Annotated in this window: 87 protein-coding genes, 1 rRNA gene, 1 pseudogene and 1 riboswitch; of the genes and pseudogenes, 29 read left to right on the top strand and 60 right to left on the bottom strand. The window is 38.1% G+C overall.

Features of this window, described 5'->3' with window-relative positions:
* A partial coding sequence (locus MWJ95_RS22110; RefSeq protein WP_249107254.1) for a hypothetical protein occupies positions 1-211 on the top strand: 211 nt, incomplete at its 5' end.
* A 288-nt stretch (positions 212-499) separates the two neighbouring features.
* On the opposite strand, the gene MWJ95_RS22105 is transcribed toward MWJ95_RS22110, so the two are convergent.
* The 9 genes from MWJ95_RS22105 to hutH form a co-directional block, all read right to left on the bottom strand.
* The gene (locus tag MWJ95_RS22105) at positions 500-2,347 is read right to left on the bottom strand and encodes an SLC13 family permease (protein WP_249075985.1); all 1,848 of its coding nucleotides are present in this window, start codon (positions 2,345-2,347) and stop codon (positions 500-502) included.
* Between the two features lie 348 nt (positions 2,348-2,695).
* Positions 2,696-3,310, bottom strand: a complete 615-nt coding sequence (gene nadD, locus MWJ95_RS22100; RefSeq protein ID WP_249075986.1) for a nicotinate-nucleotide adenylyltransferase — start codon at positions 3,308-3,310, stop codon at positions 2,696-2,698.
* 3 nt (positions 3,311-3,313) lie between these two features.
* Positions 3,314-4,795, bottom strand: coding sequence for a nicotinate phosphoribosyltransferase (locus tag MWJ95_RS22095; RefSeq protein WP_249107253.1), 1,482 nt, complete (start codon positions 4,793-4,795; stop codon positions 3,314-3,316).
* A 15-nt stretch (positions 4,796-4,810) separates the two neighbouring features.
* A complete protein-coding gene (locus tag MWJ95_RS22090; protein WP_249107252.1) occupies positions 4,811-5,362 on the bottom strand; it encodes a cysteine hydrolase family protein in 552 nt (183 codons plus the stop codon).
* A gap of 89 nt (positions 5,363-5,451) precedes the next feature.
* Entirely contained in the window at positions 5,452-6,252 is an 801-nt protein-coding gene (locus MWJ95_RS22085) for an NUDIX domain-containing protein (RefSeq protein WP_249075989.1), read from the bottom strand.
* Positions 6,253-6,562: 310 nt separating this feature from the next.
* Positions 6,563-7,849 carry an imidazolonepropionase gene (gene hutI, locus MWJ95_RS22080; RefSeq protein ID WP_249075990.1) on the bottom strand — a complete coding sequence of 429 codons (1,287 nt, stop codon included), beginning with the start codon at positions 7,847-7,849 and terminating at the stop codon, positions 6,563-6,565.
* The gene (hutU, locus tag MWJ95_RS22075) at positions 7,846-9,516 is read right to left on the bottom strand and encodes a urocanate hydratase (protein ID WP_249075991.1); all 1,671 of its coding nucleotides are present in this window, start codon (positions 9,514-9,516) and stop codon (positions 7,846-7,848) included. Before hutU ends, hutI begins: the two co-directional genes overlap by 4 nt.
* Before the next feature lie 15 nt (positions 9,517-9,531).
* Entirely contained in the window at positions 9,532-10,860 is a 1,329-nt protein-coding gene (locus MWJ95_RS22070; protein ID WP_374110271.1) for a YjiH family protein, read from the bottom strand.
* Positions 10,861-10,973: 113 nt separating this feature from the next.
* Positions 10,974-12,488, bottom strand: a complete 1,515-nt coding sequence (gene hutH, locus MWJ95_RS22065) for a histidine ammonia-lyase (RefSeq protein WP_249075992.1) — start codon at positions 12,486-12,488, stop codon at positions 10,974-10,976.
* A 233-nt stretch (positions 12,489-12,721) separates the two neighbouring features.
* On the opposite strand from hutH, the gene MWJ95_RS22060 reads away from it, so the two are divergent.
* The 3 genes from MWJ95_RS22060 to MWJ95_RS22050 all read left to right on the top strand — a co-directional run bounded on the left by MWJ95_RS22060 (position 12,722) and on the right by MWJ95_RS22050 (position 16,571).
* Positions 12,722-14,167: a response regulator transcription factor gene (locus MWJ95_RS22060; protein WP_249075993.1), complete on the top strand. Its 1,446-nt coding sequence runs from the start codon at positions 12,722-12,724 to the stop codon at positions 14,165-14,167.
* A gap of 439 nt (positions 14,168-14,606) precedes the next feature.
* Positions 14,607-16,112 carry a catalase gene (locus MWJ95_RS22055; RefSeq protein ID WP_249075994.1) on the top strand — a complete coding sequence of 502 codons (1,506 nt, stop codon included), beginning with the start codon at positions 14,607-14,609 and terminating at the stop codon, positions 16,110-16,112.
* Between the two features lie 288 nt (positions 16,113-16,400).
* Positions 16,401-16,571, top strand: a complete 171-nt coding sequence (locus MWJ95_RS22050) for a hypothetical protein (RefSeq protein WP_249107251.1) — start codon at positions 16,401-16,403, stop codon at positions 16,569-16,571.
* A 196-nt stretch (positions 16,572-16,767) separates the two neighbouring features.
* On the opposite strand, the gene thiC is transcribed toward MWJ95_RS22050, so the two are convergent.
* Positions 16,768-18,546 carry a phosphomethylpyrimidine synthase ThiC gene (gene thiC / locus MWJ95_RS22045; protein WP_249107250.1) on the bottom strand — a complete coding sequence of 593 codons (1,779 nt, stop codon included), beginning with the start codon at positions 18,544-18,546 and terminating at the stop codon, positions 16,768-16,770.
* A gap of 136 nt (positions 18,547-18,682) precedes the next feature.
* A riboswitch (TPP riboswitch) is annotated at positions 18,683-18,797 on the bottom strand.
* Between the two features lie 212 nt (positions 18,798-19,009).
* The gene (locus MWJ95_RS22040; RefSeq protein ID WP_249075996.1) at positions 19,010-19,939 is read right to left on the bottom strand and encodes an AEC family transporter; all 930 of its coding nucleotides are present in this window, start codon (positions 19,937-19,939) and stop codon (positions 19,010-19,012) included.
* Between the two features lie 475 nt (positions 19,940-20,414).
* Between MWJ95_RS22040 and MWJ95_RS22035 the strand changes: the two genes are divergently transcribed.
* Positions 20,415-22,037 (top strand): S-layer protein, encoded by a 1,623-nt coding sequence (locus tag MWJ95_RS22035; protein ID WP_249107249.1) that lies wholly within the window; start codon positions 20,415-20,417, stop codon positions 22,035-22,037.
* A gap of 191 nt (positions 22,038-22,228) precedes the next feature.
* Here MWJ95_RS22035 and hepT read toward each other — a convergent pair.
* Both hepT and mntA read right to left on the bottom strand, forming a co-directional pair.
* A pseudogene (gene hepT, locus MWJ95_RS22030) lies at positions 22,229-22,552 on the bottom strand (type VII toxin-antitoxin system HepT family RNase toxin); the annotation flags it as partial.
* Positions 22,545-22,949: a type VII toxin-antitoxin system MntA family adenylyltransferase antitoxin gene (gene mntA, locus MWJ95_RS22025; protein WP_249075998.1), complete on the bottom strand. Its 405-nt coding sequence runs from the start codon at positions 22,947-22,949 to the stop codon at positions 22,545-22,547. The pseudogene hepT and the gene mntA, both read right to left, overlap by 8 nt.
* Positions 22,950-23,240: 291 nt before the next feature.
* Here mntA and MWJ95_RS22020 point away from each other — a divergent pair, with 291 nt between their 5' ends.
* The 4 genes from MWJ95_RS22020 to MWJ95_RS22005 all read left to right on the top strand — a co-directional run bounded on the left by MWJ95_RS22020 (position 23,241) and on the right by MWJ95_RS22005 (position 27,328).
* The gene (locus tag MWJ95_RS22020) at positions 23,241-24,545 is read left to right on the top strand and encodes a hypothetical protein (protein ID WP_249107248.1); all 1,305 of its coding nucleotides are present in this window, start codon (positions 23,241-23,243) and stop codon (positions 24,543-24,545) included.
* 440 nt (positions 24,546-24,985) lie between these two features.
* Positions 24,986-25,240, top strand: coding sequence for a FeoA family protein (locus tag MWJ95_RS22015; RefSeq protein ID WP_249076029.1), 255 nt, complete (start codon positions 24,986-24,988; stop codon positions 25,238-25,240).
* On the top strand, positions 25,237-25,962 hold the full coding sequence (locus MWJ95_RS22010) for a FeoB small GTPase domain-containing protein (RefSeq protein ID WP_249107247.1): 726 nt from the start codon (positions 25,237-25,239) through the stop codon (positions 25,960-25,962). The genes MWJ95_RS22015 and MWJ95_RS22010 overlap by 4 nt, the downstream gene beginning before the upstream one ends.
* Positions 25,934-27,328 carry a nucleoside recognition domain-containing protein gene (locus MWJ95_RS22005; protein ID WP_481817366.1) on the top strand — a complete coding sequence of 465 codons (1,395 nt, stop codon included), beginning with the start codon at positions 25,934-25,936 and terminating at the stop codon, positions 27,326-27,328. The genes MWJ95_RS22010 and MWJ95_RS22005 overlap by 29 nt, the downstream gene beginning before the upstream one ends.
* A gap of 171 nt (positions 27,329-27,499) precedes the next feature.
* Here the strand turns inward: MWJ95_RS22005 and MWJ95_RS22000 are convergent, their stop codons facing one another.
* The 3 genes from MWJ95_RS22000 to MWJ95_RS21990 form a co-directional block, all read right to left on the bottom strand.
* Entirely contained in the window at positions 27,500-31,744 is a 4,245-nt protein-coding gene (locus MWJ95_RS22000) for an S-layer homology domain-containing protein (RefSeq protein ID WP_249107245.1), read from the bottom strand.
* Between the two features lie 151 nt (positions 31,745-31,895).
* Positions 31,896-32,036, bottom strand: coding sequence for a hypothetical protein (locus MWJ95_RS21995; protein ID WP_249107244.1), 141 nt, complete (start codon positions 32,034-32,036; stop codon positions 31,896-31,898).
* Between the two features lie 495 nt (positions 32,037-32,531).
* A complete protein-coding gene (locus MWJ95_RS21990) occupies positions 32,532-34,100 on the bottom strand; it encodes a sensor domain-containing diguanylate cyclase (RefSeq protein ID WP_249107243.1) in 1,569 nt (522 codons plus the stop codon).
* A 434-nt stretch (positions 34,101-34,534) separates the two neighbouring features.
* Here MWJ95_RS21990 and MWJ95_RS21985 point away from each other — a divergent pair, with 434 nt between their 5' ends.
* On the top strand, positions 34,535-35,446 hold the full coding sequence (locus tag MWJ95_RS21985; protein ID WP_249107242.1) for a CAP domain-containing protein: 912 nt from the start codon (positions 34,535-34,537) through the stop codon (positions 35,444-35,446).
* A 747-nt stretch (positions 35,447-36,193) separates the two neighbouring features.
* Positions 36,194-37,378, top strand: coding sequence for a CaiB/BaiF CoA transferase family protein (locus tag MWJ95_RS21980; RefSeq protein ID WP_249076012.1), 1,185 nt, complete (start codon positions 36,194-36,196; stop codon positions 37,376-37,378).
* 90 nt (positions 37,379-37,468) lie between these two features.
* Here MWJ95_RS21980 and MWJ95_RS21975 read toward each other — a convergent pair whose 3' ends face one another.
* The 5 genes from MWJ95_RS21975 to MWJ95_RS21955 form a co-directional block, all read right to left on the bottom strand.
* Positions 37,469-38,944: a hypothetical protein gene (locus tag MWJ95_RS21975; RefSeq protein ID WP_249107241.1), complete on the bottom strand. Its 1,476-nt coding sequence runs from the start codon at positions 38,942-38,944 to the stop codon at positions 37,469-37,471.
* Positions 38,945-39,375: 431 nt separating this feature from the next.
* On the bottom strand, positions 39,376-39,765 hold the full coding sequence (locus tag MWJ95_RS21970; RefSeq protein WP_249107240.1) for a hypothetical protein: 390 nt from the start codon (positions 39,763-39,765) through the stop codon (positions 39,376-39,378).
* Positions 39,765-41,123 (bottom strand): acetamidase/formamidase family protein, encoded by a 1,359-nt coding sequence (locus MWJ95_RS21965; protein WP_249076014.1) that lies wholly within the window; start codon positions 41,121-41,123, stop codon positions 39,765-39,767. The genes MWJ95_RS21970 and MWJ95_RS21965 overlap by 1 nt, the downstream gene beginning before the upstream one ends.
* 462 nt (positions 41,124-41,585) lie before the next feature.
* On the bottom strand, positions 41,586-42,620 hold the full coding sequence (locus tag MWJ95_RS21960) for a DUF4179 domain-containing protein (RefSeq protein WP_249076015.1): 1,035 nt from the start codon (positions 42,618-42,620) through the stop codon (positions 41,586-41,588).
* Complete coding sequence (locus MWJ95_RS21955; RefSeq protein ID WP_249107239.1) at positions 42,617-43,183, bottom strand: sigma-70 family RNA polymerase sigma factor; 567 nt, start codon at positions 43,181-43,183, stop codon at positions 42,617-42,619. The genes MWJ95_RS21960 and MWJ95_RS21955 overlap by 4 nt, the downstream gene beginning before the upstream one ends.
* Positions 43,184-43,717: 534 nt before the next feature.
* On the opposite strand from MWJ95_RS21955, the gene MWJ95_RS21950 reads away from it, so the two are divergent.
* Both MWJ95_RS21950 and MWJ95_RS21945 read left to right on the top strand, forming a co-directional pair.
* Positions 43,718-44,440, top strand: a complete 723-nt coding sequence (locus tag MWJ95_RS21950; protein ID WP_249076017.1) for a response regulator transcription factor — start codon at positions 43,718-43,720, stop codon at positions 44,438-44,440.
* Positions 44,437-45,828 (top strand): sensor histidine kinase, encoded by a 1,392-nt coding sequence (locus MWJ95_RS21945; RefSeq protein WP_249076018.1) that lies wholly within the window; start codon positions 44,437-44,439, stop codon positions 45,826-45,828. The genes MWJ95_RS21950 and MWJ95_RS21945 overlap by 4 nt, the downstream gene beginning before the upstream one ends.
* A 27-nt stretch (positions 45,829-45,855) precedes the next feature.
* Here MWJ95_RS21945 and MWJ95_RS21940 read toward each other — a convergent pair whose 3' ends face one another.
* From MWJ95_RS21940 to MWJ95_RS21910, 7 genes are all read right to left on the bottom strand, one after another.
* Entirely contained in the window at positions 45,856-46,218 is a 363-nt protein-coding gene (locus MWJ95_RS21940; protein WP_249076019.1) for a YxeA family protein, read from the bottom strand.
* A gap of 1 nt (position 46,219) precedes the next feature.
* Positions 46,220-48,088: an ABC transporter permease gene (locus MWJ95_RS21935; protein WP_249076020.1), complete on the bottom strand. Its 1,869-nt coding sequence runs from the start codon at positions 48,086-48,088 to the stop codon at positions 46,220-46,222.
* Positions 48,075-48,842 carry an ABC transporter ATP-binding protein gene (locus MWJ95_RS21930; RefSeq protein WP_249076021.1) on the bottom strand — a complete coding sequence of 256 codons (768 nt, stop codon included), beginning with the start codon at positions 48,840-48,842 and terminating at the stop codon, positions 48,075-48,077. Before MWJ95_RS21930 ends, MWJ95_RS21935 begins: the two co-directional genes overlap by 14 nt.
* A gap of 488 nt (positions 48,843-49,330) precedes the next feature.
* Positions 49,331-49,804 carry a glutathione peroxidase gene (locus MWJ95_RS21925; protein ID WP_249107238.1) on the bottom strand — a complete coding sequence of 158 codons (474 nt, stop codon included), beginning with the start codon at positions 49,802-49,804 and terminating at the stop codon, positions 49,331-49,333.
* Positions 49,805-49,821: 17 nt separating this feature from the next.
* Positions 49,822-51,156 (bottom strand): FAD-dependent oxidoreductase, encoded by a 1,335-nt coding sequence (locus tag MWJ95_RS21920; protein WP_249107237.1) that lies wholly within the window; start codon positions 51,154-51,156, stop codon positions 49,822-49,824.
* 13 nt (positions 51,157-51,169) lie between these two features.
* A complete protein-coding gene (locus MWJ95_RS21915; RefSeq protein WP_249107236.1) occupies positions 51,170-52,315 on the bottom strand; it encodes a VanZ family protein in 1,146 nt (381 codons plus the stop codon).
* 352 nt (positions 52,316-52,667) lie between these two features.
* Complete coding sequence (locus tag MWJ95_RS21910) at positions 52,668-52,955, bottom strand: DUF6509 family protein (RefSeq protein WP_249107235.1); 288 nt, start codon at positions 52,953-52,955, stop codon at positions 52,668-52,670.
* A gap of 167 nt (positions 52,956-53,122) precedes the next feature.
* On the opposite strand from MWJ95_RS21910, the gene MWJ95_RS21905 reads away from it, so the two are divergent.
* Entirely contained in the window at positions 53,123-54,307 is a 1,185-nt protein-coding gene (locus MWJ95_RS21905; RefSeq protein ID WP_249107234.1) for an alanyl-tRNA editing protein, read from the top strand.
* Between the two features lie 220 nt (positions 54,308-54,527).
* Here the strand turns inward: MWJ95_RS21905 and MWJ95_RS24565 are convergent, their stop codons facing one another.
* Positions 54,528-54,659, bottom strand: coding sequence for a hypothetical protein (locus tag MWJ95_RS24565; RefSeq protein WP_283175803.1), 132 nt, complete (start codon positions 54,657-54,659; stop codon positions 54,528-54,530).
* Between the two features lie 205 nt (positions 54,660-54,864).
* Between MWJ95_RS24565 and MWJ95_RS21900 the strand changes: the two genes are divergently transcribed.
* Genes MWJ95_RS21900 through tatC form a run of 4 tightly spaced genes read left to right on the top strand, consistent with a single transcriptional unit; the run spans position 54,865 to position 58,435 of the window.
* Complete coding sequence (locus MWJ95_RS21900; protein ID WP_249107233.1) at positions 54,865-55,611, top strand: gluconate 2-dehydrogenase subunit 3 family protein; 747 nt, start codon at positions 54,865-54,867, stop codon at positions 55,609-55,611.
* 18 nt (positions 55,612-55,629) lie between these two features.
* On the top strand, positions 55,630-57,342 hold the full coding sequence (locus MWJ95_RS21895; protein WP_249107232.1) for a GMC family oxidoreductase: 1,713 nt from the start codon (positions 55,630-55,632) through the stop codon (positions 57,340-57,342).
* Positions 57,343-57,374: 32 nt separating this feature from the next.
* Positions 57,375-57,578 carry a twin-arginine translocase TatA/TatE family subunit gene (gene tatA, locus MWJ95_RS21890; RefSeq protein WP_283164863.1) on the top strand — a complete coding sequence of 68 codons (204 nt, stop codon included), beginning with the start codon at positions 57,375-57,377 and terminating at the stop codon, positions 57,576-57,578.
* Between the two features lie 11 nt (positions 57,579-57,589).
* Positions 57,590-58,435: a twin-arginine translocase subunit TatC gene (tatC, locus tag MWJ95_RS21885; protein ID WP_249107231.1), complete on the top strand. Its 846-nt coding sequence runs from the start codon at positions 57,590-57,592 to the stop codon at positions 58,433-58,435.
* 14 nt (positions 58,436-58,449) lie between these two features.
* On the opposite strand, the gene MWJ95_RS21880 is transcribed toward tatC, so the two are convergent.
* The 11 genes from MWJ95_RS21880 to MWJ95_RS21830 all read right to left on the bottom strand — a co-directional run bounded on the left by MWJ95_RS21880 (position 58,450) and on the right by MWJ95_RS21830 (position 68,080).
* A complete protein-coding gene (locus tag MWJ95_RS21880; RefSeq protein WP_249076129.1) occupies positions 58,450-59,265 on the bottom strand; it encodes a metallophosphoesterase in 816 nt (271 codons plus the stop codon).
* Positions 59,266-59,518: 253 nt separating this feature from the next.
* Entirely contained in the window at positions 59,519-60,241 is a 723-nt protein-coding gene (locus tag MWJ95_RS21875) for an amino acid ABC transporter ATP-binding protein (protein ID WP_249076130.1), read from the bottom strand.
* Positions 60,234-60,893 (bottom strand): amino acid ABC transporter permease, encoded by a 660-nt coding sequence (locus MWJ95_RS21870; protein WP_249107230.1) that lies wholly within the window; start codon positions 60,891-60,893, stop codon positions 60,234-60,236. The genes MWJ95_RS21875 and MWJ95_RS21870 overlap by 8 nt, the downstream gene beginning before the upstream one ends.
* A gap of 84 nt (positions 60,894-60,977) precedes the next feature.
* Positions 60,978-61,775 carry a transporter substrate-binding domain-containing protein gene (locus MWJ95_RS21865; protein WP_249107229.1) on the bottom strand — a complete coding sequence of 266 codons (798 nt, stop codon included), beginning with the start codon at positions 61,773-61,775 and terminating at the stop codon, positions 60,978-60,980.
* 539 nt (positions 61,776-62,314) lie between these two features.
* On the bottom strand, positions 62,315-62,674 hold the full coding sequence (locus tag MWJ95_RS21860) for a Na+/H+ antiporter subunit G (protein WP_249076133.1): 360 nt from the start codon (positions 62,672-62,674) through the stop codon (positions 62,315-62,317).
* Positions 62,652-62,936, bottom strand: coding sequence for a Na(+)/H(+) antiporter subunit F1 (locus MWJ95_RS21855; RefSeq protein ID WP_249076134.1), 285 nt, complete (start codon positions 62,934-62,936; stop codon positions 62,652-62,654). The genes MWJ95_RS21860 and MWJ95_RS21855 overlap by 23 nt, the downstream gene beginning before the upstream one ends.
* On the bottom strand, positions 62,936-63,418 hold the full coding sequence (locus MWJ95_RS21850) for a Na+/H+ antiporter subunit E (protein ID WP_249076135.1): 483 nt from the start codon (positions 63,416-63,418) through the stop codon (positions 62,936-62,938). The genes MWJ95_RS21855 and MWJ95_RS21850 overlap by 1 nt, the downstream gene beginning before the upstream one ends.
* Positions 63,418-64,923 carry a Na+/H+ antiporter subunit D gene (locus MWJ95_RS21845; RefSeq protein ID WP_249107228.1) on the bottom strand — a complete coding sequence of 502 codons (1,506 nt, stop codon included), beginning with the start codon at positions 64,921-64,923 and terminating at the stop codon, positions 63,418-63,420. The genes MWJ95_RS21850 and MWJ95_RS21845 overlap by 1 nt, the downstream gene beginning before the upstream one ends.
* The gene (locus MWJ95_RS21840; RefSeq protein ID WP_249076137.1) at positions 64,916-65,254 is read right to left on the bottom strand and encodes a Na(+)/H(+) antiporter subunit C; all 339 of its coding nucleotides are present in this window, start codon (positions 65,252-65,254) and stop codon (positions 64,916-64,918) included. Before MWJ95_RS21840 ends, MWJ95_RS21845 begins: the two co-directional genes overlap by 8 nt.
* Before the next feature lie 2 nt (positions 65,255-65,256).
* A complete protein-coding gene (locus MWJ95_RS21835) occupies positions 65,257-65,679 on the bottom strand; it encodes a Na(+)/H(+) antiporter subunit B (RefSeq protein WP_049663623.1) in 423 nt (140 codons plus the stop codon).
* Positions 65,666-68,080, bottom strand: coding sequence for a Na+/H+ antiporter subunit A (locus tag MWJ95_RS21830; RefSeq protein ID WP_249076138.1), 2,415 nt, complete (start codon positions 68,078-68,080; stop codon positions 65,666-65,668). The genes MWJ95_RS21835 and MWJ95_RS21830 overlap by 14 nt, the downstream gene beginning before the upstream one ends.
* Positions 68,081-68,912: 832 nt before the next feature.
* Here MWJ95_RS21830 and MWJ95_RS21825 point away from each other — a divergent pair.
* On the top strand, positions 68,913-69,599 hold the full coding sequence (locus MWJ95_RS21825; RefSeq protein WP_249076139.1) for an adenine nucleotide alpha hydrolase family protein: 687 nt from the start codon (positions 68,913-68,915) through the stop codon (positions 69,597-69,599).
* 150 nt (positions 69,600-69,749) lie between these two features.
* On the opposite strand, the gene MWJ95_RS21820 is transcribed toward MWJ95_RS21825, so the two are convergent.
* Positions 69,750-70,955 carry an MFS transporter gene (locus tag MWJ95_RS21820; protein ID WP_249076140.1) on the bottom strand — a complete coding sequence of 402 codons (1,206 nt, stop codon included), beginning with the start codon at positions 70,953-70,955 and terminating at the stop codon, positions 69,750-69,752.
* A gap of 119 nt (positions 70,956-71,074) precedes the next feature.
* Here MWJ95_RS21820 and MWJ95_RS21815 point away from each other — a divergent pair, with 119 nt between their 5' ends.
* The gene (locus tag MWJ95_RS21815; protein WP_283164864.1) at positions 71,075-71,800 is read left to right on the top strand and encodes a DUF421 domain-containing protein; all 726 of its coding nucleotides are present in this window, start codon (positions 71,075-71,077) and stop codon (positions 71,798-71,800) included.
* 382 nt (positions 71,801-72,182) lie between these two features.
* Here the strand turns inward: MWJ95_RS21815 and MWJ95_RS21810 are convergent, their stop codons facing one another.
* The 7 genes from MWJ95_RS21810 to MWJ95_RS21780 all read right to left on the bottom strand — a co-directional run bounded on the left by MWJ95_RS21810 (position 72,183) and on the right by MWJ95_RS21780 (position 79,005).
* Positions 72,183-72,965 carry an ABC transporter permease gene (locus MWJ95_RS21810; RefSeq protein ID WP_249076141.1) on the bottom strand — a complete coding sequence of 261 codons (783 nt, stop codon included), beginning with the start codon at positions 72,963-72,965 and terminating at the stop codon, positions 72,183-72,185.
* Positions 72,962-73,855 (bottom strand): ABC transporter ATP-binding protein, encoded by an 894-nt coding sequence (locus MWJ95_RS21805; protein WP_249107256.1) that lies wholly within the window; start codon positions 73,853-73,855, stop codon positions 72,962-72,964. Before MWJ95_RS21805 ends, MWJ95_RS21810 begins: the two co-directional genes overlap by 4 nt.
* Positions 73,855-74,055 carry a PLD nuclease N-terminal domain-containing protein gene (locus MWJ95_RS21800; RefSeq protein ID WP_249076143.1) on the bottom strand — a complete coding sequence of 67 codons (201 nt, stop codon included), beginning with the start codon at positions 74,053-74,055 and terminating at the stop codon, positions 73,855-73,857. Before MWJ95_RS21800 ends, MWJ95_RS21805 begins: the two co-directional genes overlap by 1 nt.
* Positions 74,056-74,380: 325 nt before the next feature.
* Positions 74,381-75,481 carry an acyltransferase gene (locus MWJ95_RS21795; protein WP_249076144.1) on the bottom strand — a complete coding sequence of 367 codons (1,101 nt, stop codon included), beginning with the start codon at positions 75,479-75,481 and terminating at the stop codon, positions 74,381-74,383.
* 228 nt (positions 75,482-75,709) lie between these two features.
* Positions 75,710-77,392 carry a hypothetical protein gene (locus MWJ95_RS21790; RefSeq protein WP_249076145.1) on the bottom strand — a complete coding sequence of 561 codons (1,683 nt, stop codon included), beginning with the start codon at positions 77,390-77,392 and terminating at the stop codon, positions 75,710-75,712.
* 213 nt (positions 77,393-77,605) lie between these two features.
* Positions 77,606-78,037 carry a protein-tyrosine phosphatase family protein gene (locus MWJ95_RS21785; RefSeq protein WP_249107227.1) on the bottom strand — a complete coding sequence of 144 codons (432 nt, stop codon included), beginning with the start codon at positions 78,035-78,037 and terminating at the stop codon, positions 77,606-77,608.
* 20 nt (positions 78,038-78,057) lie between these two features.
* Positions 78,058-79,005: a carbohydrate kinase family protein gene (locus MWJ95_RS21780; protein WP_249076147.1), complete on the bottom strand. Its 948-nt coding sequence runs from the start codon at positions 79,003-79,005 to the stop codon at positions 78,058-78,060.
* A gap of 295 nt (positions 79,006-79,300) precedes the next feature.
* Between MWJ95_RS21780 and MWJ95_RS21775 the strand changes: the two genes are divergently transcribed.
* Positions 79,301-79,864: a GNAT family N-acetyltransferase gene (locus MWJ95_RS21775; protein WP_249076148.1), complete on the top strand. Its 564-nt coding sequence runs from the start codon at positions 79,301-79,303 to the stop codon at positions 79,862-79,864.
* A gap of 18 nt (positions 79,865-79,882) precedes the next feature.
* Positions 79,883-80,800 (top strand): EamA family transporter, encoded by a 918-nt coding sequence (locus MWJ95_RS21770; protein WP_249076149.1) that lies wholly within the window; start codon positions 79,883-79,885, stop codon positions 80,798-80,800.
* A 188-nt stretch (positions 80,801-80,988) separates the two neighbouring features.
* Here MWJ95_RS21770 and MWJ95_RS21765 read toward each other — a convergent pair whose 3' ends face one another.
* Complete coding sequence (locus MWJ95_RS21765; protein WP_249107226.1) at positions 80,989-81,219, bottom strand: hypothetical protein; 231 nt, start codon at positions 81,217-81,219, stop codon at positions 80,989-80,991.
* A 202-nt stretch (positions 81,220-81,421) separates the two neighbouring features.
* Between MWJ95_RS21765 and MWJ95_RS21760 the strand changes: the two genes are divergently transcribed.
* From MWJ95_RS21760 to MWJ95_RS21740, 5 genes are all read left to right on the top strand, one after another.
* Positions 81,422-82,525: an extracellular solute-binding protein gene (locus tag MWJ95_RS21760; RefSeq protein WP_249076151.1), complete on the top strand. Its 1,104-nt coding sequence runs from the start codon at positions 81,422-81,424 to the stop codon at positions 82,523-82,525.
* A gap of 123 nt (positions 82,526-82,648) precedes the next feature.
* Positions 82,649-83,719: an ABC transporter ATP-binding protein gene (locus MWJ95_RS21755; protein ID WP_249076152.1), complete on the top strand. Its 1,071-nt coding sequence runs from the start codon at positions 82,649-82,651 to the stop codon at positions 83,717-83,719.
* Positions 83,720-83,731: 12 nt separating this feature from the next.
* Complete coding sequence (locus MWJ95_RS21750; protein WP_249076153.1) at positions 83,732-85,453, top strand: ABC transporter permease; 1,722 nt, start codon at positions 83,732-83,734, stop codon at positions 85,451-85,453.
* A gap of 27 nt (positions 85,454-85,480) precedes the next feature.
* Positions 85,481-86,995 carry an argininosuccinate lyase gene (gene argH, locus MWJ95_RS21745; protein ID WP_249076154.1) on the top strand — a complete coding sequence of 505 codons (1,515 nt, stop codon included), beginning with the start codon at positions 85,481-85,483 and terminating at the stop codon, positions 86,993-86,995.
* Positions 86,992-87,939, top strand: coding sequence for an N-acetylglucosamine kinase (locus tag MWJ95_RS21740; protein ID WP_249076155.1), 948 nt, complete (start codon positions 86,992-86,994; stop codon positions 87,937-87,939). The genes argH and MWJ95_RS21740 overlap by 4 nt, the downstream gene beginning before the upstream one ends.
* 46 nt (positions 87,940-87,985) lie before the next feature.
* Here the strand turns inward: MWJ95_RS21740 and MWJ95_RS21735 are convergent, their stop codons facing one another.
* From MWJ95_RS21735 to MWJ95_RS21720, 4 genes are all read right to left on the bottom strand, one after another.
* A complete protein-coding gene (locus MWJ95_RS21735; RefSeq protein ID WP_249076156.1) occupies positions 87,986-89,290 on the bottom strand; it encodes a transglutaminase domain-containing protein in 1,305 nt (434 codons plus the stop codon).
* Between the two features lie 104 nt (positions 89,291-89,394).
* Positions 89,395-90,549, bottom strand: a complete 1,155-nt coding sequence (locus tag MWJ95_RS21730) for a transglutaminase domain-containing protein (protein ID WP_249107225.1) — start codon at positions 90,547-90,549, stop codon at positions 89,395-89,397.
* 234 nt (positions 90,550-90,783) lie between these two features.
* Positions 90,784-91,044 (bottom strand): metal-sensitive transcriptional regulator, encoded by a 261-nt coding sequence (locus tag MWJ95_RS21725; RefSeq protein WP_053993550.1) that lies wholly within the window; start codon positions 91,042-91,044, stop codon positions 90,784-90,786.
* 124 nt (positions 91,045-91,168) lie between these two features.
* Positions 91,169-91,876: a glycosyltransferase family 2 protein gene (locus MWJ95_RS21720; RefSeq protein ID WP_249107224.1), complete on the bottom strand. Its 708-nt coding sequence runs from the start codon at positions 91,874-91,876 to the stop codon at positions 91,169-91,171.
* Positions 91,877-92,073: 197 nt separating this feature from the next.
* Here MWJ95_RS21720 and MWJ95_RS21715 point away from each other — a divergent pair, with 197 nt between their 5' ends.
* Positions 92,074-94,011, top strand: coding sequence for an SEL1-like repeat protein (locus MWJ95_RS21715; protein ID WP_249107223.1), 1,938 nt, complete (start codon positions 92,074-92,076; stop codon positions 94,009-94,011).
* A gap of 582 nt (positions 94,012-94,593) precedes the next feature.
* Here the strand turns inward: MWJ95_RS21715 and MWJ95_RS21710 are convergent.
* The 6 genes from MWJ95_RS21710 to aceA form a co-directional block, all read right to left on the bottom strand.
* Positions 94,594-95,964, bottom strand: a complete 1,371-nt coding sequence (locus tag MWJ95_RS21710; RefSeq protein ID WP_249107255.1) for a sensor histidine kinase — start codon at positions 95,962-95,964, stop codon at positions 94,594-94,596.
* Positions 95,964-96,635 carry a response regulator transcription factor gene (locus MWJ95_RS21705; RefSeq protein ID WP_249076160.1) on the bottom strand — a complete coding sequence of 224 codons (672 nt, stop codon included), beginning with the start codon at positions 96,633-96,635 and terminating at the stop codon, positions 95,964-95,966. Before MWJ95_RS21705 ends, MWJ95_RS21710 begins: the two co-directional genes overlap by 1 nt.
* A gap of 134 nt (positions 96,636-96,769) precedes the next feature.
* On the bottom strand, positions 96,770-97,867 hold the full coding sequence (locus MWJ95_RS21700) for a DUF1648 domain-containing protein (RefSeq protein ID WP_249076161.1): 1,098 nt from the start codon (positions 97,865-97,867) through the stop codon (positions 96,770-96,772).
* Between the two features lie 3 nt (positions 97,868-97,870).
* Positions 97,871-98,266 (bottom strand): GntR family transcriptional regulator, encoded by a 396-nt coding sequence (locus MWJ95_RS21695; RefSeq protein WP_249076162.1) that lies wholly within the window; start codon positions 98,264-98,266, stop codon positions 97,871-97,873.
* A gap of 419 nt (positions 98,267-98,685) precedes the next feature.
* A complete protein-coding gene (aceB, locus tag MWJ95_RS21690) occupies positions 98,686-100,284 on the bottom strand; it encodes a malate synthase A (RefSeq protein WP_249076163.1) in 1,599 nt (532 codons plus the stop codon).
* A gap of 111 nt (positions 100,285-100,395) precedes the next feature.
* On the bottom strand, positions 100,396-101,679 hold the full coding sequence (gene aceA / locus MWJ95_RS21685) for an isocitrate lyase (RefSeq protein ID WP_249076164.1): 1,284 nt from the start codon (positions 101,677-101,679) through the stop codon (positions 100,396-100,398).
* Positions 101,680-101,893: 214 nt separating this feature from the next.
* On the opposite strand from aceA, the gene MWJ95_RS21680 reads away from it, so the two are divergent.
* Complete coding sequence (locus MWJ95_RS21680; protein WP_249076165.1) at positions 101,894-102,565, top strand: LytTR family DNA-binding domain-containing protein; 672 nt, start codon at positions 101,894-101,896, stop codon at positions 102,563-102,565.
* A gap of 155 nt (positions 102,566-102,720) precedes the next feature.
* Here the strand turns inward: MWJ95_RS21680 and rrf are convergent.
* Positions 102,721-102,796 (bottom strand): 5S ribosomal RNA (gene rrf / locus MWJ95_RS24765); the annotation flags it as partial.

Here is a 102,796-nt window from a genome sequence, read left to right as displayed (position 1 = left end):
CAGGATCAAACTCTCCATAAAAAGAAATTTGATTAGCTCAAATTGTTTTGCTGGCATCATGTTTGATGTCCAAAATTTTGTTTTGTTCACCAACTCAAGGTTAGCTACTAAAAACTTTATTGATTACGTTTTGCTTGTTCAGTTTTCAAGGTTCATTTCGTTACTGTTTTCTCAACAGCAACTCTTATATAATATCACGCTACCAACTTGATGTCAACAACTATTTTTAATTTTTATTGTTTCGTCATTAGTTATCTTAGCGACTTGTATTATATTACACTCATAATATAAAAAGGTCAACACTTTTTATAATAAAATTTAATACTTTTTCATTCCATTGAAAAGCTTCCTATTTATATATGCTTATAAAATAATTATAAATAAACTCTCATCTTAAGCTAATTTAACCTTTTTTACTATCTAAAATAAAATTTTATCATAACCTTACATAAAAAATTAATAGATTTCACAAAAAAACTCGGTATATAGACCGAGTTTTTTAAAACGGAAAGAAAAATGGAATAGCTAGCATCATAACAATGAACATAATAATCTGTAACGGGATTCCGATTTTCACAAAATCCATAAATTTATAACCACCAGCTGTCATCACAAGCGCATTAGTCGGGGAAGCAATTGGTGTGACAAACGCCATACTTGCCGCTACAGCAACAGCAATCATAAATGTCGTCGGACTTGCTTCCATTGCAATCGCTGCATTCATAGCGATTGGTGCAAACAAAACAGCAGTTGCCGTATTACTAATAAATTGTCCAAAAATAGCTGTTAAAATATATATGCCAACTAGCACTCCATAGGGTCCATAATCTCCAAGTGCGTTAATTATACCGTCAGATAAAATAACCATACCACCCGTTTTCTCCAATGCAGTCGCCATCGGAAGCATCGCAGCAACAAGCACAATACTTTCAAAATTCATATTGCTGTATGCATCCTCCATATTACGTAGACAACCGGTTAATATCATCAATACGGCACCAATCATAACAGAAATAACAGCAGGGAAAATTTCAAAAGCCATTAACACAATCATCAAAAGCATAATGACTCCGGCAATACCAGCTTTACCTGTTGCCGCCGCTACACTCGCATGCTCTTTCGGCTGGCCAACAACAACGACATCCTGCGTTTCCCTTGCAAGTAATAGAATCTCATCCCATGCACCTTGCACTAAAATGGCATCTCCAAACTTCAATTTATGCTTCACCATATCTTGAAGTTTATAGCCACCTCTACGATTAATGCCAATTATATTAAGATTATATTTTTCTCGGAAGCCCAGGGCGCTAACAGTCTTATTAATAAAACTGGAATTTGGCGTTAATAATACCTCTGCAATACCAAGATGCTTTGATACCAATTCATCAGCCTCTCCCTCTGCTAGTTCCTGCATCTCCAGGCTATAATCCGAAGCAAAGCGACGAATGTTATCTTCCTCACCTTGAACATACAATTCATCTTTGGCATGTATCACACTAGTCGGACCTGCCATCTCCTGATATGTCACCGGTAAAAAATTAATACCTTCTTGAGATCGACGGTGAATTTTCATCATACAAAGCGTATATTTAGCCGGCAGCTTTAATTCTGCTAATGTTGCATCAATAATCGGCGAACCCTCAGGTACAAATACTTTAAACAAACGATTGTTTAAATCATATTGCTTAATAATTTTCTTTGGCGATAGTTGATAGTCAGCTTTTGATTGTGTACGATTTTTTTCATTTGGCAAAAGAATATTACGCACGAGTACTAAATAGACAATACCAACAATCATTCCTACAATACCGATGGGTGTCACTTCAAAAAAACCTAGTTTATGATAGCCACGATCTACTAATAACTGACTGACAATTAAATTTGTTGGTGAAGCAATTAATGTCATAAGCCCAGAAAGACTCGCAACATAAGAAAGTGGTAGCAAGAATTTCGAAGGACTCTCCTTCATACTAATAGCAATACTAACTACGATAGGCATCATTAATGCTACAGTACCTGTATTACTCATGAAGGCACCTACAGTCCCTACAATAATGAGCAATAACACAAATAACTTTAACTCACTATCACCTGACCATTTCAACAATAGTCGCCCCGCCATCCCTGCAAGTCCTGTGCGTAAAATACCTGCGCCCACAACAAATAACCCCGCAATCATTAAAACTACAGAGTTCGAGAAGCCGGCAAGCGCCTCTGTTGGCGTTAAAATATCAGTCATAACAAAGGCAAGAAGTGACACAATGGCAACTAAATCTGCTCGCAATTTATTTGTTACAAATGCAAAAATTGTCGCCCCTAAAATAAGAAATGTTAATGTAAGCTGCACATCTAAGAATTCCTTTCTAACATTAAATTGTCTTTACAAAAGGTTATACACAAATCGTTTTGTAAAGCACAATGCCTGTTTCTATATCACTTAGATTTATTATATCTTACCCTTTACTATAAATGAGAAAGTTCACCATCTTTTCGAAATAAAAGACTCATCCTAGGTTGATCACTTCCCCATTTCGTGTAAGCTAATCCCACAGGAGCTACTGTCCGCGAAAAATCAGCAGCCCCTTTATCCTTTATTTAACAACCCTTGAATTACAACGGGATACGTAAGGAAAGCATAACAGTTCCTTACAATTGCTACATAACGAGGTCCACCTAATGCATTGCCATACCTAGCTTATTTACGATAAAGGTTATGCTCCTTAATATAGTCATAACAAGCATCAGGCAATAGATATTTGGGTTCACCGCCCATTGCGAATTCTTCTCGAATATAAGTTGAGCTAATTTCCATCGCTAAGCCTTTGTCGATCAAATGAAATCTTCCATCATCATGATTTCTCAAAATTGGAGAACGGCTAATTGTTGATAACATATCGACTCCATGCCTTGCCATGACAATAAAATGATTCTCAGCTACTAACGCTTCTCCTTTTTTCCACAATCCCGCGCCAATATCAACTAATAAATCGGCTCCCATAATAAAATGAATTTCATCATTCGGGTGTTGTTTTCTAAAATATTTCATCGTATCATATGTGTAAATATTCCAGCCTTCTTGCTCCATTTCATATGAATCTGCAATAAAACGTTCATCCTTTGCAATAGCTAGCTGTAACATATTCCAGCGATGCGTATTGTCTGTTTTAATCTCCTTATCCTTTCGTTTATTTGAACATGGTAAAAAAATCACTTTATCTAATTTGCAACGATGCGCAACTGTGCTTGCGGTCCAAAGATGGACATTTGTAATTGGATCAAAAGACGATCCGTAAATCCCTATTTTCGCCATTATCTATCCCTCCGTTCCACTACTCCCATTCACCATCTTCGCTACTTTTTCTTTAATTTCTTTAATTCTCATCATTTTGTTATCCCAGCACGCTTGACTTAAATCTACGGGATACTCTTCTGGATTCATTGTTCTTTTGTACTCACTCCATAGTAGATGTAAATTTTCTTCTACATATGCTTGAATTTCTTGAAGTGTCGGTTCTTTGTAAAGAATAGATCCATTTACTACCATATCATGATGTAATTCTTTTGCCGTAAAATTCGTCACAAATTTACTGTTATAAGTATGCACAGGATGAAACATTCTCAAGCGATTTTCCTCTTGCGGGTTTTCGTAGTCTAATGCAATATAATCCCCTTCCGCATGACCATTTTCTTTATTAATAATTCTATAGATTCGTTTACGGCCTGGAGTAGTTACTTTTTCAGGATTCCCAGAGATTTTGATGGTATCAACCATTTTCCCGTTTTCATCTTCGATAGATACTAATTTATATACCCCTCCAAGGGCTGCTTGATCATAAGCTGTGATCAACTTAGTTCCGATTCCCCACGTATTAATTTTAGCCCCTTGTGACTTCAAATTTATAATTGTGTATTCATCTAAATCATTAGACGCTATAATCTCCGCTTCAGTGAAGCCAGCTTCATCTAGCATTTTCCTTGCTTCTTTTGAAAGATACGCCAAGTCTCCACTGTCCAAACGAATTCCTATAAAATTAATGTTATTTTCGAACTCCTTTGCGACCCGAATTGCATTAGGGACACCCGAACGTAATGTATCATACGTATCTACTAAGAAAACACAATCTTTATGTGTACTTGCATACTTTGTAAATGCCGTGTATTCATCACGATATGCCTGTATCATGGCATGTGCATGAGTCCCTGATACAGGGATACCAAATAATTTTCCAGCTCTTACATTGCTAGTTGCAGAAAATCCACCAATATAAGCTGCACGAGTTCCCCAAATCGCTGCATCAAATTCATGCGCCCGACGTGTCCCAAATTCCATCGCTACAGCCTTTCCGATCACCTGTTTAATGCGCGAAGCTTTCGTCGCGATAAGAGTTTGGTAATTTACAATATTCAATAGAGGCGTTTCAATTAATTGAGCTTCTGCCAATGGCGCTTCAATTCGTAAAATAGGTTCATTGGCAAATACCAATTCACCTTCCTTCATTGCAGAAATAGTGCCTGTAAATTTTAGACTTTGAAGGTATTTAAGAAACGCTTCTGAATATTTTCCTTCCTCGCGTAAATATTGAATATCACTACTAGAAAAACCGAAGCTTTTGATAAACTCCATAATCTTTTTTAAGCCTGCAAATATCGCATAGCCATTCCCGAACGGAAGTTGTCGAAAGTACAGTTCAAAAACTGCTGTTCGATTTTGAGTACCATCGTTCCAGTAAGTTTCCACCATATTTATTTGATATAAGTCCGTGTGCAACATTAAGCTATCGTCTGCATATTTCATTTCCTTCTCCTCCGTTTAAATAATAATAGCACCGAGAGAATGCTCGAAATGGCCTAACGCCCACTCATGCCCAGCTTGATTAAAAGACGCTACTGCATTTTTATGAATAACAATGTTAAATCCATTATTATAGGCATCTACCGCTGTATGCAGTACACAAATATCTGTACATACACCTATTAAATGCAGTTCTGTAATGTCTCTTTCACGCAATTTAATTTCTAAATCCGTTCCTGCAAACGCAGAATATCTTGTTTTATCTAAGTAATAGACATTATTTGCATCTCTATTTTCTTCATATAGTTCTTTTAAGGAGCCATACAACTCTCTTCCCTTTGTACCTCGAATATTATGAGGAGGAAAAAGCTTAGTTTCCGGATGATAGCTACCTTCTTTTTCGTGAACATCAATCGCAAAAACTACAAAATCTCCATTTGAGATAAAATCCTTTGTTAATTGTGTATTTACCTGTTCCAATAATTGCCCCGGTTTTCCGCAAGTTAGAGCTCCATCTGATGCTACAAAATCCACTGTATAATCAATATTAATCAATGCACGTTTCGACATGATTTCATCACTCCACTTTCTTCTTAATTAATAATTCGCAAATTACAAATTACTATATTGAAAATTTATTAGGAAAGACAGATGCTTTCCTAATGATAAATTGACTCTACGATTTCACAGTCATTAAACGTATATAATTGCGATGGTCTAAATGAATTTCTTTTCGTTTTCTTCGGTTTCCCTTCTTCATCTAAAACTTTTTCAATAAAAGGCAACTTGGGCGCTTTTGTAAAGAACACAGAGTCATTTGAAATGCGCGGATCATCCCCCACTGTCAATAAAACTCTCTGTAGTTCAGATAAAGTAAATTCTTCCGGTAAAAAGTTTTTGGCAACAGTTGTTTGTACCATATCTTTCTTAATAAATTTTAAGGCGTCTGAAATAATTTTCCGATGATCAAAGGCCAATTCAAGTGTGAAAACCTCACTTATATTGTATAGCTCTACTTCCACCGCATCATCATTGGCCTGACGCTGATCAATATACGTTTCCGGAACAATGGCATAAAAAGCATTTGAAATCATCCAACCTCGGGGATCACGCTCTACATCATCGTAGACACCAAAGTGTTTAACGTGTAGACCATCTACATTCGTCTCCTCTTTCAATTCTCTTTTAGCAGCCATAATGGCAGTTTCCCTTTTTGTCGCATCTACAAATCCACCAGGAAGCGCCCATTTTCCACCTTCAATATTCGGATTACCTTCATGATCTTGATCAGCTCGTTTAATCAACATGATTTTCAGCGTCATCATCGGTGGTGCTTTTTCCTCTATCTTTTCAGATGTTATTGTAAAAATTGCAATGTCTGATGTATACCCATCAGGTGTTAAATATTTTGAGGAATCATAATTCGCAAGAACTTCTTCTTGTGAACGGTATTTTGTCATTTTAATAAAACTCCTTTGATTCAATGTTTTTACAGAAATGATGATAAAGGTCCTTATGAAGTGTAATGACTTCTTATGGCCGCACGAGTATTCGCTTCGCTCCTTCCGCACGTATAAACTTAAATACTTTATACAATCTTCCGCAAATAACCTTCAGTAATTCGTAATTCCATAATTACTATTTAATGATATAATAACTTTTCCAATTAACAATTTCAACTCTTTTTATACAAAATGAGAATAAAGATAGCGGGGCATGAAAAAAAGCATAAACAAAGCATCTCTGCCTTATTTATGCCTTTTCTATGATTTAATTCACTAGTTGATTTTTCAAAAGAATACCATCTTGTACGACAACTCGCCCATTTTTAATGACAGTATTCGTATGATTCATGCCATAGAAATATTGCAACTGCTTATAATTAGCAACATCCAATATAATGACGTCAGCTTGTTTGCCCACTTCTAGAGAGCCAATTTGATGTCCACGGTTAAGTGCATACGCCGCGTTAATAGTTGTCGCCGTTAACACTTCCTCTAGTGTCATACCCATGTGCATACAAGCTAAATTCATGATAAAGGGCAGACTCATCGTTGGCGATGAACCAGGGTTAAAGTCAGTTGATATAGCTACAGGTACCCCTTCATCAATCATTAGACGTCCCCTTGCGAATGGCGCACGTAAGAAGAATGCTGTACCAGGTAGCAACACCGCAATCGTGCCCGCTTCAGCCATTTTTTGTATACCCTCATCAGAAGCAACCAATAAATGCTCTGCCGAAATTGCCCCTACTTCCGCAGCAAGTTCTGCTCCCTTATAAGGTTCAATCTCATCTGCATGTATTTTCGGTGTTAACCCCAACGCTTTCCCGGCCTCTAAAATACGTTTTGATTGCTCTGGCGTAAATACACCTTTTTCACAAAATACATCATTGAATTCCGCAAGGTTTAGCTCAGCTACTTTCGGTAGCATGTCATGAATGACGACATCGACAAATTCATCCTCACGTCCCTTATAATCACGTGGCACCGCATGCGCCCCCATAAAGGTACTCACAACATCGATGTCATGTGTTGCTTGCAATTCCTTTGCTACTTCAAGCTGTTTCTTTTCAGTTTCCCAATCCAAACCATAGCCTGATTTTGCCTCAACCGTTGTGACACCATGCTTTAAAAACACATCTAAATGATTCATCGTTTTTCTATATAGATCATCAAATTTAGTTTCTCTTGTCCGTTTTGTTGTAGCATGGATTCCGCCACCAGCATTCATAATTTCCATGTATGTGGCGCCATTGAGTCGCATATTAAACTCCTGCTCACGTGTACCGCCATGCACTAAATGTGTATGACAATCAACGAGCCCCGGCATAACAATCTTACCTGAAGCGTCAATAACCTCAGCCATCTTTACAAGATCCGGGAAATCCGCTTCTAGCTGTGCAAGTGACCCTACTGCAACAATGCTATTTCCCTCCATTAACACACTGCCATTTTCCTCTATTGCAATATCACGCATTTGTTCCTTTGTACGAGGACCTTGTACGGCACTTTTTAACGTTATCACTTCATTGGCGTTTTTGATTAAAATGGTCACTTAGCATCATCCTTTAGCATTGGTATACGTACACCTTTGTTCTTTGCTGTATTTATAGCAATGTCATAGCCTGCGTCTGCGTGACGCACAACACCCATTCCTGGATCCGAAATTAACACTCGCGCAATTTTCTCAGCTGCTAGCTCAGAACCATCCGCTACTAACACTTGGCCAGCATGTTGCGAATAACCCATTCCTACACCACCACCGTGATGCACACTTACCCAGCTTGCACCACTGGCTGTATTAACCAGTGCATTTAGAATTGGCCAATCAGATACTGCATCTGAGCCATCAAGCATACCCTCTGTTTCTCGATTTGGTGATGCAACGGAGCCTGAGTCTAGATGATCTCGACCAAAGACAATTGGCCCCGATAACTCACCATTCGCCACCATTTCATTAACCTTCAACGCAAAACGATGACGATCTCCATAACCTAACCAGCAAATTCGAGCCGGTAACCCTTGCCATTTAACCATTTGTTGTGCCATATCAATCCAATTCACAAGACCTTCATCTTCCGCAAACATTTCTTTGGCAAGTGCATCTGTTTTATAAATGTCCTCAGGGTTACCTGAAAGTGCAGCCCAACGGAATGGTCCTTTCCCCTCACAGAATAATGGACGAATATATGCTGGAACAAAACCAGGGAAATCAAAGGCATTTGTTACCCCCATCTCCTTGGCATAAGCACGAATATTATTACCATAATCAAATACTTCTGCACCTGCTTGTTGGAATTCAAGCATTGTACGAACATGCTCAGCCATCGTCTCTTTAGCTCTTCGCTCATACGTTTTCACATCACTTTTACGCAATTCAAGCGCTTCCTCAAACGTCATACCATTTGGAACATAGCCATTTATCGGATCATGCGCAGATGTTTGGTCCGTTACAAAATCAGGGATAATTCCACGATTCAATAGCTCACGGTTAACGTCTGCACAGTTACCAACAAGACCGATAGACGCAGGTTCTTTTTGGTCACGAAGTTTATTGACTAATTCAATAGCTTCATCTACTGTCTCCACTAGATAGTCACAGTACCCCTCTTTTATTTTACGTTCGATTCGAGCACGATCTACTTCCACTACTAAAATGACAGCACCAGCCATTTTCCCAGCTAAAGGCTGTGCACCACTCATACCACCCATACCACCTGTAAGGATGAATTTGCCTCGTAAATCTGCTGTGCCAAATACTTTTTTGCCTGCCTCTACGAATGATAAGTATGTTCCTTGCAAAATCCCTTGTGCTCCAATATAAATCCAGCTACCAGCCGTCATTTGACCGTACATCATTAAATCACGGTCCTCTAATTCATAAAAATGCTCCCAATTTGCCCACGCAGGCACCAAATTAGAATTCGCAATTAATACCCGCGGTGCATGTTCATGCGTACGGAATACTGCCACTGGTTTTCCTGATTGAATAAGAAGTGTTTCATCATTCTCTAATTCTTTTAAGGACGCAATAATTTGTTCATAACTTTCCCAATTACGCGCAGCTTTACCGATTCCACCATAGACGATTAGCTCATCTGGATTTTCTGCTACTTCAGGATCTAGATTGTTCATTAACATACGCATTGCAGCTTCTTGTGTCCAACCTTTACATGATAATTCATTCCCACGTGGTGCACGAATATTTGTTTTAACTACCATTAAAAACACGCTCCTTTAAAATAGTAAAAATGCTATCGGTGTTACGATGACTAAAGTTAATACGACACGCTCAAACCAAATGAGTAAAATTTGGCGCAACGACAATGGAATTTCAGATGATAAAATAAGTGGAATAACGGCTGAAAAGAACAATATTGCCGATATTGATACAACCGCCACAATAAATTTCGTCACAAGTGTTGCTTGTGTGACAACAAGTGCTGGTAAAAATACTTCTGCTAACGATAATGACAGTGCTTTTGCTGCTAAATATGGCTCTGGAACTTGCAACAAATATGTGAATGGTACAAAAATATACGCAAGCCAATCAAAAATTGGTGTATATGTTGCAAGTACAAGCCCTAGCAGACCAATTGACAGAATCGACGGAATAACCCCCATCGCCATGATGAAGCCATCCTTTAAATTCATCCATAAAATTTTAGATAAAGGTGGATTTTGATCAACCGCATCCATCGCTTGATGCCACGCTTCTTTAAAGCGATCCTTCTTGACAATCTTTTCTGGCATCGGCGTCGTACCCTTGTAGTATTCATCCCTCATTGAACGAAGCGGATAAATGCGCGCCGTTAACGCAGTGACCACAAATGTTACAACGAGCGACACCCAGAAAAACGCATTCCAATGCTGCATAATATCTAGCGTACTTGCAATTACGACCATGAACGTTGCCGATACTGTCGAGAACCCTGTTGCAATTATTGCGGCTTCCTTCGCTGTATAACGACCTTCCATATAAACTCGGTTCGTTAAAAGTAAGCCAACCGAATAACTGCCGACAAATGAGGCCACTGCATCCACTGCTGAACGTCCAGGTGTTTTAAAAATAGGCTTCATAAACGGCTGTGTTAAAACACCGATATATTCAAGTAACCCATAGCTTACTAGAAGTGCTAAAAACAAAGATCCAATCGGGATTAGTACCCCTACCGGCTTAATAAGCTTCTCCATTAAATACGGACCGATACTTTCATTGGCGAGCCATCCAGGAGCTATATTAAAAATTAATAAAATCCCGGCAACCATACCGCCCACTTTAAAAATTGACAATACAATATTGACTATTGACTTATTCCATTTCTTAGTAAGGAATGGATGAATCGCTCCACCTACAAGCATTATGAGCACATAAACAGTTACAAGTAGGGGTGCTTCGGTACGAATAAAGTTCACAATGTGATCAATTAAAATTGTATTCTTCCCTTGCCATCCAAACGATATGAAGAAACTGAATATTCCGACCAAACTGCATGCAATCATCTTCAAAGCGGAGGAGACTCGAAATTGCGAGTCTTGCCTCAGCTCTTGTTGCTGAAACTCCATACCATTCCCCCTTGACCGTTAATAGTAAAAGCTTTTTCTACTAGTACGCCCTGTCAATCCAGACTAGTTGAACATTTTTTCAGATTTCCTATAGGAAGTTATCGCTTTATGGTTTACACATAGTCATTTAATAGATCATCACTTGTTAACAAATACTGCGAAAGCGCTTCAATTTCATCGCCAATTGGTTGATCCGCTAACAATGGTGGACAAAATTCACGAACTTTTTCTAAAAACTTGCGCGTTGTTGGAGATAACTGCTCTTCTGCTTTATCCAAATGGATCGCCTGCGAAGCACAAATCATTTCTATTGCAATAACACGAGCCGCATTGTGTACGATTTGGCGTACTTGGCGGGCAGATGTTGTTCCCATGCTCACATGGTCCTCTTGGTTACCTGATGTCGGTATAGAATCTACACTTGAAGGATGAGCCAATACTTTGTTTTCAGATACGATAGAGGCAGCTGTATATTGAGCAATCATTAGTCCACATTCAATACCAGGATTTGTCGCTAAAAATGGCGGCAATCCTTCATTAAGCTGTGGATTAACCATGCGTTCTGTACGTCGCTCAGAAATATTAGCCCATTCACTTACACCGACCTTTAAAAAGTCCATTGCTAATGCAATTGGTTGACCGTGGAAATGCCCACCAGATAATACTTCTCCATTTTCTAAAACAATTGGATTATCTGTTGTTGCATTCATTTCAGTTTTCACGCGGTCCTCGGCATAGAAAAACGACTGCCATGAAGCACCATGCACTTGTGGAATGCAACGTAGTGAATAGGCATCCTGCATGCGGATTTCACCTTGCTTTGTCACACGTTTACTTCCATCAAGCCACTTACGGATTCGTCCGCCAACAAGCTCTAATTCTGGGTGTGGCCTTACCGCTAAAAGCGCTGGATCAAATGCTGAAGTAATCCCTTTCAGTGATTCAAGTGTCAAACTCGCTGCCATATCTGCCGCTAGCCCAATACGCTCTGCCTCGTTCACTGTTAAAACTCCGATACCCGTCATTGCTTGTGTACCATTTACAAGCGCTAACCCTTCCTTAGCCTGTAGTCGGACAGGTGTTAGTCCGGCTCGCTGCAACGCCGCACTGCCGCTCATAACCTCTCCATTAAACTCCGCCTTACCTTCACCTACTAGTACTAAAGCCAAATGTGATAACGGCGCTAAATCTCCACTTGCTCCAACTGAACCTTGAGATGGTACAACCGGATGGACCCCTTTATTAATAAAATCCAATAGTAGCTGCACTGTTTCCAGACGAATTCCTGAAAAACCACGAGCTAAAGCATTGGCACGTAAAACCATCATGGCACGCACCACATCTGTTGGGAACGGTGCACCGACACCCGTTGCATCTGAGCGCAATAAATTTAACTGTAAAAGTTCAATGTCATCCTCTTCAATCTTTATATTACTTAGCTTTCCAAAGCCTGTATTCACACCATAAATCGTTTGCCCCTCAGCTAAACGCTTTTCAATTCGTTCCCTACTTAAACGTATACGCTCCACACTATCTTGAGAAAGAGCTACCGTGGCACTACCGTCTACAATTTTCCCTATTTGTTGTCTTGTTAATGTCTTGCCATCGAGTTCAATAATAGACTTCATAATAATGACATCCCCCTGTTTTCTTAGAGCTATGTAAAAATGCTGTTAATCCATTTCGCTATCGCTACAAAAAATAAATAACAATAACGCTAACTCCATTGTACTAACTCCTTTTTTCAGAAAATAGGGAATTTTAAAAGAGAAAACATGAATTATTTCAGAATTTTTGTTATTTTAATAATATAATAGTATTTTTTTATGAAACTAGAAAATTTTAAGGGAGGTTTGCCGTTTTGAAGTTGTTATTAATTGATAGAGACTCCACTGATCTTTCAGGAATCCGTTGGTTTTTACATACATATTTTCCTGGCGATGTAACGATTGAAATAAGTACAACTATTAATGAAGCACTTCAAAGTATCCAGCAATTTGAGCCTGAGGTGATACTACTCAATATTGACCTATTCTCGAATAATCGTTTAACTGCACTTTATCGTGTTTTACAAAAACATTCCGGAACTATTTTAGCTATGACAACAGAGCCATTGTTTAAAAATGCATTAAAAGCAATCGACTTACAGGTCGCACATCTCTTCGTTAAACCAATTGATTTAGAAGTATTAAAGCAAAAACTCACCGCTATTTCCCTTCGAACACCCAAGGCAGAAATAGTGTATCAAGAAGCTACAGATGAATCTTTTTACTATCAACTTTTTTTAGATAGTAAAACTAATACGCTAGAGCCAAATATCCATTTCACAATGATCGAGCCCGAGCATTCCGAAATGTTTACCAAACTATACAACTGGCTTCAGCAAACGCCTATTTATTCTAGTATGAGGATTTATCCTTTATCAGAAAAAATTGTTTGTCTATTCCAAACAAATGATTTAGAGAAGGATGTTCGTACATTAATGAAGGAATGGCGAGTAACAAATAATAGCTCTTTAAATATCGGCATTTATGATGGGGAACCGACTACCATGAAGAATATGTATACCTTAACAAAGCGGGCACTCCATCAAAGCTTTTACGAAGGCTATGGACACATTTTTTATGCAAGCAAACAATTGGAAACACAGCCCTTCGATCCTTTGCTAACACCCGAAGAACAACAATTACTAATAAGTAGTTTAGAGGACGGCAATATTGAGGCTGTCAAAGCATTTTTATATCGACTATCTAACGAGGGAATTTATTACAAGCAAGATGACTTACGTATTCATCTAACAAGTGTTTTGGCACAAATTCGACGCTTTATGCTGAAGTATAAATTACATGAAAAAGCCGCAATTGAGCAAAATTATCGTCAGCTTTTCCATTTAATTATTGAACATCCTATATTTTATACCATTCTAAATAGCATCATATCATTTACACAAAGACTGATTGAATTAGCTCGTGAGGCACGAATGGAAAAACGGGCTGACTATGTAGAACTGGCCATAGAAATTATCGACCAACAATTTCAGGATAGTGGGTTATCTTTACCTTTCGTCGCCCATAAATTAGGGATTAGCCCCAATTATTTAAGTACCATTTTTTCAAAGAAGCAAGGCTTGCCATTGAAGCGCTACCTACAGCAGGTCCGCATTCATAATGCTACAAAGATGCTTGTGGAAACGGATTTTGCTATTAGTGAAATTGCCTATTTAAATGGTTTTGATGATTCGAATTATTTCATTAAAATTTTTAAACAGCACATCGGAATTACGCCTCATCGTTATCGTAAAGCGTAAATGGGCTCAATGGATTCTTTACGTTCGACTTGCGCTTTGGGAGAAAGTGTTTTTATGCTTCATCCTTCGGTCCTCTACTAGCTTGCTTCAGAGGACCGGTAGTCTCCTAGTCTTCATTGCCATCAATATTTTTTCAATTAACATATTTTATTTTCAATAATAATAAATAAATAAGAGAATTCTTTTTAATTTCTTTTATTCTTGTTCTCTCTCTTCTTTATAACTTATTCAAATAATTCTCGAAAACGTTTAGAAAAACTAAATTTGTGGTAAAAACTATTCATAAATTCTATAAATCTAGCATATATTTATAGTTTATATCTTACTATAAGAATTCTTTAACGATAATGATTATAATTTACTAGCAATTCTAGTTTGTATTTGTTATAGTTATTGATGAAGAGTTTGACTCACAATTTTCTTTAGGAGGTAAACTAATATGACAAACGGAAATGATCGTAGCCGTCGATTTACAACAGCAGGTGGTGCTCCAGTAGTAAGCAACCACGATTCAATGTCAGCAGGTCCTCGTGGTCCTCTATTACTCCAGGATGTATGGCTAGTTGAGAAATTAGCAAACTTCAATCGTGAAGTTATTCCTGAACGTCGTATGCATGCTAAAGGTTCAGGTGCATTCGGTACTTTCACTGTAACGCATGATATTACTAAATATACAAAAGCAAAAATTTTCTCAGAAGTTGGGAAAAAGACTGAAATGTTCGCACGCTTCTCAACAGTTGCAGGTGAACGTGGTGCAGCAGATGCTGAGCGCGATATTCGTGGCTTTGCACTTAAATTCTATACTGAAGAAGGTAACTGGGATTTAGTTGGTAACAACACACCTGTATTCTTCTTCCGTGATCCTTTACACTTTACAGATTTAAACCACGTTGTAAAACGTGACCCACGTACAAATATGAAAAACGCGAATTCAAACTGGGATTTCTGGACTTCATTACCTGAAGCGCTTCACCAGGTAACAATCGTCATGTCTGACCGTGGTATTCCGTCTGGATACCGCAACATGCATGGTTTCGGTTCTCATACTTATAGCTTTATTAATGCCGAAAATGAGCGCGTATGGGTTAAATTCCACTTCCGTACAGAGCAAGGCATTAAAAATTTAACTGGTGCTGAGGCTACTGAAGTAATCGGTAATGACCGCGAATCTTCACAACGCGATCTTTATGAGGCAATTGAAAAAGGCGATTTCCCTAAATGGAAAATGTACATTCAAGTAATGACAGAGGAACAAGCTCGAGAATTACCGTATAACCCATTTGATTTAACAAAAGTATGGTATAAAAAAGACTTCCCATTAATTCCTGTGGGTGAATTCGAGTTAAACAAAAATCCGGACAACTACTTTGCTGAAGTTGAACAAGCTGCATTTGCCCCATCTAACATTATCCCTGGTATTAGCTTCTCTCCAGACAAAATGTTACAGGGTCGTATCTTTGCGTATGCAGATGCACAACGCTACCGTTTAGGTGTAAACCACTATATGCTTCCTGTAAACGCACCAAAATGCCCATTCCGTTCATTCCACCGCGATGGTGCTATGCGTTTCGATGGCAACCTTGGTTCAACTTTAGGTTACGAACCAAATAGCTATGGTGAATGGGAGCATAATTTAGACTATAAAGAGCCTGAATTACGTATTGACGGTCATGCCGGTATCCATGACTTCCGTGAAGATGACAACAACTACTTCGAGCAGCCAGGTAAACTATTCCGCCTAATGACTGCCGAAGAGCAACAACGCCTATTCGAAAATACTGCTAATGATATGGCATCAGTTGAAGAGTTCATCAAACGTCGTCACATCCTTCACTGCTATTTAGCTGATCCAGCATATGGTGAGGGTGTAGCAAAAGCTATGGGTCTTTCATTAGAAGGTATGGACCTTTCAAATCCATACGAAAAACAAGCAACAAACGTTTAATTCTCCACTTATTATTGATATCCAAATCCAACTTTTCCTCCATGTGAAGGCATCTTCACATGGAGTTTTTTTATCTTAATTACAAAATAAGGATTCATCACTATAATGTGTGGTTGATTTCCGTTCCGACTGGGCGCTTTGCCGCTGCCGCTTCGCTTTCGCGCAGATAAAACATTTGTTGCTGACGCTTCGCTTTCGCTACAGAAAACATTTGTTGCTGTCACTTCGTTACACTACGCTTTCGCACAGAGCAAAGCTTCCTGGGGGCGTCGGGGCAACAGATGTTTTTTGCGCGAAAGCGTAGTGTTAACGCAGCGGCAGCAGCAGGATGTTGGTCACGAAGGCGTTATCACAGGATGTGATGCTCTTAGCCTTAGTTCCCCTATCGCTGATCCCCAAGGAGTCGCCCAGCCTCCACTCCAATCAACTTATATCAACGCATCACTTCCACGCAGATAAACAATGCGTCCGGATTTTAATTGTGCCTGCGCAATTCATTCCTTTGAAAATCCGTGACCCGCCGAAGGTTTTATCTTCATTAATTAGGTGTTTGCACAACCATAGAAAGGGAACCACATCCGCATTCACCTCCTCACCTTTGGCATGAACCAAAATGAAGCTTGTGCCTAATTTAGACACAAGCCCATTCTAATAATTATTGATAAATTTGACTGCCTGCTTTTTTAAATTCCTCGGCCTTTTCCTGCATCCCTTGGTGAATCGCTTCAGTCGTATTTAAGTCTTTTTCTTTTGCATAATTACGAATATCCTGTGAGATTCTCATACTGCAAAACTTAGGTCCACACATTGAACAGAAGTGCGCCGTTTTTGCCCCTTCCGCAGGCAAGGTTTCATCATGATATTCGACTGCACGTTCTGGATCCAGCGATAGGTTGAATTGATCGCGCCAGCGGAATTCAAAGCGTGCCTTAGATAGTGCATCGTCACGCTGCTGTGCTCCCGGATGCCCCTTCGCTAAATCTGCAGCGTGTGCAGCAATTTTATACGTAATAACCCCTACACGAACATCCTCGCGATTCGGTAAACCAAGATGCTCTTTTGGCGTCACATAACATAGCATTGCCGTACCATACCAGCCTATCATTGCAGCACCGATGGCCGATGTAATATGGTCATAGCCAGGAGCAATATCTGTTGTCAGGGGCCCTAAAGTATAGAAAGGGGCTTCCTTACACACTTCTAACTGCTTATCCATATTTTCTTTAATCAGATGCATCGGCACATGCCCTGGCCCTTCCACCATCACTTGGACATCATGCTCCCAGGCAATTTGCGTTAATTCTCCTAACGTTTCTAGCTCTGCAAACTGAGCCTCGTCATTTGCATCCGCAATAGAACCAGGACGTAAACCGTCACCTAAAGAGAAGGCAACATCATAGGTTTTCATAATTTCACAAATTTCTTCAAAATGAGTATATAAGAAGCTCTCTTGATGGTGATATAAACACCACTGAGCCATAATCGAGCCTCCCCGAGACACTATGCCTGTTACACGACTAGCCGTTAATGGCACATAACGCAGCAATACCCCTGCATGAATCGTGAAGTAATCAACGCCTTGCTCAGCCTGTTCGATTAACGTATCACGATACACCTCCCACGTTAAATCCTCTGCCACACCATTTACTTTTTCTAGCGCTTGATAAATCGGCACCGTCCCTACTGGCACCGCGGCATTACGGATAATCCATTCACGTGTCGTATGAATATGCTTACCAGTTGATAAATCCATAATGTTATCAGCACCCCAGCGTGTAGCCCACGTCATTTTTTCTACCTCTTCCGCAATAGAGGATGACACCGCCGAATTGCCAATATTGGCGTTAATTTTTACGTGGAAATTACGTCCAATAATCATTGGTTCGGCCTCAGGATGATTAATATTTGATGGCAAAATAGCACGCCCTGCCGCAATCTCTGAGCGCACGAATTCAGGGTCCATATTTTCACGAATCGCCACAAATTCCATTTCTGGAGTAACAATCCCCTTTCGAGCATAGTGAAGCTGCGTTATATTTTTACCTTTCTTCGCACGCAAAGGCTTTCTAGATAAATCCGGAAAAACGTTTTCTTTCATTCGTGGATCATCAGCATTACGGAATCCATTGTCTTCTGGCTTGATCGTACGACCTTCGTATTCTTCAACGTCACCCCGTTCTCTAATCCATGCACTACGTAAAGCTGGCAATCCTTTCGTAATATCCACCTTATACGCTGGATCAGTGTATGGACCACTCGTATCATAAACACGTACTGGCGCATTTTCCTCTTCCCCAAAGCTTCCTGTCGTCGGACTTAATGCAATTTCACGCATTGGCACTAAAATATCTGGTCGTGATCCTTCTACATAAACTTTTTTACTTCCATCAAAACTAGACATAATCGTAATATTCTTGTCGCTAACTGTTGTCATAAACTACTTCGCTCCCTTTTACATTTATACAAGGACCGAATCTAGCTAACCCCAACAAAAACAAAAGCCGAATCCAAATAATAATTTTGGATCCGGCTAAGAATGTAAAGGTAAAGTTATTGCAAATAACATAGAGTGCAATAATGGTTAACTTTCCCACGCTGGTATGAGCCAGATCAGGTCCAAAGGGTCAAGAAACCTCTAAGCGTTTCCCTCTCAGCCTGACTCATCAGACTCCCCTAGTTAATGCTATTAAGTTTGATGTTAGTGTAGCAGATATTGCTAATAGATGGAAGCTTCATTTTATTATTTTTGGTACATTCACCAAGAGTCAGCGTCAGATGAGACTCTAGAAAGCAAGCACATAGGCCCTCAAGAAACGTTATTGTGATGAATTCATTTTTATATGAACACTTTGAAGATTTATCGGAACAATTACAGTTTTTATCGACTTTTATAGCTGTTAGGTAAACAACAGTTCCGCTACATAAATCACGATCGTCACCGTTATACAGCTTACGATGGTTGAAAATAAAACTGTTTGTGCAGCAGTTGCTGATTCTACGTCATATTCTAATGCCAGACTAGAGCTATTACGCGAAGTCGGGAACGAACTAGCTATAAAAAGTGATTGTGCCACGACACCATCAAGACCAAGCGCAAAAATGATAAGCAATGCTACGGTAGGCCCTAAGATTAGTCGTGTAAAACAGCTTATGTATACCATCTTATTGAACATGGATTTGATTTCAAGTTGTGATAGTTGTGCCCCTAAAGTTATTAACGCTATAGCAATAAAGCCATCTGCCACATGGTCGATCGGAATTCTTACAAACTGCGGAATAGCGATATTAAAATAGTTCATTGCCACACCAATAATAAGCGCATGAATAATAGGCATTTTGAGGAAGTCTTTTATAATTGACATGCCCGATTTTGTTGAAGAAATTAAATTGTACAAGCCATAAGTATAGGTCGTCATATTTTGAAATATGACAAGAATGACCTGAATCGCTACTCCAATCGGCTGGGTCACAAAAATCATTTGCGCAACCGGGATACCATAATTGCCTGAATTAATGAGGACAACACTATTTTTAAATACAGCTGCCTCTGTTTTTACTAATCTGAGTCCCTTTGCTAGAAAGTGACTAAGCACCATTTGGCTTCCTATGAAAAGTAGAATAAATAACGCAACCTCACCAAGCACAGACAGCTCTATACTCGTTTCATATAGGTTCACAAAAACAGCTGCTGGCATGAAGCAATATGTAATAAGTTGAGATAATGCCTTTAAATTAAAGCGAAATTTCTTTTGTAAAACTGCCCCCAGTACTAGAAGCACTAATATCGGAGCTACAATTTGGAAAAAAATCATACCGAGATACATCATAGTGATGCCCCCCTTTCGTAGTGCTATTTTTACACCTGGTCAATGGACTGAACCAACATCTACTATATTACGTAAAAAATAATTTACTTTCATGCAAACTACAAATTCTTGTCATTCTTTTGGATTTCTATTCATATTATTGATAGACTCTGAAATCTTTGGTAGCTCTTCGTGTTAATCGTTTAAAGCAATACTCCAACACCCCTCCATTTTCAAATATATCGATAGCGAAAAGAGGGCCGCACCACATTGAAGGACTTATCGAATTAAGTAGATTTTTAAGGGCTTTCAGAATTTCAATCACATTACCCAGAAGGTCTAAATTATATAAAAGAGGACTATTTATCCATTTATTTTTTATCACCTTAGTAAAACATGCCCTTCGTATACCAATATATAGAAACATATGATATATTATCTACTAAATACTAAGATTGGAGTGATTTACTTGAAAAATAAAGCGATATCGACTTTTATGGCAACAGCTATTACGGCAACCTTAGTTCTGCCAGTTGCATCTGTTCACGCTGCTTCTAATGATTCGTCTTTAAACCACTCAATTCAAATTGATGGGCAGGTAGCTGCAGCCAAAGCAAAGGGACAAACCGTTACCATTAACAATATCACTAAAGATAAAGTACGTACATCCAACGGCCAATTTAAAATCAGTCAGTCGCTGAAGCCACTCTTAAAGACATCAAATAGCACTGTATTGGCAAATGCCGAAGCTACTATAGTCGTAAAGAACGGTGAGATTACAAGTATTACGTCACTAACACTTACTAAATCTGGTACGAACAATAAAGCGATGTATTTTGATGGCGGTGACGCACAAATTGACGGAAGCCTAACTGTAAATGCGGATTATGTAAAAGTTCAAAATGTAACTATTAAAGATGAACTGATTGTAACAAATCGTGTGAAGAAGGCAATTACAATTGATAACGTTGCTATCGGGGATACAATCACGTTTAAACCTTTAATGGCGAGAAATATTAAGTGGTTAAATGTTTCCCTAAAAGATATTAAATCTCCAAACATTAACATGGAGCGTTCAAAAGTAAATGTGATTGCTGATAAAACTATTTCTAAAGTTGATGTAGTAGGTAAAGTTACAGCATTTGAAGTTATCGCTAATGTTGATAAGCTGACAATCGATGTTGAGCAAGATTTTAGCCTTTATGGCGAAGGTAAAATTGAGCAAGTGATCGTTAAGCATGGAGCTAAGGTGGCATTAGATTCGGGCCATCTAATTAACAAGGTGCAGATAGATGATAAAAAAGCCTCTGTAACATTACCTGTGGTGAATAAAACTGAGCTAAGTAATTTAGTAGCTACACCACCGTACGTGGCCGTATCTATATACGGAAATGATGTTTTAACAACGGAAAAATGGACGACGCAGGCTGAACGTACAGCATTCGAATCTGCCGTAAGCAGCGCTAGAACGGTGGCTAATAATTCTAACGCCACTCAGGAACAGGTAAATAACGCTATTACACAATACAGAAATGCATTAGCCGTTTATCAAGCCGCACAAAAAAATGGATCAAAATATGGTTATGGCGATAGGGCTTCACTTCAATCGCTTATTAATTCTGTTCAATATGTAGCTGAATCCTGGGATGGTTTCAACGTCCCTTATGATATGCCTTGGACAACGCCAACTGAGCGAAATGCTTTAGCTTCAGCTGTTTCATCAGCTCAATCAGTTGTGAATAATTACAGCTCTACTCAAAATGATATTGTCTATGCTACAAATAATTTAAACAATGCTATCTGGACTTACAAAAATGCTTATAGGTATGGACCGCATGGGAATAATGTAGATAAATCTAGCCTATCATCTCTTATTAATTCTATCTCTATTTATGAATACGTAGAAGTTTCTTATACAGGAAACGGAACTGATGTTGAAACTACCAAAAAATGGACAACACTGAGTGAAAGACGTCTCCTAGAAGACGCTGTTCAACAAGCTAAAGTGGTAGAAAGTGATCCTTATGCGTATCAATACCAAATTACAAATGCGACTAACGATTTATCTACCGCTTTAATCAGGTATCGAAATGCATCATATCCAGGTTTAAAAAATTAACTAAAAAAGGACTCTGCGCCGAGCAGAGTCCTTTTTTATCTCAAATAAAAATTACATCTAACTCAAAACATCTACCGGTGCAATCGTACTTATTTTTCTCCAGTAGCCTGTTATTTCTTTTATACAAGTAATATTGCCTCTATAAAGGCAGAAAATCACTTAAAAGACTCTCAATAATTGCTTGGAGTATATATAACTTGATAATCGCGCACAGCAATATTGCGGAAGCCTACCATATTCATTAAAGTTTTAGCCAATGCATGGTCAATAATATCGTTTTCCTCAAGATACTTGAATGCTTCACGACTCGTTTTAGGCAAACCCAACTTTAAATCACTCACAATATGCATCGCCAAATCAATACTTGCTTCACAGGCACGTTGGATATTTAAAATGATACTATCCTGCTTCGTAAAATCTTGCAAATTCTCTGGATTATCACCATACACCTCGTTGATACGCTTCACACAGCGTTCAATTGTAGCAACCTTATTTAGAATAATATCATTATTCACCATAGACACTACCCCTCTCTTCAATTGCCTTCAGAATGCCCGCACGTTGTTCATTTAACGTCACGTACATGGATAGGGCCTTCATTCGTTCTTTCACAAAGGTGTTTTCATCTTGGCAATCAATGACCCTACCATTTGAAAAAATTTGTGCTGCAAACACTGTATCAACCGTCTTCATATCGACTAAATCAACATCAATATTACAGACCTGTGCAATTTCTCCGGCTAATAGAAAACGTTCATAACCTGAGAGCGATTTATCTGCAAAATACGCAATATCTAAATCACTATCTTCACGAATCAAACCCTGCGCATAAGAACCAAAAACAATAACAAATGCCGGATCAACAGCCGAGGATAGGTTTTCAACAACTACCTTCTGCCAGTTTTGTTGCAATTAAACACCCCCACTCCTTCTTAAAAATATGATAACAAACTCTACCCTTCATACGATGGTTCTATCCCTCTCTATTAAAAAGCAACCTACTTCCGGTTCAAATTTTCAAAAGTACATAAGACACAAAGTATTAAAAAAATAGATAACAAATCTTCCTATTCACCCAAATTATAGATAAAAAAACCCTAAGCTATGATAAAATTGGTTTATCAACATATATTAGGATATTCCCAACTAACCACGACTCTTTTCGGTAGGTAAATAATAAAGCACTAGGAGGTTCCCCATATTATGAAAAACAAAAGAAAACTAGCCTTACTCGCCTTAGTTGCAGTCCCTTCACTCATCTATACTGCACCTACAATGTCAGCTTCGGCTGCTGATATTACTGGACAGACAAAAGCTGCTTACATATACAATAATAATTATTACTACAACTCTAACGTTGCGAATGTTGTTCAGCTTATTTCAAATATTAATCATACAGCTGCTTCATTTCAAACATCTTTAGAAGCAGCTATCAAAGCCTACAATGCGTTAACTGAAACAGAAAAAATGTATGTTACGAATTATGCAACGCTGTCAGACCATCAAATGACGAGAATTTCGTATCGCAAGCTCGCTGCACAAATTGAAGAAAAATTAGCTTCAGTAGATTCAACCTCTATTAATTACTATCAAAATGTTATGGAGACGAAAGATTGGTACAATACGTTAAATGCAGCACAAAAGACCTTTGTAAGTGCGGAATCACAAAAAATACTGACATCCTATATCACGCCAAATACATCTTTCGATAAAGTGGTCAACAAAATCCAAATGTTAAACTCTTCTCGCATTACCTTCCATCAAGATGTAGCCAATGCTAGAGCTGAGCTTACTGCATTACGCAAATTTACAAACGTCTCTTTACCGGTTGGCGTTGAGCAGCTTTTATTAGATGCTGAACAGCTTGTTGTGAAGGATAAGGCAGCAGCTAAGGAAGTGGAAAACGCCATTGCAGCTTTATCGCCTAAAACATCTACTGCCCAAGATGTACAAGCAGTGAAAACAGCCTTCGAAGCTTTAACGCCTGTGCAACAGCAGCTTGTCCCTAATGTCTGGACTTTAGTGGACTTTGTAAATGGGAAATATAAGCTACCGACTACAGGGAATGGATCAAAAACGCCAATTTTATCGGATATAGCAGCCGTACCTGGTAAAATTACCGCTATGACTAGGAACAAAAATACCTATACAGCAAAAATAAACGTGGCTGACTCGGAAATTAGTACAGAACGCTTCATTTTAACAACAAAATCTAATATGACAGTTATTATTCCACCGCTAGCAACTCTTCTTAATGAGGATACTGGTGTTATGGAAATTCAAATTACACGAAATTTGAATCGTATTACATTCAAAGCAACGTTAAATAACAAACAAGTTGAATTTGAAGCTAATATGGAAATCATTATCGATAATTTATCACCAAATGCCTCCATCGTTCGTACGTTTGACTTTGGCGATCGAGAGCCTGCTGATTACACAGTAGAAGGAAATCGTCATTTCATTCAAACAAATACATCTGATTCATTCCAAATCGTTAGATACTAACCTAATAAACATAACCCTCTGCCAGTTATATTATTTGCAGAGGGTTATGTTTTTTTCAGCTTTGCTAGTTCTTCTATTATGCCTCGGCATAATTTACAACTGCAGCTGACCTACAAAAAATATCTGTTGAAAGACGTTAAAAATTTGATGGGCGCCTGTAACGAAATCTTACCTACATTAATAAATCATAAAGAGGGCCTTTTCAATCATTACATCAACAACTTCGCTCAGCTCCCTTTCCCAACATATCCGTCCAACATCTAATAAAGCAATGTGCCATTGTTCCCTTCTACAGTTTGCTTTTTTATTGAGTTTTTTTAAAAAATTTCAGAAAACCATTGACATTTGTCATAAAACAGGCATAATCATTAATAAAGTTTCCTTAGAGAAACATTATGAGATTCGGGAAATATTATTATAGAAAGGAATAAAAAATGCGTATGGAAAAAACATTAAAACCTCTGTCTGAATGCTCGTTTGGAGATTGCTTTTTAATAAAAGAAATAAACATTAAGGGTCCCTTAAGAAGAAGATTATTGGATTTAGGCTTTGTAAAAGAAGCAGAAATCTCTGTTCTTCGTAAAAGTCCTTTAGGAGATCCCGTTGCTTATCGTGTAAGCAATACGACGATTGCATTACGTCATGAAGAAAGCTCAATGATTCTAGGCGAAATTGTTAGGGGGAATACAAAATGAAAATAAATAGAATCGCTTTAGCAGGAAACCCAAACACGGGGAAAAGCACATTGTTTAATACATTAACAGGATTGAGGCAGCATACTGGAAACTGGCCAGGGAAAACGGTTGTTCATGCAGAAGGATCTTTTGAACACAAAGGAGAGCAATATGTACTCGTGGATTTACCAGGAACCTATTCTCTATTTTCCAATTCAGCCGATGAAGAAGTTGCCAGAGATTATATTGTTTTTGACCAACCAGATGCAACGATCGTTGTGCTTGATGCAACATCATTAGAGAGAAATTTAAATCTTGCGCTCCAAGTTTTAGAAATGACTAATAACGTCATCATTTGTATCAATTTAATCGATGAATCTGAGAAAAAAGGTATTCGCATTGATGACAGGAGATTAGCCCGCGAGCTAGGAGTCCCAGTCGTAAAAATATCTGCAAGAAATAAAAAAGGTATTAATCGGCTGTTGGATACATTAAATCAGCTGGTGAATGGGTCAATTGTGACAACTCCGTATCGCATGAAATACTCGAAAGAAATAGAGGAAGCCATTACAAAGATACAATTGAAATTAGAAGGTTATTTTGATGAAAAATACCCATCAAGATGGGTTGCCCTTCGCTTACTTGACGGTGATGAGGAATTGATCTTAAAACTGCAAAATCATAAGAATAATAAACAGCACGAGGTGAGAACGAATGGAGTCCCAGTCAGTGTTAAATCATAATTCACTTAAGGCTATTTTAGCTGAAGTGAACGAAGTTTCGAATGAGGATATTCGAGATGAAATCGTTAGTGATATTTATACTAAAAGCAAATCTTTATGTAAAAAGGTAGTATCGCAGCAGCCTGCAATGTACCGATCTGATAAATTAGATGAAATTTTCACATCCCGTATTTTGGGATTCCCTATTATGCTTATCTTGCTAGGGGCTGTCTTTTATATTACTATTGCTGGCGCAAACTTACCATCTGATATGTTAGCAAACTTATTTGGCTACCTAGAGGGGAAGCTAACCATTCTTTTTGAAGCAATGCACGCACCAGAATGGCTACACGGTATTTTAATTCTTGGACTATTTAGAGGTACCGGTTGGGTTATTAGTGTTATGCTACCGCCAATGGCTATATTCTTCCCTATGTTCGCTCTATTAGAAAACTACGGTTACCTACCTCGAGTAGCCTTTAATATGGACCGTTTATTCAAACGAGCTGGTGGACACGGGAAACAATCATTAACAATGGCAATGGGCTTTGGCTGTAATGCGGCTGCTATCATGTCTACGAGAATTATAGAATCTCCTCGTGAACGAATGTTAGCCATTTTAACAAACAATTTTGTCCCTTGTAACGGGAGATGGCCAACACTTATTTTATTAGCATCCTTATTTATGGTAACTGGTTTTTCAGGTGCAACAAGTACCCTCGTCACATCAGCCATTTTAATAGGATTTGTTATGTTGGGCGTCGTTGTGACATTAACTGTGTCATGGGTTCTTTCTAAAACAGCTTTAAAGGGTGTACCAACTCATTACACATTAGAGCTTCCACCATTCCGAAAACCAAAGTTCTGGAATACAATTTTAAGAGCAAGTATTGATAAAGCATGGTATGTATTAAAAAGAGCAGTTATCGTAGCTGCGCCTGCCTCAATTTTAACTTGGGTATTCGCTAATATTTACGTTGGTGACACAAGTATTCTAATGCATTTTATTAACTTTTTAGAGCCGTTTGGTCACGCTCTTGGTATGGATGGCTTTATTTTGGCTGCATTTATTCTTGGGCTACCAGCCAATGAAATTGTCATCCCTATCCTGATCATGGCGTATTTATCGCAAGGCGCTATGCTGGAAATCGAGGATTTATCGAAGCTAAAACAAGTGTTTATCGACCAAGGTTGGACTTGGCTAACAGCTTTAAATATGATGTTATTCTCCCTGCTACACTTCCCGTGCGGAACGACTTTAGTCAATATTTATAAAGAAACAAAAAGTCCGAAGTGGACGTTTATGTCGTTTTTAATTCCAACTGTTATTGCGATTGGTGTGACATGGCTAACGGCGACAATTGCTCGCGCGTTTGGTTGGGTTTGATGTGAGGGATACCTCCGTTATTACTTTAAATCTAAACACATTTATTTTATCAGAAAAGAAAAAGTCTAAGATTGTAGTAATACCAATCTTAGACTTTTTAATCGTGTGTATTGATTTATTAAGATTCTAATGAGTCTGGCACTCTAGTAATACCTATTGCTTAATAAATACTTATTGAGTTCTAGGTTTGATTAAGACATAGTTTGGTGCTGTTGGAGCTGTTGATTCTTTCGCATAAACAATGTTTCCATACTTATCTTTTGTGAATAGATAAATTCTTTGATCCTTTTGGAAGACATTAGTGCTAGCAGGATCATTTCCTGTTTGGTTAGCTGTAAATGTTTTTGCGGAACTTGCATCAGAAGGTGCTGTAATCTTCCCTTTATTATAAGAAACTATTGCCCCTCCAGGGATATACGTGAAATTATTGTTATCTGCTCTCGTTATAATTTCTTGTACATTTTCTAGTGTTAAATCATATCCCTCAGAAAGTACTGCCCAATAATATTGCTGATCCCATGTAATATCCGCATTTAAGTTTGCAACAACTTCAACCTGCTTGGAAATATTTAGATTGCTTGGGAACTGTGTATCAGGTAATAATGTCGCCGAAGTAATTGTATTCACTTTTGTTGGATATTGGTATTCTGCTGTTTGCTTACTAAATCTCCAGCCACCATTATCTGTAACTGAAGCATTTACAGTAATATCAAAGCTTTGTTTTACTTCATCATTAAACTTGATGATTAGCTTACGAGGTTCCCAATCCTTCTTACCTGTAGTATCTTCCCAATTCCATGAAACATAGGATGGAGAAATAGCAGTATTTGTACCTCGTTCTACTAATTTAAAATCAGAATCTTTTAGATCAATAGCCTCTGAAAATGTTACTTCAAATGTTTTACCATCAATACGTTTAAAGATTGGATCTTCTACCTTTGGTGGTGTTCCATCAGAGAAGAACGTATATTTCATAACACCAGTTCCATCGCCACCAGGAGTGAGGGTTATTGGTTTACTTTGTTTTTCGTCAAATGTATAAACCTTAGATTCTGTTCCATCCTGTAGCATCGTTGTGTTACCATAATTATCTTTCACAGCAACATAAAGCTCGTATTTTTGATGAGGTTCCAAAGAAAAGTTAATTTCATTTATATCTTTTCGCATATTGCTCGCTATTCCTTTAGCAATAACCTCAGTTGCATCTTTTGGAGGCGGTGTTGGATCGCCTTCTTTTCTCAAAATGTAGTGATACGTTCCACCTTCATCCGACATGAATCTAAAAGTCCCATTCTTGTCATCCTTAGCTATTTTAATTGATGTATTTCCAATTTTTGGTGGCGTCTGATCATCAATAACATGCTTAGTTTGGATGTCAGATACATTTCCTGATCGATCTCGTAATACCATATAAATCGAATAGCTCTTAAATGGGTCTAATGGTGGTGTTGCATTCGGTAGTGGAATTGTAACCTTTTGCTTTCCTAATTGAGCAGGTTTATTACCACCACTACCGATGATTTTTATATCTTTTGTGCCAACCTTAAAGGTTTCCGAATTCAATTGAACAGCTTCAATTAAACGTAGACGATCATCACGTGTTAGATTTAAGTCTGACTCCATAATCAAATAATGATACGTACCTGCTTTTGTTGCATTAAATTCAATAAGCGTCTGATCTTTTGCCGCGTTAATCGCTGGATCTCCTATAATTGTTAAGTATGGCCACTCACCATCTTTATGAATATATTCAGCCGTATTTCTTGGAACACTATTAGGCTGAATATTATTAATATTTTCGAATTCATTATCGGCTAAGTCTTTTACTTTTGGAGATATAGTTACAACTAAGTTATCTCCATTAACAAAGCCTGTTAATGAAGGGATAGTGAAGATTAATCTTTTTTGAGACTTATTATAGACAACTTTTTCTGGTCGAATTGGTTTTTGTAAACCAATATTGATAATTCCTGTACCTGTAAGTTCATAGTTTTCCACGTTTTCAGCAGAAGCAGGATCTAACTCTTCGCTCACCGTTACATAAAATTCGTTTTTAACCTCGTCCAATTTATATAATTCCCCACCAACTATATATGGTGGAATATTATCAAGTTCCTTCGTTTTAAATTCCTTCACTGCTGCAGGATCTTTTGAATAATTACCTGAAGCATCCTTCATTACTACATACAATTGGTATTCCGTTTCAGCCTCTAAACCTGTTAACATTTCAGTAATCCCAAGTTTACCTGCAACTGCCTTGCCCTTACCTGTTGGTTTAGCAACAATATCTGCAGTTGTTGGATCAGCTGCAGTTGTCTTTTTACGGACATAGTAGTAATAGTCGCCTGGCTCACTTGCTGTAAATGTAAACTCTGCACGTTTTCCGCCATGTAAAGGGTTTACTTTTAAATCTTTAACGACTGGCGGTGTTGCATCTTTCATTTGGAATGATTGCGATTTAATATCCGAAACATTTTTCGCTCCATCAACGACCATCACGTAAATGACATATTCTTTTTTCTCACCTAAGTTAGTGACTTTAAAAGTGTTTTTGCCATTTACTGCTGCGCCTGTTCCACTTGCCACATTGTCAGTAGAAATGCGATTGACCATTTCTTTTTTCGTCGGTGCATCAGCGTCTTTTTCTCGAACAATATAATAGTAAGTTCCAACTTTATCTGAAGTGAAGTCTACCTGAATATCACTACCATTTAAAACTGTTACATTCGTAATGTCGATTAACGGTTTTGTTTTATCTGCTGGTTTTTGATTATCAATATCGTCTTTATCGACTGGTTTACCATCTTCATCTACTATATTGCCGATATTATCTTTATCCTCTAGGAAGTCGTCGAAGATATTATTCGGCGACTCGTCCTTCGGCATAATAACTTTATCAACATATGTGTAATCTCCAAGATCAACCCAACCATATACATTATCAACATACAGAGTGCCTACTCGGCCATCGATATACAGCTCTAAATCTGTATAGCTATTGTAGTTAATCCAGTCGATATTGCCAGTTCCGTAAATTGTCAGCTTTGTTTCTGTATCAAGGTTCAATGTGCCGATATTTCCTTGAATCTCAAATTCACGGACATTCCCGATGATGTCTACACGTGGCAGCTTCGTATTTGTTTCGATTTTTGTACCACTTTGAGAGACAATGAGGCGCGAAACAGTGCTGTTATAAAATTCAATATGTTTTTCAACATTTTTCATCGTCACTTTATCTTTAGACCAGTTCTCAAATGGCTTATTTTTATCAGGATTCTTGTCGGAATTCTGATCTGCCCAATCTTGAAGATCTGTTGTCGAACCGTTATTTGATGAGCCTTCACTATTTGGATTATCTGGATTAGACCAGTTGATAAATCCAGTATTAGTACTTGCAATACGGCCAAACGAAATTGGCTGATAGTAGCCTAATTGTAAAGGTGGACGAACTGTTTCGTTGACAAGCATTGTGCCAGTCAATGTAACATTGGAAAATTCAATATAGTTCCCATTGACAACGATTGTCGCTCCAAAGGATCCATGATTACCATCAAACTCTAGAAATCTAGATTTTGTCCCACTAGCATTCAATGTGAGCTTCGAAACAGAGCGAATCGTTTTTCCTGAAAGATTCCCTTCAATAAGTGCACCTTTTAATACCGGTGCATTATCTTCGTTAAAAATATGCGAGAGACTTTCCGGTACTGAATATGGTTCAGCATTTATGTAGACAATATCGTCTTCAACACCTGTAATCTTGAAAGATGTGGCGTTGTTCTTTTTCTCTTGTGAACGCACAATAAAAGATGACATTTGTCCACGTGTTACGGGATTATACGGTGAGAAAGTGACAGGTGTTGTTCCTTCTGTAATTTTTAAATCTACTAACGTTTGAATATAGATCGCGTTGCTTGTTTGGCTAGTTACATCTTTGAAACTATGGTTGTAATTAGATGCTACCTCAAATTTAAAGCCGAGCGCTAAAATTTTTGCTAATTGCCCACGTGTCATCACTTCATTAGGCATAAATGTTCCGTTTGAATATCCAGACATGATTCCTGCGTTTTGTAATGCAGCTATATACTTGTAATACTCACTGCTTTTTGGGACATCTTTAAAATATGGATCTTGAACATTTTTTAAATCTAAGTTTAAAACGGTCGCTAACATTTTTGCTGCCTGACCACGTGTTACATTTTGATATGGTCGAAAAGTATTATCTGGATACCCACTAATTGCACCTTGAGAGTATAACTTTAAAATATTGTCGTAATGGCTTGAATATTGGTTAATATCCTTAAATGGTGAAGTAGCTGCAGCTGCCGTTTGTGGTGGCACTACAGCAGCAATCCCACTAGTAGCAAAAACAGTTGCTATGAGTGCTTTGTTCACCTTTTGGACTTTTGTTTTATCCATCCCACTCTTCCTTCCATCTATGTATTTGATACGTTCAAAATATCATTTTCCTCATACCCTTTATATCGACAGGTTGATAGTGAACCTTCATAGATAAATCTAAATTAATGGAAGAAAGTTGTTAATAATAATTAGCAAAAAAGGTTCCCCATCATAACGTGAGGTTGATCTCCGTTCCGACTGGGCGCTTTGTTGTTGTTGTTGTTGTTGTTGTTGTTGCTGTCGCTTCGCTTTCGCACAGAGCAAAGCTTCCTGGGGGCGTCCGATGAGCATCTTCACTCGCGTTGCTCACGAAGGCGTTATCACAGGACGTGATGCTTTTAGCCTTCGTTCCTCTATATCGCTAATCCCCGAGGAGGCGCCCAGTCTCCACTCCAATCAACTTATACAATGGCATACGTTTTGTTTCAACCTTTGTGATGAATCAAAAAACCATCTTAGACACTGTACACTTTCAGCCATCCAAATCTCATTACTAACCAATCCCTTATCTTTTTTCGATTTCTTTTCCCTTTAACATAAAAAAAAGCCAAGGCGCATCGGTGCTCACTTGGCTTTTGACGATATATAGGCATACATCTAGATGTACTTGCGATGTCATAAGGGAAAGGGGGATAACCTTACATCTTGTCAAGTCGATCAAGAGATGTGTCCCGAGTTTACGTATCATTTTAAACATCCTTTTTAAGTCATATAGGGGATGACTTAAAAATAGCTTGCCCAAATGATCGTTGCATTAATCATGTACCCCAAAATTTAGAAATGTACACTTATTTTAAACATTTTTTTATTTATTTTCTTGCTCTCCAACTATGACTCGATTCCGTCCGGCTTGTTTTGCAAGATACAATGCACTATCCGCAACTTCAAATAACTTTTCTGTCGTGTCGGCCATTTGTGGATACACTGCCACACCTGCTGATAATGTAACCGGGCGATCACAGGGACTTACAGTATGTGCTAAAATATCGCGCAGTTGCTCGGCCACCTGTGCCGCTTCCTCAGCCGTAGTAGCCGGCAATAACAGCACAAATTCCTCCCCTCCGTAGCGACAGCAAACATCTCCCTCACGAGCAACGGCTTTCATATTGTAGGCTAAAAATTGTAACACTTTATCACCTACTGCATGACCATACGTATCATTAACACTTTTAAAATGATCTAAATCAAGCAAAATGAGGGCATGTGGCGACTCATTATCGAGCCATTCCGCTAGCATCGCATCCATTGTGCGACGATTAGTTAGACCTGTTAACGGGTCTGTTGTAGATTGATCTTTAAAAAAGGACACCTGTCCCTGTAAAAATGTTAAACTCCGAACGAGAGCGCTTTTAAGATAATGCGCTTCAAAATACCAACTACGTACAGCTTTCAAGCCTTCTACATTTTTCGATTCCATGCTTTCCTCTGTTAAAGTAGCTAATTGCTGTAAGGGATTTGCAATACGCGCTGCCGCCCAAAGGACAATTAAAATTGAAATTAGCATAATCGGAATGGATTTTATAGCAACTTCCTGTACTCTATCAAATGAAGGGGCTAATGCTACATCTATCGGCCTTTGAGCCACTACTCCCCAACCCGTTAAAGGTACGGTACTAAAACCAGCAAGCATTTCAACTCCTTTAGTATTCACTACTTGAAAAGCCCCGCTTTTTCCAGAAACTACTGCTTGGACAACTTTATTATCAATAACGATATCATTAACGCGACTTGGGTCCTGATGATAAATAACACGCCCATCCGAATCAACTACATATACATATGATCCATCATGATAATAATGCTCTCCGAGTAATTCATTAAAAACATTTCGTTCCTTTAAATAAATTGTCCCAGCTACCATTCCTAAATATTCATTTGTCTCTGAAAATATAGGATACGATATAAAAATAAGGAGCCTCCCCGTTATTCCCTTATAAGGCTTTGAGACAAGAGGCTTCTTTTTAGATAAAGCCTCCTTTGCTCCAGCAGATGTTAACACTGCACCTTGTACCTCTTCAGATGGTGGTGAAATAGATAATACACGACCTTCTGCATTTGTGATCAGGACAGAATTAAACATGTCATTTTGCATTTTCAAACGCTCAGTTTCCTGATTCAAAGCATTGCTATCATGCATTTTCGTTTTTATCGTACCAGCGCTATATCCTAAAATTTGAAAAGATTCTTCAAGATAGGAACTAGCAGTTGTTGCTAATTTTTGTGCATAGACTCGATTCGTTTCAAGCGTATTCTCTTTAATCGAGTCAACATTCATTCGGTAACCACTCCAAATACTACCGATACCTGTTAAGATAAAAGCAGCTATCGCAACTCCCATGATTAAATACTTTAACTTTATCTGTTTTGATTTCATTTTCTATCTTTTACCCCTAGTTTATAATTTCCTCTATTATTCTATTAAAGCACAAAAAAATTCCTTATTAAGAAAATTTCTTATATTGAGTGAAAAGTATTTGTAAAAATAGTAATTCTCAAGACCCTCTTATTACAAAAGTAAATAGTAGGCCCGCTATCATAACGTGGGTTGATTTCCGTTCCTGCTGAGCGCTTTGTAGCTGCCGCTTTGCTTTCACGCAGAGCAGAGCTTTCAGGAGTCGCCCAGCCTCCACTCCAATCAACTTATTGGCACACATTTAACAGATATCATCCCTTCAGAAGCCATATAGTAGGGAAAGTTCCATAATTTTAGCATCGTTAACCGAACAAAAATATAGTAATTTATATCTATAAAACTTTTAGTATTTCGATAGATTTTTATTATAAATTTATTTTAAAGAGGGTTTTAATATGTCGTTACGTAAAGTAGCTCCAATAATGGTTGGTTTTAGTATGGCTCTATGGACAAATACTTCTTTCCACCTAAATAAGTCAGCTCGTTTGAATGTAACAAAGTCACAAAAATCTTTATCACTATACAGCTTCCAAAGTGACTATAAAATGAAATGGCATCGATTAGAAACAGACTACTCCCAATTTTCCCTCGTAGGAAGACATAATTCTGATGAGGTTGGAGGATATGAAACGCGTACTGGGCATAGCGTATTTGGTATTCGTATCAGTGCTAATCGAATAGATGTAAATAGAAAATACGGTCTTCCGCTTAGTTCCATTCACTATGAGCATACAAGCTATTTGCTCGATTACAATGATTGTGAAGGTAACACTACACATGGGACCTATTTCATTGATGGTCACTATGTTACTTTTTTCTATGATTTACACAAAAACAATATTGTTCGTTCTATTGTTTGGATTCATGCCAAAACAGAATTAAGTAAACGTGGCTATTATGGTAAGCCTTCCAACGAACTACGAACAGGGCTTGAAGATTTAATGGTTGACCTTATTAACCATGAGCGAGTAATAGAAGGTTTACAGCCACTCATTTATGACAAAGGATCTAATCCTATTGCGCGGCAGCATAGTAGCAATATGATCACACATCAATTTTTTAGTCACGAAGATCATAAAGGAAATCATTCCAACGACCGCCTCACTGCTGGTGGAGTTAATCACTATTGGTATGGCGAAAATATAGCACAAGGTCAGCACAATAGTATATTTGCTCATGAAGCACTGATGAATTCAAAAGGACATCGTATAAATATTTTAAGGAAAGAGTTTACACATGTCTTTGTTGGTATTTGCTTTAAAGATAACGGTGCACCCTATTATACGGTTAACTTTTATTCTATATAGTTGAACGTTGAAGTTGATTAACAATATATATACAAATATCTCTATGCAGAAATGAAGGGCACTGAAAAATTTACGCTTTTATAATAGTGCACCTTTTTCAGATAAAAATAAGGCGCTTCTTGTTCAATTTCGAACAGGAAGTGCCTTATTTCTGTCTCTATTTTAGCTTTAATATACGTAGATCGCCATGCATGGACTTAAATTAAGAGTTTCTTGATTTCAAATCATCAGGGGCACCACCTGCACATTAATCCTTTTAAAAGCGTGACTAAAATAATAGTATGATACATTGCGTTGTTTGGAGAAGCATCGCTCGACTCCTGCGGGAAAGCGAGACAGACGAGACCCCGCACGAAGCGAAGCGTAGGAGGAGGCTCGGCGCTCGCCCGCGGAAAGCGAGCGGAATGCTTCGGAAAACAATAGTAGGGTCATAGCCCCAATGGAATTAGCATTAAAGGAGCGTAGACAGTCGGAACGGAAATCACCCCTTTGTTATGTGCGGAATTCTATATTCTAAATTTTTTTACTTTTTTTGTTATTCTGACATATAATTTTTTGACTAATTATTTTATAATAAAATTTAACATAGTCAAGCCATCAATTCTTCTGTTATAATACTGATAATTTACATTCTATCTGTAGTAATACAGTGTGAATAAATGCTTTTCACAAAATGGGGATTATGAGAAAAGCGCTACAATGCATTCTTAAATACAATGTAGCCTACACAAAAAGGGGTTGGGAGATTTGGGTATTTTAAAGGGGTTAAAAATTCTCGATTTTTCTGCATTACTACCGGGTCCAATGGCGACAATGATATTTGCTGATCTAGGCGCTGAGGTTATTCACGTTGAATCATCAAAACGCGTAGATTTAACACGTATTATGCCTCCTTACGACGATGACCATGAGGCATATATTCATCAACATTTGAACCGTTCTAAAAAATCATTAACATTAAATTTAAAATCGCCTGAAGCTATAGAAATTGTTAAGTCACTTGTTAAAGAGTACGACATCATTATCGAAGGATTTCGACCCGGTGTCATGCAACGACTTGGCATTGGCTATGAAGCGCTAAAAGAAATAAATCCTAAAGTTATTTATTGTGCTATTACAGGCTATGGACAAACTGGACCATATAGCAATCGGCCAGGACATGACAATAACTATTTATCATTAGCTGGCATACTTGATTACTCACGCCATAAAGATAAAAAACCTGTCTCAATGGGTATTCAGCTAGCAGATATTGCTGGGGGCACGATGCATTCAGCAATTGGCGTACTCGCAGCTGCTTTACATCGTGAAAAAACAGGTGAAGGGCAATATATTGATATAAGTATGACCGATGCTGTATTTTCACTCAATGCTATGTATGGATCTGCCTATATTGGCGGTGGCCGTGTTCCTCAGCCCGAGCAGGAAATTTTAAATGGTGGTAGCTATTATGACTTTTACAAAACAAAGGATGGCCGATTTTTCTCGGTAGGAAGTCTTGAACCTCAATTCCGGAGATTACTCTGTGAAGCGCTTGATATTCCTGAGCTCATTGATAATACGTTTAATGATTCCTACTATACACAAATTCGTTTTAAAGAAGCTGTTCATGATGCGTTCTTATCGAAGACTTACGAAGAATGGCTTGAAGTATTTAACGAGGATTTCGAGGGATGTGTCGAACCAGTTTTAACATTTCCAGAGGCATGCGAGCATCCTCAGCTGAAGGCTCGTGATATGATTGTGGATATTCCCAAAAGCGACGGTACTACGCAAAAACAAATTGCATCTGCTTTCAAGTTTGATGGTGTTAAGCCACAGTACAAGCATGTCGGTGCCAAGCTTGGAGAGCATAATGATGAAGTATTATCTTCACTTGGCTATAGCGTCGAGCAAATCGCAGACTTAAAGGACAAAGGGGTTTTAGAATAATATAGGTCCACTGCACAAATAAAAAGAGTGTCTAATGCTGTATTTATCATACATTAGACACTTTTTTTATTTCTAATCCGCTGATAGTAATTAAACATACGCACTTATAAAGACTCGTAGCTTTTCGAAATGATCGTCAATGAGTAAATACTTTTTATAAATTTCCATTAGTTTTTCAAACAGCTCATACTGCTCCGTCACAAATAAAACTTTTAAAATATTGAGCATATGCAAGGATGCGCTCTGTGCTACCCAATAGTAGGGCGTTTCTAGTTGACGATAATGTCGCCGCCATTCGTCCACAGATAAGCCGATATGCTGTAATGAATTATTAACATGGAGAGCAATATCCTGCTGAACTGATGCCTCAATCGCAATAAATTGCTCATTGCTATAGTTACGCTGCACTAAAGTGGCGTGTATTTTTTTATTGGAGGCTAGTACATGCTCCTTTAAAAGCAGAAGCCCCTCTTGATAACGTCCCATTTTTACATAATGGTCCAGCAATACTGCATACAAGTTTTCTAAAAAATTAAGTTCATAATTTTTAATAAGGGCAGGAGGCGTTGGTTTACGATTCGGCAATAAATCCTTATATTCCAACAAAATCTCTATCGCGTAATTATTAAGTCGTTCATCCTCTAATAAATACTCACCGTAGTGAATAACAGTTTCATGCTTCTGTTCTTGATGTGCTATATGAAACTGCAGATAGGCAATCAGAACTTTTTCTTTCTCTGTCAATGCATACATTGAATAACGCCAATCCGCTTCAAAGGAAGTAATAAAAGCTTTCACGCATCGATAATCCCCTTCTGATAAGCGATAGTGCGTTACAATTTGATAAAGATGTAACTGCTTTTTTGCTATACAAGTAGAATTATGATTATCCACATAAGTTATACACTTATCCATAGTTTTTCTATAATTATCAACAAAGTTATCCACATATACACAAGTTTTTTTTGTGGATTTCTCAACATGCTCCATCATTTCATGGATAAATGTGAATTGTTCTAATGGTTTGTGGATAAACAGTGAATAAACCTTTTTCAGGAAAAGCCAATGCCAAAAAAGGTCTTCTTCTTTATAAATCATATGCACAAAATATTCATTTTCAAATTTATATAAAAATATAGTTTGTAGTTCGTTCACTGGCATTGTCACTTGCATTCTTTTCCCAAAAATTAGCCAGATTAATCTTTCTAAGTCCATTGTATGCTGTGCAAAAAGCTGCTCAAAAAAGGTCTCCTTGCCTTTTTGCGTATAAAAAAAAGCATTGAGACGTTCATTGACAAATTTAGCTTCCAAACCATGCTTGTTAAAAAAAGTTTGCATTTCTGTCGTTACACGACCCCAATATTTTCGCGCAGTTGAAAACGCAATATTCATCGCTGTTTCCTCATTCACTAAAAATAAATTTGGTGAAAGTGCAGTACCTAGAATTTTCGGGTCTACCGGTGAGTCAATCTCTGCCTCTAACCATTTTGAAAGTAATTTTTCAGCACCCTTTTCACCATTTTGTTTATATGTCATGTATAACCGCTCATCACAATCCAACAGCATGCAAATGGAGCCCCCTATCAAATTCAACCAACAAAGATCTTCCCCTATCACGTAAAATTCTTTTAACACTCTTTCTTCAATATAACAAATCTTATCCAACATATGCTAAAGAAATCGTGATCTGCATAGAACAAAATATTCGTGTAAAATCGACAACTCCATTTACAGCAGCATAAAAAAAGCCATCTATAACGGGTAAATACCTCATAGATGGGGAAAAAAATTAAGTTTCCGTTTTTAAAGAAGAACCGCAATGAGCTATTGGACAATCACTCATAAGTTGGTAGCCCATTTGTATTGTCACAATAGCTCATTACCTACGCCAACCCAAAGCTAGCGCCATAGATGCATAACTTAGACAGCTATGCATCACTTACCAAAACAATTAAAAAAGCATTCTCACAACAGTAGACGAGCAACCGGAAAAATAGTTACAAAAAAATTCGTCTAGACGAATTTTTTTCTGCATCGAAAGCGTAGCGGCAGATGCAAAAGGTTTTCAAATCCGTCTTTTTTTTGACGGATTTTTTCTGCCCCGAAAACGCAGCGGCAGGGGCAAAACGATTTTCAAATTCGTCTAGACGAATTTTTTTCTGCATCGAAAGCGTAGCGGCAGATGCAAAACGGGTTTCTAATCCGTCTTTTTTTTGACGGATTTTTTCTGCCCCGAAAGCGTAGCGACAGGGGCAAAATTTTTTTCTGCATCGAAAGCGCAAGCGCAATGTTACTCTTTTCGCAGTACAAAATTCAATTGTTTTTTGCTCTATAAAAAAAAAGCAAACTATGAAATTTTCTAGTTTGCTTTCTTTTCTGTCCGCCATTAATCATATTGTTTTTTCACGGGCTTATAAATTCGGGCTTTTTTTAGTACTGTTTTAGGTACTTGGAAGGTTGCTGTTACGACACCTGGATGACGACCAATTTCAATCGATCCTGTAATCGTCGCTCGATTCATAACCTCTGGCTCGCTCATCTCAAAAAGCTTTGCGGCACGGCTTATAGCGTTAGTTGTTGCTTCATTTAATGATGTCCCAGAGCCAACAATTGATACAGGAAATACTTCCTCCAACTGCTTTACGCCGAACTCATCTGCAAGCTCACGTGCACGACGTTTTTCTTCCTTTGTAAAAGGTTTAGCCGTATAAGGTAAATCCTCTGTATTCGGCAATAAAATAGGGCCATCCAAAGCTACTTTTTTCAACACACTTACTTGAAGTTGAACAATACCAGCAACATCCGTTGTATGTCCTGCAATTTCACCGTCCCCTTGCATTGCGTGCATATCACCAATATACAAACCACCTCCTGGAACCTTTACTGGACAAATAATTGTTGCCCCCTCACGAACACGGCTTATATCCATATGTCCATCTGTACGGTGTCTATCTAATTCATCCTGCGTAAATGCATATTCATGAGGTGCACCGATTAAAAACGAACCAAAATCACCAGCATTATGGGAGTCTGGCATCGCCTTTGATGGTGTCGTTCCAAGCTGCCCTAAAAACGGCCGCATTCTTGCCATAACACCAATCAAATCACTTGGGGCCAATGCAACTACAGGGTTTTGCACAGATTTTTCAGGTGTACGCATATAATTTTTAGCATCAAGGGCAATACGACGAGCCCCTTCTCGGCCAACAGTCACACCAATATTCCCTTTATGATCTAACGCCATCGTATAGCCATTCGTCATGTTAAAAGGTGATGTTTCTGTATCACATGTTGAACAACGAATGGCCTGTCGACCTATCCCTTTGACAACTGTGCTTGGATGAAGCTTACCACAGCCTGGACATTTTACTGATACGAATGGATCCCCAATAAATCGATCTACGATTGCCTCATCGGGCCCAGATGCTGTTGCTATTGATGTTACCTGGATTGATTTAATCTTGATAACAATGGCATCCCCTACCTCTGCCCCTTCTACAAATACAGGCTTTGTTACTTCATGTCCGCCACGAATCGTTGGTGTTAGCATCGGGCCCCAACAGCCTGGCGTTGTATTAGCAATAATTGTGCCACCGTCTTTGACCGGACCAAGCATTTTCTCTCGTGGATCTAAAATTCCATCTATGAACTCATTTACGAATAATGTTTCGACGGCTAGTTGACCCTGTACAAGGTCCTCACTTTGCATTCCTTCTTTTTCTAGTACATGCAATTCGCTTGTCATTTCTTTCATCACGCTCCTAGTTTTTATTTTATGTATATAGATGATTGTTACATTTGATTTCAACACTTTTTATAAATTTAGTGATTTGTCGATTGTAAAACTTATTTCGACATCAAGTTTGATAGTTCCTGCCATTTCGAGGGGAATGTCACTAATTGTATGTATGCAAACTCGAAGTCGCGTTGAAATCCTTTTTTCTTTATGCATTATTTTCGTCCAATAGAAAGGCTATTGAGTACATGGAAAATTATGCCGTTTAATTTATGTATTTTCAACCATTTAACATAAAAAAGCACAGACTCATACAAATGTATTTAAATTTCCAATGACAATTTACAATAATAAAGGGTCTTTGTGCTTTTTGATGGCACAAAAACCCTTTCGTCTATCTTTATTATGATATTTAATCTCCTAGTGCGAGTTTTTTCATGGTCAATCTTCACACGTTTTCAACGGCTACTGTTAATTTAATGGGATTGTCACAGGATCCATCTCTTTTAATTCCGTACCTTTTCCTGATCCCAAGGAGAAATAAATAACAGGGACAAATGTAATGGAAGTAGCAGTTGGATTGATCGCCTGTACAGTGGCACTTGATTTATAAGAAATACCACCGTCGCGACTTGCAGCACCATTTCCATTTACCACATAAGTATTGCCTAAATTATCTCGTAGTTCATCAAATTGAACTGTAACTTCTGGCCACTTCTTTAACACTTCTGGAATAGTTTCATACTCAAAACGAATAACAGTTGACATATCATTTTTTTCAAGGGCTGTAAATCGAGCCGTGACATCATAGTTTGAAACAGTTTCATTGACTAGCTGTAGCTCACCTGCTAACTTAGAGACCTTAAAATTAAATGCCCAATCCCCTTCCACTTTTGTATCATTATTCACATTGAGAAAAGCTTCTGGTTTCCATATTACTTCTAATTCATCTGGTGCCTCTTTATCAAAATGAGGTGTTATATTTGCTAACCCTACATATTTATTATCACTTATCTTTTCAAGTCGAGTACTTCCTCCACCACCTACAGCTCCTTTGATATCTATGAAATCTCCTTCTATAAACGGAGAATCTCCTAAATCTTTATCTGTTTCAAGTGCAAAAGAAATTGTCATTGATGTACCGTCATACACAGCATTTTCTATCATCATAGATAAGCCATTACTAGAATGAACCTGTCCAATTTCCGTTGCATAACTATCAAAGTTCTCCAGCATTGTGCTTTTATTATCAAAATAACTAGCAATATTTTTCATAAACGGAATTTGTGAAGCAAGTGTAGGAAAAGCAATACTTACGGAAGTTACCATACTGACGCCAATTATCGCCGCCGCTGCTATATGACGCACCCATTTTGGCATACGCTTTCTTGTTGCTTGCTTCTTTAAAACCGTTTGTTTAAGGTTCATTTTTCGTTGTGCAGATAATTCGATTGGTTCAATTTGATCCACATCCAGGTCCAGCCACTCTTTATAACTTTTAGTCATATAAATGCCTCCTCCAACTGTATTGTTGTTGCTAGCTTCTTCTTCCCTCGATAAAGTCGGTTTTCTACGGCTGCTTTTGATAAATGCAGCGCTTCTGCTATCTCAGAATTCGTTAATTGCACATAATACTTCATCATGAAAATATCTCGATCAATATTTTCCAAGTGACTAATAGCAATTAGTAAATCGTTTCGTTGCTCCTTTTTCAAAAGCTCCTGCTGTATATCTTTTATGCCAGGCTTTTGCAAAAGCTCCTCGTCCCCTTTTTCTCTTTGCTGTTGCTTTTCAAGCTTACGGAATAAATCTATGGCTTTATATTTTGTCAGCATCCCTATCCATTTTTTGAAATCCTCTGATTCGCCCTTAAATTGCTTTGAATTTTGCCAAATGGCTAGGAATACATCATTAACACAGTCATCAATAGAATCTTTATTAATACCGGAAAGAACCTTATATGCTATCGCATGTACGAAGCCAGAATAATGTTCAATTACATACTCAAGCGCATCTTCTTTTTGGTTTTGTAAACGGCTAATGAAGTTTTTAGATGTACATCTCAACATTTTGCCCCCTTTATGTTTATTTGAAAAAGCTTCTTCACTAACTATATCGAAACTCAGTCACTAAAACTCTCAACTATTTCTGTGGAAAATGAAGATTTCTAAAAAAACCTTCAGTAATGTTTCAATCTCCTCTTTCAAGCGAGTTTCATTTATAATGAGTCACATAAGGAACTTCAATCTGTTAGCAGATCCCAAGCTAAGATGGTCACTTCTTAAAGAAATTTATCACCCACGACTCTATTCTGGTTAAATAGATCAAACTTCTTTAGGACTCATTACAAAAAATCAGGGATGAAATTTGTTAAAACATAATATTTGGAGTGAAGACGTGGTGAATTCTTGGCGACCAATATCACAAATAAGATTCTGGAGTGAACGAGTAGAGGAACAGTAATCAACTCCACATTATATTGAATAATCTTTTTAGGATAATAAAGAATTGTTTATCGGGCTACTGCTAAACTTAATAGCTATACGCTATTCTTAAAATTCTAATGACGATTTACAACATAAAGAAGAAAGGACGTGTGAACAATGCAAGAACCAACTATTTTAGTAGTGGATGATGAGGCAGATTTAGCGAACCTCCTAAAAGTTAGCCTACAAAAAGAAGGTTATAAGCAAATTCATACAGCTGGCTCCATACAAGAAGCGTGGACGAGCTTTCAACAGACACAACCCGATATTGTACTTCTTGATGTGATGCTTCCCGATGGTGAGGGCTATGATTTATGTCGACGCATTCGAGAAGTGTCGCATGTGCCGGTGCTTTTCATGTCAGCAAAGAATGAAGAAATTGATAAAATTTTAGGGCTCGCTATCGGAGGGGACGATTATATTACGAAACCTTTTAGTCCTAAAGAGGTTGCCTATCGTGTGAAGGCACAGCTTCGCAGAGCTGGCTATCAAACGCAAGAAGCAGCTTCAGTAACTTCCGGGAAGTCGATTCAAGTTGGTCCATTTTTACTTAATGGAGATGAAACGGAGGTACATAAGGACGGCGATTTATTGGAACTAACGGCGAAGGAAATCGGTTTGATGGCTTGCTTTATGAATAATCCTAATCGAATTTTAAGTAAAGAAACGCTGTTTGAGCGTGTATGGGGAGAGGACTTTTTCGGCTCAGACAATACTGTTATGGTGCATATTCGACGACTGCGTGAAAAGGTTGAAAATGATGCATCAAAGCCTATGTATATTACAACTGTAAAAGGGCTTGGCTATAAATTTGTCATTCCAAAAGAGGAGCAAGCATGAAATGGAGATTAACAGCTAGATTCCTTCTGTCTGTGCTGTCTATTGTTATTATTGTAATTTTCGTGAATACAGCCATTTTAATTAGTTTTTTCATTTTCCAACAGACCAATAAATACGATCAAACAACTTCGTATACAGAAGAAAACTTCGTACGCGAGTTCCAACAGTATATTGATATAAATAATGAAACACCTGCAGTAAGCAAGGATGGACTTCAACAATTGCATCAGCGAAATGCTTGGATTCAAGTACTTGATCATAATGGACAGGTCGTTGAAGCCCATTTCGCTCCAGATCAAGCGCCTTCACATTATGCGCCGATTGACTTAATTCAAGTTTATAAATATAAAGAATTCGATGTCGACACAACCGTATATGTGGGAAGTAAAGAAAGTTTTAGTTATCTTATCGGCATCGAAGGAAGTGGCGTTACTAGATATGTCACTCATTTTTCTGGGTCATCCGTATTACAGTTCATTGGCAAGTTTGGTTTACTCATTGTCATTGCTGATTTATTAGTAGCTACACTCGTTGGCTGGCTTTTCGGTCGAACGTTGACCAAGCCTCTTCACGCAATGATTGAACGTATTCGTCATTTAAAGAATCGTGAGCATGTGACGAGCAAAATGCCAGGCGGTGTGTACAAACCCGTTTTTGAGAATTTAAATGAAGTATCGAGAGAGCTTGCTGCACATGAGCAGGAACGTAAACGATTAGAAATGATGCGCGAGGAATGGATTAGCAATGTCTCACACGATATGAAAACACCTCTTGCCTCGATTCGTGGTTATGCGGAATTACTGAATGATGGAAAATTAACGCCTTCTGAACAAACAGAATATACTCAGATTATCGAAAAACAATCATTGCATATGCAAAATTTACTGGATGATTTAAATTTAACTATGCGCTTACGACATCAACAGCTTCCGCTCAGCTTAACCGAGGTAAACATGGTGCAATTTATTCGTGAAATCGTTATTGATACACTCAATACACCACAATATGAGCAAGCTAATATTGAATTTAATGCAACTAAAGATGTTATCAAGCATCACATTGACGAACATTTTATGCGACGAGCAGTGATGAATTTTTTACACAATGCATTGCTTCATAATCCTTCTGATGTTTCAGTTAATGTTCTTGTTGAAGATCATTCTATTACGATTTCTGATAACGGTAATGGCATTTCTGCAAAAGACCTTGAACATATTTTTGAGCGCTATTATCGAGGGACAAATACTGAGCAAACACATGGTACTGGGTTAGGTACTGCTATCGCTAGAGATATTATCGAAGCGCACGGAGGAACTGTCACTATGACCTCAGAAGAACAACAAGGGACAACTGTCAGCATTCATTTACCAGAAGAAAAAGAGGAGTAGCCCTTTATTTGGGACTACTCCTTCTTGTTATTTCTTCATTAGCTCCTGTACTTTTGCAGGTAGCTCATTGAATTTTACTTCATCATATGATGTAACTTCCGTTTCTTTTTTTACATAAAGCTTCATGTATGCATCGTGACGTAAATTTTTCTGAGCTGAAAACTTTAATGTTTGCTCTTTACCGTTTTCGTCATAAGCAGGTACCTCATACCAATACGACTTCATTATTTCACCATCACTTGCCTTGAATTCCTCTACTTCACCGTCAGTAGTGATATGAACATAGTAAGCTTCTTTATTTAAACGATTAAAATCTACAGTCATCAGAACAACAAGACCTGCTACGAACAACAAGAACAATGCTCCTATACCTAAGAAAACCTTTTTCATATTAATTCCCCTGTCTAATAATTTTATAGAATGAACGAACTGTAAAGATATAATATATGCCATAAATTGCTGAATAAGCAATCATCCACAGTATGACGGGTTTAGTTATATCCATACTAAATAACTGTGAAAAAGCTAGTAGCGCAAATGCACTATGTGCGATACCAACAACGAGTGGTGCACTAAAGATAACGGCAACCTGTCCTGCAACTGTTTTTAATATTTGTTTTTTGTTAACACCAATTTTATTTAAAATTGCATATTTTGACTGATCTTCCTCTGCCTCTGTTAAAACTTTGAAGTAAATAATACTTCCTGTCGCTGCTAAAAATACTAATCCTAAAAAGCTTCCTACAAACAATAGTGATCCGACAGTAGCTAAACCATCCTCATAACTTTGCGGAACACTTGAGAATCCATCCTGCTGTTCCTTAGATAGTTGTTTATATATTTCCTTTGAAACAGCCTGTTGCTTCAAGTCATTATCCATACCAACTACCTGCATTTTAACATCTTCTGCATTTGTTGCAGTGAACACTTTATCATTCACAACGAGAACTGTCCCAGCTGGAATAAAGTTTAATACACTCTCTGTATACATTTTATCAACATAGAATGATTCCCCGTTCTCTAATTTAAACTCTTCACCCGTAAAATCATGCGAGAAACGTTCATCAAAGCTTGCATCAAGTAAAACTGTTGAACCATCTGCAATGTGTAGTTCTTCCTCTTTCCCCTGCAATTTTGCTAAACGATTATAATCGGATTCCTTTAATAATGTATATTCAAAAAACGAATATTCATTATCCACACGTAAATTTTTCACAGAAAGCGACTCGTTGTACAAAACGTCCTCTTGAGAAAATTTTACCGCATCGCCCTTCCACATAAATGTGTTAGGTAGCATATGACGTACGCTGGCTTCTGCATTGTAATACATTCCGAAAACGCCGCCACCAGCTGTGATTGTTGTCGCACTTAAAATAGCGATGATCGAAAGCGATTTAGCATTTGCTCGAATACGGTACAATAATTGTGATACACCAATTAAATTCAAGCCTTTCCATGACCAAGAAGTTGCTTTTTTCAACGCCGTTAACACAAATACGCTAACGCTATGGAATAATAGGTATGTCCCTGCAATCGTTACACCTATAACCATTAGTGGAGTACCTAGCACTGTGAAAAATCGCCAAATCTTGCTCGTAAATATATCTTCAGACGCTGTATAATAACCAAATGCAATTAGCGCTGTCCCAAGAATAGCTGCTAATAATGATGCACGTGGAATTTTCTCTCCTTGCTTCTCAGCATGGAACAGATCAATCAATTTAAATTGATAGATGACACGATAGCCTTGTAAAGATGTGAATAAAAATAGTAACGCAAAAATCCATGTTGTATTTACTAGAGCCTCAGGGGAGAATGTTAAACTTCCTACAACCTCAAAGCCCATTAAACGTACTAAAATCATTAATAACCCTTGTGACATAAAGAATCCAAGAACAATCCCTAATACTAGCGAAACAAGCCCAATTACTAAATTCTCGAAAAAGAGCATTAAGCCGATTTTCTGCTTACGCACACCTAATAGCGAGTAAAGGGCTACTTCCTTTTTTCGTTTTTTCATAAAAAACGAATTGGAATACGCCATAAAGATGACGATAAAGAATAATAACACCACAGATGATCCACTCATCAGTCCTTTAATTTGCTGTGAAAACTGTTTTGAAGCTAAAAGATCATCATTATATTTCAATGTCACAAACGTAAAGTAGATGACGATACTAAAAACCATTGAAGCAATATATAAAAAGTAGTTCGACAAATTACGTTGAATATTTTTTCGCGCTAAACTAAATAACGTCATTTACTCCACCTCCGATGCCAGCAAGCACCTGTAAAATCTCTTGGAAAAATTGCTTTCTAGTTTGAGTACCACGATGAATTTCCTTAGAAAGCTGTCCATCCTGAATAAATAGAATGCGCTGGCAGAAGCTTGCTGCGAATGCATCATGCGTAACCATCATAATCGTGGCCGCTTGTGAATTATTCAGATCACTTAAACTTTCAAGCAAGTCTGTTGCTGATTTTGAATCTAGTGCACCTGTCGGCTCATCCGCAAAGATTAATTTCGGCTCTGTAACCAACGCACGTGATGATGCTGTACGTTGCTTTTGCCCACCAGAAATTTGATATGGATATTTATCGAGTAACTCTTTTATTCCAAATAGTGAAGCTATACGGTCTACCCTTGCGTTAATTGCCTTTGTTGGCACTTTTGCTATTGCAAGCGGCAGTACGATATTTTCACGAACTGTTAAAGAGTCAAGTAAGTTATAGTCTTGGAAGATAAAACCTAGGTTGTCACGACGAAAATCTGCTAACTCTGCATCCTTCATGCGTGCTAAATTTGTATCACCAATAATGATTTCACCAGTCGTTGGTGTATCAATTGTCGCTAACACATTTAATAGTGTCGATTTCCCAGCCCCCGAAGGTCCCATTACACCAACAAACTCTCCTTTTTCTACTTCAAATGATATATTCGATAGCGCTGTAAATGTATTTGCGCCTTTGCCGTAAGTTTTTTCTACATTTTGTACCTTTAATAATGGCGTCATAAACGCTCACCTCTTCTTTCTGACTTTAGTATACCCCTCCAAACTTACAGCAAATTTGTCGCAAGCTTACAACAACCTTAAATCAACTTATCCGCATGATATACGTTTTAGCAAAATGTCATCCAACTTTTGAATTTTATCTACAAGAAAGCAAAAAAGGATTCACACACGAAACTGTGCGTGAACCCTCTTACTTTTCTCTACTCCAATCAGCCTATCTACATGATATACGTTTTAACAAAATGTCATCCAACTTTCGAGTCTTATCTGAACACTTTTGAGATTTATCACCCAACTTTTGAATTTTATCTACCAACTTTCACGTTTTATCTACCAACTTTCACGTTTTATCTACCAACTTTTGAATTTTATCTACCAACTTTCATGTTTTATCCCCTAACTTCTGAATTTTATCGACATCTACCTTTCAAAGAGCAAAAAAAAGGATTCACACACGAAACTGTGCGTGAATCCTTCCTCTACCTTTATTATGCTAATACTTTTTTAATGTCATCCTCAAAGTTACTTGGCTTATCAGCTGAACCATAGCGTCCAACGACTTCACCATTACGATTCACAAGGAATTTTGTGAAATTCCACTTTATACTGTTGCCTAGAAAGCCTTTTGAATGAGATGTCAGATGCTCAAAGATGGGGTGTGCATCTTTACCATTGACCTTTACGATTTCATGCATCGGGAAAGTCACTCCATATGTCAAACGACATTGTGATGCTGCTTCCTCAGCAGTCGCAACTTCTTGCTTAAACTGATTTGATGGGAAACCAAGAATAACAAGGCCTTTATCCTGATACTTTTTATATAGATCTTCTAATTCTTCAAACTGTGGTGTAAAACCACATTTGGAAGCCGTATTAACAATTAACATTGCCTTCCCCTTATAACGATCTAAGCTATATTCAGTACCATCTTCTAGAGCAACTTGTATGTCGTAAATGTTCATTTCTAATTACCCCCATGTTATAAACGCCCATTTTTTCTGGCAATCTGCTGTAGAGGATCCCAAACACCATTGAATGGGGGTGCGTAGGCTAAATCTAAATCTAGTAAATCTGGTAATGTCATTTTATTGTATAAGGCGGTCGCAAACACATCGATCCGTTTATCAACACCTGCAGGTCCAACAATTTGTGCCCCCAAAAGTTGTTGATCTCGTTTACGAACAACAATTTTAATAAACATCCGTTGAGCACCAGGGTAATAACCTGCAATATGGCGGGCAGATAATTTAAAGGCCTCATATTCAAATCCTAGCCCTTTCGCCATGCGCTCATTAATACCTGTCGTAGCGATTGTTAAATTGAAAAACTTTAGGATTGAAGTACCTACAATACCACGAAACGGCGCAGATTTGCCTGACATATTGAGTCCCGCTAAACGCCCTTGCTTATTAGCTGTCGTGCCAAGAGGTACATAATCTAAACGTTCTTTCACAATATTAAAATGCGTTGCACAATCTCCCGCAGCATATATATTTTCAACAGATGTCTCTAAATGTCGATTGACGATGACCGCTCCATTTTTAGCTAGCGCTATGCCTGTACCCTCTAAAAATTGCGTATTCGGTTTAATCCCCACGGCCATAATGACTAAATCTGTATCAAATGCGCCATTGTCCGTTATCACACGTTCTACACGGTGATTGCCCTCAAATGCCTCTACCTGTGTATTCAGCACAAGCTCGATGTCGTTCTTTTTTGCTTCCTCATGAACATGTTGCGCAAGCTCTTCGTCTAAAATTCTTGCAACATAGCTACCTCGTTGAATCAATCTTACTTTTTTACCGCAAGCATGTATCGTTTCGGCCATCTCTAACCCAATATAGCCTGCACCAATAATTGTTACATTTTCTATATCTGACGTTAAATCGGCAAGTAAATCCTCTAGCTGAGGTATTGTTTTCACAGTGTGTATACCTGGTAGATCCGACCCCTTCTCCACCGGCATAATAGGGTCTGCACCTGTTGCAATAAGTAACTTATCGTACGGAATTTCAAATGTTTCCCCAGATGTCTGCGTTCCAAAAACAAGCTTCTTGTCTACATCAATTCCGTTAACCTCATGACCAACACGGGCATCAATACGGTACTTATCACGAAACGTTTCTACATCTCTTGCTATAAGACGCTTTGTCGATGAAATACGCCCATCCACCACATAGGGCAAGCCACACTGCCCATATGAATAAATAAAGCCACGTTCTACAGATGTAATCTCTGCTCCTGGTACATTTCGATATATTTCCATTGCTGCTGACATGCCGGCAGCATCTCCCCCGATGATTACGTATTTCATCCAACAATCCCCCTTATTTTTTTCTCGTTGCTAATAAGCCTGCATAATGGTCCATATAAAAACGGCGTCTGCCTCCACTTACGATGACTCGTATTACATGAATAGCAATTACCATTATGAAAACGAGATTCGCCACAAAGGCGAGTAATGTAATGATAATTTGCAGTAAATAAAATGGTGAATCCATATCTAATTTAATCTGACCTATTATTGTTATAATCTCCGATGTACATACTACTACGAGAATGGCAATACAACGGCGCCAAGATTGACTGACAATACTTTTACCGTTTTCACTTACCATTGTAAAGCGCATAAACTTCATCCCTAGCGTTGCACCATTTGAAAAGCTTGGGACAATACCAAAGAGCAGCATATATAAAGCCATTTTTACTAGAAACTCGAAAATACCACTATAGCCTGTTACGGCACTAATGAAGAACAACATGACATGTGCGATAAATAGATCTATTGCTAGTGCTAACAAAACAGATAACGGCTTGACGATATCCTTTTCGACCATTTCTGCTGCTTTAGCCGCCACCTTTTCATGAGAAGGAAACAGCGCCCACACAACAGGAGCTAAAAAGAACCCTAATAGTGCACCAACACTGTTAAGTATTAAATCATCCACATCAAAAATTCGATATGCACAATTAAAAACGCCATAAATCCCAGTATATTGAGTTACTTCATAAAACAATGTTAGCAAAAAGCTAAATAGAAATGCACGCTTCCAGTACTCTCTTTTTTTAAGAAAATAACGCAAGTATACACCAAATGGCATGAGCAGTAAGAAGTTATAGAATGCCTGATAAAAAGCAGGCTGCTTTGGTATATAAATCCACGTAGATGGATTCGTCAGAACAATCCCACTATCCTTTAAGATATCAGTGACAAATTGAAAAGGATGTAAATTGTAATGGACTGTATCTGGGGCTTGCAGAGAGCAAGTATCACGCGTTTCCGGGAAAGGCAGTAACACTAAGCATAATGCCGATAAAAAATAAAAAATAAATGAGAACATAATAATCGTTTTAGATACAGATAAGTAGCCATACTTCCGATACGTATAAATAAGCCAAGGTACAAATAGCACAAAGGATGCGAAAATTGTTATTAACAATGCTACCATTATAGAACTTGTATAAACTGACATAGAACACCTCTTCGTTTAAAAAATCGGCTCATCACCATAACATGGGAGTTGATTTCTGTTTCTCTACCCGCTTCCCTTCACCCCAATCAACTATATCCCTAACTTTTAATGATAAACCTAAAAATCCCCGTTTTTTAATTCCAAAATATAGTTTAACTTTTAAACACAACACGAATATTTCACCAATCTTACATAATCCTTAATTAGTGATAGAACGATAAAATTCCGCATAGACTCCCAGGAAATTAGCAAGAGTACGCAAATGTAGCTCTTGCCTACCCACGGAAAGCAAAGCGGAATTTTACCAAATAAGAATATTAATTTTTGTTTTGAGGACTTTTACTCGAGCATTCTATGCTTTTGCCATTTCCTCTTTACAGAATGCTAAAATTTCCTCTAGCTCTTCATCCTCTAATGCGAAGTCTAAATACTCACCTTCAGCTTTTTCCATGATGAAGTAATTTAAAATAAATGGCTCTTCACCTTTTTCAGCAATCAATACTCGAATCTCAATTCCTGCTTCATGATAAAGCTCATCTTCTTCATCAATATCTACATCTAAAATAAATTCGTAACGCTTACCTTCAATAATGTTTGTTGGATCTAAAATTTCTTCCATTGAGAATTGTGTAATTTCCATTGTACGTCTCCTTTAAGTTAACCTATTCTTATATATATTAAATCAAATTCAGCATGGGTCAAATAGAAAACTCGTATACACTCGAAAGTATTTATGCCACAATGAAATTAAAATAACTGAGAGATGTGTTTCTCTTAAAGCGACTCTACATATAAGGAGGCTTTTTCTTGAAAGAGCTATTGTATTATCAAGATGTTATGTTACGTGAATTTGATGCAACAATTGTCCATAAAGGAACTGATATAGATGGCCGTAATTACGTGGTGCTATCAAATACTGCATTCTATCCCACAGGTGGTGGACAACCACATGATACTGGCACTTTAAATGATATTGAGGTCATTGAAGTCGAGAAAATTGATAATGAAATTCGTCATTATATTCAGGGCGACCCTTCAAGTTTAGCGGGAGAAGTACATGGACAATTAAATTGGCAACGACGCTTTGATCATATGCAGCAGCATGCAGGTCAACATATTTTAACAGCGGCCTTTGTCGAACTTTTTGATGCACCCACTGTGAGCTTCCATCTAGGTAGTGAGCAGGTCACAATTGATATTGCCGTAGATGCCCTAACGGAAGAACAGCTTGTGGCAGCGGAAGCCCGTGCCAATGACATTATTATAGAGAATCGTCCAATTGAAACGAAATGGATTACAGAAAAAGAACTTGAAAACTATAGCCTACGTAAAGAGGTAGCCGTCTCCGGCGATATTCGTCTTGTGATCATTCCTGATTTTGATTACAACGGTTGTGGTGGTACTCATCCAACATCAACAGGACAAGTCAGCACAATAAAAATCCTTGGCACAGAAAAAATGAAAGGCAATATTCGCGTCTCCTTTGTCTGTGGTCACCGAGTTTTAGCGGAGCTTGCCATGCGAAAGAAAGTACTAGCTGACGTTGCAAAACAATTGAGTGTCCCTGAAGCTGAATCAGCTACAGCACTTACAAAAGTCTTAACAGCACAGAAAAATACAGAAAAAGCACTTGTGGCAGCAAAAGAGGAGCTTCTAAATTATGAAGCAAAAGCGCTAGTCTCCAGTAACAAACGCATTATTACTGCAGCCTTTACTCAGCGTACTATGCAAGAGCTTCAAAAATTAGCAAGAGCTGTCGTCACTGAGCAGACAGAAGCTATCGTTTTACTGGTTTCAGAAAATGAAGACAAGCTTCAGTTTGTCGCAGCACGTGGTGCAAAAGTTGAGAAAAGTATGAAGGACATTGCTGCAAAAGCTCTGCCACTCGTTAACGGAAAAGGCGGCGGCAGTGATCAGATGGTACAAGGCGGTGGAGAGTGTATTATCCCTACCGACCAACTATTTGAAGCTATGCAAGAGGTACTTAACTAACCTTTTCGATAATAAACAAAAGATAGGAGCCGTTCCATTACTGGAGTGGCTCCTTTATTCATTCACATCATTACGTGTTGCTCGTTCCCGCTATCTCCCTCATCGATGATTGTCCACAGACATTCCACAGCCGCTATTTTTATCCACATATTATCCACAACACATCCACAATTCAGGCTTATCAAAACGTTAAGGATGGTATTTTGTTAAACGTATTTTTTTATAAAACAGTTGATTGGAGTGGAGGCTGGGCGACTCCTTGGGGATTAGCGATAGAGGAACGAAGGCTAAAACCATCACATCCTGTGATAAAGCCTTCGTGACCAACATCCGGTTGCCCCAAGCGGCTCATCGGACGCCCCCAGGAAAGCGCCCAGCCGGAACGGAAATCAACCCCACGATATGCTAATAAGCCACAATTTATCAAGATCACATAAAATTAATTCACTTGTTGGATTAATTTTAAAATTTTTCCATGTATTCCTGATTATTATTTCCTTTTTTTGCTGATTATAAAAAATAGAATAGTTTCTTTACATTTTGAGGGGAGGATTTCGATGAGTCCGGAAAAGGATATTTCACGTCGTGATTTTTTAAAAACAACAGGGATTGCAGCAGGTACATTAGTCGGCGGTGGCTTAATAGGAGGTCTTGTAGGCTATAACATGCCTAGTAAAGGAACTGCCACACAAGAGCATGGTCAGCATGGAACCGCTACTGGAGAGACTGGCTCGCCAAAAGCTAAAATGTTTTTTATGAATCAAAGAGATTTTAATATTTTAGCGAATGCTACTGAACGTATTTTGCCTGAAGATGATTTAGGTCCAGGAGCAAAGGGCTTAGATGTACCTTACTTTATCGATCATCAGCTAGCAGGTCAATACGGTAGCAACTCTAAAGAATATATGCACGGACCGTTTGCTGAAGGTGCCCCAACACAAGGTTATCAGAGTCGTTTAACCCGTGCAGAGATTTTTAAGCAAGGTGTTCAAAAGTTAGAGAATGAGGCACAGAATCGCTACAAAAAGAGCTTCAATGATATTAATGGTAAGCAAATGGATGAAATTTTAACTGCCTTCCAGAAAGGTGACGTACAAATGAATGGTGTTACATCTGCTTTCTTCTTTACATTATTACGTGCAGCAACATTAGAGGGTGCTTACTCGGACCCTATATATGGTGGAAATCGCAATATGGATGGCTGGCGTATGAAAAGCTTCCCTGGTCATCAGATGGCCTATATTACTCAAATCGAAGATCCGAAATTCCAAAAAATCGAGCCTAATTCATTAGGCAGCCACTAAATATAAGGAGGTCAGAATATGGCAAAAACATTACCAAGTGTGGATGTTGTAACAGTCGGAGTAGGTTGGACCGGCGGCATTGTCGCTGCAGAGTGCTCAAAGGCAGGCTTAAAGGTCGTTGGGTTAGAGCGTGGACAAAAGCGCGGCACAGAAGATTATATGACTATCCATGACGAGTATCGTTATGCAATTCGCTACGATATTATGCAAAACCTTTCAAAGGAAACAGTAAGCTTCCGTAATAATCGGAATATGAAGGCATTGCCTATGCGTCAGCTCGGCTCCTTTTTACTGGGTGAAGGGCTTGGTGGCTCAGGTACACACTGGAACGGTATGACGTATCGCTTCTTACCTTATGATTTTCAAATTAAAACATTAACAGACAAACGGTATGGACCGAAAAAGCTTGGACCTGATTATTTATTACAGGATTGGGGATTAACATACGACGAACTTGAGCCCTATTTCGATAAATTCGAAAAAACAGCGGGTATTTCCGGTGATGATAAAAATCCGTTTAGCGGAAAACGTTCAAATCCTTATCCGACGGGGCCAATGAAAATGACACCGATGCTTGCACAGTTTGAACAGGCTGCAAAGAAGTTAAAATTATCGCCTTACATGGTACCTTCTGCAAATTTATCAGAAGTTTATAAGAACCCTGACGGTGAAACGATTAATGCTTGTCAATATTGCGGCTTCTGTGAGCGCTTCGGTTGTGAATACGGCGCCAAATCATCTGCAGAGGTCACTGTTGTGCCTACTGCATTAAAAACAAATAACTTTGACTTACGCTATAATTCCAATGTTGTTGAAATCTTAAAGAATGGCAATAAAGTAACTGGTGTCCGATACATCGATACGATATCTGGTGAAGAGTTTATTCAGCCAGCAAACGCTGTTGTACTCACTAGTTATGTCTTTAATAATGCCAAGCTATTGATGGTCTCTAATATTGGGGAACGCTATGATCCAGCTACTGGCAAAGGGACACTTGGAAGAAATTATTGCTATCAAATACTACCTGGAGCGGCAGGGTTTTTCGATGAGCAGTATAACACGTTTATGGGGGCTGGTTCACTCGGGGTGAGTTTAGATGACTATAATGGCGATAATTTCGATCATAGCGACTTAGATTTTATCCACGGTGGAAATATCGCTCTAACACAAACAGGTGCACGCCCTATCGGCTCGAACCCAACACCTCCTGATACGCCAACATGGGGGACGGAATTTAAAAAGCAATCGATTCATTACTATACCCGCTCATTCGGGATTGGTGCACAGGGGGCATCGATGCCACATAAAGAAAATTATTTGTCTCTAGATTCTACGTATAAGGATGCTTATGGCTTACCTTTAGTACAGTTAACGTACAACTTTACAGATCAGGATCGAGCACTTCATAAATATATTTCAGCACGTGCGGCTGACATTATGAAAGAAATGGGCGCCAAAATTGTTGTTCCAAACGCTGAAATCACTGATTACAATATTGTACCGTATCAAACAACCCACAATACAGGTGGAACAGTAATGAGCTTGAAGCCAGAGGATGGCGTTGTGAATAACTACTTGCAGCATTGGCAAGTAGAAAATCTTTTTGCTGTAAGTGCCGGAAACTTTGCACACAACAGTGGTTATAACCCTACAGGTACCTTAGGGGCACTAGCCTACCGTTGCGCAGAGGGTGTTGTGAAATATAGCAAATCAGGCGGTTCCTTAGTTTAAAAACTAGGCATTTTAGAAAAGGAGGCAAGACTATGGGAGGTTTTGGAGCAATGGGTTTACCTGGGTTAATCATCATTTTGGTCATTGTTTTAATCGTATTTGGTCCAAAAAAACTGCCAGAAATCGGCGGTGCAGTCGGTAAAACATTTGCAGAGTTTAAAAAGTCAACGAAGGGCCTTATCGATGACGAGGATGATTCAACGAAAAAAGAAGAAAAAAAATCTGACGCTTCGTAGGAGGTTTTCCTATGGATCCATATGAAGAAGGCAAAAGAAAATATTTAAGTCCACTTGATAAGAAAGAAACTGAGCCTCTCATACCTGTAGAGGCTTTTGTTGAAGTTCCAGTAGAGATAATTGAACAGGATATGGTAGCTGATGAACCGCTTCTTTCAATTGCATCATTGCTTGAACATCTTACTGAACTTAGAAAACAAATGATTAAAGGGCTTTTCGTATTTATTGTATTTTTTATTATCGTGTTCTCCACTATTAATATTTGGTTTCCTTATGTAACCCGGGGACATTCACTAATTATTTTGGGACCTTTAGAAGTTGTGAAATTTTACATGACGATTTCCACAACACTAGCATTCGGGCTATCTATGCCCTTTTTAGTTCATTTTTTATGGAGCTTCGTAAAACCTGGTTTAAAAGAAGAAGAAAGCCGTTTCCTCGGTCTTTATGCACCTGTTATGCTGGTACTCTTTTTAATAGGCGTAGCTTTCGGTTACTTTATTGTGAATCCACTCAGCTATTCCTTTTTAGTCAGTATAGGGGCAACTAATTTTGATGTGATGGTATCAGCAAATGAATACATGCATTTTTTAGTGATGACAACTGTACCACTCGGACTACTCTTTGAATTACCTATTGTAGCCCTTTTTTTATCGTCCATTGGTGTTCTAACGGCTGAATCCATGAAAAAAATACGAGGCTGGTCTTATATCGGGATGGGCGTTGGTTCCGCCGTGATTACACCACCCGACTTTATTAGTCAGCTACTCGTATTAATTCCAATGATTATTTTATATGAAATAAGCATTTATCTTGTTAAACGTATAGAGCGTAAACAAATAGAAAGCACTGCGTAGCAAAGACGCAGTGCTTATTTTTTCTTTAATTCCATTACAAGAATCTCTGGCGGGTTAAAAATCCGAATAGGTACTGTACTATTGCCTAATCCTCGACTAACGGCCATAGTTGTTGCGCCTTCTTCAAAAACGCCAGCCGTATATTTCGGGAATATTCCTTGTCCTCGTGCAAAAAGACCACCAATACCAGGAATTCGAACTTGTCCACCATGTGCATGTCCCGCAAATACTAAATCAATTCCATATTCCACATACGTATTAAACACTTCTGGTCGATGCGCTAGTAAAATTGTTAATACATTAGGCGGAACATTTTTTGTTGCTATCTCTAGCATTTCTTTCGTTGTTCTACCCGATAACGGATCTTCGATGCCAACAATCGCCAAACGCTCCCCGTCGCGCTCAATAACGGTCGATTCATTGGACAACACATGTACCCCTAACGATGATAGCTCGTCATAAATTACATTCACTTTATTCGTCGCTACTTCATGGTTTCCTAGTACATAATAGACATCCGCTACTTTAACTAACCCTCTAACAGCTTGCAAGCTTCGCTCCAGATTATAACGATTACTATCAACTAAATCACCTGTAATAAAAATCAGGTCAGGATTTGTTGTTTTCACCTTAGCTATGAGTTTCTCTTGCTGTTCGCCAAAGAGAGCATCCTGTAAATCTGTTATTTGTGTAATGCGTAGCCCATTAAAGCTGGCAGGCGCTTTTTCTGACTCGAATTCATACTTGCTTACGACCAGCCAGTGATTGTTTACGTACAAAAAAATGACTATAAAAACAACAAAAAAAGCTACATATAATAATTTTTTCAATCGCAATCGCTCACTTTGTGGCTACTTTTCAGAAAAAATCTGACCCCTCTATTATAAGCATAAAACAAAGTAATTGTAACCATATACACATAAAATCATTAGATTGAACAAAAAGAACAACCTAAAATGTACTGTAAACTAAGGTTCTGACTAGCGAGCTTTTCTAGCGGATCTTCATATATTGATATGAATATAAGTAATCAAAAAACGCATTCAGACACTCCTTTAATAGAGTCTAAATGCGTTTTATCACTTATAGTACTTTTTCTAAAAAATCCTTCGCACGCTGTGTAGATGGTGATGAGAAAAACTGCTCTGGTGATGCATCCTCAATTAATTTTCCGCCATCTAGGAATAGTATACGGTCAGCCACTTCACGTGCAAAGCCCATTTCATGCGTTACGATTAACATCGTCATCCCCGTATCAGCAAGATTTTTCATAACGGCTAATACCTCTTTTACCATTTCAGGGTCAAGAGCTGAAGTAGGCTCGTCAAATAAAATTACTTTTGGGTCCATTGCAAGTGCTCGAGCAATGGCAACGCGTTGCTTCTGCCCTCCTGATAGACGGCTTGGATATTCATTGCGCTTATCAAATAGGCCTACTTTCGTTAATAACTCTTCAGCCTTTTTAATAGCCGCTGCCTTATCCATTCCTTTCACATTAATCGGCGCGTATGTTAAATTTTCAAGTACCGTTTTATGAGGGAAAAGATGAAAATGCTGAAATACCATACCGACTTCTTCACGGATTTTCATAATGTTTGTCCCTTTGTCCGTTAGAACATCACCCGCAATTGTAATCTTTCCGCTCGTTGGTTCCTCTAATAGATTTAAACAGCGTAAGAATGTTGATTTACCAGATCCTGATGGTCCAATAATAGCAATTACTTCTTTTTCTTTAATTTCTGTTGAAATACCTTTTAGTACTTCATTTTTTCCATATGATTTGTGTAAATCTTCAATTTTAATCACTTTTTCTCATTCCTTTCTCGATTCGTTTACCAAGGAACGTTAGTATAAGTGTCATGATGTAGTAGATTACACCTGCAAATAGTAAAGGTTCAAGATAACGATATGTTGCACCACCTACAATGTAAGCACGGCGCATAATATCAAGTGCACTAATAACTGTAACTACAGCTGTTTCTTTATTTAATGTAATAAACTCATTCACTAAAGATGGTAAAATGTTCTTTATTGCTTGTGGGATAATAATATCCTTCATCATCTTTGCATATGGAATACCGAGTGCTTGTGCCGCTTCCATCTGTCCTTTATCTACCGCATTAATACCAGCGCGAATGATTTCAGAAATATAAGCACCTGAGTTCAACCCGAATGCAATAATAGCTGTTGGAACTGGGTCAATTTGAATATCTAATAGCTGTGGCACTGCATAGTAAATAATCATTAATTGTAGTACGAGCGGTGTACCACGGAAAATTGATGTATAAAAATCTGCAAACCAACGCAATACATTCACTTTACCAATTTTGCATAACGCTAGTAATATCCCAATTATAAAACCGATGATTGATGCACCGATTGCAATCTGAAGTGTAACACCTATCCCTTTTAATATATAAGGAATAGAGGGAATAATAGCTGTAAAATCTAAATTCACAGTGCCCCCTCCTTTCTTGTATTCTTTTAAAGAAATGAAAGTATAAGCGATAGCTCGAAATAGAGCTATCGCAGTTTAACTTGCTTATTTAACTTTTAACCATTTTTCTTCTAGCTCTTTAATTTTGCCTTCAGCCTCTAATTCTTTTAATGCTTTGTTAATTTTATCTTTAAGATCGCTCCCTTTTTGAACAGCGATTGCTTTAAAGTCTTCAGGTTGCTCTTTCACAAGAAACGCCTCTAGTTTATCGTTCGTATCAAGATAACCTTTTGCTACACCACTTTCTACAATTCCAGCATCTAAACGTTTTGACATCATGTCTTGAATAATTTCAGGAATTCGTGTACGCCCTTCAACTGTAGCATCTACTTCTTTAGCAATTTTGTTACCTAACTTTTCTTGAATAGAAGCGTTTTGAACACCGATTTTTTTACCAGCTAAATCAGCCTCTTTTTTAATTCCACTATCTTTTTTCACAACAAACACTTGCTCTGTTTGATTATATTTGTCAGAGAAATCTACAACTTTTTCACGTTCTTTATCAGGTGACATACCAGAAATAACAACATCCACTTTACCTGCTTGTAGAGCTGGTACTAGACTATTGAAGTCTATATCTTGAACTTGCATTTCTGCACCAATCTTGTCACCAACTAATTTAATTAAATCGATATCAAAACCAATAATATCTTCACCTTTTGCAGCATCAACATACTCGAATGGTGCATAATCAGATGAAGTACCTACTTTTAATACTTGTTTTTGTTCTGTGCCTTCGTTAGCATTTGAATTTTTATCACTTGCTTTATCTTCTTTTGCTCCACATGCTGCTAGTACAGCAATTACTAGAACAAGCATTAGCATGAAAAATTTGTTCTTCATATTCACAGATCCCCTTTTATTTATGTTTTATTGTTTATGAAACTTGTATTCTTGAAAATAGCGAATGGATATTTATTCACTCAAGAGAATAAATATCTATCTGCTAATAAGATATACTTTTTTGAAGTAATAATCAAGCTAATCTGAAAATTTCCCAATAAAACATTATACACATAATTTTCTGATAATACAATCTATTCCATTCAGCCCAAAAAATATGCTTATCGCCATCACCTGCACAATTCTTTTAAAGGAAAGCGGGATTAAAAATAATAGTAGGATACATTGTGTTGTTTGGAGAAGCATCACTCGACTCCTGCGGGAAAGCGAGACAGACGAGACCCCGCACGAAGCGTAGCGTAGGAGGAGGCTAAGCGCTCGCCCGTTGGAAAGCGAACGCAATGCTCCAGAAAACAACAATAGGGTCACAGTGCCATGAAAAAAGCGAGGTATTCAACGATTTAATCTTGAATACCTCGCGAAGTGAGAAGATATAGACTTTTTCAGTGCCCCCCAAAATGGAGATCTCGCCACTTATCTTATTTTTCATCTGGAAATAGCTTTTCCTTCAACTCATCCTCACCAGATCCTTCTGCTAAAGGTACGCGGGAGCGATACGCTGCACGGCATATTAAGTGCCCTGCTACAGGAGCTGTTACAAAAACGAAGAGAATTCCTAAAATTAAACGAACACTCACATATCCATCATGTACCCAAAAGTAAATAAATGCGCCTAATAGACATGTTAAGACCGACAATGTTGAACTTTTCGTTGCAGCATGTGAGCGTGTGTATACGTCAGGTAAACGGATCATCCCTAATGCACTAATTACACTGACAATGGAGCCAATCAATATAAGTATGACTGCCGCCCATTCAATCATTTGATTTACGTTCAACAATCACACCTCTTTCAATATATTTCGTAAATGCAATCGTGCCGATAAAAGCTAAAATACCCAATATTAAAATGGCTTCTAAATACGCCTTTGTTTTCAATATGATTGAGACGATAGCGATTGCTGAAAGTAAATTAACCCCTATTGTATCAAGTGCTATGGCACGGTCAGGCAACGAAGGACCTCGAATCACACGAAACAGCGACAACGCAATCGATACACTGAATAATGCAAGAGCCAATAGTAAAATTTTTTCAATCACTAACGTGTCACCTCCATGATGGCCTGTTCAAATTTCCCTATTGAACGAATTACAGCTTCTTTTGATTGTTCAATATCCATCGCATGAATATAAAACATATCTCCCTCTTCAGAAACTTCCATCACTACCGAACCCGGAGTAAGAGTGAGCAACAACGCAAGTGCTGTTATTTCCCAATCCCCTTTAAGCGCTGTTTTATACGTAAATATACCAGGCGTAATATTGAGCTTTGGCGTAGTAATTTGTCTTAATACGCTGTAACTCGATAAAAGTAGCTCCCAATTAAAGAGCCATAATAATTTAATGATTGAAAACACACGTCGTAAATAAAATTGTGTGCCGTAAAAGCGATGCATAGCATATAAAATCCCTATTCCGACGATAAACCCCATTAAAAATGTCGAAAATTGAGGTATAACTTCATCCTGTAACAATAACCAAAGTGTTGCGATAAATAAATTTAAGATAAATTGCATCGCCATTATTTATTCACCTCACCTTGCCATGTTGTGCCATCCAACACTGCATCAATATAGAGTGATGGTGTGTAGAGCGTTTTTGCTGCATCTGTTACATATGGAGCCATCCATTCAGCTCCAATTCCTAAAACAATTGTGCAAGCTGCCAACAATGTTAATGGTAAGACCATACGCTTTGGTAACGGCTTTTCATCCTCTAGACTTATAATAGTTTCCCCAAAGAATGAGGAGAGGAATATTCGTAAAAGTGAATACAAAACAATTAAACTCGATAAAAATCCTAGTCCTAATAGAACAAAATTCCCGCCCTCAATAGCACCTTGTCCTATTAAAACCTTACCTAGAAAGCCACTTAATGGTGGTATCCCAGCAAGGGAGCACATGACGATAAAGAATAACCAGCCGAATAGAGGGTAATTTCGAATAAGCCCACTCATTTTATCAATAACCGTTTCGCCCGTAACATACATCATCATTCCAACTGCTAAAAACAGCATGGCCTTAGCTACCATATCATGCATCAAATAGTATGTTACGCCCTGTAAGGCTGATTCCGTACCGATCGCAAGACCCGCTACTATAAAGCCAACACCAATAAGAACATTATAGGAAGCAATTGTTCTTACATCTCGCCCTGCTAGTGCTCCCATACATCCAGCAATAATCGTAACTCCCGCCATAATTCCTAGCACCATATGAGTCACTTCCGTATTAGTTGGGAAAAGCAATGTAAAGGTGCGGACGAGCGCATAAATACCAACCTTTGTTAATAACGCAGCAAAAAGTGCGGCTATAGCTGTTGGAGGTACACTATATGAGCCTGGAAGCCAGAAGAATAATAATAGGCCAGCCTTCAAGCTAAAGACAATTAAGAAAATAAGAGCTACGGTCGTTATAAGTGGATCAGCTCCTGCCTCCATTACGCGGACAGAAATATGTGCCATATTAAGCGTTCCAACTGTTCCATATAAAAAGGCTAATGCCACTAGGAAAATCCAAGATGCCACAATATTGATCAGAACATATTTTAACGCCTCGCGTAGCTGAACTTTCTCGCCCCCCAAACTAATGAGTGCATAAGAAGCAAGTAACATCACTTCAAAGCACACAAACAAGTTAAAAATATCCCCTGTTAGAAAAGAGCCGTTAACTCCCGCTATCATCAGAAGGACAAACGGGTAAAAATACATCTTTTCAAAACTTTTACCGATTGTAAAAATGGCATATAGCAGACAAATGGCGGCAACAATATTCGCTACCAATACAAGGAGCATTGCGAATGAATCCGCAACAAATAAAATACCGAATGGTGGTGCCCAACCACTAAAATCAATACGCATCACACCTTGCTTCTGAATCTCTTGCAATAAAATGACACTAATAAGGACTACGAAGCTTACTGTCAATAAGCTAATAATGCGCTGCAAAAAAACATTTTCGCGTAAAAACACAAGCAAAATCGCCGTGATAACCGGCACAATTAATGGTAAAACAATCATATTACTCATCCGGCGTACCTCTCAATTCATCAAAATTCGCCGAACGGTTCGTTTTATAAGCTCGGTAACCGAGAACAAGTACGAACGCTGTAACTGCAAAGCTAATCACGATTGCAGTTAAAATCAATGCTTGCGGCAAGGCATCTGTGTATGGACCTTCTGATTCTTCTAAGAGTGGTACATCCCCCTTTTTCAGTCCACCCATCGTTAAAATCAGTAAATGTGCCGCATGCGATAGTACCGCAGTTCCTAAAATCACACGTAACAGCTGTTTCGAGAGGATTAAGTACGTCGCAACAGCTACTAACACACCAACTAAAACTAGTATTAAAGTCTCCATCGCTACTCATCCTCACTTATACTTAAAATAATTGTGACTACAACACCAACTACTGTTAAAGCCACGCCAGCCTCAAAAATTGTTACAGTCGAAAAGCCCATTTTCCCGAAAATCGGTACATTTATATAACTATGTGTCTGCGTTAAAAACGGAACATCAAAAAATAGCGAGCCGATTGCTGTACCTGTCGCAAGTAAAACGCCCAACGCTGCAACTTTTTTAAAATCAAATGGCATCCCTTTATGCACGGTTTCAATGTCATATGCTAAATATAGTAGAACAATGCCGGAGGCCAACACGAGACCACCTATAAATCCTCCACCAGGAGCATGATGCCCTGCAAAGAATAGATAAATACCAAGGGTTAAAATAATGAATACAACCGTCTTTGTAATTGTACGTAAAATAACATCATTGATTTTCATGATCCGATTCCTCCTTTCGTGGCTTTAGCTTCGTTAATGAATACACACCTAAGCCAGCAATCAGAAGAACGACAACTTCTAGCATCGTATCAAATGCACGAAAATCGCCTAATATGGTGTTGACAATATTTGAACCACCCGCAAGTTCGTAGGAATCATTGAAGTAAGTAGCTACTGGCTCAAAGCGATCGAAATGGACAACCGCTAAGCCCACTAATGTCACTGTGGCGCCAACGAAAATAGATATAATCACTTTAGACCATTGCATTTTTTTACGTGATGCTTCTGGCATTAAATCTGGCAAATATTTAAAGCATAGCAGGAATAATGCAGTTGTCACAGATTCAACGACTAACTGAGTTAATGCTAAATCAGGAGCACGGAAAATAACAAAGAAAAATGCAATTGAATAGCCCAGTACACCATTTAATAACATGGCTGTTACTCGTCCTTTAGCGAAAATCATCCAGACAGCGGCGAACATCATGACAAACACTAAAATGAGCTCATAGGACTCAACCGTGGAATCCTTCGCAAAATCAAAGGTAGTAGCATCCGACCAAATAAAATAACCTGCAATAAGAGCAACAAAAAATACATATATATAGACAAAATAATGTGTTAAATTACCTGTCATATAACGATTAGTAAGCTTTGCAGAACTATTCTCACTAAACTCAATCATGCGATTGTAATAGATATTAAACGTATGTCTTTGAGGGAATATCCGGTACAAAGGCTTCCAGCTTTTTAACGTTTTAAATAAAATGATCCCAATAATAATGACGCCAAGAGTCATTAACAATTCAGCATTAATGCCATGCCAAGCATGAATATGTGGTGTTAATGCACTAGTAGATGGGAATGTTGGATAAATACTCGCCATAGCAGGCTCTAAAATATAATGCCCAAGCACATTTGGGAAGAAGAAAATCCCAACTACAAAAACGCACAGAATGATTGGCGAAAGTAGCATACCTAACGGAGCTTCATGTGGTTTTTTATCCAACTTTTCAAGTTGCAGTTTTCCGAAAAATGTTCGACTAATTAAAATCATACAGTAAACAAATGTAAAGACACTTGCCGCCCAAGCCACTATTGGAAATAACAGACCTAAATCGGAAATTGAAAAGGCCTCAACATTACGAATAGCTAGTGCCGCGGCAAAAAACATTTCTTTACTTAGGAAGCCATTAAATGGTGGTAAGCCAGCCATCGAAAACCCGCCAATGACTGCAATGGTGAAAGTTACCGGCATTAAGGCCATTAATCCACCAAGACGACGAATATCGCGTGTGCCCGCCTCATGATCGACAATACCAACCATCATGAATAGTGCACCTTTAAACGTAGAGTGATTAATTAGATGAAACAACGCTGCAAAGCTTGCCTGCGTATATAGAACAGTATCTGCAGCATAACCGTAATAATGTCCAACTGATCCTAGCCCGAATAAACTCATAATTAAACCAAGCTGACTAATTGTTGAAAAGGCTAATAACGCTTTTAAATCGGTCTGACGAACAGCATTAAATGAGCCCCAGAACAGCGTTACAAGGCCAATCACACTTACTAACCAAAACCAAACAGCCTCTCCTCCAAATACTGGAGAAAAACGCGCAACTACATATATACCGGCCTTTACCATTGTTGCCGAGTGTAAGTAAGCACTAACAGGTGTTGGCGCCTCCATTGCATCTGGTAACCAAATATGGAAAGGAAACTGTGCAGATTTTGTAAATGCCCCGATTAGAATGAGGACTAACGCTGGGATAAACAGTGTATGATCACGAATGATTCCTACATTGGCCACGATTTCACGAATACTAAAAGTACCTGATGCTACATAGAGCATTAGAAAGCCTGCTAGCATTGAAAGGCCACCAAATACAGTAATTGTCATAGCTTTTCTTGCACCAGCACGAGATGCTTTTCTATGATGCCAAAAGGCAATTAACAGGAACGAAGATACACTTGTTAACTCCCAAAATGTGTATAATACCATTAAATTATCTGAAAAGACGACGCCAAGCATAGCGCCCATGAATAGTAATAAATAGCAGTAAAAATGATGAAGAGATTCTTTCGTTGATAAATAAAAAATAGAATATAAAATGACTAAACTACCTACACCCGTAATCAGCAAGCCAAAAATCATACTGAGTCCGTCGAGATAGGTTGTGAAATTTATATTAAAAGAGGGAATCCACTCATATGTATGAATAAATGTTTTACCCTCGGCAATTTGAGGAATGTAGCGCGAAAGTAAAAGAAACAAGATGAATGGAACGGATAACACAAACCAGCCAAGATGTGCAACACGCCTTAGTCGCCTATACAGTAGTGGAATAAGCGCAGCACAGACAATTGGTAAAAGTATCGCAAAGAGAACTGTAACCAAGTAAAAACCTCCTACTAACAATTTCTTTCAGCAACTTGCCGTTTGATTTGATGCGAAAAACTGTGTATATGAGAAAATAACAGATACTAAAGTATTCCCCAATCCACTGAAGTTACTACTGTTTTATACTTTGCTTCACGCACAAAAATCGATAACCATTGCTGAAGAGTATTGATAAAAATATTAAAGCCTTTATGCTTCTGACCATCCAAAAGACGGTATATATGTGTTGAATAAAGTTAGGGATATATTGAAAATCCACATAATAAAGTGTGTATCTTGAATCGGAAAGTAAAGTGGCATTTTGTTGAAATGGCATTATGTAATGACAAAAATCTAGTTCATTCAACATTCAGCACATATTTGATGCTGGGAGAATCTTTTGGTAATTGCACTACATAAAACCAGGGGAACTTTTCAGGCTATGAGCTCATATCCCTAGAAGCCTGAATAACCAATAGCGTATTGCCTTAAAGACTTTAGAAAATGATATGATTTTTAAATAGTTAATGTGTACACACTATTCATGTAACTATGGTGTACCAAGTCACTTGACTATCTATTTAACTAACTGCATAATAGTGTGGCATATAGAAACAATGGTTTAAATGCACGAAATGCATAAATCAAATAACTGTAAAGTATAGAGACAACCCAGTTTCCTCAAGGTTTTCTCAATATATTATCACTAACTCTTATACGTTTTTTAGTATACAATATAAATGAGCATAATGCACTGCATTAATATCGGTTTTAGCTGTTTTAGGATATTTTCTTCAAAATCGACAGTAAAAACGACAAAATTACGACAAGATAAGAGGTGTTAATTTTTATGAAGCATGTAAAAGGGCGTTTAGACGAAAGTATATTAGTTTGTGTCTACTATGGGCTTAACGGTGAGCGATTAATACGACGTGGTCATAAAATGGCTACAATGTTAGATTGTCCACTTTATATTCTTTCAGTCGATTCGCAACCCCTTGATGCATTTGATGCAGAGAAATCTAGCTACATTGAGCAATGGAAAAAGTTATCTGATGAGCTTGAAATTGAAAAGTTCATATTACAAGATAATGAAAAGCGCCCCATACAAAAGGTTATTGCGGAAGTAGCAAAAAACTACGGAATTTCTCAAATCATCGTAGGTCAAAGTGCACAGAGCCGATGGGAAGAGATTACAAAGGGTTCCTTCCTAAATGTCTTATTAAAAGAAGTTCCTTTCGTTGATTTCCATATCGTAGCCGTCCAACGTCCAACTGATGATGATACGTACGATACATATGAAAAAGGTGTACGTGCTTATTTAATTCAAGAACATGAGGACTTTAAAGTAGGATTTACATGTCCTAAATATGTATCAATTGAAGGTATATTTTTCAAAGAGATTGGCACTGACTTTGATAACGGTATTTTTAAATTCACTTACAATGATAAAATGCATGAAGTTCACATATCAGAGGGCTATGTACTAGGTAAAGAAAAACTTCCAGCAGAATTTTTATCTCCATTACGTCAATAATAAAAACGCGTTCCTCTAACTTGAGAACGCGTTTTTAACTTATCTATAAAATAATGACTATAAATTAGAGTGTAGCATTAATTAAAAGTTGATTTTTATTCCGAGTTGGGCTTCCGGGGCTTGGTTTCAATCTCCTTGTCACTACAATCGTTACACCGCTGAAGCCGGTTTATCTTTAGGTAAGAAAAATGCTACTAGTAATAATAATGGTAGCAAAGATACGACCATCATCGTAAAGTCAATACCTCTATGATCCATCAATACACCAATGACCATCGCACCTATTGCTCCCATTCCGAAAGCAAAGCCAGTTGTTAAACCAGCCATTGTACCAATTTTAGTCGGAACAAGCTCCTGTGCGTAGACAACTGTTACCGAGAAGCTAATCATAATAAGTGTACCGATAATGACTAAAAATATCATCGCTGCCCATAACGGTACATAAGGCAATGCTAAACAAAATGGCATCGGTACAACAACGGACAGTAAAATAACATTCTTTCTACCAATTCGATCTGATAATGAACCACCGAAAAATGTACCAACGACGCCAAATGCCATAAAGGTGAAAATTAATATTTGTCCAAGGCGAAGACTAACACCATAATGATCCATTAAATAAAACACATAAAAACTTGTTATATTAGTTGTATAAAATGATCGCGCAAAAATAATAGTAAACAGTAATGTCAACGCGATGCCTACTTGTTTCTTTGTTAATGGAGGCAAGTTAGAAACTAATACTCGTTTTTTCTTTGCACTACGTTCTTGCTCCAGCTGCTTTCTATACCACGCTGCAATTTTGCTCAATATCACAATACCTATCGCTGCCGCTACTAAAACAATCGCCGCACCCCGTTGTCCAAAAACAGCAAAGATATAAGCACTAATTAGCGGTGCAAGTGCTTGTCCAGAGTTACCGCCAACTTGGTAAACCGATTGAGCAAGTCCTCTTTTTGAGCCCGCCGCCATAAAAGAAACACGTGAACCCTCAGGATGGAAAATAGCTGAGCCAAATCCTAAAAATAATACTGCCATAATAATTATCCAATATTGAGATGTGAACGCTATAATAGCAATGCCTATGAATGAACTTATCATACCAATTGGTAGAGCATAGGGCATCGGTTTTTTGTCGCTAGCAAAGCCGACAATAGGCTGCAAAGCAGAGGCAAACATATTTAATGCAAACGAAATAAGGCCTATTTGTGTGAAGGTTAATCCTAAATCACTTTTCAATATTGGGAACATCGCTGGAATAACCGCTTGCATCGTATCATTGATTAGATGAGCAACAGCTATGGCAATCATGATTGGATAGACTGGATTGTTTAAATTCTCTATTGGCTTATTCATGCCTCTACCCTCTTTCCGATTTTTGTAAATCCTCATTTATAAGAGATCGTCGCATACTATTGACCTTTTTGCACAAGCTATTCATTGAAAATAGCAGTCTTAAGGGAGTTGATTTATGTATGAATATAGACGAATTTTTTAAAGCTGATTTTTGGGAAATGATACTTAGGGCAACGCTTTCCTTCTTTGCGTTACTCATCGTAACCCGATTACTTGGGAAAAAACAGCTTGGACAACTTACATTCTTCCACTATACAACAGGTATCACCTTTGGTTCCATTGCTTCTGAAATCGCAGCACAGGCAGAGACACCGTTTTTAGATGGACTTATTGCGCTCATATGGTGGAGTATCTTAACATATATCATGACCATCATTACCATTAAATCTAAAAAGGCTCGTGTCATTGTTGATGACAAGCCAACAATCCTTATTCAAAATGGCATTATTTTAGAATCTGCCTTGAAGAAAAATCGTTTGCATATGGATGAATTAGCGATGATGTTACGGGAACAAGCTATATTTTCTATACAAGATGTGCAATATGCTTTACTTGAAACTACAGGTAAACTAAGTGTGTTACCAAGACCTGCCGAGCAACCCGCTACAAAGCAAGATGTAAAAGCCGATGTTACACCACCAACTTATATACCAACAGAAGTACTTTCTGATGGTAAGGTTATTCAAGAAAATTTAGTTGAACTTGAATTAACAGAAGATTGGCTGATGAAAAAGCTGAAAAAGCAAAATGTCCAATCTGTTGAAGACGTTTATTTTGCTCAGGTTCAAACAAACGGCTCCCTCTATATAAGCATGAAAGATAAAGCAAGACGATCAAGCTCTTAACAGCTTGCCTCGTCTTGCTTTATCTATTGTAACACTGCCGATTCGTCATCCTTATACTTATTTTCTCATATTTTCTGAGTTTTTGGTAAATTAGAGTTATAGCTACATTATATTCCTAAGTTATAGATATTCCAAGAACAGTGATTTACATAATATAGCCTCATTACCCTAATTAAAAAATCCCCCTAAACTACTTGAAAGTTACGCAACGTTGTACAATATTGGTAACAGTAAAAAGGAGGATTTGAGTTGCTTGTCATTCATGAAGTTTTAAAACAAAAAAAGGTAAAAATCCGCCTACTTTTTCATTTACAGAGTACGGTAGTTTTCGTGCTCATACCCTACTAAAAAAGGTTAGCAGATTTTCACCTTCATACTTCCTTTAAATTTTAGTTGTCGATGCATTTTTCTTCATTGTCAAAATCCCTAAACTCACACAAATTATCGTGATAACTAGTGTAAGAGATAGACTCCACCAATAATCCGGCATCTCCATCGTGCCTCTAATTAGTTGAACGCCATATAGCGGTAATTTCCACGGTGAAATTGTCCAAAATGCCCCAACTAAAGTATCCAATATTTGCCCAATAAATATGACGGCGAATGCACATGTTGTTGCTACCACTGTTTTAAAAGTCGCGCTCATCATTAATGTTACTGCTATTACAAAGAGTAGCCAAGAAAAATACGTGATGAAACTTGCCACAAGTGGACCTATCTCAAATGTCCCAAAAAGGATGACCGTATAGTATACGCTCGCAGCAAAACCAGCTAAAATACTCACAAAACCAATAGTACTCATGACGACAAATTTACTCATAAAATAAGCACCAAACGATATAGGACGGACATACAATAAAGTGGCCATTCCACTTGCTCTTTCCTTACTAACGGCTCCTACAAAAGTCGCCATGAAAACGAGTAAACCGATCGTTTGAAATTGTCCAATAGAAGCATACAATAGATCAGCTGGCATTAATTCCGGCATCAACATTTCAAAACCTTCTGGTAAGTTACCAACAGCATTTAAAATATCCATCATATAATAGTTTGTCAGTGGATCAGTCATACCGAGTAATGCAAATACAAGAGGTATCCATAAAAACTTCCAGCTTCGCCATGCCTCTCTGAATTCCTTTTGCAGAAGGACAGTAAATCCTCTCATATTTTTCTCGCCACCTTCATGAAGATTTCTTCAAGTGTTGCTGTTTGTCGCTCTACTTTTCGTATTTTAGAAGGACAACTACTTAAATGTTGAAGCAGCTCCTGCATACTCGGTTTTTCATCAATAATTTCTATATATACATGAGAGCCCTTTGCTTCTCCTACAAGTTCAGATTGACTGGCAAAAAGTTGTGCCTCTTTTTCAGTGCTAAATTCTACAACATAATTTGGTTCATCGAAACGTTGTCGAACTTCACGTAAAGTCCCCTGCTCTACTAACTTTCCATCCCGTAAAAACAATAATTGATCTGTCATCTCTTCGGCATCATTTAAAATATGGGTCGAATATAAAATAGTTGTTTCTTGTTGTAAGCCCTTCAATAAATCAAGAACTTCCCTACGACCTACCGGATCCAATGCAGACACAGGTTCATCCAATAACAGTAATTTAGGCTTATGCACAATTGCCTGGGAAATTCCAAGCCGTTGCTTCATACCTCCTGAAAATGTAGCAATCTTCTTATTTAAATCATTACCTAGACCTACAAATTCAAGTGTTTTTTGAGCTTCTACTGTGGCTTTTCTTGCTGGTACACCATTTAACTTTGCAGTCATTTCAGTAAACTCTAACGCGCTTAACCAAGGGTGGAATTGCGGATATTGTGGCAAAAAACCAATATTGGCTCTTAAATCACCATCCAGCATGTTTACACTTCCAAAGGTTGGTTTTAATAAGCCTGTTAACATCGATAATGTCGTCGTTTTACCAGCGCCATTAGGTCCAATTAATGCTGTCGATGTATTTTTTTCTAATGTGAATTCGATTCCGTCCACAACTACTCTCTCTGCAAATTGCTTTGTAAGCCCTGTTACCTGAAGTAATGTCGTCATCATTGTTTTCTCCCAACTATAAAGTACGCAATTGTTCCAACAATATTAGTAAAAATAATTAGAAACACCCATAAAATTTTAGGCCCATTTGTTGCATGGATTTTACGTAAATCAACTAAAGCTACAATCATTAAAATGATTTGAACCACAATTAGTGGCGCTATGACTGCCCATGGAACTTTTGCTAACTCCTCCATCATACAGATCACCTCATTCGTTGTTATATTACTACTATAACAACCTTGTTCTATCATGTATATAACAAGATTGTTTTGAATTAACCGACCATCTTCCATACAATTACTAAATATCAGATGTTTGATTAACCACTTTTATACATTCTAATTAATTCGAAGAGGCTGATTTCCGCTACAGGATACTTGCGGTCGCTTCCTCCGCTGCGCTCCGTTAAGATCTCCCCTTTCCACTTAGTACATTTTCATCCAAAAGAAAAACACCTCTCGTTCCTTTTGATTTACTCATTCAACGAAAGGTGTTTAGATCTTATCTCAAATTTTTAAGTCATTAGGCTTTATTTCTCTTTGGTGCTGGCAGATTTCCAAATAAAAACCATGCACGTGGGAAAAGAAGATGCATTGAGCGAATAAATACATAACAGAAAATGACCGTTAAAACAAATCTCAAGAATACATATAAATGTATATGTGAAGAAACGAGGCCACTCAAAATACTATCGCTCAATACGTATAAAATACATGGATGGACTAAATAAAATCCAAACGAATAAATTCTTAAATGCTCAGCTAATTGATTGAGCTTTCTTCCTCCATGATTGACTAAATAAATACTAACTTTAAATAGTACAAAACATGAGAGAAGCATATAGAAAGTAGACAAACATTTAAATGCTATGTATGAAATGTCATCGTACCCTAGGGTGATGCGGAAATAATACAGAATGGTATACGCTATGCCTATTAAAAAGGTAAGGGTGATCCATACGAAATATTGTCTTTTCGACCATTGTTCCTTTAAAGATTGATAATGTAATGCAACCCAGCCACCGAAGAAAAAGCTTGCAATGTATATGGCAAACAAAGGAACGGTAAAGGAAATATCAAACATTTCAAAGTAACTTTGAACAGCTAATTCAACAGCAAAGCCAATGATCAATAAATATTTTTTAAACCACCAAAAGCGTTTTACGAGATAGACGAAAAGCGGCATTAAAAAATATAACTGTACTAAAATTAAAATGAAATATAATTGATAATAGGCTCCCCCTGTAACAATGGAAGTAAACATTGCCTTCCAACCTGTAAATACTCGAAATCCTTGATAGTAGGAAAATAACTCATAAAAAATGGACCAAACAAGGAAAGGTCCTAGAATAAACAAAAATCTACGTTTGTAAAAGTTTGTCCATGTTTGTTTTGTAAAGGGTTTCGACTCGTAATTGTAAAACAATGTAAGACCACTTAGAAATACAAAAACAGCCCCTTCAAAGCGAGTAAAACGATTTAAAAATAAATAGTAAAAATAAGATGAATGATCAATTGGAATATTATTTAATGCAACCCCAGTAGCATGAATTAAAATAACAAGTAACATCGCCGTTACTCGCATAAATTTTACTGCGTCGATACGTTCTTTATTTAAAGGCAATTGAAGAACCTCCCTAGACACAATCATAACTATATAGTAGCTAGGACGTCAACAAACCTTCTGTTAATGTTCTTAGTACATTTTGCTGAGCGACTCCTTGACGAACTAAAAAAATTATATATAAAAAGCACATATAAATTCGATATTACCAAATTTATATGTGCTCATAGCTTTCATATAACAGCTAGCCATTATGTAGCTGTTTTCTTTCTCCATATTGGCCAGACATTAATTTGAATCAAAGCCGTTAGAACCATCGCCTGCTAGCGCCATCGCTAAAGCGTAGAATGTACGACGTGCTCCAGCACAGTTTGGAGATTCTTTATCAGTAGTAGCGAGGTCTGTAGCAGAGCTAACCGTCCCCTCTGTATTTGAAACATCCGCTAAAATATCTAAGCGGGCTAAATCCCAAAGACCTGAACGACCGTGCGACGGGAAGGAATGTTGACCATGTAATGCTTGACCCACTTCAAGTTGAATTTTAATAGCTTCTCCGATTTTATTACTGCTTGCAAACCCTTGACCTGTAAACCCAGGATAAACATTAAACAATCCTACCATCGCCTGATTGATCCCCTCCCCCTTATTAGGCATTTGCCACGGATTTTTAACTAATTCGGATGAACCTAACATCGCATTTTCCGGAATGTACATCCCCCAATATTTAGCTTGGCTAAACGAATGATTAATTAAAGTATTTTTGATTGTTGAATAATTTGTAAATATATCTTGGTAGGTATTCATCATCTGCGTGGCCATCACTGCAGAATCTGAATCAACATTCGGAACAAGATTGTACCATGATGAAGCTGTTGGATTTTCAATCAAACTCGCAAAGATCTGTAAGAATGTTATAGCAAATGTATTATATGCCGGGGAATCAAATCGAGCTCTCAGCATACTATTCGCTAACGTCACTTCGGAAAATCCATGAACTGGAAGAACTCTTTTAGCAGTTAGTGAATCGTTAAAGGGCTCTTGTTGGAAACACCCTTTAGAGGCATTGGCAACTGAAGTATTGGAACCCCAATGAGTATAACTAAGTACATCTCTGATTGCGTTTTTCATGTGATATGCAGGATTTAATGAAGCTCCAGTGTCATTAACTTTTACATCATACACATGTGCAGCCATCCAAAAAGCAATTGCATTTATCGAGGCATTAAGAATAAATCGCTGGTTTTTAGTGTTGAAGTAGGAATGGTGATCTATATATTCTCTACCACTTGTTCCTGGTTGGATACCAGCAAAAGAAACTTGTCCCGAACTATCCAAAACTGTTGGCATCTCTAAATATTTTTTTTGAGGATCAGTGGATAAATCTGCGGTAGTTATCCAGTATCCGATTTGTCCCGAATAGGGTCCTGTAGCGAAACGATATGCTTTTTCTGAGTCATTATATGTCCAAGCTGACGGAGTACGATGATACATTAACGCATGATATTCTTTAGAAGTTAAAACTTCATTAGCAAAATAATCTCGGTATCGCACTAACAACTCATCTACTTTAGATAGTGATACATCACTTTGAGATTCATCTAACTTCTTAAGCATTGCTACACCAAGATAAATAAAACCTGCTAATGGATTAATTGTCGGGAAATTATATGTTCGATTTAGAAGCTTAGGAATAACCGTATTAACCATTTCCTTATAAACCGCATCACGCTCTCCAGCGAGTGCCTTTTGTTGAGCAAACTGGGCACAGAACATCATTAATTGTCCAACGCCTTGTTGATATGTGGAAGCATCACTTGTGCCATTTAATAAATGATTCTGGAAAAATTTCCGCACTCGTGGATATCGACCTTTATCTTTCTTATAAGGATGATTTAAAGATACCTGCTCAGTAGACAATAGAAATGCTTCGGCGAAGGCTTGAGCCTCTTGTAAGGGTGTAAATGTAGTCAATTGATTCACTCCTAAATTTGTATTTTTGAGCTTACAAACATTAAAAGTGAATTATTTTTTCAAAAATAAACCGCTATTTTTTATCACCATAAACTTGGATTGATTATTTAACAAAATGTCATCCAACTTTTTAGTTTTATCGACAACTACCTTTCAAAGAGCAAAAAAGAAGATGTACCAAAGTTATAAAAAACCTTTGGTACATCTTCTCATTTATTTATATAGCTTCTGCAGAGCATCTTCCATTTTAGGTCGGATTGTCACTTGTGGACGGGCGTTTTTAACAGCCTCTTCTGCTTCCTCTAGAGAATTGGCCATGCCAAGCTCCATTAATACAGCAGTCGCTGTCACTCCTGCGCGTCCTCCTCCGCTTCCGCAATGGAAGTACACTTTCTGCCCATTCTCATAGGCAGCAGCAATTTCTTTCGCAACCTTTTGAATAGATGGTGCTACTTCTATGTCCTCATCAGCAATTGGCATATGCTTGTACACATATGAAGCTGCATCTTGCTCCTCATTGGATAAGCCGTTAACTCGAACATCAATCACGATATCAACCGTTTCTTGCTCAAAAGCTGAATTTGCATCTTTCGCACCGCCAAAGAATAATCGATCCTTCACTAATACATCGTAATTTTTCTCCATAGTATGCACGCTCCAAACAACTATTTAAGTAAATGCTTAATATCATCATAAAAAGGAAGAGCTGTTAATGCCCCTGCTTTAGTGGCTGCTAAAGCACCTAGCTTATTACCAAAGCTTACACAACGGGCAAGTTCCTCCTCCGTTGTAGGTAAACCATTGTAATGGACATCGCGTAATACACCGGCCATAAACGCATCTCCAGCACCTGTAGTATCTACTGGCACAACCTTTTCTGTCGGAACATGGATAACCTCACCATTTAATACCGCATATGTGCCGTTCTCCCCTACTGTTACTAAAATAATAGGCACTAAATAACTGTTTAATTGCTCAATTCCCTCTTCCAAGCTAGTTGTTTCTGTCAGGAAGAATAATTCCTCATCAGTAACCTTTAAAATATCTACGTTCTCGAAAAATGACGTGATGGTTTCACGGCAAACCTGCTCACTGCTCCAACGTAGAGGGCGAATATTCGCATCCATTGCGATAATAGCTCCTTTTTCCTTTGCCAACTCTACAGCAGCACGAGTTGTTTCAAGAGCTGTTGGATGGAACATTGTACCCGAGCACACAGTTAAAGCAGATGCATGTTTGAAAGCTGCATCGTTTAATTGTGTTGCTTCTACTTGTAAATCTGGCGTCTCATCGACATAATCCTTAAAAATTCGTTCACATGCTTCTGTTAAATGTACATAGACACCACTAACACGCTTCGCAGGGTTAAATACGGCATAATCCAGGTTTACCCCTTCTTGTGCAAGGCCTTCTCGAACAAATTGAGAGCCTTCGTCATCTCCTGTAATCGTAATTAATGACGATGGCGCACCGATGCGGCTAATTCCCGCAGCAACATTTACCGTTGCACCACCCATATATTTAGTAAAAGAAGTGTTTGTTACGTCATCAGCGATATAGTCAATAAAAGCATCGCCATAAACTAAAATATAATCCTTATCTTCCTTTGTCATTGTTGTCCTCCCGAAACTCTAGTCATTATAGATTAACATGAAATTTGATGTCGTATAAAGTTTTAAACTTTCGGAAAAATAATCAATGATCCCTTGGCTTAATTGAGTCCGGAATCGGCGTTGGTCATTGCCACAGGACTCGGCGTTCTTAGACTGAGTTCCTCTATTTCAGCAAGTGTTTGAACACCCGTTCCAAAAAAGATAAGTTGCCGTCAGAATATCATCATTTATTCAAAAACTTGAGTCATCCTCTATCTTTGTTATACTTGCCTATAGAAAGGTAGGGATTTTGACAATGAGTATTACAATTCGACAAGCGCAACCACAGGATGCCCATGCCGTTGTACCATTAATTATTGACGCGATTGGTGATATTGCCAACCGCTTAACTGGAGAACATACAGCTCAAGCAGTGGAACAAGAGCTTACTGTACTATTCAAGCGTGAGGACAATCGACATTCCTATTTAAATACTTTTGTTGCCGTTGAGAATGAACAAGTAGTAGGAATTCTTGTTTACTATAATGGCGTCGAAGCTATTCACATGGATGAAAATCTTGTTAAATGGCTTCAAGAAAAAAATGCACCGTCCATCATCATCGATAAAGAGGCACATGAAGATGAATATTATATTGATACTATTTGTGTAGCACCAGAAGCTCGTGGAAAAGGTATAGGATCATTATTATTACAATTCGCCATAGAGGAAACACAAAAACGAGGCTATACAAAATTATCATTAAACGTTGAAACGCAAAAAGAGGACGCTCGTCGTCTTTACGAACGTATGGGCTTTGTGATTACAGAGCCATGGTCCATAATCGATGAACCATTTCATCATATGGTGAAGCAATTTTAGGAAGTGAAACAAAAAAACATGAAGAAAAATTTATTTTATCCTCTTTTAATTGTCATTGCTTCTAGTAGCTACGGTATATTATCGACAATTGTCAAAGTAGCTATGCAGCATGGCTTTACAACAGGAGAGGCAGTATCGAGTCAATATATTATTGGCTTTATGCTTGTTGCAACTATTTTTATTTTGACACAAAGACAATTACCAAAGATTTCTAAAAAGGGACTGCTCATTTTAGTGTGCGCCGGGATACTTACCGGTACTACAGGAATTGTATACGGAGAATCATTGAAGTATCTTCCCGCCTCTCTGGCAGTAGTCATGCTCTTCCAATTCACATGGATCGGCTTATTAATAGATTGCGCACTGCATAAACGCTTACCAAGTCGGACTGAAGTGATTTCTATCATTGTATTATTTGCTGGAACTATTTTAGCGGCTGGTGTACTCAATGTAGATTTAAGCGGTATTGCGATTCAAGGCTGGCTACTAGGTTTTACTGCTGCCTTTACTTTTGCTTGCTTTATCCAATTTAACTCTCGTCATGTGGAAGGTATTACAACTACATCACGCGTGATGATTGTTTCTTTTGTCGCCCTTATCGTAATTAGTATTTTCTTAAACCCTGAAGTTCTTTGGAACGGTAAATTATTTGCCGGTGGTTTATGGAAATTCGGACTAGCATTAGGACTATTCGGTATTATTTTGCCGATTTATTTATTCTCTATAGCGGTTCCGAAGGTGGGAGGAGCACTTGCCTCTATTCTAAGTGCAATCGAGTTACCTGTTGCTGTAACTGTTTCCGTTATTGTTTTACATGAACCTTTAACATTTTTACAAATAGCGGGTATTATTTTAGTTATTCTAGGTATGATGCTACCGACCATACTTTCGCAGCGACGACAAAAGAATCAATCTTTAGAGCCTACTAGTAAGTAAATTTTAATCTAAATAAAGAAAGGGAGATGTATTCAGATTATTGATACATCTCCCTTATTTCTATACTAACTTTTATCAACCATGTGCTCCGTCCATAAACGCTGTGAATTGTGTACGTGTTAAGTTTTCGCTTGGTCTAAAATTCTTGAAAAGTAAAGGGTTGTTGAAGTAACCCTTGTTAGATTAAATTACCATTTCAAATTTGGATATAGTTCAGAAATTTTTATACCTTCTATCGTTGCCTTTTCAAAGAGTTCTTCATATCCATTAAACTCTTGGGTATAATGGTCTCTGGTTCTTGACAGAAACGACTTATCACCATTATGGCTAATCCAATACTCATCATTTTTAAAATCGAAATTGAATTCTTCACCTATTGCAATAAGACTTTTAAATTCTTCAAATTCTTCTTTTGTCATGTATTTAACCTCCTCTTAACCTTCGATAGATTTTAATAGTCTTTACCTCTTTGTTTGTTTACCCAATCATCATTACTATCTATTATTTTCATTAATTATTATAAATCTAATTATAATTTTTTAATAATTCTAACATTATTGCAAGGTCTATAGATTATACTGTTAGTATGTAAGTTTTTCACTATTAGGAAGGGGGAAGATTATGCAGAAAACACGTATCTTCAGTTTTTTACTTGTACTGATGCTTATTGTATTAGCTGCTTGTAGTAGTGATAACAAGACTTCTACAAAAGATGCAACAGATAACAACAAAACATCCGATTCGAAAAAGACCGATGAGGCAGCTACACCATCTGGAAAGCTTGTGATCTATACAGGTCGCGATGAAGAAATGGTACAAAAAGTAATCGATCAGTTTAATGAAAAGTACCCGGACATTGAAGTGGAATTTTTAACGATGGGCGCACAGCAAATTTTAGAACGCCTACGTGGTGAAAAAGCAAATCCGCAGGCTGATTTTTGGTGGGGCGGTACGCAGTCTGCACTAACTGTCGGCGCCGATGAAGGTTTACTTCAAGCTTGGAAGCCTAGCTTTAGCGACTCCATTGACGCAGCTTATAAAGATGCAGATGGCCGTTGGTTTGGTGAAATGCTACTACCAGAAGTCATTATGATTAACAGTGATGTATTAAAGAAAGATACGGGTCCACAAGATTGGGACGATTTATTAGATCCAAAGTGGAAGGATAAAATTTTAATTCGTGGTGTGTTAGCGTCTGGGACGATGCGTACGATTTATTCATCTATGATTTTACGTCAAGGTGCGGATTCACCTGAAAAAGGCTACGATTGGCTATTAAAATTAGATGCCAACACGAAGGAATATACACAAGATCCAAATGCACTTTATTTAAAGATGACACGACAAGAAGGCAGCGTTTCCTTATGGAATTTACAAGATATTTTATTGAAGAAATATACAACCGATTATCCGTTTGATTATATTTATCCGAAAAGTGGTGCACCGATTTTAGTGGATGGTGTTGCCGTTGTAAACAATGCTAAAAACTTAGAAAATGCAAAGCTCTTCACAGAATTTATATTTGAAAAAGGTATGGTGACACAATTAGCCAACGATTACTATCAAATTCCAACTCGCTCAGATATCGATAAAGCGGCAATGCCTGAGTGGTATAAAGAATTAGATTTAAAAACTTTCGATATAGATTGGAAGCTCATGACTGAAAAAGAAGCAGAATGGATGGAGCATTGGGATAACAATATTAAAGGCCGCGGAAAAAAGTGACCGATTACTAAAGGGTTGTAACTCATAAGACATCTATGAATATTGTTCATGTTTTTAAGCCTCGAGTATATTTTGCTCGAGGCTTCATGTAACTAATTTTCTAACGAGAAAGGAGCGTTTCAATTGAAAAGTGTCAAAATAGAAAATGTCTCTAAGAAATTCGGTCAAATTCATGGCGTAAAAGATTTAGATCTTCATATCAAAGCTGGCGAGTTTTTCACTTTTCTCGGTCCAAGTGGTTGCGGGAAAACGACAACACTAAGAATGATAGCCGGCTTTTATTTCCCAACTGAAGGGAACATTCTTTTTGATGATTTGGATGTGACAAGGCTTCAACCGAATAAAAGGAACATCGGTATGGTATTTCAAAATTATGCCCTCTTCCCACATATGACCGTAGACGAAAATATCGCCTTTGGATTACAAGTACGAAAGTTCTCGAAGGCAGAGATCAAGCAAAAGGTTGATCGCATTAGAGGACTTGTCCATTTATCGCAATATGGTAAGCGAAAAATTAATGAATTATCTGGTGGGCAGCAGCAGCGGGTTGCATTGGCAAGAGCGCTTGTGATAGAGCCTGATATTTTATTACTAGACGAGCCTTTGTCGAATTTAGATGCTAAATTACGTGAAGAAACGCGCGTTGAAATAAAACGTATCCAATCTGAGCTCGGCGTTACAACCATCTATGTTACGCATGATCAAATGGAAGCTATGTCTATGTCAGATCGGATCATGGTCATGGAAAATGGGAACGTCAGGCAAATCGGTACGCCTCAAGAGATTTATAATCGACCTTCTAACCGCTTCGTAGCAGACTTTATTGGTGAGACAAACTTAATTGAAGCGGAAATTGATTCCGTTAACGGTGATGATATAAAGGCCAAAACAGCGAGTGGACTTATTCTTACTGGGCGAAAGCAACAGAGCTCCCCTACTTTAACGCATATGATTGGAGACAAAGTATTTATTTCTATTCGTCCTGAATCTATTAATCAAGGCACTGGTGAAAACACATTAACAGGTAAAATTACTTTTGTGGAGTTTACAGGGATTAGTGTGAACTACATTGTGGAATGTCTAGATTTTTCACTAAAAGTAATGATTATCAATATGAACGGTCAACTTAAAAAAATTGGTGAAGACATCACCTTAAATATAGCCCAAGATTCACTTTATTTTTTGGGAGAATAGGAGGGTAAAAACATGGAGAAAACACACCTCAATCCTTCTGAAGGAAATGCATGGACACGACTAACTAGCTCAAAGTGGTTTGTTTATATTTTAGTTGCACCTTTATTTTTAGTGTTGTTTGCCTATGTAGTATACCCGTTCTATCAAACTTTTACAGAAAGCTTTTCTGGTGATCATGCGCTATCTAATTATAAAAATTTTTTTAATATAGCTAGCCCCGCAAACATTGAAGCATTGTGGACTAGTATTTATATATCCGTTATTAGCGTTATTTGCTGTGCAATTGTGGGTGTAACTATGGCATTTCTACTGGAACGCTATAATTTCCCAGGCAGAAGGATACTCTCTATTTTAGTATTGGTACCTATGGCTCTTCCGCCGTTAGTAGGCGTGCTGTCCTTTACATTTTTGTATGGAGAAAGTGGTATTTTCCCACGTATGTTTCAGCACCTATTCGGTTTAGAGCAAGTACCTTTTTCATTAAAAGGCATATGGGGGGTTATCGTAGTACATACATTCACTATGTACACTTACTTCTACTTAACCGCCTCAGCAGCTATCAAAGGTCTTGATCCCGCTTTAGAGGAAGCCGCAACTAGCTTAGGCGCAGGGCGTATTCGAGTATGGACAAAGGTTATTTTGCCTATGTTAACCCCCTCGATTGTTGCCTCATCCTTACTCGTATTTATGATTTCTATGGCATCCTACACTGCACCTTTAATGTTCGGTGTTGAACGCACGATGACTATGCAAATCTATTTATCACGTACGAATGGTAATTTAGATATGGCGGCGACACAATCTATGATTTTATCCTTTGTGTCCATTACATTTTTAATTATTATGCGCTGGTATCAAAATCGCCGAAATTATCAAAACCTCAGCAAAGGTATTAGTGTTCATCGATCTGAAGTGTCTTCGAAAGGCATGAAAGTTATGGCAACTATTGCATCTTTCGTAGGCACGTTAATCTTAATTTTGCCGATTTTAGTGCTTATATTAATTTCATTTTCCGTTGATGGTGCATGGAAAACGCAAATTCTCCCAACAGATTATACACTGGATCATTATCAGGCACTATTTACCGATGAACGGACGTGGCGGCCAATTTGGAACTCTGTTCGAATGGGGCTCGTTGCCACATTCGGCAATATCATTTTTGGTGTTGCGGCAGCCTATGCTATGGTACGATTAAATTTTAAAGGTAAAACATTACTCGATATTTTAATTATGGTTCCTTGGGCATTGCCGGGAACGGTTGTAGCTGTCAATTTAATCGCAGCCTTTAGTACGGAAAGTATTTTCTCCTTTAATCAGGTACTGATCGGGACGTTTTGGATTTTACCGTTAGCTTATTTTATTAGACATTTACCGCTCGTTTTCCGATCTACATCCGCATCACTTGTGCAATTAGATCAATCTATTGAAGAAGCATCACGAAGTTTAGGGGCAACATGGTGGTATTCATTTAGACGTATTGTACTCCCCCTTACATTTACGGGCATTCTAGCAGGTACGCTACTTGCACTTGTTCAAAGCTTTGGTGAATTCGTCGCGTCTATCCTGCTTTACAGTACGACAACCATCCCATTATCAGTGGCGATTTTCCAAAAATTATATTCTTTTAAATTTGGAACTGCTTGTGCATATGGTGTCTTACAAATTTGTTTAATTTTAATTGTACTTATTATTTCCGAGAAGTTATCAAAAGGCAGTGCTGGTTCGGCCATATAACTGCTAATCTACTAGGAGGCAATTAATATGTTTGAAGATTTCCGCAACAAAACACAGCAAGAAGACGGGAAGATCTTCCCCTCTAATATTTATCGTAAAATTGTCTTACAGCCGGCTTATGATGAAGCCAAGAAAAACTTTTTAACAATCATGTTGCAAATCAATATTGCACACTTAAAAATGTTAGAAGAACAGGGACTAGTAAAAAAAGAAGAGGCTAAAGACATTGGCGTTGCTCTTAAAAAAATAGACTTAAATTATTATCGTATAGAGGATTACAGCCCGAGATATGAGGATTTGTTTTTCCGCATCGAAAATAAATTAATAGAGCTTGCTGGTGATGTTGCTGGGAATCTTCACATTGGAAGAAGTCGTAATGATATGGGCATTGCCATCTATCGAATGACGTTAAGAAAAAAATTGTTATTGCTTATGCGTGAATTACTGACATTACGGGATGATTTAATCGCAGCTGCCGAGGAGCACGTGGATACAATTATGATTGGCTATACACATACGCAGCAAGCACAGCCAACTACTTTTGCGCATTATTTGAAAGCTGTCATCGATCAACTTGAACGAGATTTTGAACGTTTACAGCATGTCTACAAAACGGTGAATCGTAGTAGTATGGGAGCAGCGGCATTAACGACAACAGGCTTTAATGTTAATCGAGAACGCATGCGTGAGTTATTGGCTTTCGATGATATTATCGAAAATGCGTGGGATGCTGTTGCAGGTGCAGATTATATTGCCGAAGCAGCAAGTATTGTTCAACTTGCGGCACTCAATCTTGGCCGCACCTCCCAAGATTTCTTACTATGGGCTACACAGGAATTCAATGCCTTTACGCTAGCAAGTCCCTACGTGCAAGTTAGCTCTATCATGCCACAAAAGCGCAACCCTGTTTCGATAGAGCATACACGCTCATTGCTATCAGCAGTTGTTGGTGATGCTAGTACAGTATTACAAATGGTACATAATACACCTTTTGGAGATATCGTAGATACAGAGGATGATATGCAACCGTATTTATGGCGCGCCATTGATCGTTTAATAGGTATTTACAAACTGTTTGGTTCGCTTGTTGTCACGATGGATGTAAACAAGAAAAAACTAAGAAATCGAGCAGAAAATAGCTTTGCCAATGTCACAGAGCTTGCCGATACGCTAGTGCGCTCTGAAGAGATTTCTTTCCGCCAAGCACATAGTATTGTTAGTAAATGTATTAAAGTATTGCTCTCTCATGGCGAAGAATCTCTAGCAAGCCTTACATGGGGGCTTGCCAATACACAATCTAAATTAATTACTGGTAAACCATTAAAAATTTCTGAGGAAGATTTTTATAACACATTAAAACCAGAGACATTCGTAGGCGTCCGTACCTTACTTGGCGGTCCAGCACCTGCAACAATGAAAGCCTCTCTCGAACGCTCCAAGGCAAATTCTCATAATCTTAATGAATGGGTTCGTGTAAAGGAATCTCTGATTGTTGAGGCAGAAAAACAATTAACAGTAATTATAGAGGAATGGAATCAATGATGGGATGGCTACTTATTATTGACGGTGGTGCTACAAAAACGGCATGTGCGCTCGTACATGCCGAGTCTGGTGAAATAAAATATACAACATCAACAAGCGGCTCGAATTATCAAGCAATCGGCATTGCATCTGCAACAGAAATATTGCAAGCATTATTAGCAAATGTGCAGCACTTTTTGCAACAGCAAGATGATTCGAATATTGCGGTTGCTACCTTTGCAATGGCTGGGATTGATTCCCCAAAAGATCATGAAGTCGTATCAGCAATCATTCATAATGCTGTATCGGCATTACAATTAAAAATAGAAACGCTACTTATAGAAAATGATGCACAAGCCACTTTACTTGGTGTTACTGCTGGACAGGCAGGTGCATTACTCATTGCTGGAACAGGAGCCATTGCGTATGCATTCGATGGTATGCAAATAGTACGTGCTGGAGGCTGGGGGCATCGTGCAGGAGATGAAGGCAGTGGCTATTGGTTAGGGCAAGAGGTTATCCGAGCTATTTTCCGCATGGAAGATGGCCGCGGTGAGCCAACCATATTAAAAGATGCTGTCTATGATTTTTTACGGATCCAAGATGTTACAGAGTTAGCTTCATGGCTTTTCCGTCCATCTTACACGAACGCGCAGCTTGCAAAAATGGGAGTATTTTTGGCAGATGCCGTGACCAAAAAGGATTCATGTGCCATTCAAATATCAATGCGCGCTGCCCATGAATTAGTACTCCTTGCATGCGCTGTATTAGGGAAAGCTGGTTATCAAAGTGGAGCATTTCGCCTTTATTGTAATGGTGGTGCCATTAAGCATAATCCATTAATTTTTAAAACCTTTGTACAGGAAATGAAATCAAAATATCCGCAAATTGAAGTTTCTCTATGCCAGCATCAACCCATCCATTATCTTATAGAACGAACAAAAAGGGCCCATGACAGTTTGTAATGTCATAGGCTCTTCATTTTGGGCAAGTAATTATTCGTTGATAAAGTTAAAGCGGCATTTTTTTCAGTTCATTCGTCGTGAAATATAAATAGCTATCCTGCACAAACAAATCCTTCGTTTCTTCCCTATTTAATATTTTTTCCCCGCTTCCATCCGGACGAATTTTCGTTAAATACGCTCCGTGTGAATAATTACTAAAATATAACCAGCCATCTGCATAAACGATATACTGTGCACGTGAATTAGAGACTCGTTTCGATTTCCCTGTTTTTACATCAAGCACGTACAATTTATTATCATCAGAGATATTACTATAAAATATTTGTTGCCCTACCTGTGTAGCGAAATCTATATTGTGAAAGTAGTTATACATTGTACTTGTAGCCTTCGGGTAGTCCTTAGCAATCCACGTATGATCTTTTGCCATCGTTCTATCATCCACTAAGAAATATTGATAGCGAACCGCCCCTTTACGATCAGGCACCGGGTCATTCCATGTTGTATCGAGGTGATACCATCGACCATCCAGTTTTACTAAATTCCAAGCATGTCCTTCCTGTCCGACATAGCCCACTATATATTTTGTTTCTATACCTAGCTTTTGTAACATCGAATGAGCCAGTAATGCATAGCCCTGACAAACGCCACCATGTTCTGCAAGCACTGTATAAGCGCTATGTGGACTTGAATTCGTTTGATCCGTATAGGCGGTATTGGTTACAATATAATCATTAACAGCCCTAACCTTTTCAACATCACTTAATGATTTTTTATTGATAGAGGCTACAATCTCTTGCACATTCATGCCAACGAATGCTGCCTGCTCTGGTGTCATTAAATAACTTTGCTCCCCAAATATTTTGGCCGTTGTTCTTCCATATTCGAAACGAATTGAATGTTTACTAATATGTCCATATACATAATCATCTCGTTTTATAGCATTTTCATAGGCTTCTTCCACTAGCTGTTCAATCCGTTTTGTATCGCCTTTATATTTAATCTCAAAATTAGGTGAAAAACTACTGTAGTACGCATACATCGCGTCAGCCATTTCCTTTGCATTTGTTACAACTAACTTTGCTTCAGGCTTTTTGGCTAAAGGAGCTGTAGCGGCTACCCCTTCTTCAGAACTTTCTTCTATAGGTGTGGCCGTTTCAATGGAGGTATTCTCTGAAAGCTTTGCAGTAACGTCTATGATTTTTTCCTTTGTCGAAAGAAGCATCGTTTCTATTTCATCATTATTTGCCCAAGTGATCACTTGTTGTACAACTGCTTTACCAGCCGTATAAATAGGGTCAATAAAAATAATGATCATTACGATAATAGCTAGTTTTTTCCACAAAATCCTCACCTCCAACCGTGTTCCTGTTTTCATTATATACAAAAAAAGCACAAAGAACTCACTTAGAAGTCCTTTTGTGCTTTCATTTTTTAATAGATAGGGATATTTGAATCTTATTTTATTTTAAGCTTCTGATCTTTCCCCTTAACACTATAAACTAAATACTTATCATTAATTCTTAAATCAGTAACCGCTTGCTTCACTAGCACCTCAGTTTTTAATGTTTTAAGATTTAATTTTGTTAAATAACCACTATTGCTGTAATCACTGAAATATAAAAAGTTATCCGCTCCTGTAATATACAAGGCACGCTTATCAATGACCTTTGTTTTCTTACCAGTTGCTAAATCAAGCTTATACAATTTATCTTTATCTGCCTTATTACTAAAATACAATGTTTTATTAACCTGATGGGCAAAATGGACATTTTGCATATAGCTATATTTTGTACTTGTTGCAGCAGGATAATTCGAGGCGATCCATTTATGATCTTTCTTAAGCTGTGCATCTGTTACTAAGAAATAATCGTACGAAGAAGTGCCAAAACGATTTGGTAATGGATCATTCCATGTTGTATCTAAATGATACCATTTACCATCCACCTTTACTAAATTCCATGCATGTACCTCGTTACCATTAACTTTTCCAACAACATACTTTACATCGAATCCAACTTGTTTCAACATTTTATAAGTTGTTAACGCGTAGCCCTGACATACTGCTTGTCCTTCCATTAACAATGCGTAAGCACTATGGGAACTAGCCTTTGTTTTAGTACCATATGTAGTATTTGACACAATATAATCATTAATCGCTTTTACTTTTTCGAATTCGGTCATAGAAGGTTTAATAATCGTTTTTACTATTTGATCAACCTTTTTTTGTACGGCTACTTCTTGTGTTTGGTTTGTCAAATATTTCACATTAAACTGTACATTGCCTGTTGAGTCTGTAGAAATAGATGTACTTTCCATATGCTCACTCGCATAGACTGCTTGCCCCTTTGCTTTTTCAAAGGACTCCATAAGTTTCTTTTTAAAATCAGTCATTGGTCCACTATATGTAATTTTAATTTCCGGAGCGAAATTATTTAATTGCTTCACGATTTCTGCTGTGAATTGATCCCAAGTAGATACTTTCGTATTAGCTACTACATGATAAGCAATCGCTGAGGAAGTATTTACTGAACGAGTATCTGCATTTTGAGCATAAGCTGCTGTTGGGCTTAACATCAGTAATGCGGCACCGCTTATTATCCATCTTTTCACAATAAATCACCTTACCATTTGTTATATTCTTGTAATTAGAATAACAAAGGAAAGGACTATAAATCTATCGGACAAGTTCACTAACTGTGACTTTTAACCATTTATGCAAAACACAATGCATAGGCACAAAATCCCATTTATAAAATATAAGTATCGAATCGAACTATATATTTGCAAAAAAATGAAAACCCACTTATTTAAAAGTGGATTTTCTATAGATAGACTTCTCTTTTTTTAACGGCTTTTTACGACTAAATTTACTGCTTCTTGAATCGCTTCATTCATTTTCTCGCCATCGCCTTCAGCATTTTGTACACATTCTAAAAGATTCGTACTTACAATGACACCAACTGTACGATCTACTGCTGAACGTACTGCAGATAATTGAGTAATGACTGCCTTACAGTCCTTTCCCTCTTCCATCATTTTCAAAATTCCACGTAGCTGACCTTCCATTCGTTTTACACGGTTTTTTACTTGATCTGAATATTCCATCATTATCATTGCTCCTTCTTTCCATACTCGCTACGTTCTTGAGTAATTATTATTCTTTATCTAGCACATTATTTCAAACATTTATGCCTCGCCATAATTGCGTCCGGAGGCTTTAACGTATTCGTTATTTTTTCCTTGGTTTTAAATAATTCATAAGCATTTTCGCAATAATTGACCCTGCATTTGTTATTTCATCATACTGTATAACTGTATTTTTCTTTATTCGTAACTGACCTATCTCTACTTCAAAAATGGGACACTTTCTTTTAAGCGCAGCAACCAACATATTCGTGTCATAGTCATATCTTTCACCTTTTACTTTTATTAGCCATGGTAGCTCATTAAAAGAAATAAACCGTAAACCTGTTTGTGTATCCATTAGTTTTCTATGATAGAGGATTTCAAAAAACAAACTTGTTGCACGGTTACCCCAATATGATAAAAACGTGCTGTCTGCTGAATGAAAGTTTCGTACACCTAACACAATTCCTTCAGAAAATACCTTTGTCATTGTTAAAACTAGCGTTACATCTTGTAAAGTATGCTGTCTATGAGCGCCTACTGTAATGACACCTTGAAATTTCTCCTTTTGAGCCATTACATAGTCAAAGGCTGTTTTTAGTGCGCCTCCCTTACCAATATTATTGCTATGCTCTAGCACTCGACAGCAGTCAATCTTTTTCAACTCCTCAAAAACAACTGTATATTTTGGATCGCTGCCATCATTGACAATAATAACTTGGCTAATGGTAGTGGCTAATAATTGATGGACATAGGTTATAAGTGACTGTTGTGGATTATATGCTGGTATAATTGCTGCAATATTTTTCATTATTTTTATCCCCCGGATAACATAAAACTTTGGCATATGCACTTTTTAGTAATTGCTACCTCGAATTTCTACAAATCTCCTTATACCACATAGTATCACGTAACGCGGACAATTCAACAATAACGCTATTTTCCCGATATATGAAAAAAGAAGACATCAATCCCGATTTCGAGGATGAGAAGAAAAAGAGAAACTTTATGAGAGAGGTGAGTTCTATCGTCATACAATATGAAATTCTCCAAGATCAATGTAAGAAATTAAAAGCTTTGAGCTTCATTGAACTGGCAAAAAATTTACAGAATGCTAGCGAGCTTGCCATTGCAAAGCCAGCTCTATCTCTACAAAACTCACTCCTTGTACTGGAGAAAATTTTATATGAGCTTTATAAGTTGCAAATGCATTCCGAACCGAAACTAAAAAATATTCGATCATTACTTAATGATCGTAGCTTTGTTGCAAAAATTCATCCACGTCGTATCTATTTATTAATGAATCTTGTAAGTAAAATGACTTCTAGTAATAGTAGTGAAGTTGTGGAAGTAAAGGCAGCAAAAATTGTTCTCGATTATATAAGTGATATTGTAGAATGGTTTATCGAACGCTATGACCGTAGCTTAAAGGAAAAATTGATTCGCAAAGGCTCCCACTTCGAAGATATGACTTCAGTTTTTGATATAAATATGCTACTTCAAAATGACCAGTCAACCGAGGCCTATAAAAGTGCTGCCCATTGGTTTGAGCTTGCCGCAAAACAAGGGAATGCAAGTGCTCAATATAATTTAGGTGCTCTTTATAATCAAGGACGTGGTGTTAAGAAAGATTATGCAGTTGCAAAAATGTGGTATGAACGCGCTGCTGCGCAAAATGATGGAAATGCGCTTTATAGCTTAGGCGTGCTCTATCATTTAGGTCATGGTGTTGTACAAAATTATGAGGAAGCCGCTAAATATTATATAGCTGCTGCCCATTTAGAGAACGCAGATGCTCAGTACAATCTAGGTGTCCTATATAATCAAGGGCTTGGTATGCCACTAAATTTTACTGAGGCTGCAAAATGGTATATGCTAGCGGCGAATCAAGGCAATACAAGCGCCCAAAATAATCTTGGATTCCTTTATCATAACGGAACTGGCGTTGAGCAAAGCTATGAGGAATCTATAGCTTATTTTGAAATGGCTGCATTAGCGGGAGATGCAAGTGCTCAATATAATCTTGGTTATATGTATCTTAAAGGCCGCGGCATCTTGCAAGATTTTGAAGAAGCTGCAAGTTGGTTCCATTTAGCTGCTCTTCAAGACCATACAAATGCAGAATTTCAATTGGCCATGCTATATAACACTGGACAAGGTATTCCTCAGGATCACCTAGAGGCTATAAAATGGTTTAAGCTCGCAGCACACAAAGGACACTTAAATGCTCAGTACTGTCTCGGTATGCTCTGTGTTAAAGAAAACGATATAACTTTAGCTGAAAAATGGTTACAGTTAGCCGCTACCAAGGGACATATTAGCGCAGGCTTTGAACTTGGACGTATTTTTGTATACCATCTTCGGCAACCTGAGAAAGCCCTTCCTCACTTCAAAGCGGCCGCTGAAAAGGGTTATGCTAATGCTCAGTACGAGCTCGGATTATTATATGAAGCTGAATTGAATTATGTCGAAGCAGTAAAATGGTGGAGAGCTGCTACTGATCAGTCCCATATTCAGGCTGAATATCAATTAGGGTTATTATATGAGCACGGATTGGGGCTCGAACAGGACTTAGAAGAGGCACGGCGCTGCTACCGGTTAGCAGCCATCCAAGGACATTCAGGTGCTCAATATCAACTCGGTAATTTATTTGATAAGGGCAAAGGTGTCCATCAGGATTATACTGAGGCTGCAAAATGGATTGAACAAGCTGCCGCTACAGGACATCCCAAAGCACAATATCAATTAGCCCAAATGCACAGTCATGGACAAGGGGTGCCGAAGGATTTTAAGAAGGCTGCCCAACTGTATCGACTGGCTGCCAATCAAGGGCATCAAAAAGCACAATTCCAGCTTGGTATGCTTTACAAAAAAGGACACGGTGTTGCTCAGGATTATACTGAGGCAACAAAATGGCTTAAAAAGTCTCTTGAAAATTTAAAATAAAGGGCTTATTAGCCTAACGTGAGGTTGATTTCCGTTCCGGCTGGGCGCTTTCCTGGGGGCGTCCGATGAGCCGCTTCACTCGCTTTGCTCGCTCCAGGGTCTCGGGCCAATAGGATGCTGGTCACGAAGGCGTTATCACAGGACGTGATGCTTTTAGCCTTCGTTCCTCTATATCGCTGATCCCCAAGGAGTCGCCCAACCTCCACTCCAATCAACTTATGTATGACATATGTTTTAACAAAAGTCATCCCTAACTTTTAGTAATGAACCGAATAAAGCTATTTTTCCTAAAAAATACCGTGTCACCCCATAACGACAGTGACACGGTATTTTCTAGTTTTTCATTTCTTTGTTTGATTCACCATAAATGTTACAACGATGAATAAAGCAAAGCTAATTAATAGTGTTGTTCCACCTACTATAAAGAAGATCATTGTGAACGTACTACTAAATTAAATGGATTTAAATTGTAGAACCACATACAGGCGTATACCCCATTTTTGTTCAATAAGATAACCCCCTAAACTTTTATAACTTAGTCAGCAGTTTATCCCGTGAACATGAACTTTCATAAACTCCTCATTACAGTTTTGGTAAGTGAACACGGACCTTTGTGCCAGCATTCATAACACTGTCCATATGAACCGATCCTCCATGTAGCTCAGCAATTTGCTTCACAATGGCTAGTCCAAGCCCGGTACCTTGCTTAGTTCTAGACGTATCCACTCGATAAAAGCGCTCAAATACCTTTAGTAGTTGTTCAGCGGTCATTCCTATGCCACTATCTTCAAAGAGCACTTCAACTGAAGTTGAGGATTCTTGCAAATGAATATGAATTTCTCCACCTTCGACATTATATTTAATGGCATTCGTCAATAAATTATCCCAAACATTTTGTAATAGCCCTGCATCACCATCATATGTTACTGGTTCAAGCTGATACGATAATTGTACATTAGCTTCTTCAAGCTGCCAGCGATACTTTCTTACGGTTTCCTTTAATTGCTCATCTAAACGATAAGGTTCACACTTTAGCAACCTTGTAGATTGATCGAGTGACGTTAGTAATAGTAATTGCTTCGTTAATGTCGACAGACGCTTCGTTTCTAGCTCAATAATCGTTGTATATTCCTGCCTTTCCATATCGGTCAGCAAGGGATTCTTTAGTAAATCTACATAGCCTTGAATATTCAACAATGGCGACTGAAAATCATGAGACACATTACTAATAAACTCTTTACGCATTCGATCATTTTCTTGTAATTTTTCTGTCATAACATTAAAGCTAACCGCTAATTGTCCAATCTCATCTGCTCGATCTATATCTAGTAGCGTATCGAATTTTTCATGTGCAAGCTGATTAGTTGCTTCTGTTAGTTGTGTAATAGGGCGAATTAAAGCCTTAGCAAAAAGTAGCATTGCCAATAGACTAAGTACTGTCATCGCAAGAATAAGTCCACCAAGTATCGTATGTACCTCAGAAAACAACAAGCGAATATCTGGCCTAATAAACAGCGCATACTGCTTATTTTCATAAGTGAATGGCACACCTATCGTATTAATTAACTCATTCGCAAAAAAGCCTGTTACAAAAGTTTCTTTAGGGAAATCACGCATACCATGATAAATTTCTCCGTTTAAGACATGCTTGACTGTATTGGACGATAGCGTTTTATCACGATACTCACCACCGTAGAAATGTCCTTCATTATCAGTTGTTGCATAAATTTGATAACCTATTTCACCGAGAGTCGTTAAATAATTATTTAAATCGTCAGGCTTAGACGATTCAATGTATGTCGCAATATCTTGCGCAATCTTCACATTTTTAGCATCATTTTTTTCCTTCACAACTTGATGATAATAAATATTCGTCGCTAAAAAGCCGATACACAAGCTACCAATCATAACGAGTATCGTCGTGACAACAAATTTACTATATAACGTTTTCATCATGTAATAACCTCAAGCTTATAGCCAACGCCGCGCACCGTTGTAATCTCAACACCTGTTTCATAACGATGCAGACGCTCACGAATCCGCTTCACATGTGTAGTTAAAGTCTGTTCATCTCCATCGTAGTCATAGCCCCACACTTGTTCCATAATAAAGCTACGTGTAAACACCTGATTCGGGCGAGATGCTAGTAATGCCAATAGTTCAAATTCCTTTAAAGGTAAAACAAGTGTATCTTCCCCAATGACAACTTCAAAGCTTCGACGATCAATCACGATCCTGCCTACCTGGATGGTTACCTGATTTTTCTTATCTAATCTACGCAATATCGCGGCTATGCGGAACAGCAATTCTTTAGGTTCAAAAGGCTTCACAACATAGTCATCTGAGCCTGCCAAAAATCCTCGTTCCTTGTCTTCAAGCTCGCCTTTTGCTGTTAATAACAATACAGGTATATCGTAATCCGTGCTCAATGTCTTGGTTAATGTAAAACCATCCATTCCCGGCATCATAATATCTACAACAGCCAAATCAGGCAAGTTTCCTTCAAGTAATTTCAGGGCCTGTTGTCCGTTTTCCGCCTGTATTACCTGATAGCCCTCTCTTGTCAGATAAATATCCACTAGCTGTAAAATATGTACATCATCATCTACAACGAGAATTTTCATTCAGGTTTACCTCCATCCAACTTGTTTCCGGTCACTACTTTAACAAAAAATCCGCCCCATTCACGGACGATCTGCAAGTCTTGCAATGATCGCTTACAGGAATGTAACGAATTTTTAATAACTCCATGTTTATATTATAACGAAAAAAAAGAAATCAATAGCAATATAAATAACGGCAAGCCAATTACGATATAGCCTCGTGGATTTGCAAAATTCATCGTCCAACCGACCCCAAAGCGTTTCTCTACAAAAACGGAAGGATCTTGACGATTTATATAAATTAATCCGCCCTTCCAATAGCGGTCCTCATCAACATCCATTACTTCTGAAACCACATTGTCTCCATAGTTCACCCTCAGCTTACGTTTTTTCCATGCGTAAATAAGGACTGATCCAATAACAAGCAATAAGAACAAAATAAATACCGGTAATAGTCTTTTTCCTGTAGTCATTGAAGGATAGATATTGCTTAGCTGTAATACTGTAAATAATATAGTAAAAGCATAGCTTAATAACATAATGCTCCAGCTCATATACTTTCGACTTTTTAGCTGATCTTCCAATGATTCTTCCTTACGATTAACAGCCAACTTGATTGCTGAACGCTTTATAGAATCTACACTTCCCCACATCATACATTGCATCATCAGCATAACAAGCGGCAGTGAAACCGCAGTAAAATATGTTTTGCTTCTCCAAGAATCCGCTTCACCGTTAGGTCCCCAGTGCACAGCAATATGATCCGGTATTTGGTCATAATGGAGGAAAGTAAAGATAATTAAAAACACCGTAACGCCAAAAGGGATTACATAGAACGGCCACGGAAGCATTTCATCACGACTACGCGCCGTTAAGTCAACTGCACGCACTTGTTTGATAGTCAAACCCCATTGCTCTTCCTTTTTGAGTTTGGAAACCTTTTGGTGGTTTATCCAATATAAGGTCATGCTGATTGCAAGCATTGCAAATAAGCAGCTAAGTAGTAAAATACTTTGCGCGAACTCAGATAGTGCAAAGTATTCATAGCTAACGATCATTACCATGAATAACACAATACCAGAAATTCCAACGATTTGAGCATAATGCTTTTTCATCCTACGTAATGCCAGATGTTTTACATTTTGTTCAGGTATAGTAACGCCAAAAATGATTGTCTCGCGTACTATATACGGAACAAATACTTGTAGAGCTAAAGTTATGATGTAGACAGTTGAAAAAACGAAAAGTAGCATGTGCTACACCCCTTCTACAGGTATTTGTAAATCGGAAAAAACCTTTTTCATCATGTGCTCGATTTGCTCAACTGTTGCGCCGAGCACCATTCCTTCTACCACAACAGGCTTTAAGTTTTTTTCAATTTGTTGTAATTGTTCAGGAGTTAACGATCGCTCCTCTGTTGAACGAATAATAGCACCTGATTTGGCTCTAATTGTGATGATTCCTTTTTCCTCTAACTCATGATAGCTTTTATTAACCGTGTGCATATTTACACCCAGATCAGCAGCTAAATTACGTACAGATGGTAGAGTATCTCCAGGTTTCATTTCACCTCTTGCAATTCCCTCCATAATTTGTCGTGTTACCTGTTCATAAATTGGTACATCAGATTGTGGCTCTATTTGTATAAACATTCATATCATCTCCGTGATTGTTATATAAACAATATAACAAATAATCATTCTTTGTGCATAAAGAAAGAGATTGAATGTATGAACAATAGAAAAAGGAAATGTCTCAAGTTTAAATCGAGACATCCCCTTTTAACTGTAGTTATTTCTGAACTAATAATAAGATAAAAAAACACCTTACAAGCTCCCCATCTAAGCTCGTAAGGCATCTTTCACCCCATATAAATCTCTTTACTCTTATTAATAGACCCCTTTTTGTCACCGCGCTCACTTTTCTGTACTCGAACGGGGGAACAGACCCCGCTCGTACTTAGTGGAATAAGGTGGACTCCATTCGAGTTTAGTCCACAGCACTTTAGGAAAGTTTAGATATGTTCAATTAGTAGATTCGTATCTTAAACTAATTATGCCTCAGCAGCAAGTTAAGCTAATTTTTCGTAACCTGGAAGTGTCAAGAATTCCACAAATTCGTCTTGTTCAATTAAAGATTTAAACAGCTCAGCAGCTTCTTCATAGCGACCACTGTTATAGGCTTGTTCCCCAACAGCCTCTTTAATTTTCATAAGCTCTTCCTCCAGGATGTCTAGTACAAAGGACAATGTAATACCACGACCATCATCCAAGATACCTTTAGGGTGTCGAATCCATTGCCACACTTGCGTACGAGAGATTTCGGCCGTTGCAGCATCCTCCATTAAGTTGTTAATCGGTGCTGCTCCGTTGCCTCGTAGCCAAGAAGCAATGTACTGAACCCCTACACTACAGTTAATACGAAGACCTTCAAGCGTAATTGTCCCTTCTGGAACAGCTACTAAATCTTCCGCTATAACATTTACATCTTCACGCTTTTTATGGATTTGGTTTGGTGTCGTCATAATCGCATCAAACTGCTCCATTGCAGTTGCAACCATACCCGGGTGTGCTACCCAAGTACCATCATGGCCATCTGTTGCCTCGCGACGTTTATCTTCTGCAACCTTTGCAAACGCTACTGCATTTGCATCATCATCCCCTTTAACAGGGATTTGCGCTGCCATACCGCCCATCGCAGGAGCATTTCGTTTATGACATGTTTGAATACATAAAGACGTATATGCCTTCATGAATGGTACAGTCATTGTTACTTGCCCACGGTCTGGTAAAATTACATCCGGTTGATTGCGGAGACGTTTGATATAGCTGAAAATGTAATCCCAACGTCCACAATTTAGACCTGCTGAATGTTCACGCAGTTCATATAAAATTTCATCCATTTCAAATGCTGCTAAAATTGTTTCGATTAATACAGTAGCCTTAATTGTCCCTTGTGGAATCCCAATATAATCTTGTGCAAACACAAAGACATCATTCCATAAGCGTGCCTCCAAATGGCTTTCAAGCTTCGGTAGATAGAAATAAGGCCCCGTACCTTGTGCCAATGCATTTTTAGCATTGTGGAATAAATACAGACCGAAATCAAAGAAACTACCAGAGATCGGTTCGCCATCCACTAGTACATGCTTTTCAAGTAAATGAAGACCACGTGGACGAACTAATAACACAGCTGTGTTGTCGTTTAATTTATACGTTTTACCATTTGATGCTTGTGTAAATTCAATTGTCTTATTAATAGCATCACGCATATTAATTTGACCGCCAATCATGTTTTCCCATGTCGGAGCAGATGCATCCTCAAAGCATGCCATAAACATTCTTGCGCCAGAGTTTAATGCATTAATAACCATTTTACGGTCCACAGGTCCTGTAATTTCTACACGGCGGTCTTGCAAATCTTCTGGAAGTGGTGCAATTGTCCAATCTCCCTCACGGATATGCTTTGTTTCTGGTAAGAAGTCGAGTTTCTCACCTGCATCAAGTTGCTTTTGGCGTTCTTGACGAGTCTCTAACAGCTCTTTTCGACGAGCATCGAATTTTTCATGCAGGGCAAGAACAAACTCAAGGGCTTCTGGTGTTAAAATTTCTTTTGTTTGCTCGTTTTGTTCCCCAACAATTTTAAGCTTACCTGTTGTTGCTTGTTCCATTAGTTGTTTCCCCCACCTTTGCGATTTTAAGTAGTCATCCCCCGCTTTAGGAGGAGCGAGGGAGACTGATCTATGATTATGAATTTAGGAATACGCGTACTTTATGAAACTTTATACGAATTGCTCTGTTTCTGTAGAACCAGCCATCGCTGTTGTAGAAGAAGTACCACCAGAGATAACTTGAGATACATCATCAAAGTAACCAGTACCTACTTCACGCTGGTGACGTGTAGCTGTATAGCCTTTTGATTCTGATGCAAACTCAGCTTGTTGTAGCTTAGAATATGCAGCCATCCCATTGTCTTTATAATCATGTGCAAGCTCAAACATTGAGTGGTTTAATGCGTGGAAACCAGCTAATGTTACGAATTGGAATTTATAACCCAATTTACCTAGCTCACGTTGATACTCTGCGATTTCTTCTTCTGATAAATTTGCTTTCCAGTTGAATGAAGGTGAGCAGTTGTATGCTAGCAATTTACCTGGGAATTTAGCATGAATAGCTGCCGCAAATTCACGAGCTTCCTCAAGAGATGGTTTAGAAGTTTCACACCAAATTAGATCCGCATATGGTGCGTATGCTAAACCACGAGCAATCGCTTGTTTGATGCCTGGTTTTGTACGGAAGAAGCCTTCTGGAGTACGTTCACCAGTAATGAACTCAGCATCACGTGGGTCGATATCAGATGTTACCATATCAGCAGCATCAGCATCTGTACGAGCGATTAAAATTGTCTCAACACCCATTACGTCTGTTGCAAGACGGGCAGCAATTAAGTTACGAACAGCATTTTGTGTTGGAAGTAAAACTTTACCGCCTAAGTGACCACACTTCTTCTCAGAAGCTAATTGGTCCTCTAAGTGAACACCAGCAGCTCCAGCTTCAATCATACCTTTTACAAGCTCAAATACATTTAGAGGACCACCGAAGCCAGCCTCAGCATCTGCAACGATTGGAGCAAACCAATCAAACTGATCAACACGTCCCTCTGCATGATCAATTTGATCTGCACGTTGTAAAGCTTGATTAATACGCTTAACTACTGCTGGTACAGAGTTTGCTGGATATAAGGATTGGTCAGGGTACATTTGACCAGAAAGGTTAGCATCAGCAGCTACTTGCCAGCCTGATAAGTAAATTGCTTTTAGTCCTGCTTTTACCTGCTGTACCGCTTGATTACCAGTTAATGCACCTAATGCATTAATGAACGGTTCTTCGTGTAAAGAGTTCCAAAGTCGAGCCGCACCTTTAGTTGCTAAAGTTTGTTCAAGTACAACAGATCCCTGTAGCTTAACAACCTCTTCAGCTGAATATGCGCGTTCAATACCAGCCCAGCGAGGGTTCTCTGCCCATTGTTTTTCTAATGCTTGGATTTTTTCTTGACGTGTTGACATATTGAAATTCCACCTTCCCCTTTGTATACAATATACTCTGTTAAAAAACTTTTAATCTACTGTTCCATAACAGGTTTATTTGTTATAAATTAATATATAACAGTACATCTGAATTTTCATTATTTTTAGATAAAATACCAAATTTTAATGATGAAACCGCTTTTTTTAGCGACGAAATTTGGTAAACTGTTTACAAACAAGGGGGATATTCACAATGAACAATGAGTTTAATTCTTTGCCAAAAGATATTTCACAACAGTTTATTTCAATGTTAAAAGACTGGGTTCCAGCCAATTCATCCATTGCAATTGCTGCTGAAAACTCCTATATCTATTTTCATTCTGGACATCAAAACATTAACTTGGAAATTGGCCAACAAGTACAATCGGGAAGCATTGCGGAGCAAGTACTGCGTACGAGGAAACGAACAGACGCCGTTTTAGATAATTCATTATTTGAAACACCGTATTATGGGATAGGTTACCCTATAAATATTATCGATGTGCCTGCAGCACTCGTTGTAGTCTTACCTTCAACTTTTACCGAAAAGAAACTAGAGCCTTTTCAATTTTTAACTGGAAAGAAAGAAGAAGAATGGAATCCTGTTGCAATTGAAAAAATTTCTCATATTGAAAGCCTGCAGAAAAAAACGTGGTTTTATGTGGAGGGAGAACAATTTAAAACAAGTATTACACTGAAAGAACTTCAAATGCGTCTACCGTCATCATTTATTCGCATTCATAGATCTTATATTGTTAATATTCATTTCATAAAAAAAATGGCTCGTGATCTTACTTCAAATTTTATTGTCACTCTAAAGGATGGCAGTGAGCTACCCGTTAGCCAATCTTATTTGAATAATCTTCGAAACGCTCTTGAATTCTAGATTTTCACCTTGGCGAATTGTTGTTGCTGTCGCACAGTAAACAGTTGTTGCTGTAACACACTGCGAACTGACAGAAAAGGCTGTCCTATACATTTGTTGTATAAGACAGCCTAAAAAAATAAAAAAGCCTGAGGAAAATACTCAGACTTTAGATTGCCTAGCGACGTCCTACTCTCACAGGGGGAAGCCCCCAACTACCATCGGCGCTAAAGAGCTTAACTTCCGTGTTCG

Source organism: Lysinibacillus sp. Bpr_S20 (assembly GCF_023337835.1).
GTDB lineage: Bacteria > Bacillota > Bacilli > Bacillales_A > Planococcaceae > Lysinibacillus.
This window is presented reverse-complemented; position numbering and strand designations above follow the sequence as displayed.

Coding starts and splice junctions, on each gene's coding strand:
- nadD (WP_249075986.1), bottom strand. CDS start 3,310: ATGGCGAAAATAGGGATTTACGGATCGTCTTTTGATCCAATTACAAAT.
- MWJ95_RS22095 (WP_249107253.1), bottom strand. CDS start 4,795: ATGAAATATGCAGACGATAGCTTAATGTTGCACACGGACTTATATCAA.
- MWJ95_RS22090 (WP_249107252.1), bottom strand. CDS start 5,362: ATGTCGAAACGTGCATTGATTAATATTGATTATACAGTGGATTTTGTA.
- MWJ95_RS22085 (WP_249075989.1), bottom strand. CDS start 6,252: ATGACAAAATACCGTTCACAAGAAGAAGTTCTTGCGAATTATGATTCC.
- hutU (WP_249075991.1), bottom strand. CDS start 9,516: ATGGTAGTTAAAACAAATATTCGTGCACCACGTGGGAATGAATTATCA.
- MWJ95_RS22070 (WP_374110271.1), bottom strand. CDS start 10,860: ATGGAGTTTCAGCAACAAGAGCTGAGGCAAGACTCGCAATTTCGAGTC.
- hutH (WP_249075992.1), bottom strand. CDS start 12,488: ATGAAGTCTATTATTGAACTCGATGGCAAGACATTAACAAGACAACAA.
- MWJ95_RS22055 (WP_249075994.1), top strand. CDS start 14,607: ATGACAAACGGAAATGATCGTAGCCGTCGATTTACAACAGCAGGTGGT.
- thiC (WP_249107250.1), bottom strand. CDS start 18,546: ATGACAACAGTTAGCGACAAGAATATTACGATTATGTCTAGTTTTGAT.
- MWJ95_RS22040 (WP_249075996.1), bottom strand. CDS start 19,939: ATGATGTATCTCGGTATGATTTTTTTCCAAATTGTAGCTCCGATATTA.
- MWJ95_RS22035 (WP_249107249.1), top strand. CDS start 20,415: ATGGCAACAGCTATTACGGCAACCTTAGTTCTGCCAGTTGCATCTGTT.
- MWJ95_RS22020 (WP_249107248.1), top strand. CDS start 23,241: ATGAAAAACAAAAGAAAACTAGCCTTACTCGCCTTAGTTGCAGTCCCT.
- MWJ95_RS22015 (WP_249076029.1), top strand. CDS start 24,986: ATGGAAAAAACATTAAAACCTCTGTCTGAATGCTCGTTTGGAGATTGC.
- MWJ95_RS22010 (WP_249107247.1), top strand. CDS start 25,237: ATGAAAATAAATAGAATCGCTTTAGCAGGAAACCCAAACACGGGGAAA.
- MWJ95_RS22005 (WP_481817366.1), top strand. CDS start 25,934: ATGGAGTCCCAGTCAGTGTTAAATCATAATTCACTTAAGGCTATTTTA.
- MWJ95_RS22000 (WP_249107245.1), bottom strand. CDS start 31,744: ATGGATAAAACAAAAGTCCAAAAGGTGAACAAAGCACTCATAGCAACT.
- MWJ95_RS21990 (WP_249107243.1), bottom strand. CDS start 34,100: ATGAAATCAAAACAGATAAAGTTAAAGTATTTAATCATGGGAGTTGCG.
- MWJ95_RS21985 (WP_249107242.1), top strand. CDS start 34,535: ATGTCGTTACGTAAAGTAGCTCCAATAATGGTTGGTTTTAGTATGGCT.
- MWJ95_RS21975 (WP_249107241.1), bottom strand. CDS start 38,944: ATGCTGTTGGATTGTGATGAGCGGTTATACATGACATATAAACAAAAT.
- MWJ95_RS21970 (WP_249107240.1), bottom strand. CDS start 39,765: ATGGCGGACAGAAAAGAAAGCAAACTAGAAAATTTCATAGTTTGCTTT.
- MWJ95_RS21965 (WP_249076014.1), bottom strand. CDS start 41,123: ATGACAAGCGAATTGCATGTACTAGAAAAAGAAGGAATGCAAAGTGAG.
- MWJ95_RS21960 (WP_249076015.1), bottom strand. CDS start 42,620: ATGACTAAAAGTTATAAAGAGTGGCTGGACCTGGATGTGGATCAAATT.
- MWJ95_RS21955 (WP_249107239.1), bottom strand. CDS start 43,183: ATGTTGAGATGTACATCTAAAAACTTCATTAGCCGTTTACAAAACCAA.
- MWJ95_RS21950 (WP_249076017.1), top strand. CDS start 43,718: ATGCAAGAACCAACTATTTTAGTAGTGGATGATGAGGCAGATTTAGCG.
- MWJ95_RS21945 (WP_249076018.1), top strand. CDS start 44,437: ATGAAATGGAGATTAACAGCTAGATTCCTTCTGTCTGTGCTGTCTATT.
- MWJ95_RS21940 (WP_249076019.1), bottom strand. CDS start 46,218: ATGAAAAAGGTTTTCTTAGGTATAGGAGCATTGTTCTTGTTGTTCGTA.
- MWJ95_RS21935 (WP_249076020.1), bottom strand. CDS start 48,088: ATGACGTTATTTAGTTTAGCGCGAAAAAATATTCAACGTAATTTGTCG.
- MWJ95_RS21930 (WP_249076021.1), bottom strand. CDS start 48,842: ATGACGCCATTATTAAAGGTACAAAATGTAGAAAAAACTTACGGCAAA.
- MWJ95_RS21925 (WP_249107238.1), bottom strand. CDS start 49,804: ATGAACATTTACGACATACAAGTTGCTCTAGAAGATGGTACTGAATAT.
- MWJ95_RS21920 (WP_249107237.1), bottom strand. CDS start 51,156: ATGAAATACGTAATCATCGGGGGAGATGCTGCCGGCATGTCAGCAGCA.
- MWJ95_RS21915 (WP_249107236.1), bottom strand. CDS start 52,315: ATGTCAGTTTATACAAGTTCTATAATGGTAGCATTGTTAATAACAATT.
- MWJ95_RS21910 (WP_249107235.1), bottom strand. CDS start 52,955: ATGGAAATTACACAATTCTCAATGGAAGAAATTTTAGATCCAACAAAC.
- MWJ95_RS24565 (WP_283175803.1), bottom strand. CDS start 54,659: ATGAGCCGCTTGGGGCAACCGGATGTTGGTCACGAAGGCTTTATCACA.
- MWJ95_RS21900 (WP_249107233.1), top strand. CDS start 54,865: ATGAGTCCGGAAAAGGATATTTCACGTCGTGATTTTTTAAAAACAACA.
- MWJ95_RS21895 (WP_249107232.1), top strand. CDS start 55,630: ATGGCAAAAACATTACCAAGTGTGGATGTTGTAACAGTCGGAGTAGGT.
- tatA (WP_283164863.1), top strand. CDS start 57,375: ATGGGAGGTTTTGGAGCAATGGGTTTACCTGGGTTAATCATCATTTTG.
- tatC (WP_249107231.1), top strand. CDS start 57,590: ATGGATCCATATGAAGAAGGCAAAAGAAAATATTTAAGTCCACTTGAT.
- MWJ95_RS21865 (WP_249107229.1), bottom strand. CDS start 61,775: ATGAAGAACAAATTTTTCATGCTAATGCTTGTTCTAGTAATTGCTGTA.
- MWJ95_RS21850 (WP_249076135.1), bottom strand. CDS start 63,418: ATGGCGATGCAATTTATCTTAAATTTATTTATCGCAACACTTTGGTTA.
- MWJ95_RS21845 (WP_249107228.1), bottom strand. CDS start 64,923: ATGAGTAATATGATTGTTTTACCATTAATTGTGCCGGTTATCACGGCG.
- MWJ95_RS21840 (WP_249076137.1), bottom strand. CDS start 65,254: ATGGAGACTTTAATACTAGTTTTAGTTGGTGTGTTAGTAGCTGTTGCG.
- MWJ95_RS21835 (WP_049663623.1), bottom strand. CDS start 65,679: ATGAAAATCAATGATGTTATTTTACGTACAATTACAAAGACGGTTGTA.
- MWJ95_RS21825 (WP_249076139.1), top strand. CDS start 68,913: ATGAAGCATGTAAAAGGGCGTTTAGACGAAAGTATATTAGTTTGTGTC.
- MWJ95_RS21820 (WP_249076140.1), bottom strand. CDS start 70,955: ATGAATAAGCCAATAGAGAATTTAAACAATCCAGTCTATCCAATCATG.
- MWJ95_RS21815 (WP_283164864.1), top strand. CDS start 71,075: ATGAATATAGACGAATTTTTTAAAGCTGATTTTTGGGAAATGATACTT.
- MWJ95_RS21810 (WP_249076141.1), bottom strand. CDS start 72,965: ATGAGAGGATTTACTGTCCTTCTGCAAAAGGAATTCAGAGAGGCATGG.
- MWJ95_RS21805 (WP_249107256.1), bottom strand. CDS start 73,855: ATGACGACATTACTTCAGGTAACAGGGCTTACAAAGCAATTTGCAGAG.
- MWJ95_RS21800 (WP_249076143.1), bottom strand. CDS start 74,055: ATGATGGAGGAGTTAGCAAAAGTTCCATGGGCAGTCATAGCGCCACTA.
- MWJ95_RS21785 (WP_249107227.1), bottom strand. CDS start 78,037: ATGGAGAAAAATTACGATGTATTAGTGAAGGATCGATTATTCTTTGGC.
- MWJ95_RS21780 (WP_249076147.1), bottom strand. CDS start 79,005: ATGACAAAGGAAGATAAGGATTATATTTTAGTTTATGGCGATGCTTTT.
- MWJ95_RS21775 (WP_249076148.1), top strand. CDS start 79,301: ATGAGTATTACAATTCGACAAGCGCAACCACAGGATGCCCATGCCGTT.
- MWJ95_RS21770 (WP_249076149.1), top strand. CDS start 79,883: ATGAAGAAAAATTTATTTTATCCTCTTTTAATTGTCATTGCTTCTAGT.
- MWJ95_RS21765 (WP_249107226.1), bottom strand. CDS start 81,219: ATGACAAAAGAAGAATTTGAAGAATTTAAAAGTCTTATTGCAATAGGT.
- MWJ95_RS21760 (WP_249076151.1), top strand. CDS start 81,422: ATGCAGAAAACACGTATCTTCAGTTTTTTACTTGTACTGATGCTTATT.
- MWJ95_RS21750 (WP_249076153.1), top strand. CDS start 83,732: ATGGAGAAAACACACCTCAATCCTTCTGAAGGAAATGCATGGACACGA.
- argH (WP_249076154.1), top strand. CDS start 85,481: ATGTTTGAAGATTTCCGCAACAAAACACAGCAAGAAGACGGGAAGATC.
- MWJ95_RS21740 (WP_249076155.1), top strand. CDS start 86,992: ATGATGGGATGGCTACTTATTATTGACGGTGGTGCTACAAAAACGGCA.
- MWJ95_RS21725 (WP_053993550.1), bottom strand. CDS start 91,044: ATGGAATATTCAGATCAAGTAAAAAACCGTGTAAAACGAATGGAAGGT.
- MWJ95_RS21720 (WP_249107224.1), bottom strand. CDS start 91,876: ATGAAAAATATTGCAGCAATTATACCAGCATATAATCCACAACAGTCA.
- MWJ95_RS21715 (WP_249107223.1), top strand. CDS start 92,074: ATGAGAGAGGTGAGTTCTATCGTCATACAATATGAAATTCTCCAAGAT.
- MWJ95_RS21710 (WP_249107255.1), bottom strand. CDS start 95,964: ATGAAAACGTTATATAGTAAATTTGTTGTCACGACGATACTCGTTATG.
- MWJ95_RS21705 (WP_249076160.1), bottom strand. CDS start 96,635: ATGAAAATTCTCGTTGTAGATGATGATGTACATATTTTACAGCTAGTG.
- MWJ95_RS21700 (WP_249076161.1), bottom strand. CDS start 97,867: ATGCTACTTTTCGTTTTTTCAACTGTCTACATCATAACTTTAGCTCTA.
- MWJ95_RS21695 (WP_249076162.1), bottom strand. CDS start 98,266: ATGTTTATACAAATAGAGCCACAATCTGATGTACCAATTTATGAACAG.
- aceB (WP_249076163.1), bottom strand. CDS start 100,284: ATGGAACAAGCAACAACAGGTAAGCTTAAAATTGTTGGGGAACAAAAC.
- aceA (WP_249076164.1), bottom strand. CDS start 101,679: ATGTCAACACGTCAAGAAAAAATCCAAGCATTAGAAAAACAATGGGCA.
- MWJ95_RS21680 (WP_249076165.1), top strand. CDS start 101,894: ATGAACAATGAGTTTAATTCTTTGCCAAAAGATATTTCACAACAGTTT.